At 70.1% G+C, this 115,343-nt stretch carries 82 protein-coding genes, 2 tRNA genes and 2 pseudogenes (2 of these 86 running past the window's edge); 54 read left to right on the top strand and 32 right to left on the bottom strand.

Annotated features, from left to right (window positions below; genetic code table 11):
• Positions 1 to 748 carry the 5' portion of a DUF4388 domain-containing protein gene (locus POL25_RS13945; protein WP_272086483.1) on the bottom strand. The gene continues 896 nt to the left of window position 1, outside the view, so 748 of the gene's 1,644 nt are visible here — the first part of the coding sequence; the start codon lies at positions 746 to 748; its stop codon lies off the left edge, out of view.
• 50 nt (positions 749 to 798) lie between these two features.
• On the opposite strand from POL25_RS13945, the gene POL25_RS13940 reads away from it, so the two are divergent.
• The gene (locus POL25_RS13940) at positions 799 to 1,587 is read left to right on the top strand and encodes a Stp1/IreP family PP2C-type Ser/Thr phosphatase (protein WP_272086482.1); all 789 of its coding nucleotides are present in this window, start codon (positions 799 to 801) and stop codon (positions 1,585 to 1,587) included.
• Positions 1,588 to 1,599: 12 nt separating this feature from the next.
• On the opposite strand, the gene POL25_RS13935 is transcribed toward POL25_RS13940, so the two are convergent.
• The gene (locus tag POL25_RS13935; protein WP_272086481.1) at positions 1,600 to 2,685 is read right to left on the bottom strand and encodes an NAD(P)/FAD-dependent oxidoreductase; all 1,086 of its coding nucleotides are present in this window, start codon (positions 2,683 to 2,685) and stop codon (positions 1,600 to 1,602) included.
• Between the two features lie 90 nt (positions 2,686 to 2,775).
• On the opposite strand from POL25_RS13935, the gene POL25_RS13930 reads away from it, so the two are divergent.
• On the top strand, positions 2,776 to 3,078 hold the full coding sequence (locus POL25_RS13930) for a hypothetical protein (RefSeq protein ID WP_272086480.1): 303 nt from the start codon (positions 2,776 to 2,778) through the stop codon (positions 3,076 to 3,078).
• Positions 3,079 to 3,102: 24 nt separating this feature from the next.
• Here the strand turns inward: POL25_RS13930 and POL25_RS13925 are convergent, their stop codons facing one another.
• A complete protein-coding gene (locus POL25_RS13925) occupies positions 3,103 to 3,600 on the bottom strand; it encodes a hypothetical protein (protein ID WP_272086479.1) in 498 nt (165 codons plus the stop codon).
• A 224-nt stretch (positions 3,601 to 3,824) separates the two neighbouring features.
• On the opposite strand from POL25_RS13925, the gene POL25_RS13920 reads away from it, so the two are divergent.
• The 5 genes from POL25_RS13920 (at position 3,825) to POL25_RS13900 (ending at position 8,449) form a co-directional block, all read left to right on the top strand.
• On the top strand, positions 3,825 to 5,390 hold the full coding sequence (locus POL25_RS13920; protein ID WP_272086478.1) for an Rne/Rng family ribonuclease: 1,566 nt from the start codon (positions 3,825 to 3,827) through the stop codon (positions 5,388 to 5,390).
• 29 nt (positions 5,391 to 5,419) lie between these two features.
• Positions 5,420 to 6,052 (top strand): PilZ domain-containing protein, encoded by a 633-nt coding sequence (locus POL25_RS13915; protein WP_272086477.1) that lies wholly within the window; start codon positions 5,420 to 5,422, stop codon positions 6,050 to 6,052.
• A gap of 66 nt (positions 6,053 to 6,118) precedes the next feature.
• Positions 6,119 to 6,595, top strand: a complete 477-nt coding sequence (locus tag POL25_RS44305) for a J domain-containing protein (protein ID WP_272086476.1) — start codon at positions 6,119 to 6,121, stop codon at positions 6,593 to 6,595.
• 70 nt (positions 6,596 to 6,665) lie between these two features.
• Positions 6,666 to 7,496, top strand: a complete 831-nt coding sequence (locus tag POL25_RS13905) for a class I SAM-dependent methyltransferase (protein WP_272086475.1) — start codon at positions 6,666 to 6,668, stop codon at positions 7,494 to 7,496.
• Positions 7,497 to 7,516: 20 nt separating this feature from the next.
• Positions 7,517 to 8,449, top strand: coding sequence for a class I SAM-dependent methyltransferase (locus POL25_RS13900; RefSeq protein ID WP_272086474.1), 933 nt, complete (start codon positions 7,517 to 7,519; stop codon positions 8,447 to 8,449).
• Positions 8,450 to 8,595: 146 nt separating this feature from the next.
• On the opposite strand, the gene rimO is transcribed toward POL25_RS13900, so the two are convergent.
• Complete coding sequence (gene rimO / locus POL25_RS13895; RefSeq protein WP_272086473.1) at positions 8,596 to 9,939, bottom strand: 30S ribosomal protein S12 methylthiotransferase RimO; 1,344 nt, start codon at positions 9,937 to 9,939, stop codon at positions 8,596 to 8,598.
• Positions 9,940 to 10,012: 73 nt separating this feature from the next.
• On the bottom strand, positions 10,013 to 11,803 hold the full coding sequence (locus tag POL25_RS13890) for a multiheme c-type cytochrome (protein WP_272086472.1): 1,791 nt from the start codon (positions 11,801 to 11,803) through the stop codon (positions 10,013 to 10,015).
• 247 nt (positions 11,804 to 12,050) lie between these two features.
• On the opposite strand from POL25_RS13890, the gene rpsP reads away from it, so the two are divergent.
• The 6 genes and pseudogenes from rpsP (at position 12,051) to POL25_RS13860 (ending at position 15,518) form a co-directional block, all read left to right on the top strand.
• Complete coding sequence (rpsP, locus tag POL25_RS13885) at positions 12,051 to 12,344, top strand: 30S ribosomal protein S16 (protein WP_272086471.1); 294 nt, start codon at positions 12,051 to 12,053, stop codon at positions 12,342 to 12,344.
• Positions 12,345 to 12,443: 99 nt separating this feature from the next.
• Positions 12,444 to 12,701 carry a KH domain-containing protein gene (locus POL25_RS13880; protein ID WP_272086470.1) on the top strand — a complete coding sequence of 86 codons (258 nt, stop codon included), beginning with the start codon at positions 12,444 to 12,446 and terminating at the stop codon, positions 12,699 to 12,701.
• Between the two features lie 12 nt (positions 12,702 to 12,713).
• Positions 12,714 to 13,307, top strand: a complete 594-nt coding sequence (rimM, locus tag POL25_RS13875) for a ribosome maturation factor RimM (RefSeq protein WP_272086469.1) — start codon at positions 12,714 to 12,716, stop codon at positions 13,305 to 13,307.
• Positions 13,304 to 14,062 (top strand): annotated as a pseudogene (gene trmD, locus POL25_RS44895) (tRNA (guanosine(37)-N1)-methyltransferase TrmD); the annotation flags it as partial. The gene rimM and the pseudogene trmD, both read left to right, overlap by 4 nt.
• Positions 14,063 to 14,657: 595 nt before the next feature.
• Positions 14,658 to 15,074, top strand: a complete 417-nt coding sequence (gene rplS / locus POL25_RS13865) for a 50S ribosomal protein L19 (RefSeq protein ID WP_272086467.1) — start codon at positions 14,658 to 14,660, stop codon at positions 15,072 to 15,074.
• Between the two features lie 6 nt (positions 15,075 to 15,080).
• Positions 15,081 to 15,518: a YraN family protein gene (locus POL25_RS13860; protein ID WP_272086466.1), complete on the top strand. Its 438-nt coding sequence runs from the start codon at positions 15,081 to 15,083 to the stop codon at positions 15,516 to 15,518.
• 4 nt (positions 15,519 to 15,522) lie between these two features.
• Here POL25_RS13860 and POL25_RS13855 read toward each other — a convergent pair whose 3' ends face one another.
• The gene (locus POL25_RS13855) at positions 15,523 to 16,146 is read right to left on the bottom strand and encodes a hypothetical protein (RefSeq protein WP_272086465.1); all 624 of its coding nucleotides are present in this window, start codon (positions 16,144 to 16,146) and stop codon (positions 15,523 to 15,525) included.
• A 940-nt stretch (positions 16,147 to 17,086) separates the two neighbouring features.
• Between POL25_RS13855 and POL25_RS13850 the strand changes: the two genes are divergently transcribed.
• The 7 genes from POL25_RS13850 to POL25_RS13820 all read left to right on the top strand — a co-directional run bounded on the left by POL25_RS13850 (position 17,087) and on the right by POL25_RS13820 (position 40,514).
• Positions 17,087 to 18,685 carry a tol-pal system YbgF family protein gene (locus POL25_RS13850; protein WP_272086464.1) on the top strand — a complete coding sequence of 533 codons (1,599 nt, stop codon included), beginning with the start codon at positions 17,087 to 17,089 and terminating at the stop codon, positions 18,683 to 18,685.
• A gap of 103 nt (positions 18,686 to 18,788) precedes the next feature.
• On the top strand, positions 18,789 to 22,670 hold the full coding sequence (locus POL25_RS13845) for a tetratricopeptide repeat protein (protein WP_272086463.1): 3,882 nt from the start codon (positions 18,789 to 18,791) through the stop codon (positions 22,668 to 22,670).
• 32 nt (positions 22,671 to 22,702) lie between these two features.
• Positions 22,703 to 24,163 carry a tetratricopeptide repeat protein gene (locus POL25_RS13840; protein ID WP_272086462.1) on the top strand — a complete coding sequence of 487 codons (1,461 nt, stop codon included), beginning with the start codon at positions 22,703 to 22,705 and terminating at the stop codon, positions 24,161 to 24,163.
• A gap of 212 nt (positions 24,164 to 24,375) precedes the next feature.
• A complete protein-coding gene (locus POL25_RS13835) occupies positions 24,376 to 24,651 on the top strand; it encodes a hypothetical protein (RefSeq protein WP_272086461.1) in 276 nt (91 codons plus the stop codon).
• A 121-nt stretch (positions 24,652 to 24,772) separates the two neighbouring features.
• Positions 24,773 to 26,863 carry an AgmX/PglI C-terminal domain-containing protein gene (locus POL25_RS13830; RefSeq protein ID WP_272086460.1) on the top strand — a complete coding sequence of 697 codons (2,091 nt, stop codon included), beginning with the start codon at positions 24,773 to 24,775 and terminating at the stop codon, positions 26,861 to 26,863.
• Positions 26,864 to 27,296: 433 nt separating this feature from the next.
• Entirely contained in the window at positions 27,297 to 28,100 is an 804-nt protein-coding gene (locus tag POL25_RS13825) for a tetratricopeptide repeat protein (protein WP_272086459.1), read from the top strand.
• Positions 28,101 to 28,373: 273 nt separating this feature from the next.
• A complete protein-coding gene (locus tag POL25_RS13820) occupies positions 28,374 to 40,514 on the top strand; it encodes a tetratricopeptide repeat protein (protein ID WP_272086458.1) in 12,141 nt (4,046 codons plus the stop codon).
• A gap of 443 nt (positions 40,515 to 40,957) precedes the next feature.
• Here the strand turns inward: POL25_RS13820 and POL25_RS13815 are convergent, their stop codons facing one another.
• The gene (locus POL25_RS13815) at positions 40,958 to 42,556 is read right to left on the bottom strand and encodes an adenylate/guanylate cyclase domain-containing protein (RefSeq protein ID WP_272086457.1); all 1,599 of its coding nucleotides are present in this window, start codon (positions 42,554 to 42,556) and stop codon (positions 40,958 to 40,960) included.
• Between the two features lie 347 nt (positions 42,557 to 42,903).
• Here POL25_RS13815 and POL25_RS13810 point away from each other — a divergent pair, with 347 nt between their 5' ends.
• Positions 42,904 to 45,978 carry a hypothetical protein gene (locus POL25_RS13810; protein ID WP_272086456.1) on the top strand — a complete coding sequence of 1,025 codons (3,075 nt, stop codon included), beginning with the start codon at positions 42,904 to 42,906 and terminating at the stop codon, positions 45,976 to 45,978.
• 142 nt (positions 45,979 to 46,120) lie between these two features.
• Positions 46,121 to 46,203, top strand: a tRNA-Leu gene (locus POL25_RS13805).
• Between the two features lie 204 nt (positions 46,204 to 46,407).
• Here the strand turns inward: POL25_RS13805 and POL25_RS13800 are convergent.
• Positions 46,408 to 46,623: a hypothetical protein gene (locus POL25_RS13800; RefSeq protein WP_272086455.1), complete on the bottom strand. Its 216-nt coding sequence runs from the start codon at positions 46,621 to 46,623 to the stop codon at positions 46,408 to 46,410.
• Between POL25_RS13800 and POL25_RS13795 the strand changes: the two genes are divergently transcribed.
• On the top strand, positions 46,622 to 47,428 hold the full coding sequence (locus POL25_RS13795; protein WP_272086454.1) for a bifunctional hydroxymethylpyrimidine kinase/phosphomethylpyrimidine kinase: 807 nt from the start codon (positions 46,622 to 46,624) through the stop codon (positions 47,426 to 47,428). The two genes, POL25_RS13800 and POL25_RS13795, sit on opposite strands and share 2 nt — an antisense overlap.
• 91 nt (positions 47,429 to 47,519) lie before the next feature.
• On the opposite strand, the gene POL25_RS13790 is transcribed toward POL25_RS13795, so the two are convergent.
• The 3 genes from POL25_RS13790 to POL25_RS13780 form a co-directional block, all read right to left on the bottom strand.
• On the bottom strand, positions 47,520 to 47,942 hold the full coding sequence (locus tag POL25_RS13790) for a VOC family protein (RefSeq protein ID WP_272086453.1): 423 nt from the start codon (positions 47,940 to 47,942) through the stop codon (positions 47,520 to 47,522).
• 122 nt (positions 47,943 to 48,064) lie between these two features.
• Positions 48,065 to 49,648 (bottom strand): leucine-rich repeat domain-containing protein, encoded by a 1,584-nt coding sequence (locus POL25_RS13785; protein ID WP_272086452.1) that lies wholly within the window; start codon positions 49,646 to 49,648, stop codon positions 48,065 to 48,067.
• 23 nt (positions 49,649 to 49,671) lie between these two features.
• Positions 49,672 to 50,487: a TatD family hydrolase gene (locus tag POL25_RS13780; protein ID WP_272086451.1), complete on the bottom strand. Its 816-nt coding sequence runs from the start codon at positions 50,485 to 50,487 to the stop codon at positions 49,672 to 49,674.
• A gap of 182 nt (positions 50,488 to 50,669) precedes the next feature.
• Here POL25_RS13780 and POL25_RS13775 point away from each other — a divergent pair, with 182 nt between their 5' ends.
• A complete protein-coding gene (locus tag POL25_RS13775; protein ID WP_269037049.1) occupies positions 50,670 to 50,948 on the top strand; it encodes a hypothetical protein in 279 nt (92 codons plus the stop codon).
• Between the two features lie 124 nt (positions 50,949 to 51,072).
• On the top strand, positions 51,073 to 52,491 hold the full coding sequence (locus POL25_RS13770; protein ID WP_272086450.1) for an FAD-binding oxidoreductase: 1,419 nt from the start codon (positions 51,073 to 51,075) through the stop codon (positions 52,489 to 52,491).
• Positions 52,492 to 52,599: 108 nt separating this feature from the next.
• Here POL25_RS13770 and POL25_RS13765 read toward each other — a convergent pair whose 3' ends face one another.
• On the bottom strand, positions 52,600 to 53,334 hold the full coding sequence (locus POL25_RS13765; protein ID WP_272086449.1) for a hypothetical protein: 735 nt from the start codon (positions 53,332 to 53,334) through the stop codon (positions 52,600 to 52,602).
• A 25-nt stretch (positions 53,335 to 53,359) separates the two neighbouring features.
• On the opposite strand from POL25_RS13765, the gene POL25_RS13760 reads away from it, so the two are divergent.
• From POL25_RS13760 to POL25_RS13745, 5 genes and pseudogenes are all read left to right on the top strand, one after another.
• A tRNA-Leu gene (locus POL25_RS13760) sits at positions 53,360 to 53,441 on the top strand.
• A 242-nt stretch (positions 53,442 to 53,683) separates the two neighbouring features.
• Positions 53,684 to 54,367 (top strand): annotated as a pseudogene (locus POL25_RS44890) (rhodanese-like domain-containing protein); the annotation flags it as partial.
• Positions 54,368 to 54,538: 171 nt separating this feature from the next.
• A complete protein-coding gene (locus tag POL25_RS44885; RefSeq protein ID WP_373372089.1) occupies positions 54,539 to 54,769 on the top strand; it encodes a NifU family protein in 231 nt (76 codons plus the stop codon).
• Positions 54,770 to 55,476: 707 nt separating this feature from the next.
• A complete protein-coding gene (locus POL25_RS13750; RefSeq protein ID WP_272086447.1) occupies positions 55,477 to 57,279 on the top strand; it encodes a 2-hydroxyglutaryl-CoA dehydratase in 1,803 nt (600 codons plus the stop codon).
• A gap of 58 nt (positions 57,280 to 57,337) precedes the next feature.
• Entirely contained in the window at positions 57,338 to 61,117 is a 3,780-nt protein-coding gene (locus POL25_RS13745) for a BadF/BadG/BcrA/BcrD ATPase family protein (protein ID WP_272086446.1), read from the top strand.
• Positions 61,118 to 61,379: 262 nt separating this feature from the next.
• Here the strand turns inward: POL25_RS13745 and POL25_RS13740 are convergent, their stop codons facing one another.
• The 5 genes from POL25_RS13740 to POL25_RS13720 form a co-directional block, all read right to left on the bottom strand.
• Positions 61,380 to 62,555, bottom strand: coding sequence for a molybdopterin-dependent oxidoreductase (locus POL25_RS13740; RefSeq protein WP_272086445.1), 1,176 nt, complete (start codon positions 62,553 to 62,555; stop codon positions 61,380 to 61,382).
• A 264-nt stretch (positions 62,556 to 62,819) separates the two neighbouring features.
• A complete protein-coding gene (locus tag POL25_RS13735) occupies positions 62,820 to 63,716 on the bottom strand; it encodes a hypothetical protein (protein WP_272086444.1) in 897 nt (298 codons plus the stop codon).
• 41 nt (positions 63,717 to 63,757) lie between these two features.
• On the bottom strand, positions 63,758 to 64,336 hold the full coding sequence (locus tag POL25_RS13730) for a hypothetical protein (protein ID WP_272086443.1): 579 nt from the start codon (positions 64,334 to 64,336) through the stop codon (positions 63,758 to 63,760).
• A gap of 5 nt (positions 64,337 to 64,341) precedes the next feature.
• A complete protein-coding gene (locus POL25_RS13725) occupies positions 64,342 to 64,962 on the bottom strand; it encodes a hypothetical protein (protein WP_272086442.1) in 621 nt (206 codons plus the stop codon).
• A 105-nt stretch (positions 64,963 to 65,067) separates the two neighbouring features.
• Positions 65,068 to 66,372 (bottom strand): cytochrome P450, encoded by a 1,305-nt coding sequence (locus tag POL25_RS13720; protein WP_272086441.1) that lies wholly within the window; start codon positions 66,370 to 66,372, stop codon positions 65,068 to 65,070.
• Positions 66,373 to 66,415: 43 nt separating this feature from the next.
• Here POL25_RS13720 and POL25_RS13715 point away from each other — a divergent pair, with 43 nt between their 5' ends.
• Both POL25_RS13715 and POL25_RS13710 read left to right on the top strand, forming a co-directional pair.
• Complete coding sequence (locus POL25_RS13715; protein WP_272086440.1) at positions 66,416 to 66,961, top strand: universal stress protein; 546 nt, start codon at positions 66,416 to 66,418, stop codon at positions 66,959 to 66,961.
• 53 nt (positions 66,962 to 67,014) lie between these two features.
• A complete protein-coding gene (locus tag POL25_RS13710) occupies positions 67,015 to 67,485 on the top strand; it encodes a hypothetical protein (protein WP_272086439.1) in 471 nt (156 codons plus the stop codon).
• 261 nt (positions 67,486 to 67,746) lie between these two features.
• Here POL25_RS13710 and POL25_RS13705 read toward each other — a convergent pair whose 3' ends face one another.
• Positions 67,747 to 68,931 carry a hypothetical protein gene (locus tag POL25_RS13705; protein ID WP_272086438.1) on the bottom strand — a complete coding sequence of 395 codons (1,185 nt, stop codon included), beginning with the start codon at positions 68,929 to 68,931 and terminating at the stop codon, positions 67,747 to 67,749.
• Between the two features lie 94 nt (positions 68,932 to 69,025).
• On the opposite strand from POL25_RS13705, the gene POL25_RS13700 reads away from it, so the two are divergent.
• Together POL25_RS13700 and mscL are read left to right on the top strand one after the other, a co-directional pair.
• On the top strand, positions 69,026 to 69,445 hold the full coding sequence (locus POL25_RS13700; protein ID WP_272086437.1) for an ExbD/TolR family protein: 420 nt from the start codon (positions 69,026 to 69,028) through the stop codon (positions 69,443 to 69,445).
• Positions 69,446 to 69,546: 101 nt separating this feature from the next.
• Positions 69,547 to 69,984 carry a large-conductance mechanosensitive channel protein MscL gene (gene mscL, locus POL25_RS13695; protein ID WP_272086436.1) on the top strand — a complete coding sequence of 146 codons (438 nt, stop codon included), beginning with the start codon at positions 69,547 to 69,549 and terminating at the stop codon, positions 69,982 to 69,984.
• A gap of 98 nt (positions 69,985 to 70,082) precedes the next feature.
• Here mscL and feoB read toward each other — a convergent pair whose 3' ends face one another.
• Together feoB and POL25_RS13685 are read right to left on the bottom strand one after the other, a co-directional pair.
• Positions 70,083 to 72,239 carry a ferrous iron transport protein B gene (gene feoB, locus POL25_RS13690; RefSeq protein ID WP_272086435.1) on the bottom strand — a complete coding sequence of 719 codons (2,157 nt, stop codon included), beginning with the start codon at positions 72,237 to 72,239 and terminating at the stop codon, positions 70,083 to 70,085.
• Positions 72,236 to 72,466, bottom strand: coding sequence for a FeoA family protein (locus tag POL25_RS13685; protein WP_272086434.1), 231 nt, complete (start codon positions 72,464 to 72,466; stop codon positions 72,236 to 72,238). Before POL25_RS13685 ends, feoB begins: the two co-directional genes overlap by 4 nt.
• A gap of 206 nt (positions 72,467 to 72,672) precedes the next feature.
• Between POL25_RS13685 and hrpB the strand changes: the two genes are divergently transcribed.
• The 3 genes from hrpB to POL25_RS13670 all read left to right on the top strand — a co-directional run bounded on the left by hrpB (position 72,673) and on the right by POL25_RS13670 (position 77,214).
• Positions 72,673 to 75,222: an ATP-dependent helicase HrpB gene (gene hrpB / locus POL25_RS13680; protein WP_272086433.1), complete on the top strand. Its 2,550-nt coding sequence runs from the start codon at positions 72,673 to 72,675 to the stop codon at positions 75,220 to 75,222.
• Positions 75,223 to 75,710: 488 nt separating this feature from the next.
• Positions 75,711 to 76,466, top strand: a complete 756-nt coding sequence (locus POL25_RS13675; RefSeq protein ID WP_272086432.1) for a DUF4178 domain-containing protein — start codon at positions 75,711 to 75,713, stop codon at positions 76,464 to 76,466.
• Between the two features lie 4 nt (positions 76,467 to 76,470).
• Positions 76,471 to 77,214, top strand: coding sequence for a hypothetical protein (locus tag POL25_RS13670; RefSeq protein WP_272086431.1), 744 nt, complete (start codon positions 76,471 to 76,473; stop codon positions 77,212 to 77,214).
• A gap of 3 nt (positions 77,215 to 77,217) precedes the next feature.
• On the opposite strand, the gene POL25_RS13665 is transcribed toward POL25_RS13670, so the two are convergent.
• Entirely contained in the window at positions 77,218 to 78,837 is a 1,620-nt protein-coding gene (locus POL25_RS13665) for a c-type cytochrome (protein ID WP_272086430.1), read from the bottom strand.
• Positions 78,838 to 78,955: 118 nt separating this feature from the next.
• Here POL25_RS13665 and POL25_RS13660 point away from each other — a divergent pair, with 118 nt between their 5' ends.
• The 5 genes from POL25_RS13660 (at position 78,956) to POL25_RS13640 (ending at position 84,411) form a co-directional block, all read left to right on the top strand.
• Complete coding sequence (locus POL25_RS13660; protein WP_272086429.1) at positions 78,956 to 79,282, top strand: hypothetical protein; 327 nt, start codon at positions 78,956 to 78,958, stop codon at positions 79,280 to 79,282.
• 179 nt (positions 79,283 to 79,461) lie between these two features.
• Positions 79,462 to 80,280: a hypothetical protein gene (locus POL25_RS13655; protein WP_272086428.1), complete on the top strand. Its 819-nt coding sequence runs from the start codon at positions 79,462 to 79,464 to the stop codon at positions 80,278 to 80,280.
• Positions 80,281 to 80,499: 219 nt separating this feature from the next.
• Positions 80,500 to 81,702 (top strand): aminotransferase class V-fold PLP-dependent enzyme, encoded by a 1,203-nt coding sequence (locus POL25_RS13650; RefSeq protein ID WP_272086427.1) that lies wholly within the window; start codon positions 80,500 to 80,502, stop codon positions 81,700 to 81,702.
• Positions 81,703 to 81,715: 13 nt separating this feature from the next.
• Positions 81,716 to 83,449: a DUF6909 family protein gene (locus tag POL25_RS13645; RefSeq protein ID WP_272086426.1), complete on the top strand. Its 1,734-nt coding sequence runs from the start codon at positions 81,716 to 81,718 to the stop codon at positions 83,447 to 83,449.
• Positions 83,446 to 84,411: a nitroreductase family protein gene (locus POL25_RS13640; protein WP_272086425.1), complete on the top strand. Its 966-nt coding sequence runs from the start codon at positions 83,446 to 83,448 to the stop codon at positions 84,409 to 84,411. The genes POL25_RS13645 and POL25_RS13640 overlap by 4 nt, the downstream gene beginning before the upstream one ends.
• Positions 84,412 to 85,322: 911 nt before the next feature.
• On the opposite strand, the gene POL25_RS13635 is transcribed toward POL25_RS13640, so the two are convergent.
• On the bottom strand, positions 85,323 to 86,912 hold the full coding sequence (locus POL25_RS13635) for a class I SAM-dependent methyltransferase (protein WP_272086424.1): 1,590 nt from the start codon (positions 86,910 to 86,912) through the stop codon (positions 85,323 to 85,325).
• Between the two features lie 608 nt (positions 86,913 to 87,520).
• Here POL25_RS13635 and serA point away from each other — a divergent pair.
• Both serA and POL25_RS13625 read left to right on the top strand, forming a co-directional pair.
• Positions 87,521 to 88,765, top strand: coding sequence for a phosphoglycerate dehydrogenase (gene serA, locus POL25_RS13630; RefSeq protein ID WP_272086423.1), 1,245 nt, complete (start codon positions 87,521 to 87,523; stop codon positions 88,763 to 88,765).
• 682 nt (positions 88,766 to 89,447) lie between these two features.
• Positions 89,448 to 90,098 carry a hypothetical protein gene (locus tag POL25_RS13625; protein WP_272086422.1) on the top strand — a complete coding sequence of 217 codons (651 nt, stop codon included), beginning with the start codon at positions 89,448 to 89,450 and terminating at the stop codon, positions 90,096 to 90,098.
• 82 nt (positions 90,099 to 90,180) lie between these two features.
• Here POL25_RS13625 and dps read toward each other — a convergent pair whose 3' ends face one another.
• Complete coding sequence (gene dps, locus POL25_RS13620) at positions 90,181 to 90,657, bottom strand: DNA starvation/stationary phase protection protein Dps (RefSeq protein ID WP_272086421.1); 477 nt, start codon at positions 90,655 to 90,657, stop codon at positions 90,181 to 90,183.
• A 1,162-nt stretch (positions 90,658 to 91,819) separates the two neighbouring features.
• Between dps and POL25_RS13615 the strand changes: the two genes are divergently transcribed.
• The 5 genes from POL25_RS13615 (at position 91,820) to POL25_RS13595 (ending at position 97,647) form a co-directional block, all read left to right on the top strand.
• A complete protein-coding gene (locus tag POL25_RS13615) occupies positions 91,820 to 92,335 on the top strand; it encodes a hypothetical protein (RefSeq protein ID WP_272086420.1) in 516 nt (171 codons plus the stop codon).
• Positions 92,336 to 93,184: 849 nt separating this feature from the next.
• Positions 93,185 to 93,649 carry a hypothetical protein gene (locus tag POL25_RS13610; protein ID WP_272086419.1) on the top strand — a complete coding sequence of 155 codons (465 nt, stop codon included), beginning with the start codon at positions 93,185 to 93,187 and terminating at the stop codon, positions 93,647 to 93,649.
• Between the two features lie 1,522 nt (positions 93,650 to 95,171).
• Positions 95,172 to 95,642, top strand: a complete 471-nt coding sequence (locus POL25_RS13605; protein WP_272086418.1) for a hypothetical protein — start codon at positions 95,172 to 95,174, stop codon at positions 95,640 to 95,642.
• Positions 95,643 to 96,495: 853 nt separating this feature from the next.
• On the top strand, positions 96,496 to 97,101 hold the full coding sequence (locus POL25_RS13600) for a hypothetical protein (protein WP_272086417.1): 606 nt from the start codon (positions 96,496 to 96,498) through the stop codon (positions 97,099 to 97,101).
• Positions 97,102 to 97,206: 105 nt separating this feature from the next.
• Positions 97,207 to 97,647: a hypothetical protein gene (locus tag POL25_RS13595; protein WP_272086416.1), complete on the top strand. Its 441-nt coding sequence runs from the start codon at positions 97,207 to 97,209 to the stop codon at positions 97,645 to 97,647.
• 161 nt (positions 97,648 to 97,808) lie between these two features.
• Here POL25_RS13595 and POL25_RS13590 read toward each other — a convergent pair whose 3' ends face one another.
• From POL25_RS13590 to POL25_RS13570, 5 genes are all read right to left on the bottom strand, one after another.
• Entirely contained in the window at positions 97,809 to 98,777 is a 969-nt protein-coding gene (locus POL25_RS13590; RefSeq protein WP_272086415.1) for an ATP-grasp domain-containing protein, read from the bottom strand.
• A 108-nt stretch (positions 98,778 to 98,885) separates the two neighbouring features.
• A complete protein-coding gene (locus POL25_RS13585) occupies positions 98,886 to 99,254 on the bottom strand; it encodes a YciI family protein (RefSeq protein ID WP_272086414.1) in 369 nt (122 codons plus the stop codon).
• Positions 99,255 to 99,321: 67 nt separating this feature from the next.
• The gene (locus POL25_RS13580) at positions 99,322 to 100,122 is read right to left on the bottom strand and encodes a hypothetical protein (protein ID WP_272086413.1); all 801 of its coding nucleotides are present in this window, start codon (positions 100,120 to 100,122) and stop codon (positions 99,322 to 99,324) included.
• A 19-nt stretch (positions 100,123 to 100,141) separates the two neighbouring features.
• Positions 100,142 to 100,981, bottom strand: coding sequence for a hypothetical protein (locus POL25_RS13575; RefSeq protein WP_272086412.1), 840 nt, complete (start codon positions 100,979 to 100,981; stop codon positions 100,142 to 100,144).
• Between the two features lie 15 nt (positions 100,982 to 100,996).
• Positions 100,997 to 104,188, bottom strand: coding sequence for a TonB-dependent receptor (locus POL25_RS13570; RefSeq protein WP_272086411.1), 3,192 nt, complete (start codon positions 104,186 to 104,188; stop codon positions 100,997 to 100,999).
• Positions 104,189 to 105,347: 1,159 nt separating this feature from the next.
• On the opposite strand from POL25_RS13570, the gene proB reads away from it, so the two are divergent.
• The 3 genes from proB (at position 105,348) to POL25_RS13555 (ending at position 110,467) form a co-directional block, all read left to right on the top strand.
• Positions 105,348 to 106,496: a glutamate 5-kinase gene (gene proB, locus POL25_RS13565; protein ID WP_272086410.1), complete on the top strand. Its 1,149-nt coding sequence runs from the start codon at positions 105,348 to 105,350 to the stop codon at positions 106,494 to 106,496.
• 151 nt (positions 106,497 to 106,647) lie between these two features.
• Positions 106,648 to 107,997 (top strand): glutamate-5-semialdehyde dehydrogenase, encoded by a 1,350-nt coding sequence (locus tag POL25_RS13560; RefSeq protein WP_272086409.1) that lies wholly within the window; start codon positions 106,648 to 106,650, stop codon positions 107,995 to 107,997.
• A gap of 964 nt (positions 107,998 to 108,961) precedes the next feature.
• A complete protein-coding gene (locus POL25_RS13555) occupies positions 108,962 to 110,467 on the top strand; it encodes a cytochrome-c peroxidase (protein WP_272086408.1) in 1,506 nt (501 codons plus the stop codon).
• Between the two features lie 52 nt (positions 110,468 to 110,519).
• Here the strand turns inward: POL25_RS13555 and POL25_RS13550 are convergent, their stop codons facing one another.
• A complete protein-coding gene (locus tag POL25_RS13550) occupies positions 110,520 to 111,146 on the bottom strand; it encodes a DUF1295 domain-containing protein (protein ID WP_272086407.1) in 627 nt (208 codons plus the stop codon).
• Between the two features lie 87 nt (positions 111,147 to 111,233).
• Here POL25_RS13550 and POL25_RS13545 point away from each other — a divergent pair, with 87 nt between their 5' ends.
• A complete protein-coding gene (locus tag POL25_RS13545; protein WP_272086406.1) occupies positions 111,234 to 112,010 on the top strand; it encodes an MmcQ/YjbR family DNA-binding protein in 777 nt (258 codons plus the stop codon).
• Between the two features lie 230 nt (positions 112,011 to 112,240).
• On the opposite strand, the gene POL25_RS13540 is transcribed toward POL25_RS13545, so the two are convergent.
• The 3 genes from POL25_RS13540 to POL25_RS13530 form a co-directional block, all read right to left on the bottom strand.
• Positions 112,241 to 113,179, bottom strand: coding sequence for a hypothetical protein (locus POL25_RS13540; protein ID WP_272086405.1), 939 nt, complete (start codon positions 113,177 to 113,179; stop codon positions 112,241 to 112,243).
• Positions 113,180 to 113,217: 38 nt separating this feature from the next.
• Positions 113,218 to 114,168 carry a ribulose phosphate epimerase gene (locus POL25_RS13535; RefSeq protein WP_272086404.1) on the bottom strand — a complete coding sequence of 317 codons (951 nt, stop codon included), beginning with the start codon at positions 114,166 to 114,168 and terminating at the stop codon, positions 113,218 to 113,220.
• A 227-nt stretch (positions 114,169 to 114,395) separates the two neighbouring features.
• On the bottom strand, positions 114,396 to 115,037 hold the full coding sequence (locus POL25_RS13530; protein ID WP_272086403.1) for a DUF2306 domain-containing protein: 642 nt from the start codon (positions 115,035 to 115,037) through the stop codon (positions 114,396 to 114,398).
• Between the two features lie 136 nt (positions 115,038 to 115,173).
• On the opposite strand from POL25_RS13530, the gene POL25_RS13525 reads away from it, so the two are divergent.
• Positions 115,174 to 115,343 carry the start of a TetR/AcrR family transcriptional regulator gene (locus POL25_RS13525; protein ID WP_272086402.1) on the top strand. The gene runs 586 nt beyond the window's last position, so 170 of the gene's 756 nt are visible here — the first part of the coding sequence; it begins with the start codon at positions 115,174 to 115,176; its stop codon lies off the right edge, out of view.

The raw sequence follows: 115,343 nt of genomic DNA, 5'->3' as shown, positions 1-115,343 counted from the left end.
CCGCGGCGACGCGGGCCTCGGGCTGACCGGACAGGCGGGCGACGTCGGTGACGTAGAGGTTGCCGGGGCGCAGGGCGTCGACGATCGCCTCGTCGCCCTTGGCGAAGTGGAACTGGGTCCGGTAGCGGTCGAACGACGAGCGCAGGCGCAGCGGGCCGTCGAGCAGGAGGCCCATCTCGGCGGCGATCCGGCGTGGGTCGAAGTGGGCGACCACGCCGGCGTGGATGAGCTCGAGGGTGTTGACCTGGGTCGGCTGCGAGGCGTCGGTCTCGGCGGCGGCGGCGTCGCCGGCGACGATCTGGGCCGAGCCGGCGCGCAGGGCGAACAGGTGGACCACCTTGCGGGCGCACTGGACGCGCAGCGCCTTGCGGAGCTGGCCGCCGGTGACGAGGCGGCGGCGCACGAGGTAATGGCCGAAACGCTCGCGCGGGGCCCCTGGCTGGGCCAGGCGGGCCAGTTCGGCCATCGCGCGGTCCCGCTCGGCCGGCTCGATGAGCCCGAGATCGACGAGCACCTGGCCGATCGAGTCGTGCGGGCTGGAAAAGTCGGTGAAGATCGGCATCCCGCCCTGAAACCACACCCGACGCGCGCCGACGTCGGCGCTGCGGCCGGGCGCGTCCGGGGCCGCCGGCGTGAGGCTGATCGTGCCGGTGAAGCGGCGGTGCAGCAGCGCGAACATGAGCCGGGGCAGGCTCATCCTGGCCAGGTCGACGACCTGCGGGTCGGCGCTCGGCGGGGCCGTCTCCATGGCTTCGATGCTAGCACTTCGGCGCGCCGGCCTGCTACGTTTGGCCTCGCATGAGCATCAGCTTCATGGTCGGCCCGCACCGGGTCCGCTTCGCCGGCAAGACCGACATCGGCCTGGTCCGCGCCCACAACGAAGACAGCCTGCTGATCCCGCGCGAGATGGCCCTCGCCGTCGTGTCCGACGGCATGGGTGGCCACGCCGCCGGCGACGTCGCCAGCCGGATCACCGTCGAGACCATCGACCAGCACTACCGCGACACCGCCCGCAGCGGCCAGAACACCTGGCCGTTCAAGCTGCCCTCGCTCGAGATCGAGAAGCAGCGCATGAGCGTCGCCATCCAGCTCGCCAACTCCAACATCTTCCAGACGGCCGCCGTCGACGGCAGCAAGAAGGGCATGGGCTGCACCGTCGACGCCATCTACTTCAACCAGGGCCGGTTCTTCATCGGCCACGTCGGCGACAGCCGGGTCTACCGGATCCGCGAGGGGCGGATCCAGATGCTCACCGAGGACCACTCGCTGCTCAATGACTACCTGCGCATGAAGGAATTGAGCGGCGACGAAGGGGTCCACTTCCCCCAGAAGAACGTGGTGGTCCGCGCCCTCGGCCTCGCCGACCAGGTCAACGTCGACGTCATCGCCGACGCCTTCAAGGTCGGCGACGTGTACCTGCTGTGCAGCGACGGCCTCAGCGGCATGCTCGACGACCCAGTCCTGCTCGAGATCATCACCGCCCGCGACAGCCTCGATACCAGCTGCAACGAGCTGATCAAGGCCGCCAACGACGCCGGCGGCGGCGACAACATCACCGCGATCCTCTGCCGCATCGAGAAGCCCTGAGACGGGCGTCGCTCACACCAGCGCGGCGACCTTCTCGGCCAGCGCGAGCGCGGCGGTCAGCCCGGGCGACTCGATGCCGACCAGGTGCACGCAGCCGGGGCTCGTGAACACCGCGAAGTCGCGCTCGGCCGGTTCGTCGGGGCCGCGCAGCTTGGGGCGGATCCCACAACCCTCGTAGCTCAGCTGGTCCTCGCCGATCGGGCCGAGCAGAGCGCACGCGGCGCGATGAAACGCCGCGAGCTTGTGGGCCGCGGGGCCGAAGTCGTCGCGCGCCTCGACGTACGTGACGTCAGGTCCGAGTCGGTACGCGCCCGCGAGGTCGAGCGTGAGGTGCACGCCAAGACCGGCGGCGCCGCGCGCTCGCACCGGGTAGATCAGGTGGCGGTAGCGCACGGGCGTGCGCAGGCGGAAGTAATCCCCGCGGCACGGGTGAATCCGCGGCGACGCGGCCCCGAGCAGCGCCGCCAGCTCGTCGGCGTGCAGCCCGGCGGCGTTGACGATCCGCCCCGCCACCACCGGCCCGCGCGTGGTCCGCAGCGTCACCGCGGCGCCGGCGATCTCGGCCCCGTCGACCCGCGCGTGCACGCCGAACACCGCCCCGTGCGCCTCGGCCTCGGCGCGCAGCGAGCCGCACAGCCCGTGGACATCGACGATCCCCGTGTTCGGGCACCACAGCGCCGCCCGCACGCCCGGCAACCCGGGTTCACGCGCCCGCACCGCGCCCGCGCCGACGAGCACACAATCCCGCGCCCCGGCCGCGCTCGTATTGTCCGCCAGCGCCTGCAACGCGGCCTCTTCTTCGCTGCTGCGGGCGACCACCAGCTTGCCGAGGCGCGCGTGGTCGACCCGATGACGCGCGCACCAGCTGTACAAAAGTTCCTGTCCTCGCAGACATGTCTCGGCCTTGAGCGAAGCCGGCGGGTAGTAGAGCCCCGAGTGGATGACGCCGCTGTTGCGGCTCGACACCCCGGTGCCTTCCCGGGCTTCGCGCTCGAGCACGAGCACCTCGCGGCCTTGGCGGGCGAGCGTCGCAGCGACCGCGCAGCCGACCACGCCGGCGCCGACGACGACGACGTCGACCTGGTCCACCCCGGTCACGCGCGAACCTTAGCAGCCGCGGTCGCCTGCGACACCGCGTCGCTTGCCTGGCGCGGCCGCGAGGTTTAAAACCCCCACGGGGACCCCGCTATGGCCGAGATGCATATCAAGAGCCACACGTTCAGGACCGACGGCGACTGGGAGACCATCGACACGTTGTGGTACAGCCCGTTCTTTTATTGGCAGCGCAACGGCCTGCGCGTGACGCCGCCGGTGCCCCTGCGGATCGTCGTCTTCAACAAGGTCGTCGAAGAGTCCAACGAGGGCTGGATCAACCAGGGCGGCGCCAGTGCGATGTTCTTGCAGCGGATCCAGGCCCGGGGTCAGAAGGGCCAGACGATCCGCGTCGAGGTCGGTGACGAGATCACCGAAGAGGACCGACCGACCCGCTGACCGGGTCGGACGGCGGGGCGCCGCTCAGCGCTTGGCGGCGGCGCCTTCCTGCTCCTGGAACCAGGTCAGGGCCTCGAGCATCGCGTTGTTGCCGGTGATGTCGCTGAGCTCGACCTTGACGCCCTTGTCGCTGAAGAACAGGTCGTTGGCGACCAGCGGGTTGCGGCGCTGGGCGATAAAGAGGATCGGATCGCCGCCGCGGGTGTAGCCGAGCTGGACGATCGCGTTGGGCAGCCAGCGGCCGTTGTCGCCGAACTTGAACTCGCGGGTCAGCCGGTAAAAGCCCTCGTGCGGCAGCTTGACGAGCGACGAGCCCCAGCCGTAGTCGACCTTCGGGACCTTCACCCCGGGCATCTGGAAGCGCCACTGATTGTGGATGTTCTGCACCGGAAGCAGGACCGAGGCGGGCGCGAACTCGGCGTCGGTCCGGATCAGGATGAGCAGGTTGGGGGCGACGGTCGCCTCGTGCTCGGGCAGGAACTTCGTGGTCTTGAAGATCCCCGGTTGGTACTGGAAGGCCATGGCGCGGGGAACACTACAGAAGACGGCCGGGCCAGGAAAGTCGAAAATCCCGCGCCGCGCGACGTCGCCGGCCGGCGCGCGCGAGGGTGCTCCAGGTCACGCCCGGGTCTCCCCGGGCAGGCGGCGCCCATCGGGCGCCGGTCGGCCGTGAATTGTCAGCGGCCCGCCCGCGTGTCCGCGGTTGTCACCCGGAGCCCCGGTTGTGCTACCAATGCCCGGCCGCCGTGTCAGATTCCGTCATTGTCATCAACGCCGATGGACCCGAGACGCGGGTCGCTCTCATCGAACAGGGGATCCTCTCCGAGTACTACGTCGAGCGCGAGCGCGAGCGCGGCACGGTCGGTAACGTGTACAAGGGCAAGGTCCTGCGCGTGCTCCCGGGCATGCAGGCCGCGTTCGTCGACATCGGCGAGGAGAAGGCCGCGTTCTTGTACGCCGGTGACATCGCCGCGCCGGGCGGTCAGGGCGAGAAGGAAGCCGCCCTGCGCGCCCTCGGCGGCGACGACGACGACGACGTCGCGCCGCGCCGCACCGGTCGCCACGGCGACATCACCGAGCTGGTGCGCCCCGGCCAGGAGATCCTGGTCCAGGTCGTGAAGGATCCGATCTCGAGCAAGGGCGCGCGGATCACCACGTACATCTCGCTGCCCGGGCGCAACGTCGTGTTCATGCCGACGGTGAGCCACATCGGGATCTCGCGCCGGATCGCCGGCGACCGCGAGCGCCGTCGCCTGCGCCGCCTGATCGACCAGATGCGCCCCGCGGGCTCGGGCTTCATCGTCCGCACCGTCGCCGAGTCGGCCAGCAACAACCAGGTCCGCGCCGACATGGATTACCTCCTGCGCCTGTGGGAGAACATCCAGTTCAACGAGCGCCACCAGCGCGCGCCGGCGCTGCTCTACCGCGACCTCAACCTCATGCTCCGGGTCGTGCGCGACAACCTGACGCCCGAGTTCAAGAAGGTCATCGTCGACGACCGCATCGCCCACGACAAGGCGGTCCGGTTCATCGGCGCGTTCATGCCCGAGCTGGTCGACCGCGTCGAGCTCTACACCGGCCGCGAGCCGATCTTCGACGGCTACGGCATCGAGCTCGAGATCAACCGCGCGCTCGAGCGCAAGGTCCAGCTCAAGAGCGGCGGCTCGCTGGTGTTCGACCAGGGCGAGGCGCTGACGGCGATCGACGTCAACACCGGCAAGTTCGTCGGCGCCAAGGGCAAGACGCTCGAGGAGACGATCACGCAGACCAACCTCGAGGCGGCGGAGGAGCTGGCCGACCAGCTGCGCCTGCGCAACCTCGGCGGCCTGGTCATCATCGACTTCATCGACATGGACAAGGAGTCGAACCGGCGCAAGGTCTACCGCAAGCTGCAGGAGGTCCTCCGCCGCGACCGCGCCAAGGCGCACATCACCAAGATCTCGGAGATGGGCCTGGTCGAGATGAGCCGCAAGCGGACCAAGGAGTCGCTGCTGCGGCTGTTGACGGCCCCTTGCGAGGTCTGCAACGGTAAGGGCTACACCAAGAGCCCGTCCACGATGTGCTACGAGATCTTGCGCGAGGTCCGGCGCGAAGGGCCGCACCTCGTCGGCGACACCATCGTCGTCCAGGCCGCGCCCGCGGTGGCCGATCTGATGAACGGTCCCGAGGTCGCCGCGATCGACAACATGGTCAAGCGGCTGCAGAAGGGCATCGACATCCAGGGCCGCAAGGACTTCCACATCGAGCACTTCGAGATCCGCACCAAGAACAAGGGCGGCAACCGCAGCAACAACAGCAACGCGGCCGACTGAGCGAGAAGGAGCGACCCATGGCGAAAGCGATGGAACGGCGACGGGGCGAGCGCTACACGGTGAACGCCGAGTTCGCCGAGCTCGAGCCTGGCAGCATCTCCTTCGTCAGCAACCTGAGCGAGCAGGGCGTGTTCATCAACACGCGCGCGCGCCTGCCGGTCGGCGCCGCGATCGACCTCCGCTTCACGATCTTGCTCGACGACCCGGTCGTCATCAGCGGCACCGGCCGCGTCGTCCATCAGCAGGACGAGCCGCGCGGCATGGGCGTGGCGTTCCACAACCTCAGCGCCGAGATGACCTTGCGGGTCATCGACGCGATCGCCTGGCATCGCACGCGCGAGGCCTCACGCTCCGCCGAGCCGGGCTTCCGCACGCGCGAGCTCACCGCGGAGGAGATGGCGCAGCTCGAAGAGGGCGACGAGATGGCCGGCGAGTCGGTCACGAGCCTCAGCGCCTCCGCGGTGCTCGCCGAGGACAGCCTTCCCGCAGCCGCTCGCAGCGGCCTCGCTCGCCGCGGCCGCGAGGACTCGCTGCGCGCCAGCCTCGACGAGTCGCACCAGTCGCTCCCGCCCCCGCCGCGCTTCGGCGCCTCGGCCCCGGTCCCGGCAGCCCGCAAGCCGCCGCCGCCGCCGCCCAAGGACGACGATTACGAGGACTTCTAGGCGCGGCCGCCCCCCGCGCGCGGCCGCCCGTCTTGCGAGCGAGGCGATTTTCACTATCGTGAGCGGGTGAGCATCACTCGCCGCTTCTTCGACCTCGCGCGGGCCAACATCACCGACTTCTCCCAGGCTTTCCGCAAGGGCGACCCACTCGAGGGGCTCAGCGAGGATGAGCGCCGCGTCATCGACGACGAGGTCGAGAAGGACACCGTCGGCACCAAGGCCGGCAAGCGCGCCCGCCTGGTCCGCGACGCCGCCGAGGATATGTGGGACCGGGCCTTCGAGGCCAGCCAGCGCGCCGCTGGCAACAACCCGCCGCGCCAGCGCAGCTCCGAGGCCGACCGCCTGCGCTGGTACCGGACCCTCGAGCTCGAGCCCGGCGCCCCGCTCGAGGACATCCGCAAGTCCTACCGGCGCCTGCTGAAGCAGTACCACCCCGACCGCTTCGCCAAGGACCCGGAGAAGTACAAGGTCGCGACCGAGGTCACGCGCAACATCACGGGCGCCTACGACGGCCTGACCACGCTGCTCGAGCAGCAGGGCTGAGCCGCGCGGCAAAAAGTCCGCGCGGCGCTGCGCGGTTTTTGCGGTACCGTGCGCCGGTCTCGAGGACCCGTTGACCGCACGCACCGCGAAGAGCAAGTCCGCCGCGAAGAAGACCCAGGCCGCCCAGGCCGACGTGCACGCCCTCTACGAGCGCGCCGTCCAGGACCCGGGCAGCGACGTCAAGTTCTTCAACCGCATCTACAAGAAGCTCCGCGGCCACGACCCGGTGTCGCTGCGCGAAGATTTCTGCGGCACCGCGGTGCTGTGCGCCGAATGGGTCAAGAGCGGGGCCGACCGCACGGCCCTCGGCGTCGACCTGTCGCAGGAGACGATCAACTGGGGCCTGGAGCACCGCATCGTCCCCGCCGGCCGCAACGTCGCCAGCCGCGTCTCGCTGCTCTGCGCCGACGTCCGCGAGGTCAAGAAGCCCAAGGTCGACATCGCCTGCGCGCTCAACTTCTCCTACTACTGCTTCAAGCGCCGCGACGAGCTGCTCGACTACTTCCGGGCCGTGCACGCCGGTCTCGCCAAGGACGGGCTGTTCTTCCTCGACCTGCTCGGCGGCACCGAGGCGATCGTCGAAGGCTCGACCGACAACGACCACGGCGACTTCATCTACCGCTGGGAGCAGGCCCGCTTCGACGCCCTGACCCACGATTTCCTGTGCCACATCCACTTCCTGTTCCCCGACGGCTCCAAGCTGCTCGAGGCCTTCACCTACGACTGGCGCCTGTGGATGGCCCCCGAGCTGCGCGACCTGCTGCTCGAGGCCGGCTTCTCCAAGGTCCACGCCTACTGGGAGAAGACCAACGCCGAGGGTGAGGGCACCGGCGTGTTCTACGAGCCGGACTACGTCGAGAACCAGGAGATCTGGTGGACCTACCTGGCCGCCGAGCGCTGACGCAACCTGTCTGAACGAACATGTCCAAAAAGACCGCGAAGGCCCCCGCCAAGAAGTCGCCGAAGCAGCAGCCCGCCAAGAAGCAGGCCAGCGCGGCGGCCAAGAAGAAGTCGTCGAAGCCGCCGGCGCGCAAGCGCGGGCCGACGCAGGCCGAGAGCGCCGACAAGTTCGCGCTCTACCAGCGCTCGGTCCAGTCGCCCGGCGTCGACATCGAGTTCTTCGACGCCGAGTTCCAGAAGCACCGCGGCCGCCCCCCGCTCAGCGTGCGTGAGGACTTCTGCGGCACCGCGCTGTTCTCCACCGAGTGGTGCAAGTCCGACCCGCGCCGCACGGCGCTCGGCGTCGACCTCGACGGCCCGACGCTCGAGTGGGGCCGCACCAACACCCTCGCCGGCGCGCCCCCGGACGCGGTCGAGCGCGTGACGCTGGCCCAGGCCGACGTGCGCGACACCAGCCTGCCCGCGGTCGACCTGATCGTGGCGATGAACTTCAGCTACTGCATCTTCAAGACCCGCGAGGAGCTGCGCGGCTACTTCGCCGCCGCCCACGAGAACCTGGTCGCCGACGGCGCCTTCGCGCTCGAGGTCTACGGCGGCACCGAGGCGGTGGTCGAGCTCAGCGACGAACGCGAGCTGCGCGGCGGGCTGACGTACGTGTGGGAGCAGGAGAAGTTCAACCCGATCAACCACCACACGCTGTGCCACATCACGTGGAAGTTCCGCGACGGCTCGCAGCTGTACCGCGCCTTCACCTACGACTGGCGCCTGTGGACCCTGCCGGAGCTCGGTGAGCTGCTGCGCGAGGCCGGCTTCTCGAGCGTGAAGTTCTACTTCGAGCGCGTCGAGGCCGACGAGGACGACGACGAGTACCTGACCGGCACCGGCGAGTTCGTCGAGCACACGGAGATCGAGAACCAGGAAGCCTGGCTCGGCTACGTGGTCGCGCTCAAGTGACGCGGTGAGAATGGATGCGCGCCGCCCGGGTCATCGGCGGCGCGAGTGATTGGCGAGCGCCTCGATGCGAGGCGTTCCCGGCGTGAGCGGCGGTGACCTGCGAAAAGCGCCGAGGGATGCTCGGCGCTGATCCGCGAGGGACGCCGTCACAGCGCCATGGTCGCCACGAGGTCGTGCGCGTCGGCCTGCGTCACGCGGGCCTTCACGAAATCACCCGGCTTCGCGGTCCCGTCGGTGAGCACGACCTTGCCGTCGATCCCGGGCGCCTGACCCTCGTGGCGGCCCTCGAGCAGGAACTCGCTCTCGTCGGACTCGCCGTCGATGATCACCTCGAGCACCTCGTCGATCATCTCCTCGTGGCGCTCGAGACGGATCTCCTCTTGCAGCTCCATCAGCGCCATGCGGCGCTCCTCGGCCACCTCCGGTGACACGCGGGTCGGCAGCAGGGCCGACGGCGTCCCGTCCTCGCGCGACCACGGGAACACGCCGAGGTGATCGATCGCCCCCTCCTCGACGAATTGGTAGAGCCGCTGGTACGCCGCCTCCGTCTCGCCCGGGTGGCCGACCAGCATCGTCGTCCGCAGCCAGATGTACGGCGACTGCGCCCGCAGCTTCTCGACCAGGTTGCGCACGACCTTCTCGGTGTAGCCGCGGCGCATCTTCTTGAGCACGTCGGTGTCGACGTGCTGCAGCGGCACGTCGAGGTAGGCGGCGATCTTCTCCTCGCCGGCGATCATCGTCAGCAGCTCGTCGCGGACCGTGGTGGGGAACGCGTAGTGCAGGCGGATCCACCGCAGATCGCGGACGCCGCACAGGCCGGTCAGCAGCTGCTCGATGTTGCGGGCATCGTCGAGGTCGGTGCCGTAAGTGGTGAGGTCCTGGGCGACCAGGCAGATCTCGCGGGTGCCCTGCTCGGCCAGCTGCTCGGCCTCGCGGACGATGCTGTCGATCGTGCGGCTGCGCTGCGGCCCGCGCAGCTTGGGGATGATGCAGAAGGCGCACGGCCGGTCGCAGCCCTCGGCGATCTTGACGTAGGCGCTGTGGCGCCGACCGGTCACCTGCCGCGGGGTGGTGTGATCGTAGAGGTACGCGCGCCGGCCCAGCGGGCTCACGGCCATGCGCGGGGCCTGCTCGGCGAGCACCTGCGCCAGGCCGAGCTGGTCGGCCGAGCCGAGGAAGTTGTCGACCTCGGGCATCTCGGCCGCGAGCTCCTTGGGGTAGCGCTGGCTCAGGCAGCCGGCGACCACCAGGCGCTTGGCCTCGCCCGCCGCCTTGATCTGCGCGAGCTCGAGGATGGTGTCGATCGACTCCTTCTTGGCCTCTTCGATGAAGCCGCAGGTGTTGACCACCAGCGTGTCGGCGTCCTCGGGCGAGTCGACCAGCGTGTGCCCCTGGTCGCGCACGACGCCGAGCATCACTTCCGTATCAACCTGGTTCTTGGGACAGCCAAGCGAGACGAAGTAGACCTTCTTCGGCGCGGGCGCGGACATCGGGGCAAGAGAGCACGCGCGCACCCGGGGGTCAACGCCGGCCGCTCAAGACCTTGCGCACGCCCCGGGCGGCTCACATCTGCTTCGGACAGGCGCCGCCGGCCTTCTCCAGGCCCTCCGCCCGCAGCTCGCGCCCGGTCGGCCCGTCCCCGAGCAACGAGCGCCGCCCCTCGCCGTGGCCGGCGCCCAGCACGTCGCGCAGGTACGCCTCGTAGTTGAACGTGTCCGAGTGCTCCGCCGTGTGGCAACCGAGGCACACGTCGACCGCAGCCTCGCGGCGGATCCCGAACGCCTTGCCCGCCTTCTCCGGCGACTCCGCGTGGATGCTGCCAGGCCCGTGGCAGACCTCGCACTGCACGTCCTCGAGGCCGGCGACCTCGACCACTTCCGACCCACCCGGCTGACGAAACCCGGTCACGTGGCAGCCGACGCACGACAGGTCGAACTGCTTGTTGACCTTCACCAGCGTCTCGTAGGCGCCCGCGTGGCGGGTGCCGGCCCAGTGCTCCTCGGCCTTGTCGTGGCACGCGCCGCACTGCTCGCCGCCGATGTAGCTCGCCTGGCCCTTCGCCGGCGCCGGCGGCTTCACGCCCGCGAAGCGCCGCTGGTTCTGCGTCGCCACCCACGCGTCGTAGCTGCGCAGCGCCTCGGCGCCGGCCGCGTCGACCGGCAGCTTGCAAGTGATCTTCTGCTGCTCGAACGTGACGGCCACCGCGCCCGTCGGCGCCGCGCCGGTCGTCATCGCCGCGGCGAGCGTCGCGCGCTCCTGCTCGAGCCGGGCGATGTACCCCGGATCGGCGCCGGGATCGGCGCGGAACTTGGTGAGCCGCGCGTCGAGCCGCTCGAGCTCCCTGGTCTGCACCGCGGCCGACGGCTGGACCTTCCACGCGTCGGGCCCGGGCATCGCCGCGAGCGCCGACGGATCGATCGAGAGCCGCACGTGCGTCAGCGTCTGCGCCTGGTCGCCCGGCTCCAGCACCCAGCCGTGGCCGACGCGGGTCGCCGGAGCGCCGAGCCGCGCCTTTTCGGTGCCCTCCGGCACGCCCGTCACCACGATGTCCGCCCCCGGCACGCCCTCGGCGATCTCGACCGCCGCGGCGCGCGTGCCATGGACCAGCACGATCACCACGTCGGCCCCGGCCGCCCGCATCGCCGCGACCTCACGCTGGGCCGCGCTCTTGGTCGGCTCGAGCGGCCCGAGCAATTTGATCGCCTCCGGGCTCGGCTCATGCACCGCGGTCACGCCGAACTGCAGCGCCGGCTTGCCGTCGAGCCCGGGGACATCGACCACGCGGTGCGGCACCACCCCCGCGTCGTCGAACGCGCGGCTGTTGGCGAGCACCCGCGGCAGCGGCCACTTCTTCAGCGCCTCCTGCGCAAGCGGGCTCGAAAGGTCGTTGGCGCCCACGCCCGACACCAGCGAACCGCCCAGCGACGCGAACCGCTCCTGGAGCGCGTCGGCCCGCTGATACGCCTGCGCCCACGCCGCCTCGTCGGGCGGCGCCTCCGGCCCCTTGGGGTCGGGGATCAGGAGCCCGCCCGGCTCGACGACCAGGCGTCGCTGCGCGTCGAGGTCGTGCCCGAGATAGCCGAACACGTACTGCAGCCCGCCCAGCGGCTCGGTGGTGCAGCCACACGGGGCCACCGCCCCCATCACCCGGGCGAAAGCCACCAGGTCGATCGTCAGCCGCGCAGGGGCGGCCGCCGGCTCTACATGGGTGGTCTTGGTCGGCCCGGAACCCGGGCCGCCGCAGGTCGCACAGGCCAGGATGGCCGAGGTCACGATCGCGGCGAGCCCGGCAAACGCGCGGGGGCGGGACCCGAGGACGGCGAGGCCGGCGGCGCGGGGAGGGGAGATCGGCATGGTCGCGGGGGCGGAGATCTTAGATCGCGCCGCCGCCGACGCCGCTTCGCGGGAGGGGACATTGCGCACGTCCGCCCCCGCCCAGCCGGCTTTGCCTGCCCGCCGGGGCGAGGTATACGCCTCCGCCAGCGGCGTCGCCCGTCTCCCGGGCTATCGCGCGCAGCGACTTGACCCGCGCACGGCGAGCCGTTTAGGCTTCGCACCCCTTTTCGCCTCCGGCGCACGATCTCCAGCAAAGCACGCACTCATGGCCGTCAAGATCAGGCTCGCCCGCATGGGCTCCAAGAAGCGTCCCTACTACCGCATCGTCGCCGCCGACGCCCGCAGCCCGCGCGACGGTCGCTTCCTCGAGCGCCTCGGGACCTACGACCCGCACGCCGAGTCGGTCACCCTCAATGCGCCCCGCGTCGAGTACTGGGAGAGCCAGGGTGCCTCGCCGACCGACACCGTCGAGCGCCTGCTCCGTCGCGCGCGCAACATCGCCGCCGGCAAGGCCCCCCGGGCCGCCAAGCCGAAGACCAAGAAGACCGAGACGAAGTAGGCCTCCCGGCCCGCGTTCCTCGTCCGGTCCCTCGTCCTCGCGCCTCGCCCCGTCGCGCTCGCATGAGCCGCGACGGTGCTACACCCCCCGGAGGCACCCATGCCCGCAGCGTCCGCGAACATCTCCCTCAAGGACCTCGTCGAGTTCCTCGCGCGTGCCCTCGTCGATCGTCCCGACGAAGTTCACGTCTCCGAGATCGCCGGCGAGCAGACCGTGGTGCTCGAGCTCCGCGTCGCCCGCGACGACCTCGGCAAGGTCATCGGCAAGCAGGGGCGCACCGTCAAGGCCATGCGCTCGCTGCTCAGCGCCGCTTCGGCCAAGCTCCGCAAGCGCGCCGACCTCGAGATCCTCGAGTAGCCGGAGGCCGCCGTGTCGGGCCGCTCCGCCGCGATCGCCGTCGCCGAGGTCTCCGCGCCGCACGGCGTTCGCGGTCAGCTTCGTTTCCACCTCTTCGACCCCGACTCGCGCGCCCTGAGGCGCGGCTTGCGGGTCGAGCTCCGGCCATCCGGTAGCCCCGAAGGACATGCCCGATCGGACATGTCCTTCGTGATCGTCTCGGTCGAGCCGATCCCCGGCAAGCCGTCGGCGCGCGTCCAGCTGGACGGGGTCGCCGACCGCGACCATGCCGAGCGCCTGCGCGGGCTCGAGGTGTGGGTCGCTCGCGCCGATCTGCCTGCGCTGGCCGAGGACGAGTTCTACATCTCCGACACGATCGGCCTCCCGGTCGAGCGCGTGCACGCGGACGGCCGCACCCAGGCGCTCGGGGTCGTCGCCGGTGTCACCAGCAATGGGGTGCAAGATCTGCTCGAGGTCGAGTGGACGCGCCCCGACGGTCGCCGCGACACCTGGCTCTTGCCCGCGCTGCCGCAGTTCATCGCCGACCTCGACGGTGAGCGCCTGCGCGTCGACCTGCCGCTCGGTCTCCTGCCCGACGCCCTCGAGGAGGGCGGAGAGGCGCCGTGAGCGGCCAGACCTTCGAGGTCTTCACGCTGTTTCCCGAGGCCGTGGCCGGTTTCCTGCGCGGCGGCCTGGTCGGCAAGGCGGTCGCACGCGAGCTCGTCAGCGTGCATTGCACCGACTACCGCGAGTTCGCCACCGACCGCTACCGCACCGTCGACGACGCCCCGTACGGCGGCAGCCCGGGCATGGTGATGAAGATCGAGCCGGTCGTCGCGGCGCTCGAGCACGTCACGCGCGAGCGCGGGCCGATGCACCGGATCCTCCTCACCCCCGCCGGCCCGCGCTTCGACCAGCGGGTCGCCGAGCGGCTCGCCACGGTCCCGCGGATCGGCCTCCTGTGTGGCCGCTACGAGGGCATCGACGACCGCGTGCGCGAGCACTTCGTCGACGAGTGCCTGTCGATCGGCGACTTCGTCCTCAATGGCGGCGAGGTCGCCGCGCTAGCGATCATCGAGGCCGTCGCCCGTCTGCGCGAGGGCGTGCTCGGCAACCCCGAGTCGGCCGCGCGCGACAGCTTCTCGCTTCAGGACATGTCGTCCGAGACATGTCCTGAAGATCATGGTGCCTGGCTCGAGCACCCGCACTTCACCCGCCCGCCCGACTTCCGCGGCCTCGGTGTACCCGACGTGCTGCTCGCCGGCGCCCACGCCGAAGTCGCTCGCTGGCGCCGCGAGCAGGCCTGGCGGCGCACCTGGGCCCTGCGGCCCGACCTGCGGCCGCAGCGGTCGCTGCCCGCGGGTGCGCCGGTCTACCTCGTCGCGCAGTTCGGGCAGGGCGAAAAGGACATGTCCGAAAGGTCAGCCCTGCTCGCCGCCCTAGCCGCTGCCGCGAGCGCCGGCGGGGCGGAGCTGCGGGTCGTCGCGCCGGGTCGGGCCTCCGACCTCGGCGACGTCCCCCGCGCGGCCCAGTTTCGCAGCCTCAAAGATCTCGCCCGCGAACTCCGCCGTCGCCACGGCGCCGCCCCGCGGTTGGTCGCGCTCGGTCCCGCGGACGGGCTGCCGCTCGCCCGCGGAGCCGCGCCGTTGCTCGATCTGCTCGCGGCCTCGGGAACGGGAGATCTCTCAGCGCCGCTCGTACTGGTGCTGGCCTGCGCCGGTACGGGAGATCTCGCACGGCCCGTCACGAACGCCCCGGGAGCCGCCTCTGCGCCCTCATCCACGGGCCTCCGGGGGCTCGAGGCGGCGTTTTCACCGGTGATTCTGCAGGCGTCCAAACTCGCCGCGGGACTTGCAGAAACGACCCCGATGAATGACTCTTCCGGCCCCCAGCCGGTGGAAGCGGCAGCACGTCTTGTCGCCGACGCACTGGCTGAACTCAAGACTTGCCGCTCCACGCGCCCTTCGGAGCTCCGCCATGAGCAACAGTAACCCGTTGATTGAAGCGATCGAGGCCTCCTACAAGCGGGCCGATGTCCCCGAGTTCCGTCCCGGTGACACCATTCGCGTCCACGCGAAGATCTCCGAAGGCGGCAAGGATCGCATCCAGGTCTTCCAAGGCGTCTGCATCCACCGCAAGCGTGGCGGCGCCCGCGGCTCCTTCACCGTTCGGAAGATCTCCCACGGTGTCGGCGTCGAGCGCGTCTGGGCGGTCAACTCGCCCCGCGTCGTGAAGGTCGAGCTCGTCAGCCGCGGCAAGGTCCGCAAGGCCAAGCTCTACTACCTGCGCAACCTCAGCGGCAACGCCGCCCGCATTCGCGCCCGCCTCGGCGGCTACGGCAACGAAGGGCTCGCCTCGGCCAGCAGCGAGTCGACCGAGCCCCAGGGCGACTGAGCCACGATGCCCGCGCCACCCTCTACCCGGGTGCGCGGCCAACTGGCGGAGGAACAGGCCGCACGCTTCCTTGAGGCGCGCGGCCTCCTCGTCGTCGACCGCAACGTCCGCGCGGGTGGTGTGGAGCTCGATTTGGTCGGGCTCGTGCCTGCCGGCGTGGACGATCGCGTCGACACATACGTATTCGTGGAGGTCCGCAGCCGCGGAGACGATCGGGCCGGCACGCCGGAGGAGACGGTCGACTCGCGGAAGCAGGCCCGGCTGCGACGCGGTGCAGCGGCGTGGCTGGTCGGCCGCGACTTGTGGGAGACCGTGGCCGTGCGCTTCGACGTCGTCAGCGTGCTGACGAGCGACGACTCGCTCGCTGCCGAAGACGACCCACGCGAGAAGGCCCCGCGGATCTCTTGGATCCCCGGGGCCTTCGAAGCGGATCGAAATCCGTGACGCGCTAGGCGCCGGTGGTGTCGGCGGGCGGCGGCGTGGGCATCATCTCGTCCTCGCAGATCGGCTTGCCGTTCTGGTCGGTCGGGAGCGCCGCGCACTGCGTGGCGAGCTCGTCGACGGTGCCCTGCGACAGGTCGTCGTTGCACACGCAGAGCTTCTGGCAGCAGAACTCGCCGAGCTTCTGGATCTGCACGCAGCTGAAGCCGGCCTCGCAGTTGGACTCCTGCGCGAGCACTTGCTTGCCGAGGCCGCCGTCCTGGCAGTCGGTGTCGGACGAGCAGGTCTTCGAGCACATCGAGCGCTCGAGCACGTAGGTCGACGAGAGCTCGCACTTCGACTCGACGCACTGGAAGCGGGCCTTGCCGTCGTCGCTGGCCGCGTTGCACATCTCGTCGGTCGTGCAGGGGGCGGCCGGCGGGTCCTTCTCGTCGGCGTAGACGCAGAGGAGGTCGTTGCAGCTCAGGGCCGGGAAGGTCACGACCTTGTCGGCCGGCGGGTCGACGTCGCCATGATTGCAGGGCGCGCCGACATCGCCCTTCGGACAGGCGGCGAGGAGCGGCACGAGGAGCAGGGCGCCCAACGCGTTGGCGACGGTGCGCAAGAGAGCAGGCGTGCGAGTGACTTGCATGTGGCGTCTCAGTCTTGGCGGCCGAACAGGTTTCCCATCGTACACTGCCGGACCATAGGGTCAAGCGCTGCGAAACGCCGTAGAAGCCATGCGCGCCGACCTCAACGTGGCTGTAGCGTGACAAAGCCGGCCAAACTCGGGCGCGCCCGTCCGCGCGTGCCCGCCGGAGCGCGTCGGCGCCGCCCCGACCGCGACGCCGGTTCGCGCCGAGAAGCGTCCGCACGGGCTCTTGGACCTCGATCGCCGGTGGTCCCGGCACCCCGGGGGGGCGGCGATGGCGAACGCTGCTCGGCGACGAATATCCGGGATCTGCAGGTGGGCGATCTCCGTCTTGCCCTCGCATCGCGCTGCGATGCCTGCAGGTGCCGTTCTGCCCGTCGACCCGTGTAAAAAATCACGAATCCTCGTCGAGGCCGTTCCGGAATTTTTACGAGCCCGCCGGAACCTCCGCAGATCGGCGGAAGCTGGGCCCCGTTGCAGGTCGGCGAGCGGTTCATCGGCTCCGGGGTGTGCAGCCTCGGTTCGGGGCCGTCATCGGGTCGCTGCGCGAAAACCTCCGCGGCCCTCGGCTTCTTCCTCTCCGTGCGCTCGACTCTCCAAACCCTTCGCGGCTGGCTCTTGCGGCTGTGAGCGCGCCGCTGGTATCGTCCGAAAACCCCTATGAAGGCCCGCAGTGCCCCGCGCAGGTCCGCCTACCCCGGCCTGCAACTTTGTGATTGAGGGTCTGCTCTCGGATCGCCGAAACTCCGCACGCCTAGGACGCATCGACCGCATGAAATCGCTCCGCCAACTGACGTCCACCACTCTTCTCAGCCTTTGCGCCACGTGGGCCCTGTACGCGGCGCCGGCTGTGGCAGGTCCCCCGCCCCCGCCTCCGGCGAAGGGCCCGGCCGTCCCGCCGCCCTCCGCAGGCCCGGCTGTCCCGCCGCCCTCGGGTCCGGTGGCTGCACCCAGCAACCCCGACGGCGCTGCCACGGGCGTGCTGGCCGAGGCCGAGGACAAGTACAAGGCCGAGGATTACCAGGGCGCTGCCGTCATCTTCCACGCGGTCGCGAGCGGCAAGACCCCTGGCGACAAGTCGCGCGCGCAGTTCTGGCTCGGCAAGACGCTGTACAAGCTGCAGTACTACGCCGTCTCGCTGGCCGTCTTCAGCGAGATCGTGACGACCGGCCCGAGCCACCCGTACCACAAGCTCACCTTGCCGTGGCTGGCGTCGCTGAGCCGCGAGCTGCCGGAGGGCGCGGGCGTGCTCGAGAAGGTCGGTACGTACAAGCCGACCGAGCTCGAGGACTCGGCCTTCGACGAGGTGCGCGACGAGCTGTACTACCTGCTCGGCCGCTTCTACTACCAGAAGGGCGACCTCGGGCAGTCGATCGCGCTGCTCGGCCAGGTGCCGGACAACAGCGACTACTACATCCCGGCGCAGTTCTTCCTCGGCGTCGCCGAGACGCGCGAGTTCCACGGCCCGCAGGCGGTCGAGGCGTTCAAGAACGTCCTCCGCAAGAACATCTCGCTACGCGAGGGTTGGGCCAAGGACAAGAAGAAGCGCAAGAAGGAAGCCAAGGCCAAGGCCAAGCTCGCCAAGAAGAACAAGCAGAAGCAGGTCGCCGGCGAGATCGAGGAGCTGAGCTTCGAGGAGGAGATGCAGCGCTACGAGGAGCGGGCCAACCTCGCCCTCGGCTACATCTTCTACCAGGTCGGCAAGTACGACACGGCGCTGAAGTACTACGACAAAATTCCGCTGGCCTCGCCCTACTGGCTCGATTCGATCCTCGCGTCGTCGTGGACGGAGTTCCGCCTCGTCGAGGTCGAGCCGGAGCAGTCGAACATCCACTACCAGCGCACGCTCGGGTACATCCACACGCTCAACGCGCCGTTCTTCTACGACTACCTGTACCCCGAGTCGATCATCCTCAAGGCGGTCACGTACTACTTCAACTGCCGCTACCAGCCCGCGAAGCTGGCGATCGAGGAGTTCAACCGCAAGTACCCGAAGACCCGCGACGACCTCAAGGACCTGCTCGCCAAGGCGCCCGAGGACTTCGCGCTGTTCGACCTCAGCGTGAAGATCCGCAACAGCGAGTCGAAGCTCGACCCGTTCGTCGAGGAGGTCGCTCAGAAGTCGCTGCAGGACAAGACGCTCGAGAAGAACTACGCGTTCGTCAACGAGCTGGTGCGCGAGCAGGGTCAGCTCGAGGACGCCAAGTCCGACTTCAAGGGCAGCCCGCTCGCCGAGCAGATCACGGAGACGCTCGACGGCTTGCTCTCGCTGGGCAAGGAGTCGACCGGCGCCCTCGCGCGTAACCGGTTGGTCCAGCAGATCCAGCAGATCAACGACCTCGAGCGCGAGGCGATCAAGATCGAGTACGAGATCTTGAACCGCATCAAGGCCGGCGACGCCGGCGCAGCAACCGAGCGCCGTCCGGTGCGACCGAAGGTCGACGCCGAGCACGAGATCTACAACTACAACGGCGAGTACTGGAAAGACGAGCTCGGTTACTACAACTACAAGGTTACTAGCCGCTGCAAGGAGGAGTAGCCGCGGCGGCGCCGGCGAGGTCATGCGCGCGACCTCGCCGGCGTTTGACAAGAGCCAGCAACAAGGCCGGGTCCCGTGGACCCGCCATCTGAGGTAGAGGTCCATGAAGCCACACAGCCATCCCCGCAAGTTTCGCAAGCTGAACATCCTGAGCGGCGTCGGTCTCGCGGTGGTCGTCTTCGCCGCCGCGGCTCCTGCCAGCGCGCAGGCCCCGGCGGAGGGCGGCGCCGAGGCGAACAGTGCCGTCAAGTACAACCGCAAGTCCGGCAAGGTCCGCACCAAGGACACGCTCGACACGAAGTTCAAGGAAGAGAAAGAGCGGCAGGAGAAAGAGACCAAGCGCCGCGTCGACATGATGGAGGGGCAGGAGTTCGCCAAGAAGCGCGCCGCGGTCGCCCAAGAGATCGCCGACACGCAGATCGAGCAGCTCAAGCGCCTCCTCAACGCGACCGACAAGTCTCACCCGGACTACCCGGACCTGCTGTACCGCCTGTCGGACCACTTCCTCGAGAAGAAGGCGTACTTCGAGACCCAGTCCGGCGCCCTCTACGACCCGATCTTCCAGGCGGAGGAGGCCAAGCAGAAGGGCAAGGCCGACCAGCTCAAGGCCAAGCAGGCCAAGTTCGACGCGCAGTCCAAGGCCGCCAGCGAGCAGGCCGTCAAGCTCTACAAGGCTCTCGTCACCGACCCCGGCCTCAGCAAGTACAAGCGCCTCGACGAGGCCCTGTACTTCTACGCGTTCGAGCTCGGCCAGCTCAAGCGCGAGCAGGAGATGAAGGACGCGTACATCCGGCTGATTCAGGACTACCCGAACAGCCAGTACATCCCGAACGCGTACCTCAGCTTCGCCGACTACTACTTCGCCCAGAGCAAGATCGGCGACGCCCTCCAGCTGTACGAGAAGGTCATCACCTTCAAGGACAGCCCGGTCTACGCCTACGCGCTCTACAAGATGGCGTGGTGTCACCTGAACCCGGTCGGCACCGCCGACCCGCGCTACGACCTCAGCCTCGACTTCTTCGTCAAGACGATCACCGCGACCCTCGAGGGCCGCGCCGGCAGCGAAGCGAACGCCAGGCAGCTGCGCCGCGACGCCCGTCGCGACCTCGTCCGCGCCTTCGTCATGTCGGGCAAGCCGTCCAAGGCGTGGGAGTTCTTCCAGAAGGTCGGCGACGGCCCCAAGGAAGACGAGAACATGTCCCGCAAGATGATGGAGCTGCTCGCAGTCCAGTACTTCGGGCAGGGCATGTACACCGAGTCGACGTACACCTATCACAAGCTGCAGGAGCTGTTCCCCGAGGACCCGCAGACCTGTGAGTGGCAGGGCCGCGTCGTCATCAACGCGCTGGCGACCGACAACAAGGAAGTCCAGTGGACCGAGACGGCGCGCCTGGGCGAGTACTGGGACAAGTTCAAGAACGGGTCGCAGAAGGAAGCCGTCAAGCGCAAGTGCCGAGACGAGACGCTCGACACGATGAAGCAGATGGCCACCGTGTGGCACGACGAGGCCGAGAAGACCAAGAACGAGGCCACGTACACGCTCGCCGAGCGGGCCTACGAGGGCTTCCTCAAGACCTTCCCGAAGGACAAGGACTCGTACGAGATCCAGATGTTCTACGCGGAGCTGCTGTGGGCTCGCGCCAGCTCGCTCGTCAGTGACAAGAAGACCAAGCCCGACGGCCTGACCAAGTTCCGTCGCGCCCACGAAGAGTTCGTCAAGGTCCTCGAGATCAACCCCGAGGGCAAGTTCACGCAGGACGCTGCCTACGCGCAGATGTTGGCGATGAAGAACGCCCTCGAGTACGACGAGACGGGCGGTCAGGCGAAGTCCTGCAAGACGAACGCCGAAGGTCTTTGCGTCTACAAGGAAAAAGAGAAGAAGAAGAAGACCAAGACCGACGAGAACACCAAGGGCGATCAGAATCTTTCGTACCCGGAGAGCGACTACGCCGAGGACGAGAAGAAGATGATCGAGGCGTACGACATCTACCAGAAGTACGTCAAAGACCCGAAGGACCCCGAGCTGCCCAAGATCGTCTACCACCGGGCGAAGCTCATGATGGTGCACAACAAGTTCCAGGAGGCGCGCCCGCTCCTGGAGGAGATGGTCGTCAAGTTCGACGGCTCCATCTACGCCGCTTGGTGCTCCGAGATGCTCCTCGACATCCTGACGATCCGCTGGATCGACAAGAATCTGACGCCCGAGGAGGCGATCAAGGCATCCGACGACCTCGAGACGTGGTCGAAGAAGATGCAGAAGATGAAGGTCTACACGCATCCTGAGGCCGACGAGCTGAAGGAAGCGATCCCGCGGCTCCTCGCCGGCATCGGCTGGAAGAAGGGCATGACCTACCTCGAGGCCGGCCGGAAGGGCGACCCCGACGGCTACCGCAAGTGCGCCGAGCAGTTCATCGCCATCTACAACGAGTACGGCGACGCCCACGAGAAGGCCTCGACGCTGATCTGGAACGCGGCCGAGTGCTACGAGGCGGCCTTCCTGCTCGGTCAGTCGGTTCGCTTCCGCAAGATCCTGCTCGAGAAGTTCCCGACCAGTCAGCACTACCAGGAGACGCTGTCGAACCTCGCCGGCAACTACCAGGCCATCGCGATGTACGACAAGGCCGCGCAGCACATGGAGCTGTACGCGGAGAAGTACATCAAGGACAAGCAGTCGCCCGACTACCTGCGCAACGCCTACCTGTTCCGCCTCGGCCTCGGCCAGGACCAGCAGGCCAGCGCCGACCTGTCGAAGTACGAGGGTCTCTACCGCAAGGACAACCCGGAGCTCGCCGCCAAGATCTTCTGGTCGAAGCACGACATCCTCAAGACCGAGGACGAGAAGCTCCGGCACGCCGAGGAGTACCTCAAGATCTACGGCAAGAACGGCGGCCTGGACCGTCGCATCGTCGCCGAGGCCAACATCGGCCAGATCCTGTGGCGCCAGTCGTGCGCCGAGGGCCTGCTCTACGACTCGTGCATCACCATCAAGCGCAAGAAGGCGCAGGCCGGTGACAAGGCCCGCGCCGCCGCCGAGGCGCTGAAGAAGAAGGTCAAGAAGGGCACCGAGAAGAAGGGCGCCGCCGCTTCGGCCAGCAAGAAGCAGGACATCCCGGAGTACTGCGGCTCGGCCACCTCCGGCATCATCACCGTCCACTCCCGCAACAAGAAGAAGGCGGAAGAGGCGCAGAAGTACTTCGACAGCGTGCTCAAGCTGGCGAAGAGCAAGATCAACGTGCCCGAGGAGGACCGCGACCGGCGCGAGGACTTCGCCAACGCCGTCGCCATGTCGGGCGTGTACAAGGCCGACCGTCAGTACGAGGACTACCTGAAGATCGAGATGCCGGGCGGCCTCAGCTTCTTCGTCGAAGAGTGGAAGAAGGACGCCGGCCTGCCGAAGTGGGAGAAGGAATACAAGGAGCAGGTCGCGAAGAAGGCCGACTCGACCAAGCGCTTCCTCGAGTTCTACGAGAAGAAGACCAAGCAGGGTCAGGCGCTGCAGCAGCAGTACGACGGCATCGTCAACGCCAAGCAGAGCCCGTACTGGATGCTCGCCGCCGCCGCCCGCTCGGCCATGGTCTCGCAGAACTACGCGGATCAGCTCTATCGCGCCGAGGTGCCGAAGGAGTTCAAGACCGAGGAGCAGGCCTACGCCTTCTGCGACGAGCTCGGCGACAAGGCCCAGCCGATCCAGGAGGACGCGGTCAAGAAGTTCTCGTTCTGCCTCGAGCGTTCGACGACCTTCCAGTTCTTCAACGAGTTCTCCCGCCTGTGCGAGGAGGAGCTCCAGCAGCGCGAGCCCGACAAGTATCCGGCGACCGAAGAGATCTTCGGCGTCTCGCAGTACACGGCGAGCCGCCCCGATCGCGTGGACGTGCAGCTCGACCTCGAGGGTGAGAAGCGCAAGGCGAGCGTCGGCGCCGCGGCCGAGAAGCCGGCTGAGAAGCCCGCCGAGAAGGCCGACGACGGCGACGAGGACAGCGAGTGAGGCCGGCAGCAGCCAGCAAAGGAGCGACCACCATGCGTAACCTGATCAAGATCGCAAGCATCGGCGCCCTGGCTGTCGCATTGACGGCCTGCGGGAAGAACAAGACCAGCACCAACACCCCGGACGGTGGCGGTGGCGGTGGCGGCGGCGGCGGCGGCCCGAGCGGGCCCGCGCCGGCCGAAGCCTCGAAGGAGGCGAAGAACGACTTCGCAGCGGCCGTGAAGACCTACAACGCGGCCAAGAGCGACGGGAAGATCAGCGGCGACGAGTGCGAGCGCGTCGCGGGCGCGTTCCAGAAGGTCTACAAGACTCACGGCGTGCAGATGGCGCTGGCGCAGTTCAACTCGGGCGTCGTCTACGAGGAGTGCGGCCAGTCCGATAAGGCCGAGGGCATCTACGCCCAGCTCATCTCGCAGGCGCCCAAGTTCGACCTCGCCTACAACAACCTCGGCGTCATCTACTGGAAGAAGGGCCAGGAGTCGAAAGCCCTCGACATGTTCAAGAAGGGCGTCGAGGCCAACAAGCTGTCGGCCCGCGCCGCCCGCAACAACGTCGCCGGCCTGCTGCGCAACCAGTACGCCAGCAACACCGACGTCAACGCCTTCAACGAGGCGGAGAAGTCGATCCAGGGCGTGCTGGCCCTCGACTCGGGCAACCAGGCCGCCTACGAGAACCTCGCGCGCATCTACTACGACCGCGGTCACAGCAAGGACAAGTCGTATCTGGTGCTCGCGAACCTCGTGGTGACCCAGGGCGTCCGCGTGCTCAAGACCGAGAGCCGCGAGTCCGCCGACCTCTACAACATCCAGGGCCTGCTGCTGCTCGAGCGTCAGGACCAGGTCAACGCCCTCAAGGCGTTCAAGGAGGCGGTGCGAGTCGAGGCCAACCATGTCGAGGCGAACCTCAACATCGGCTTCATCTCGATCCGCTTCCGCGACTACGCGACGGCCGAGAAGGCGTTCGAGATCGCGCTGAAGGACTCGCGTCAGGCCAAGAACACCGAGGCGCACCTCGCTCTCGGCGTGGCGCAGCGCGGCCTGAGGAAGTTCAAGGAGGCCGAGGCGTCGTACAACAAGGCGCTCAAGCTCAATGCCTCCGATCCGCGCCCGATCTACAACCTCGGCGTGCTGTACCAGGATCACATCAGCACCCAGGACACCGTCGACACCGCGCAGAACGAGAAGCTGATCAACGTCGCCAAGGGCCACTACAACAAGTTCATCGAGACGGTGAAGAGCGACAAGAAGTGGTCCCAGCAGGTGCTGCTGGCCAAGGACCGCATCGCCACCATCGATGAGACCATCGCCTTCAACCGCGTCTCCGAGGAGATGATGAAGAAGGCCAAGGAGCTCGAGGCGATCGCGAAGAAGCAGGAAGAGGAAGAGCGCAAGCGACTCCTCGATCTCGAGAAGCAGGCCGAGGCCGCCGAGGCCGCCGGCAGCGCTCCGGCGCCCAGCGCTCCGCCCGCCGGCGGCGCCGCGGCTCCGAAGTAAGCAGCGCTCGTCATTCGCGCATGAGGGGCGGCCGGACGGCCGCCCCTTTTTCTTTTGGGTCACGCGTCCGGAGCGATCTCGCAGCCAAACCCGCCTCGCCCCGTGTCCGCGCTCGCCGGCCACCGCATCACAAGGGCCGGTCGTTTACAAGGCTGGCCCGAGCGAGGTATGGTGCGTGAAGGTCCCAGGGGGACCGTTCCACGAGGTTCATCATGCGGCTCGCTCTGATCACTCTGCTGACCACCCTCTTCGCCTCGACCACCGCCTTCGCGGCTCCGGCCAGCGACCAGGACGCCGACTCCGCGGCCAACAAGGGCAAGGGCAGCGGCACCACGGTCTACGACTTCGACGACGACAACGTCGACGGCGAGCTGCTCTCGCCCGAAGGCGCCAACGTCGCCTCGCGCGGCCGCACCAAGCACGCCAGCCTCATCACCATCCGGCCGCACTTCATTCCCGAGCTCATCAAGATGGCCAACGATGTGTGATCCGGGCCTGACGCCCGTGCTTTCACTCACGTTTCTTTTTTGAACAAGCGCCCGAACCCCGGGAACCGCCACCGAAGCCCGCTGTCTCTGCCCGCGCAATCCGCCGGACCGAGGACCGACCATGTCCACCAAGACGCTCGCTATCAAAGTCTTTTACGGCGACCAGCTCGTCGACACCCAGACGCTGACACAGGATGTCATCAAGATTGGCAAGCTGAAGAGCAGCCATGTTTGCCTGGATGACGAGGCCGTGGCCCGCATGCACGCCGTGATCGAGGTGTCCGGCGAAGAGGTGCGGGTGATCGATCTCGGGAGCGCGGCGGGCACCGTGCTCAACGGCCAGCGGATCGACAAGAACGCGGTGCTGCACGATGGCGACGCCTTGAACTTCGGGCCCTACCGGCTCGAGGTCGGCTTCGTCCGGCAGCAGGCCGCGGTCGCGCCGGCCCCGTCGCAGGTGGCCGCGCCCGTGGCTGTGGCGGTCGCCGCTGCGCCGATGGCCGCGCCGATGGCGACGCGGGCGCCGATCCAGATCGACCTCAGCGAGGTCGAGAATCAGGGCGGCTCGCGCGTGGCCGAGGTCGTGGCGATGTACGGCACGACGGTGCTCGACGTGCAGCACGTCGGTCAGCTGCGCAACCGCAAGTCGCAGGCGCCGATCTTCCTCGCCATCGGCGGGGCGATGCTGGTCGCTGGCGCGGCGGTGTTCTTCAGCGACGTGAACGCGGACTGGCCCGGCTACGGCAAGAAGGTCCAGGATTCGATCGAGCAGGGCACGCCGCGCCCGACCCCGCCCGGAAACGGTCTGGCGGCGATCGGCATGCTGCTGGCGATCGCGGGCCTCGTGCCGTTCAGCATGGGCCTCATCCGCACCGGCGACTACGTCAACAAGAACTTCACGATCGGCGAGGGTCACGGCGCGTCGTTCCACGTGCCGCCGGCCGGCCTGCCCGAGCCCAACGGCTTCCCGCTGGTCCGCGGCAGCGACCACGAGTTCGCGCTCAACTTCACCCAGAACATGAGCGGTGAGGTCACCTTCGACGGCCAGACGATCACGCTGCAGCAGCTGGTCGCCACCGGTCGCGCGGGCGCGCAGGGCTCGTCGTTCAGCTTCCCGCTGCCGCCCGGAGCGACGGCGCGGGTCAAGTACCAGGACGTCACCTTTTACGTGAACTCGGTCGCGCCGGGCGCGGTGATCAAGGGCGGCAGCGAGACCGACAAGCCGTTCTGGATCTACAACGGCGCCTCGTTCGTGGTCATCGGCAGCCTGCTGGTGCTCACGCACCTGATCCCCAACGAGGCCGGCAACCTCAGCCTCGACGAGATGATGGAAGAGAACCGCTTCGTCGGTTACCTCAACCAGCCCGACAAGCCGCCGGAGGAGGAGGAGCCGCCGCCGGAGGACATGGAGAACTCCGACGACGAGGCCGGCGGCACCGGTCAGCGTCACAAGGGCGAGGAGGGCAAGATGGGCAAGCCCACCTCGAAGAGCAAGTCGGGCCTCTACGCCATGAAGGGCCCCAAGGACGCCATCCCGCAGATGGCCCGTAACTTCGACCCCGACATGGCCGCGCGCCAGGCCGGCATCCTCGGGGTCATGAGCGCCGAGAGCGGCCACTTCCTCGCCTCGCCGTACGGCGGCGCGTTCGCGGTCGGCAACGACGACGCGGACGTGTGGGGCGGCCTCACCGGCACCGAGGTCGGCGAAGCGTACGGCGTCGGCGGCCTCGGCCTGGTCGGCACCGGCCGCGGCGGCGGCGGCACCGGCGAGGGCACGATCGGCCTCGGCAACACGGGCCTCATCGGCAAGGGCGGCGGCGGCGGCACGGGCTCCGGCTACGGTCGTGGCGCAGGCGCCGGCTTCGGCGGCCGCGGCACCCGCGTGCCGACGGTCCGTCAGGCCAAGGCCGAGGTCCAGGGCGCGCTCGACAAGGACATCATTCGCCGCATCGTCCGCGCGCACATCAACGAGGTCCGCTACTGCTACAACCAGGCCCTCGCGCGTGACCCCAACGCCAAGGGCCGCGTCGCCGTCCAGTTCACCATCGGCGGCACCGGCAAGGTGCCCACGGCGGTGGTCCAGGAGAGCACGTTGAAGGACCCGGCCGTCGGCTCCTGCATCGCCCAGGCGGTCAAACGCTGGACCTTCCCCAAGCCCGAAGGCGGCGGTTCGGTCATCGTCTCGTACCCGTTCGTGCTCGAGCCGGGTTGATCGAAAGCTGTCCTGAAGGACAGCCTGTCTCGAAAGCCAGGATGCCCGGCCACGCCGGGCCTTCGGCGTTTAAGGACTGCTGGGCGTTCGGAGATCTGTCGGTGAGATCGCCCGACCCTGGCCGCGGGCTCGCGTCAACTCACGACCTGGCCGATTGCCGGGCCCAGCGGCATCTTCGGCGAGCCCGGCGCGTGTGGCGCGTTTTCGCTCGCGACCTCGGCGACCTTCTCGAAGCCCGAGAAACGCCGCGAACGATCGCGCCGACGTGCAACCTTGTCACCAGATGCCCCGCCCGTTATCATCCGCACGCGATCCGGAAAGGTCTCTGATGCGTCGTCTCTCCCCTCTGGCCGCTCTCGTCGTCTCCTGTGCTGTCCTCCTGCCGGCCTGTAATGGCCTGGCGAGCCGTAACCGAGTCCAGGCGATCAACCGGATGAACGAAGGCATCCAGCTGTTCGATCGCAACAACACCGCCGGCGCCGAAAAGGCGATCCAGGACGCCATTCAGCTCGATTCGAGCTACGCGGCCGCGCATCACACCCTGGGCCAGATCTACAAGAAGCAGAACAAGCTGGTCGACGCCGAGAAGGCGTTCACGGGCGCGATCGACAACATGAAGGCCGAGCCGCAGGCCGAGTACTGGTACGACCTCGGCGCTGTGCAGCAGGCCCAGGGCGAGGCCGACGGCGTGTCGTCGTCGGAGCGCGAGACCAAGTTCAACGCCGCGATCAACTCGTTCCAAGAGGCGCTGAAGCTCGACCCGAAGATGTACCGCGCCCATTACCGCACCGGCGTGCTGTACGAGAAGCTCGATCAGCCGGAGAAGGCCGACTCCGCCTACCGCAAGACGATCGAGATCAAGCCCAGCTACAGCCCCGCGTTCGTCTCGCTCGGCAACATGTACATCGACTACGGCTTCGCCAACGTGGCGATGGCGGTGCTCGATACCGGCGCGCAGATCAACGACAAGGACGCTCGCATGTGGAACGGCCTCGGCCGCGCCCACTTCGAGCTCGGGCAGATGAAAGAGGCCATCGACGCCTACACGAAGGCCAAGGCCATCGACCCCGACGGCGCCGACGCGCTCTACGGCCTCGGCATGGCCTTCGCCGAGCTGCGCCAGCGCAAGGAAGCCAAAGAGAACCTCGAGCTGTTCCTGGGCAAGGCCGGAGACGCCCGTCCCGACCTCATCAAGGCGGCGCGCGACACCGTCGCTCGCATGCAGGACGTCATCTGAGCCCGACAGCGACGGTACCCGCGAGGCCAGGCCCCCGCGGGCCGTCGGGGACGGCTCGTCGTCTCGACTTACGCGGCCCGCCAGGCCCGACCTACCATCAGTCACCCCGCGGCTCGCCGCGGGGGTCCCCCGTCGTGTGCACGGTGGGCCCGCTGGGCTCGCCTGCGTTGAATCGTTCCGGACGCGTTGAACGCTCGGCGAGGTGCGTGGTATATCCGCCATCTCCCGAGCCCGGGGTAATCCCCCGATAATGCTCAAAAAACAGGGTCTCAGATGGAAGTAACGACGCGCATCAAGTCACGGCTCACCGAGGTCTCCGACTGGAGCGGGGTGATCGACGAATCCGAGTCGCAGGCGAGCTCCGCCGGCACGCCTCAGGCGCAGTCGGCGGCGTTCTACCACCTCGCCCAGGCCTGCGAGGGATTGCTGCTCGACAAGGCCAAGGCGATGACGTTCTACCAGACGGCCGTCAAGCGCGACCGTGAGAACCTCAAGGCCCTGGAGTCGGCGCGCAAGATCTATCAGCAGATGGCCAACCTCGAGATGGTCACCAAGCTGATGGCGCTCGAGCTGCGGGCCAATCGCGACCCCGACCGCGCGGCGCTGCTGAACTACGCCTACGGCCGCGCGCTGCTCAACCTGCGGCAGATCGAGCAGGCCCGCCCGTACCTCGAGGCGGCCGCCAGCGCCGAGGGTCGCAATCAAGAGTTCCAGGACCGCTTCCAGGAGTCGCTGTACGACCGGAGCAACTGGCAGTTCGCGCTGCAGAACATCTGCATGAACCAGCTGATCGCGCTCAGCGGCCAGGCTGACCCGCTGGCCGCGAACGTCGAGAACGGCGGCCACCAGCTGTCGGCGCTGTACCTCCGCACCGCGCGGATCTTGCAGCAAGAGGCGCCCGAAGACCCGCGCCTGTTGCCGCTGCTGTTCAAGGCGCTCGACGCCGATCCGAGCAACGACGAGGCCGGCTACATCGCCGAGACCTTGCTCGCCGGCGGCGGTCACCTGCAGCACATCCAGAAGCTGCAGGACCGCCGCGCCGCGCTCGAGCGCGAGCCGGACAAGAAGGTCGCGCTGCTGCGTCAGTTCGCGTTGATCTGGCAGGTGCGCCTCAACAACGCCGACATGGCGGCGTACTTCTTCCGCCAGGCGCTCGAGTACGCCTACTCGATCGGCGCCAGCGTCCTCAAGGACGAGAACGACGCTGACTGGCACCTCGGCGCGTTCCACATGCTCAAGAAGGCCGCCGAGCGCACCGGCAACCCCGAGGGCCTCGTCGAGCTGGCCGTGCGCGGCCTGCAGGTCATCACCGATCCGACCGACGTGGCGTTGCTCGCGATCCTCGGCGGCGAGGTCGCGTGGCATCAGCGCCAGGACGTCGAGAGCGCCCGCAGCCTGCTGGCCTACGGCGTCACGCACGCTCCGAATCACCCGACGATCGTCGAGTTCCAGCGTCAGCACGGCGCCCTCGAGGCGCCGGCGGACGACTCCGCCGAGCGTGCCGCCGCCCAGCGTGCCGAGGCCGAAGCCGCCGCTGCGCAGCGGGCCGCCGTCGACGAGGCCGCGGCCGAAGACGCCGCACGCGAGCAAGCCGCCGCCGCTGCCCTCGCCGCCGAGCAAGCCGCCGTCGAGCAGGCCGAGGCCGCCGAGCGGGAGGAACGCGATCGCGTCGCCGCTGACCGTGCCGCTGCCGAGCGGTCCGAGCGCGACCGCGCCGAGCGCGAGGCCGCTGCCGCCGAGAAGGCCGCTGCCGCCGAGAAGGCCGCCGCGGACAAGGCTGCTGCTGCCGAGAAGGCCGCCGCCGACAAGGCCGAGCGTGAGCGTCTCGCCGCCGAGAAGGTCGCCGCCGACAAGGCCGAGCGCGAGCGCGTCGCCGCCGAGCGGGCCGCTGCTGCCGAGAAGGCCGCCGCCGAGAAGGCCGAGAAGGCCGCCGCTGTCGAGCGCGCAGCTGCCGAGAAGGTCGCCGCCGAGAAGGCCGCTGCCGACAAGATCGCCGCCGAGATCGCCGCGATCCCGGCTGACGGCGTCGAGATGCACGGCGAGATCTTCCTCCCCGAGGAGGTCCGGATCTACAACGCCGCTCGCACCGCGGAGGCCCCCGGTGGCGCCAAGGCGATCGACGCCTGGCGCGACGCCATGGGCAAGCTGCCGCAGAAGCGTTACCCGCGGACGCGCCTCAAGGAGCTCTACGGCGAGGCTGGCAAGTGGAGCAACGTCGCCGACCTGCTGAAGGACGAGCTCAAGGGCGATCCGAACAAGGACCTCGAGCACACCAAGGCCTCGTACTGGCAGCTCCTCGACATCTACCGCGATCACCTTCGTCAGCCCGGCCTCGTGGTCACCACGCTGGCCGCGTTCGAGAAGGTGCTCGAGGACGCTGGTGACACCGAGTCACTGCTCAAGGTCGTCGAGACCCAGCAGAACCAGTTCGAGCAGATGAAGCGCTGGCCGGACCTCATCAGCCGGATCCGCCGCCGCGCCGAGCTCACCACCGACCCCGTCGGTCGCACCGCCCTGCACCTCGAGGCCGGTCGCCTCTTCCTCGACAAGTTCAACAACCAGGCCGAGGCGATCAAGAGCTTCGAGTCGGTGCTCGAGGCCGACGAGTACAACGTCGAGGCGATCACCAAGCTCAAGGACCTGTACGCCAAGCGGCGCGACTGGGAGAAGCTCGTTCACGTCCAGCAGAAGGAGCTGACGCTGATCGAGGACCCGGCGCAGCGCATGGAGCAGCTGCTCGACGTCGCCCGCACCGCGGTCTCGAAGATCAAGAAGAACCCGCTCTCGATCGAGCTGTGGAACCAGGTCCTGGCGATGGAGCCGACCCACCACGAGGCGCTCGAGCAGCTCGAGGGTCTCCTCGAGCGCGAGAAGGAGTGGGGCCAGCTCGCCGGCGTGCTGCGCACGCTGGCCGAGGTCGAGGGCGACCCGACCAAGAAGGCCAACTACCTCGTCAAGCTCGGCTCCAACTACAGCGACAAGCTCGACGACAACGCCAGTTCCATCAAGGCGTGGGAGCAGCTGTACCAGCTCGACTCCGAGAACCGCCGCGCGCAGGACGCCCTCAAGAAGCTCTACCTCGCCCTCGGCGACATGGAGAGCCTCCAGGAGTTCTACGCCAAGCAAGACAAGTGGGGCGAGTTCATCCGCGTGCTCGAGCGCGAGGCCGAGACCGCCGAGGGTGCGGCTCGCACCACGCTCCTGCTCAAGATCGCCGATCTCTACAAGACGCGCATGGACAAGGCCGACAAGGCCACCCGCGCCCTCGAGCGCGCGCTGTCGTTCGACGACAACAACCTCACCGTCGCCGACGCCCTGATCGATCTCTACGAGCAGGCGCACGACGAGCGTCACATCTCGGTCCCGCTGAAGATCCAGCTCAACCACAGCGAGGATCCGGCGCAGCGGCAGGCGCTGCTCCGCCGGCTGGCCGAGCTGGCCGAGCGCATCAGCCAGGACGAGGCGCTGTCGTTCTCCTACTACCGCCAGGCCTTCACCGAGGACCACACGCAGGCCGACACGCGCGAGCACCTGTTCCGCCTCGGCGAGTCGATCGGCGCCTGGACCGAGCAGATCGAGTCGCTGCGCGCCGCGATCGAGAAGTACGGCACCGACCCCGACAGCATCCCGCTGCGGCTCAAGCTGGCCGAGATCTACGAGAAGCGCTCGAGCGACCTCGAGGCGGCCCTGGCCGCCAACCAGGCGATCCTCGAGATCAACGCCGAGGAGGCGACCGCGCTCGCCTCGCTCGAGCGGCTCTACCTCGCGCTCGGCCGTGAAGAGGACCTGCTCAACGTCCTCCGCACCCAGCTCTCGCTCGCCGGCAACGACGACGACCGCCGCGCGATCCAGACCCGCATCGGCAGCATCCACGAGCAGCTCGGTCACGTCGACCAGGCCGTCACCGCCTACGAGGCCGTGCTCGCCACCGGCGTCGAGGACCCGACCGTGCTCGCCGCGCTCGACCGCCTCTACCTCGGTCAGGGCAAGTGGAACGAGCTCGCCGACATCCTGCGGCGCGAGCTCGACGTCACCGCGCCCGACGAGATCGAGGCCCGCGCGACCCTGCTGCTCCGCCTCGGCATCGTCCAGCAGGACAAGCTGAACTCGGCGCCCGAGGCCGTGGACCTGTTCCGTCAGGTCCTCGACGTCGACGCCGCCAACGAGGAGGCGCGCAAGCGGCTCGAGGGCTACCTCGAGGACGACGCGCTCAAGACCACGGTGGCCGGCATCCTGCTCCCGGTCTACGAGCGCCTGCTCGACTGGCCGAAGATGGTCCAGACGCTCGAGATCCAGGTCGCCGCGGCCGGCACCGTCGACGAGCGCGTCGGCTTGCTGCTGCAGATCGGCGGCATCCTGGCCAACAACATCGGCAACACCGCGGCGGCGTTCGACGCCTACAGCCGCGCGTTCCGCCACGACCCGCGCAACGAGGCCGCGCAGGAGGAGCTCGAGAAGCTCGCCCACCTCGAGAACCGCTACGCCGACTACGCCGCGCTGTTCGAGGAGGCGGTCGCCGGCGACCTGCCGAGCGAGCTGCAGCGCACCCTGCTCATGCGCCTGGCCGGCCTGTACGACCAGCGCATCGGCAACGCGCCCAAGGCGATCGAGAACTTCAAGAAGGCGCTCGAGGTCGACGCCGACAACGTCGATGCCCTCGAGGCGCTCGAGAAGCTCTACAGCCGCGACCAGAACTGGGGCGAGCTGCTCGGCGTGTACCGCAGCCAGATCCCGCTCACCAATGACGGCAGCAAGCGTCAGGAGCTGCGGTTCCGCATCGCCTACCTTCAGGACGAGATGCTCGGCCAGAAGGAGGAGGCGATCGCGACCTACAACGAGATCCTCGCCGACGAGTTCGAGAACCTGCAGGCGATCGTCGCCCTCGACCGGCTCTACCTCGCGCGCGAGGCCTGGACCGAGCTGGCCGAGAACCTCGAGCGCCAGCTGACGCTGTCGAACGACCCCGACAAGCAGATCGAGCTCAACCTCCGCCTCGGCGACCTCCGCCTCACCAAGCTCGAGCAGGCCGGCCAGGCCGTCGAGACCTACCACCGCGTGCTCGCGCTCGACGCCGGCAACGCCACCGCGCTCGGCGCCCTCGAGACGCTGCTGACCCACGAGCAGCAGCAGCTCACCGTCGCCAAGACCCTCGAGCCGTTCTACCGCGTCAACAACAATTGGCCGCGGCTGATCCAGGCGTACGAGATCATGGTGACGCACGCCTCCGACGCCGAGGAGAAGATCGGCCTGCTGCACCGCATCGCCGAGCTGTACGAGATCGCCGGCGAGGAGCCGAGCAAGGCGTTCGACGCTCTCGGTCGCGCCTTCAAGGTCGATCCCAGCAACGCCACCACGCAGGAGCGGCTCGAGACGCTGGCCCGCCAGCTCGAGGACTACCCGCGCCTCGTCGCCCTCTACGACGAGTCGATCCCCGACATCGTCGACGACGCCCTCATCATCCGCTTGCTGGTAAAGATCGCCCAGATCTACGAGCTCGTGATCGAGGACCCGGCCAAGGCCGCCTCGAGCTACGAGCGGATCCTCGGCGTCGACCCCGGCAACTTCGAGGCCGTCGACGCGCTCATCAACCTCCACCTCAAGAACTCGAACTTCGGGTCGCTGGTCGAGGCGGTGGTGCGCAAGTCGGAGATGGTCACCGAGGTCGCCGACCGCAAGGCGCTCCTCCTCTACGCCGCGCAGACGCGCGAGACGGCCATGGAAGACCCGGCCGGCGCGATCGCCCTGTACCAGCAGGTCCTCGCGCTCGACGACGCCGACGCCTCGGCGCTCGACGCCCTCGCCAAGCTGTTCACGCAGACCGAGGCTTGGGAGAACCTCAAGGACATCTACCGCCGCAAGACCGAGCTGGCGGAGTCCCCCGAGCACCGGCGCTACTGGCTGCACCAGCTCGGCCCGATCTACGACGAGAAGCTCAAGGACGTCGAGCAGGCGATCGAGACCTATCGCTCGATCCTCGACCTCGAGCCGGCCGACTACGACGCCATCCAGGCGCTCGACCGCCTCTACGGGCAGGCCGAGCGCTGGCAGGACCAGCTCGGGATCCTCGAGCGGGCCGTCGAGGTCGCGCCGCAGCGCGACGAGAAGACCGCGCTGCGTCACCGGATCGGCGGGCTCTACGAGACCCAGCTCGCCGACATCGTCCGCGCCGTCGAGGCCTACCGCGACACCCTCGCGCACGCCCCCGACCACGCGCCGACGATCGCCGCGCTCGACCGCATCGTCCACGGCGAGGACCAGCCGATGCTGGCCGCCGAGGTCCTGGCGCCGTTCTACAACCAGCTCGCCGAGTGGGAGAAGCTGGTCGACATCTACGAGGTGATGGTCAGGCAGACCCAGGATCCGGCGCAGCAGATCGAGCTGCTGCACCAGATCGCCGCGATCCACGAGCGGCAGCTGCAGCAGTTCGAGCAGGCGTTCGCCGCCTACGCTCGCGCGCTGGTGATCGAGCCGACCCATGAGGCGACTCTGGGCCAGCTCCACCGCCTCGCCGAGGTCACGGGCGACCACGAGAAGCTCGCTAGCCTGCTGGCCGAGCAGGCCGCCGCGATCCCCGATCCGGCGACCAAGGTCGGCATGCTGCACCGCCTCGCGGGCGTGCTCGAGACCAAGCTGAACCGCATCGACGACGCGATCGAGCGCTACCTGGCGATCCTCGACATCGACGGTGAGAACAGCGACGCGATCGCCCAGCTCGATCGGATCTACTCCGGGCTCGAGCGCTGGCAGCCGCTGGTCGAGAACCTGCGCCGGCAGATCGCCATCACCGCGGACGAGCAGGAGATCATCGCCCTGCAGTACCGCATGGGCCAGATCTACCAGAACAACATCCAGGACCTGCCGAAGGCCATCGAGGCCTACCGGACGATCCTCGAGATCGACCCCGACAGCTCGGCCACGCAGGCGACGCTCGAGCTCATCTTCGCCGAGGGCGAGCACCAGAGCGAGATCGGCTCGATCCTCGAGCCGCTGTACCAGGCGTCCCGCAACTGGGACGCGCTGATCAAGCTCGCGGACGTCAAGCTCAACGCCACCGCCGACACCGCGGAGCGGCTGCAGATCATCGAGAACACCGCGCAGATCTGCGAGCAGCAGCTGGGCGACCCGGGCCAGGCGTTCTACTGGTGGCTGCGGGCGTACATGGACGACCCGCTCAGCGAGCGCGTCGCCGAGGAGATCGAGCGCCTCGCCGAGGCCACGCAGGAGTGGGGCTACATCGTCGACGTCGGCGAGCAGATCCTCGAGAACCCGAACCTCTCGCAGGACGCGAGGGTCGCCGTGCTCAGTCGTTCGGGACAGGTCCTCGAGACCCGGCTCGGCGACCGCGCGCGGGCCATCGAGGTCTACAACCGCCTGCTCGCGCTGGTGCCCGACCACGGCGACGGCCTGCAGGCGCTCGACCGCCTGTACACCCAGACCGGCCGTTGGGAGGAGCTCGCCGAGATCCTTCAGCGCCGGATCCAGGCGACCATGGACGGCGAGGTCCTCGTCGACCTCGAGATGCGCCTTGCCGCCGCCTTCGAGCAGTGGCTGGCCAACCCCGAGGCGGCGATCGCCGCTTACAACCGCGCCCTCGACATCGACGGCAACAACCTCCGCGCCCTCGAGCGGCTCGAGGCCCTGTACCTCAGCGCCGCCCGCTGGGAGGACCTGTACAAGACGTACGAGCGGACCGCGGCGATCGCCAACACCGACGAGGACACCGCGGCCTGCTACCAGCGCATGGCGAAGATCGCGGCCGAGGCGCTCGACCGTGAGGAGAACGCTGTCGACCTGTGGGGCAAGGTGCTCGAGCTGCGCGGCGAGGACCCGCTCGCGCTGGGCGAGCTGGCCGTGCTGCACGAGCGTTCGCAGCGGTGGGAGGACCTCGCTGAGGTGCTCGAGCGGCAGGTGTTCGCGGTCGAGGACCCGACCGAGAAGGTTGCGATCTACCAGCAGCTGGCCCTCGTCTACGGCGACCGGCTCGGCAAGGAGCGCAACAGCCTCGACGCCTGGCTCAACGCCCGCGAGCTCAACGGCCGCGATCTCGAGACGCTGACCGCGCTCCACGCGATCTACCAGCGCAACGAGTCCTGGGTCGAGCTCAACGACGTGCTCGCCAACCTGATCGAGCTCGGCCCTGACGCCCTCGGCACGGAGCAGCTCCGCGCCTACTACGCCCAGGTCGGCCGCATCCAGGCCGAGTACCTCATGGACACCCAGGCGGCGATCGCTGCCTGGCGCCACGTCCTCGAGCTCGAGCCGACCAGCCTCGAGGCTCTGGCGGCGCTCGAGCGCCTGCACAGCAGCGAGGCCAGCTGGGACGAGGTCATCCGCGTCCTCGAGAAGAAGCGCAAGGTCGTCGAGTCGGCGCCCGAGAAGATCGACGTGCTCATGCAGATCGCCGCGATCTGGGAGCAGCAGCTCGGCAACAAGACCGAGGCGGCCGGCGCCTACCTCGAGATCCTCGACCTCGACCAGGCCTACATGCCGGCTCACGAGGCGCTGGAGGTCATCTACCGCGAGACCGAGGCGTGGGGCGACCTCATCGACCTCTACCTGCGTCAGGTCGAGATCTTCGAAGACGCCAAGTTCAAGGTCACGACCTACCAGAAGATGGCGAAGGTCTTCGAGGAGAACCAGGAAGACCCGGGCAACGCCTTCGAGGTCCTCAAGTACGCGTTCAACATCGACTACGCCAACGAGGACACCTCGCGCGAGCTCGAGCGCCTCGCCACCCAGGCCAACAAGTGGGGCGAGCTGCTCAACGAGTACAACGGCATCGTCCGCTCGATCCCCGACAAGGGCGAGCAGGCCGAGCTGTGGGTGAAGATCGGTCGCTGGTACGGCGAGCACCTCAACCGCGTCGACTACGGCCTCAAGTCGCTCGAAGAGGCGCTCAAGCTCAACGCCAACAACATCAACGCGCTGCGCGAGCAGGCCGGCTTCTACCGCCGGGCGATGAACAACGTCGAGCTGGCCAAGACGCTGGCGCGGATCGTCCCGCTCGAGACCGACCCGAACATCCAGATCCGCACGCTGACGCAGCTGGCGGAGGTCCAGGACGGCGGGCTCGGCGACATCCCGGCGGCGATCGAGAGCTACCGCAAGGTGCTCGAGATCGACGGCGAGAACATCAACGCCCTCGACGCGCTGGCCCGGCTCCATCAGAACCAGGGTCAGTGGCAGGACCTGGTCGGTGTGCTCGAGCGGCGCGTCGGCACCCTCGACGAGCCGGAGCAGGTCATCGCCCTGCGCAAGCGCATCGGCGGCGTGCAGGAGGGTCAGCTCGGCGACGCCACGGCGGCGATCGAGACCTACCGGACCATCGTCGACTCGGAGCCGGGTGACCGCGAGGCTCTGGCTGCGCTCGAGCGCCTGTACCTGGCGGGCGGCAACGTCCCGCAGTACCTCGGCGTGCTCGAGGCCGAGCTCGACACCACCACGGTGCGTGACGAGCAGATCGGCATCTACGACCGCATGGCGGCCGCGCACGTCAACCTGGCGCAGGACCCGGCGCGGGCGGCCGAGGCGTTGGAGAAGATCCTCCTCCTCGACAAGTACCGCGACGCGACCTACCGCCAGCTCGAGGACCTGTACACCAGGCTCGAGAAGTGGACCGAGCTGGTCGAGACCTACCGCAACCACATCGTGGTCACGACGGCGCCCGCCGCCAAGACCGACCTGTTGGTGGCGATGGGTCAGGTCTACGAGAAGCAGATCCAGGACATCGACCGCGCGATCGAGACCTACAGCGAGATCCTCGAGCTGAACCCGCAGCACTTCGACTCTGCGGTCACGCTCGCTCGCCTGCAGGAGCAGATCGAGGACTGGCCGGCCGCGCTCAAGACGTTGGCGCGCCTGGTCGAGCTGTCGCGCGACCCCCCGGTCCGCGTGCAGCACCTGACCCGCATGGGCCAGGTCTACCAGGAGAAGCTGGGCCAGCTCGACGAGGCCGAGCGGCGCCTGACCCAGGCGACCGAGATCGATCCGGGCTACGTGCCGGCGATCGTCAGCCTGGCAGAGCTGTACAAGGGCCGGCGCGACTGGCTCAAGGCGGCTCGCAACCTCGAGGCGGCGTTCGGCTACTCGAACACCAAGCTCGAGAAGATCGCGCTCGCGGCCGAGGCCGGCTTCATCTACTACGAGGAGCTCGAGAACAAGGAGAAGGCCGTCGCGCTGTTCGCCGAGGTGCTCAAGCTCGATCCGGAGCACGTCAAGGTCGGCCGCGTGATCGGCCAGATCTACTACGACGAGGGTCGCTTCGCCGACGCCGACCCGATCTTCGACGTCCTGACCCGCAAGGCCGACCAGCTCGGGCTCGGCGACCAGGACCAGCGCGACCTCTACCTGCGCGCGGCCAAGGTCGCTCGCAAGCTCGGCAACAGCGACAAGTCGCTCAAGCAGTTCAAGCGCGCCTACGACATCGACGCGACCAACCGCGAGGTGCTCGTCGGCATGGCCGACCTGCTGTTCGAGAAGGAGGACTGGGAGAAGGCGTTCAAGCTGTACCAGACGATCCTGGTCCAGCACCGCGACACCCAGAGCTCGTCCGAGACGGTCCTCGTCTACTACCGCCTCGGCATGATCAAGAAGCGGCAGAACGAGCCGCGGAAGGCCCTCAACTACCTCGAGAAGGCGCTCGAGGTGGACCCGCACGACCTCGCCACCCTGAACGCGGTCATCGAGCTGCAGACGGGCGCGGGCGACTGGGAGGGCGTCATCCAGGCCAAGCGGGCCATGATCGACGTGGCCGCCACCGGCGATCAGCAGGCGGCGATCTACAACGAGATCGGCAAGCTGTACCTCGAGAAGCTGGGCAACTGGCAGAAGGCGGCAGCCGCCTACCAGAACGCCCTCGACCTGCAGCCGAAGGACTACCCGCTGCTGCACACGTTGCTGGACATCTACACCCGCAACAAGCAGTGGGAGGAGTCGATCCGGATCATCGACCGCATCGTCGAGATCGAGAAGGATCCCAAGCGGCGCTCGAAGTACAACTACACCGCGGCGGTGCTGCTCCGCGACGAGCTCAAGGCCCACGACGAGTCGATCGACCGCTTCAACTCGGTGCTCGACGACGACCCGGCGTACCTGAAGGCGTTCCAGGCGATCGACGCGATGGTCACCAAGTCGAAGGACTGGAAGACCCTCGAGCGGTCGTACCGGAAGATGCTGAAGCGGCTCCCGGCCGACAGCATGGGCGACCTGAAGATCACCCTGTGGTCGAACCTCGCGGAGATCTACCGGACGCGCCTGAAGGACTTCAAGGCGGCCACCGCGGCCTTCGAGGTCGCGGCCAAGCTCGACCCGGGCAACACCGAGCGGCACTACCTGCTGGCCGAGCTCTACGAGGCGCTCATGCAGGACAACCCGCAGGAGTACGCGACCCAGGCGGTCAAGGAGCACCAGATCCTCATCGCCCAGGAGCCCTTCCGCTACGAGAGCTACCACGCGCTCTTCAACATCTACCGGAAGAGCAATCAGTTCGATAAGGCGTACTGCCTGGCGCGGACGCTGGTGTTCCTCAAGCAGGCCACGCCCGAGGAGCAGCAGATCCACGACAAGTACGCGTCGAACGAGTTCCGGCAGGCGCGTCAGCGGCTCTCGGAGGAGATCCTCCGCCGCCACGTGTTCCACCCGGACGAGGACCTGTACCTCACCGGCATCCTCGGCTCGATCGCCCCGGCGATCGCGGCCTGGCGCGCCAACCCGCTGCCCGCGTACCTCAAGCCCAACGAGCGCACGGACATCAACACCGACCCCGCGCCGGTGTCCCGCATGGCCAAGTACGTCATGCAGCTGCTCAACGTCGGCCAGCCGGACCTCTACCTCCGGCCGGAAGACCCCGGCGACGTCTCGCTGCTCAACGCGCAGCGCGACGGTCGCGTCCACCCGACGATGGTCGTGTTCCAGAACCTGCTGAAGGGCAAGAACGAGAAGCACCTCGCCTTCGCCCTCGGCCGCTACATGGCCGACCTCTACCTGCCGCACTACGCCTACGTCGCGCTCGACCGCTCGCCGCAGAACCTCAAGCAGGTGTTCCTCGCTTGCATGCACATGTGCGACATGGAGACCGGCGGCAACCGTCAGGAGCTCGACCAGATCGCCCGCGAGATCCTCTCGCGCCTGCCGGCCAACGCCCGCGACCAGATGCGCAGCCTCATGCGCCGCTTCGTCGAGGCCGGCGGTTCCACCGACGTCAAGAAGTGGGCCCTCGGCACCGAGATCACCGCCTATCGCATCGGCTTCCTGCTGTGCGACGACCTCATCACCGCCGCACACCTGATCTCCCAGGAGCAGGCCGCGTTCGGCTCGTCGATGACGCCGAAGGACAAGATCAAGGAGCTGGTCCTCTACAGCATCAGCGAGGACTACTTCAAGGCGCGCAAGGGCATCGGCGTATCGGTCGCCTGAAATCGACAGTGAGCTGTCCGTAAGGACATGTCCGAGAGGGCGGCCCAGGCCGCCCTCTCGGCGTTTGGTCGCCAGGCGGGCGGGGCAGGGCGGGTGAGACCGAAGGCGATCGCGCGACGCCTCCCGTCACCAAGGGAAAGCCCGTGATCCCGTGGCTCCGACATCCGGGCGCGGGCAGCCCATCACTCGGCTTCGCTGCCGCGGCCTCGGCTCCGCTGGCGCAGCCGCGACTCCGCTTGCGCGACCGCAGCTCGCTCGCGCGGACTCAGCTCTGCTCGCGCGACGGTACTTCTGCTCACGCGGTCGCAACACCGCTCGCGCGACTGCAACGCCGCGCGCGCGACAGCAACACCGCACGCGCGACAGCAACACCGCACGCGCGACAGCAACACCGCTCGCGTGGCCTCGCCTCCGCTCGCGCGGCCTCGCCTCCTCGCGCGGCCTCAGCTGCGGCTGGCGGGCGGCGCCGTGTCGCGGATGCCCTGGACCGCGTAGATCTTGAGCGGCTCGGTGCGGCCGCGGACCTTCACGGTCTGGCGCGGCTCGACGATCACGTGCGGGCCGGACAGCTGCAGGGTCGACTCGGAGATGATGATCTCGCCCGGCTTCGCCAGGCTGCACAGGCGGGCGGCGATGTTCACCGCGTCGCCGATGACCGTGTACTGCAGCGTGCGCGACGAGCCGATCGCGCCGGCGATGCACATACCGGTGTTCACGCCGATGCCGATGTTGATCTTCTCGCGGCCCTGGTCGGCGCGCAGGCGGTTGAACTCCTCGAGCGCGCGCATCATGTCGAGCGCGCAGCGGGCCGAGCGCAGCGGCGCGTCGGGCAGCTCCACCGGCGCGCCGAACAGGCCGATGATCTCGTCGCCGACGTACTTGTCGAGCGTGCCGCCGTGGCGGAACAGCACGTCGACCATGACCTCGAAGTACTCGTTGAGCGTCGCCACCATCTCTTCGGGCGGGTGACGCTCGCTCATCCCGGTGAACCCGCGGATGTCGGCGAACAGCATCGTCACCTCGCGCCGCGACCCGCCCTGATTGAGGGTGAGCTGCCCCGACACGATCTGGTCGACCAGGTTGGGCGACAGCAGGCGCTGGAACTGGGCCCGCGTCGACGCCTCGTGCTCGATCTTCTGCGCCAGCAGGTTGTTCTCGATCGCCACCGCCGCCTGCGTGGCGATGCCCGAGAACAGCAACAGGTCGCGCTCGTTGAACGCGCCGGTCGCCAGCATCGAGTCCATGTGCATCGCCCCGAGCAGCTTGTCGTTGTAGAGCAGCGGCACGCACATGGTCGAGCGGATGCCCTGCATGATGATGCTCTTGGCCGCCTTGAACCGCTCGTCGACCATCGCGTCCGACGACAGCACCGCGCGCTTCTTGAGCCGGACCTCGTCGAGGATGCTGCGCGACAGCCGGATCTCCTCGTCGCGCTTCTGCCGGACGTAGCGCGGCACGAAGTCCTCGGTCTCGGGGTCGACCAGCAGGATGACCGCACGGTCGGCGCGGATCAGCTGGAACGCCTCGTCGACGATCTTCTGCAGCAGCGTGTCGAGCTCGGCGTCGATCGACAGCCGCTGCGACAGCTCGTGGGCGATCCGCAGCTTCTCGTAGTCGGCGCGCAGCGTGGCGACATCCTTGATGTCGGCCGCGGGCAAGAAGCGCGAGCTGGCGGACACCGAGCTCTGGACCTGGCTCTGCACCTGGTCCGGCGTCATGGTGACCTTGTTGAGGACCGGCGGCTGGTTGCGCGGCGGGTCTTCGGTGAAGCGGTAGGTCGTGTTGCCGAGCGAGATCTGATCGCCCGACTTCAACACTCGCTCGGTCACCCGCTCGCCGTTGACGAAGGTGCCGTTGAGGCTCCCGACATCACGGACCACGTAGCGGCCATCGGGGCCGAGCGTGATCCGGCTGTGCTCCTTCGAGACGATCCGATCCAACACCTGGATCGAGTTGTCGGGATGGCGCCCGAGGGTGTTGAACGACGTGAGGATGTGCTCAGTCGGGTGGTCCCCCCCGATGAGGATGAGCTTGGCCGCCATCGACGATTCCGCATCGTAGGGCAGGTAAATCCGCGGATCAACCGCCCTCGTCGTTCCATCGCGAGCCGGACGATCGACCGCGACGCGCCCCCGGGTCCGTCTCGGGCCGCGTCGGCCCGGCCCCCCCGCCCGCGCCGGTCTGCCGTCGGGGCCGGGGCTGGCCCGCGAGTTCGGCCGCGGACCCGGCCTCTCCGGCCCGCGTGCGGACCGCCGCGCGCGTTTGCGCCACCGCTGTCTCTGGGGGGAAAGCGACGGCCCTTGCAGTATGATGCCGGGGCCAAAGTCCCCTACTCGTGTACCACCTGCCCGCATATGTAGCTTTGGAGCGTTGGCTGCTCCAAAAGCGCGTGGCCGTCGTGCTCCCCGGGGGGCCGGAAGGACCGCGACGGCTCGCGGCGGCCGGTGTGGCCCGCGTGCTCGTGCTCGGCGGCGACTGTCCTGCCGAGCCCGGTCTCGAAGTGTGGTCGGGCCCGCTGGAGCTGTCACGACTGCCGCTGCGTGATCGCAGCCTCGACGCCGTGACGTGCATCGAGGGCGGCGTGACGCACGATCCCTCCGCCCGGCACGCGCTGATCCTCGAGTCGAAGCGAGTGTTACGGGACGGTGGCATTTTGGCTCTCGCCGTCGAGCCCGACCCGGATCACCTCTGGGAGGTCGAGGACGATCTCCGCGGCGTCTTCGCTCACGTCGGCGCCTTCGCCCAGCTCGAGTGGCAAGGCGTGAGCATCGCGCCGCTGCTGCCGACCGCGCCCGGCGACGCGCTGGTGCCGGTGCTGCGCGAGGGCCTGCTCGACGAGCCGCTGCCGATCCAGCGCTACCTCCTCATCGCGTCGCAGGCGGAGCTCGACGCCCAGCTGCGCGAGTGCATCATCGTGCCGACCGGCCCGGTCGATCCGCTCACGCCGGTGATCGACATGGGGGAGGTGACGGTCATCTCGGCGATGCCGCTGCCGCCGGAGCCTCCGCCCGGGCCGCGGCAGTACTCGCCGCCCGAGCCGACCGAGAGCACTGATTTCGACCTCGTGGCGCTGTTCGCCGCCGAGTCGGCCTCGGCCCTGCTCGGCACCCCGCAGCCGCGGCTGCACGAGATCTCGGCCCCCGCGCCGCTGCCCGAGCCGGAGCCCGAGCCCGAGTCGCAGGACGAGCCGGAGCCCGAGCCGGTCGTCGCGGCCCCCGAACCCACGCCGGGCCTCGCCGACCCGGAGACGCTCGTCGAGCTCGATCGCCTGCGGGAGATCGTCAACAACTTCTCGTCCGAGCGCGAGGGCTTGCTGGCGCACGCGGTCAAGCTGGCCAGCGATCTCGATCGCGTGCGCGAGGAGAAGGCCCGCACCGACGCCGAGCTGCACGCCGCGCGGAACCGCCTCGAGTCGCTGCAACATGTCCAAGAGGACAGCCGCATGCACTCGCTGGCCGCGCTGCTGCGCCGGCCCGACGCCGACAACGCGGTCGCTACCCACGAGCTGGTCGACGAGGTCGCCCCGCTGGCCGCGCCCGAGAGCGGCCGCGCCACCGCCGACGCGGCGATCGATCGCAACCGCCTGCGCGAGGAGCTGGCGCGCCGCACCGGGGAGCTGCAAGAGCTCGAGACGCGAGTGCTGCAACAAGAAGAGGAGATCCGGCGCGAGCACCTCGAGAACGTGCGCCTGGTGACGGATGTCGATCGCCTGCGCGAGCAGGTCGAGCGCAGCCGGGCGATCGAGCAGGACCGGGTGCAGGAGCTCGAGCGCCTCGGTCACGAGCTGCGCAAGCTCGAGCTCGATCACGCCGAGCTGCAAGGGCTCTACAACACGCAGGAGCAGCGGCTGCGCTCGCGCGCGGAGTCCGGGGCGCACGGCGGGGCGGCGGCGCCGGTCGACAACGCGGCGCGTCAGCAAGAGCTCGAGAAGGTCACCGCGCAGCGCGATCAGCTGCGGGCCCGCGAGCGCGCCGCCGCCGACATCGTCCGCCGCCGCGACCGCGAGCTGGCCGACTCGACCCGCACGGTCCGCGAGCTGCGGCGCTCGGTCGAGGACCACGCGACCCTCGCGGCCCAGCTGCGCGGCGAGCTGGCGGTGTTGCAGGTGCACATCCAGCGCCTCGAAGAGACGGTGCCCAGCCTGCAGGAGCGCCTGCGCGACCAGCAGCGCAAGACGATCGAGCGCGAGGACGAGGCGGCCGAGCTGCAGCGCCGGCTCGAGGAAGGCGTGGCCGAGCAGGAGCACCTGCGCGGCCGCCTGCGCCGGCAGCGACAGGACATGGAGGGGCTCGCGGGGGCCAAGCAGGGCGCCGAGGTCGAGCTGTTCCGCCTGCGCCGCGAGCTCGAGGCCAAGCACCAAGCGATCGATCAGCTGCAGCAGATCGTGTCGCTCGGCGCGAGCCGGATCGGTCAAGGCTCGGGGCCGCTGTCGGACGCGGCGCGGGCCGAGATCCTCGATCTGCGCGGCGAGCTGGCCGATCAGGCCGCCGAGCACGCCGAGGCGCTGGCCCGCAGCGAGGCCGAGCATCAGCGGATCGTCGAGCACGAGCGCGCCCGCCTGCGTCGCTCTCGCCTCGAGGCCGGCATCCGCTCGGAAGAGATGGAATACATGCTGTTCCAGCTCGACACCGCGGAGCAGAAGATCTGGGAGATGAACGACGCGACCGACCGCTCGGCCGCGCGGTTGGCTGCCGGTCTCGCCCAGCTCGAGAAGCAGAAGGAGCAGTACGAAGATCTCGCCGACGAGCTCGACGTCACGCGCAACCTGCTGGTCGAGGCGCAGGCCAAGATCGCCGAGCTGGAGCGCCTCCTCGACAGCGAGCGGGCCCGCCTGGCTCGCGTGTCGCTGGCGCCGGCGACCATCCTCGAGGGGCCCGACACCAGCGGCAGCTTCGACGTGAACGTCGACGAGGCGGAGCCCGACCCGGAGGATTCGATCGTCGCGCCGATGATCCGTCGCTACCCCGGCGACCCGGACCCGCTGGCGGGCATCGACCTCGACGACGAGTCGGAGCCGGTCAGTTTGGCGGCGCGGCTGGCCGGCGGCTCGGCGGGCGACTCCGGCGATTTCGACATGGGCTCGCTCGGCGGCGCCGAGGTCTCGAGCCCGGTGTTCCGCCTGCCGTCCGACGACGACCTCGACGACGACGAAGACGCGTCGGTCACGCGCGTGGTGGTCGTGCCCGACGAGGACGAAGAGGTGTTCTCGATCGACACCGAGTGGGGCGAGCTCGACGACGACCGGCGGCCGGGCGCCCCTCGCGCCGGCTACGAGCGCGACCTCTCGAACCAGCGGATCGTCATCGAGGTGCTGGAGGACGAGGCCTGGCCCAACGACGGCGAGCTCGAGCCGGAACTGCAGGCGCTGCTGAAAGTCCGGCCGGAGCAGACCGCCGAGGACGGCAAGACTGGCACCAACGGTTCGGCCGATCCCGGCAAGCCGCCGGGCGACAAGTCCTCCTGACGGCCTGCCGGCGGCAAACGGGCGCCGGATAGCCGGCCGGTGTCCCTGGCGTGGAGTGCGCCATGCTCCCCTCGCACCGCCTCCGGGCCATCGCAAAATTGCTTGACGCCGAAGCCGAGTCGGCCTAGGTTCCACGCCCGCCGCGAGGATGGCGAAATTGGTAGACGCGCACGGTTCAGGTCCGTGTGTCCCTAGGACGTGGGGGTTCGAGTCCCTTTCCTCGCACAAGCGCTGAAGGCCCTGTCACCACCGGTGACAGGGCCTTCGCCTTTGGTCCGTCGCTCGCCGTGACGGCCTGCGCGACCCTCGGCGGCGCCGACGGTCTTGTCTCGGGCAGGATGTCCTCACGCCCCTGGCGCGAGGGTGGGGCCGGGCGGGGCTGCCCACGCGGCCCGCGGAGGTGCGGACCGCGACCCGGCAGGTCGGGCGCTAGCTGGCGAGAACCTCGATACTCTTGACCGCGATGCTCGGTCCGGACATGTGGATCCCGAAACCACCGGATTCGACGTTGCCCTCCACCTTGACCCGCGCCCCCGCCTTCACGGAGCACTTGCTCAGGCGGTACACATCGCCCTGTTCGGTGACGAGCTCGTGAAAGCCGCCCTCGAGGTCGTTCTTTCGCACGGTCCCGGTGAAGGTCGCCATGGTCCGCAGTGTACCCGAGACTTCAAGCCACGCCACCGCGCTGTGGCTGCTCGCCGGCCTCGATCCGACCGGCGGGGCCGGTATCTTGCGCGACACCTTCACGGCCGGCGCCTGTGCCCCGAGCGTGCCGGTGGCCCGGGTCGTGACCGCGTGGACGCGCCAGGGTCACGGTCGCCCCGCGTCGGCGGAGCCGCGCTCGGCGGCCGCGGTCATCCGCGAGCTGCGGTCGATGCCGCCGCCGCGCGCGATCAAGATCGGCCTGTTGCCGGCGGCGCTGGTCGAGGCGGTCCTCGACGAGGTCGCGTCTCGCCGCGTGCCGGTGGTGATCGATCCGGTGCTCGCGGCCTCCGACGGCGGTGACCTCGGCGCGCGCGCGGACATCCTGCGAGATTGCCTTCGGGACATGTCCGAAGAGACATGGCTCGTGACGCCCAATCGCCACGAGGCGGCGGCCTTGACCGGCTCGACCGAGGACGACCCCGAGCTGGACCAGCGCACCGCCGACGCGCTCGGCCGCGCCGGCGTCCTGCTCAAGAGCGCGGTGGTGGGCCACGAGCGGGTCCGTGACATCGCCTGTCTCCCGGGACAGGTCCACGTGTTCGAGCGGCCGCGCGTGGCCGGCCCCGACCCGCGCGGCACCGGCTGCGCCCTGGCGACGGCGATCGCCTGCGGCCTGGCGCAGGGCCGCCACATGCTGGCGGCCATCAGCGCCGCGGTGGCCTGGCTCGACGTGGTCCGCACCCGCTGCGTGCCCGGCATCGACGGCCGCGTCCACTTGCCCGAGCGCGCGCCACCGCTGGCGTGAGCGTCACCCCGCGGCATTGCGACGGCCGCGTTCACTTGCCCGCGCGCGAGCCAACGCTGGCGTGAGCGTCACCCCGCGGCATTGCGACGACTCACTGCGGGCCCAGGCCGTGCGCGGCCAGCCACGACGGATCGGGCGCGACGCGCTGCAGGACCTCGACGAACAGGCCGTCCGGCGCCGCGATCTGGAACCGCCGCTGACCCCACGGCTCGCTGACCGGCGGCAGCACGATCGTCAGACCGGCCTCGCGCAGCCGCGCGTGCTCGGCGTCGACGTCCTCGACCAGGAAGGCCACCAGCGAGCCGGCGACCTGCTTGCCGCGGGCGGCGACCGGCCACGAGTCGTGGTCGCGCTGGACGAAGTCGAGGCTGACGTTCGCATGGCCGGGGTGCTGGAGGTTGACGTACCAGCCGATGTCGACGCCCACGGCGAAGCCGAAGTGCTCGACGAACCACTGCGCGCTGGTGGTGGGGTTTTGCGCGGCGATGACAAAGCCGAACAGGCCGATCTGCATCGTGATTGCCTCTCTCGTCGAAGGGGAGCCCCGGGACGCGACGCGACGCGACGGCCCGCGAGGCTGTCTACCGCATCCTCGCGGCCCGGCCACTCTCGGCGCGGTCTCGACGTGTTCCGGCCTCAATCACTCGCGCGCGTGCGGGCCAGGTTGACCGAGCGCAGCGACGGCAGCGAAAGCAGCGTCGCCGCGCCGTCGGCGGTGACGACCGTGTCCGCGAGGTTCAGCTGCTCGAGCTTCGTCATCCCGCGCAGGTACTGCAGCGACTGATCGGTGATGAGCGTCGCGTCGAGCCGCAGCACCCGCAGCGAGGTCAGGTCCTTGAGGCTCGCCACGCCGCCGTCGACCACATCGGTGTGGTCGAGCTCCAGCACCTCGAGCTGCGTCAGCGCGGCCAGGTTGGCCAGCCCGCGGTGCGTCACCTTGGTGTGGTGCAGCCGCAGCACCTTGAGCCCGTGCATCCCCGCGAGCGCGCGCAGGCCCGCGTCGGAGATCTGGGTCGCGCCGAGGTCGAGCTCGACCAGCCCGATCAGCTCGCCGAGCTCGTCGGCCACCCGGTCGCCCAGGCTCGGGATGTCGAGCACCAGCGTGCGCAGGCCCGCCAGCTCGCCGAGGTGCTGCATCGTCGGGTCGGCCAGCGTCAGCGGCGGCGCCAGCCCGAGCACGAGGGTGCGCAGGTCGGGCAGGCGGCTGAGCGCGAGCAGCCCGTCGGGCCCGAGGTCGCGGCCGCGGATCTCGATCGACTGCAGTCCGAGCTTGGCCAGCTCCTCGAGCCCCGCGCCGGAGATCCGCGACTGCGGCAGCACCAGCCGCCGCAGCCCCACCTGCCGGCCCAGCGCGCGCAGGCCCTTGTCGCCGAGGTTCGGGCAGGCGCACGTGAACTCGGTCAGCGGCAGGTCGCGCACGTACAGCGGGCTGTAGTCGTTGAAGCCCGAGCCGCGCAGCGTCAGCCGCGACAGGCCCGTGAGCGGCTTGAGCTGGTGCAGCGAGAAGTTGCCCGCGCGGGTGTCGAGCAGCTTCACTTCTTTCAGCGCGACCCCGTCGGCGACCTCGAGCAGCGCGTCGTGCCCGGCCCACGCGCCTTCGAGCGTGAGCGTCTGCAGCCCGGCGACATCGCCGGCGAGCGCCGCCAGCCCCGAGTCGGTGGCGAGGTCGCGGAGGACCAGCGACTCGAGCCGCGCGCGCGCCAGCAGGGCCACCGGCTCGGCGCCCTGGGCCACGCGCGCGAGGGTCAGGTGGCGCAGCCGCGGCAGGCTGGCGATCCGGCCCATGACCACCCCGTCGAGCGTGAGGTCGGCGAGCGCGAGGCTCTCGACCCCGATCAACGCGCCGAGGCCCGCGTGGACCGCGTCGAGGCAGCCGGAGATCCGCAGCGTCCGCAGCGCCGGCGTGCGCTCGGCCAGGCGGGTCAGGTCGAGCTCCGCGCAGGCGTGGTCGTAATCGAGGTCGTCGCGCAGCTGGCTGGCGCGCTCGCGGCGGTCCTCCGGCGACAGCGCGAGGTCGAGCGAGACCAGCCGCGACAGGTCGACCTCGGCCAGCTCGCGCGGGTGCGAGATCACCAGCTTCTCGGGCGGCGGCGGCACGCGCTCGGGCTCCGGCGCGGCGATCACGGGCGGCGGGGGGGTCGGGACCCCGACCTCGGGCTTCGGCGTGGGCGGCGGGCCGCCGCACCCCAGCAGGCCTGTCCCGAAGGCCAGAACGGTCATCAGACTGCGGGTTCGCATCATCGTCAGGCAGCGAGCCGCAGCAGGCGGCGCGCGTTGTCGGTGGTGGTCTGGGCCACCTGCTCGAGCGGCTCCTCGCGCGCCGCGGCGACGGCGCGGGCGATGTCGCCGAGGAACGCAGGTTCGTTGCGGGCCGGCCGGCGCGACGCCGGCGTCTGGTCGGGCGAGTCGGTCTCGAGCAGCAGCCGGTCGGCCGCGACCGCGCGGGCGGCCAGCACCGGCCGGCGCGCGCCCGGCAGCGTGATCGCCCCGGCGAACGAGATCGCGTGACCGCCGCGGCAGAACGCCGGCACCATCTCGGCGCTGCCCGAGTAGCTGTGCAGGATCGACGGCGGCAACGGCTGCTCGTCCAGCAGCGCGAGCATCACCGCGTAGGCCTTCAAACAGTGCAGCAGCAACGGAAGCCCGGTCGCTCGCGCCAGCGCGAAGTGGGCCCGCAGCACCGCGACCTGCCGCTCGCGCGGCACCCCGCCGCCGCCCGGCCCGAAATCGAGGCCGCACTCGCCGATCGCCACCAGGTCGGCCGGCGCCGCGCGAATCCGGTCGCTTAATGCGGTCAGGACCGCGGAATCATGCGCGGGGGCGAGCTGCGGAAGGACTTGGGGGTGGATCCCCAGGGCGGTGTGAAAGCGCACGGTTGGAGCGATTTCGCTCAAGTCGGCCGCGACCTCGAGCAGCGCGTCCCAAGATTCCGGTTCGACACCGGGGATTACGATCGCCGAAATTCCCGCGGCAGCGGCCCGAACAGCGGCAAATCGACGTTCCGCACGATCGCCGAAGCGCGGCATGTCGATGTGCGCGTGGGTGTCGACAAGGTTCATTCGTGAATCACCGTGAAACCGGTCTTGCGGATTTGACGCACCTGGGGGCTTTTTGTAAAACCCAAAGCCCGTCACGACCCCCCCAGTTTGCGACGTACGGGCCCAATTGGGCCAGAAAAACAGGGAAGTCCATGTCATCGACACGAATTGAGCGCGTTCTTCGCCACGACGGTATCGTGGCCGTGTTGGACCAAACCGCGGAGCAGGCGCAGGCGGGCGACGCGGCGTGGGTCGGCGAGGAGCGCTGGAAGCCCATCGTGCTCGAAGCGGTGAAGCTGCGGCAAGTGGCGGGCGAGACCGCCGTTCGCATCCTCGTCGGCGAGCACGCGATCCTTGTCGCTGGCGACGACAAGCACGTGGTGGGCGTGGTCTTCATCAAGGGCCACCCGGTCGTGAAGTCCGTCGTCCGCATGGTCCGCCAGCTCATGCGGCTGCCGGCCAACGCCCTCCCGGCGCTCTAGCGTCGGCCGCTTCCCGGGCGGTGAACGCCGTTCGGGAGCGCCTAACGCTGATAACCGAGGAGCTGTGTCGAGCGCGCCCGCGGCATGCGGGCGCGCTCGCGCCATTGAGTTACCCTCGCACGTCATGGTCCCCGACCTCGAAGACCTCCGCGCGGCCTTGATCGCGGCCCTCGGCGCCGACCGCCTGAGCGACGATCCGGCCGATCTGGCCTACTACGGCGCCGATCGCTGCCGCGGCGGCTGGCCGGTGCGGCCGTCATTCATCGTGTTTCCGCGCTCGGCCGCCGATGTCCAGGCGGTCGTCCGCGCGTGTGCCGCTCACGGCGTTCCGATCGTCCCCTCCGGCGGCCGCACCGGCCTGGCGGGGGCGGCCACCGCCACCCGCGGCGAGGTCGTGCTGTCGCTCGAGCGCATGCACCGGATCCTCGAGGTCGACCCGGCCGCCCGCACCCTGCGCTGCGAGGCCGGCGCGACCCTTCAGGCCGTGCAGGACGCGGCGGCCGCCGCCGGCCTCCTTTATCCCGTCGACTACGCCGCCAAGGGCAGCGCCCAGATCGGCGGCAGCCTGGCGACCAACGCCGGCGGGGTGAAGGTCCTGCGCTACGGCCTCACGCGCGACTGGGTGCTCGGCCTCGAGGTCGTGCTCGCCAGCGGCGAACTGCTCGCGCTCGGCGGGGCGCTGGTCAAGAACAACACCGGTTACGACCTGCGCCAGCTGTTCATCGGCAGCGAGGGCACGCTCGGGGTGATCGTCGGGGTCACGCTCAAGCTGGCGCGACCGCCGGCCGACACGCTGGTCGCGCTGTGCGCCGTGGGGTCCGACGTCGAGGTCCTGGCGCTGTTCGCTCGCCTGCGCCGCAGCAGCCTGACGCTGTCGGCCTTCGAGTTCCTCGACCACGGCTGCCTCGGCCACGTGCTGGCCCACCGCCGGGGCGACCCGCCGTTCGCCGAGCCGGCCGCGCGCTACGTGCTGGCCGAGGTCGAGGTCCCGGTCCCCGGCGCCGCCGCGCTCGAGCACTCGCGTGACGAGCTCAGCGCCTGCCTCGCCGAGGCCGCGGACGCCGGCGAGCTCGCCGACGCGGTGCTGGCCGCGACCGCAGCCCAGGGCCGCGCGCTGTGGGCCTACCGCGAGGACATCAGCGAGTCGCTCCATCGCCACACCCCGCACAAGGCCGACATCGCCCTGCCGGTCGCCCGCGTCGCCGAGTTCCTGGCCGCCTGGCGCCCCCTCGTCGCCGAGCGCCTGCCCGGCATCGAGGCGCTGTGCTTCGGCCACGTCGGCGACGGCAACCTCCACCTCAACATCCTCCGCCCCGACGGCCTCGGCTTGCCCGAATTTCTCGAGCGCGTGCACGGCTTCGACGACGAGCTCTACGCCCTGGTCCAGGCCCACGGCGGCAGCATCTCCGCCGAACACGGCGTCGGCCTGCTCAAGCGCGATCACCTCCACTTCAGCCGCAACCCGACCGAAGTGGCGCTGATGCGCGGGATCAAGGCCGTCCTCGATCCGAGCGGCCTGCTCAACCCCGGCAAGATTTTTTAGAACTGGGCATGCCCGAAAGGACATGCCCCGAGCGACATGTTACTCATGACATGTCCTTGATGACATGCCCGTGAGGCCAGGTGGTGTCGCAGCCCGGCGACGCCTCCCTCACGGCCCTGGCGGCGGCTCGCTGATCTCCGGCTTGCCCGCGCCGGGCGGCACGATCTTGGCCTTCTGCTCCGGCGTCAGCGGCTCGTTGCGCACCACGTCGATGCGGCTGCGGGCCCAGTCGTCGCCGACCACCGAGATCTCGACGCGGTACTGGTGCTCGCCGATCTTGAGGCGCGCGCGGTCGTTGAACCACGCCCACCGGCGCACCCCCTCCGCCGGCGCGTCGGCCCGGGGCTCGTCGGGCAGCTCGAGGCCCACGGCCCGCAGCAGCACCTTCGGGTCGAACGGACCGGTCCCCTTTTTATAGCCGTCGAAGCCGATCGAGGCCGCCAGGCCGTCCTCGTACTCGACGCGGATGCCCGCCCACTCGTCGCCCTTGTCGGCGTAGCGCTGGAGCGCGAAGGTGCAGCGGAAGAAGGTCCGCTCCGGCGCGAAGCGGACGCATGTCGTGCGGGCCATGCCCTTGCCCTGGTGCTCGCCGAAGTTGGGCTCGACCGACAGGACCGGCTGCCCGAGCAGGGCCGGCAGCGGCAGGGCCACGTCGCTGCGGACCTGACCGGAGGTCGTCTGCGCCGCGGCCCGGGCCTCCGGCGCCTTGGCCTCGGTCCCCTTCGCGGGCTCCGCGGCCGCACCCTTGGCCTCGGGCTCCGTCTTCTGCGAACCGGCCGGCTGCGAACAGCCGATCACCGCGAATCCACACATCCACGCGCAAAGCCTCTGGAGCGACGTCACACTGTAATGATACGCTCTGTTCCGCGCGAGCCTGGCGAAATTGGTAGACGCGCTGGATTTAGGTTCCAGTACCCCCGGGTGTGTCGGTTCGAGTCCGACGGCTCGCAAATGCCCGACTTGACGCCGCCGGCCCTGCCGGCTAAGGCGTCCCCTCGTGATAGGCACGCTCCTCAAGCGCATCACCGTGCACACCCTCGACCGGGTCGTCGAGCGCGGCAAGACCTCGGAGCACGCCCCCGTCCGGGTGGCCGCCGCCGGCCTCGATCGCGTGCGCAGCTTCGTCGGCCTCGATCGCATCGACGTCCGCCTCGACCTCCCCAGCTGGGACGGCGGCACGCCCGACCAGCCGATGTGGCAGACCGACCGCGACAAGCTGCGCAAGTGGCAGCAGGACCGCGGCATCGTCAAGCCCGAGAAGGGGGCCGAGGCCAAGCCGGCCGAGCCGGCCCTCATCATCTACTACAAGCGCGGCTGCCCCTACTGCCGCGCCGCGCTCGACCTGGTGCGCGAGCAGAACCTGCTCGCCAAGACGATCGACTACACCGACAACCACGACCTGCGCACGGCGATCCGCACCAAGACCGGGCGCCGCACCACGCCGCACGTGTTCATCCGCGAGCAGTGCATCGGCGGCTTCGACGAGCTGCGTGAGCTGCACGAGTCGGGCAAGCTCGTCGCGCTGCTCGCCGATCCGTCGGCCGCGCCGCCGGTGGTCGCGGCGATCGTCGGCGACGAGGACGAGGACGACGGCGACGGCCGCGAGCTGACCGCGGCTGCCCTCAAGGCCAGGTTGGCCGAGGGCGGCAAGGTCCTGCTGCTCGACGTGCGCGAGCCGTCGGAGTGGGCCCAGACGGGCGTGCTGGCCGGCGCGCGCACGGTCTCGCTGGGCGAGCTCGAGCAGGCCGAAGGCCTCGACCCGCAGGGCGTGTGGATCGCCTACTGCCGCTCGGGCCGGCGCTCTCTGCAGGCCGCCGAGGTCCTCGGTCGCCGCGGCTTCAAGTCGGTCGTCAGCCTGCGCGGCGGCATCGAGGGCTGGAAGGCCGCCGGCGGCGCCACCGTGCCCTACGAGCCCAAGGCGGCCGCCCCGGTCAAGAAGCAGCCCGTCAAGCTGCCGGTGGTCCATCACCCCGAGCGCTCGCCGTTCGAAGCGCTGCTCGAGGACCCGAACGCCGCCGTCGACAGCGAGCCGCTCGAGGGCGAGGCGCTGATCGCCCGCGTCCGCGAGGTGCTCGAGGCGTGCCGTCCGCTGGTCCAGGCCGACGGCGGCGACATCGAGCTGCTCGACGTGACGTCGGACACCGTCGGCGTGCGCCTCACCGGCAACTGCGTCACCTGCCCGAGCTCGCAGGCGACGCTGAAGCAGGGCATCGAGCGCAAGCTGAAGCAGCAGATCCCGCAGATCAAGGGCATCCGCTCGCCGCAGCTCGCCCCGTAGTCGCGGCGCCCGAAGCAGTGGCTGTCCTTCGGGACATGTGGCGACCGATCGGCTCACCGCAGCCGACGCCGCGGTCGAGGCCTCCGAAGCAGTCGCTGTCCTTCAGGACATGTAGCGACCGGGACCTTGGCTCACCGCAGCCGCAGACGTGGCGCCCCGAAGCGGTCGGCTGTCCTTCAGGACATGTAGCGACCGAGACCTCGGCTCACCGCAGCCGACGCCGTGGTCGAGGCGTCCGAAGCAGTCGGCTGTCCTCCGAGACATGCAGTGTCCGCGCCTCGGCTCGCCGCAGCCGAGCCACCGCGCGCGACGCGAGGTCGTGCCCGTCACGTGGCGAGATCCTTCGTGACACCGCCCTCACCGAGATCGGCCCACGCGGCCTCGCGGCTCGCGCACGCGAGCGGTCGGCCGCGATCCTCTCCACGGCGAGCCGAGCCGCCGGGCCGTGCTGCCCGACCCTGAATCCCGCTCCCAGCGGCGCAAAATGCCGTTCGGACCCGCGCTCGCGCCTGCGCGAAACCGCTCGAAACTCTCCCGGTGGTCAGGGGTTTTCAAGCCCCGGCTCGGGACCCGCCCGTGGGTCAATTCGCCCCGTGGCCCACTTTCTTGCCGCTTTTCGGGAAGTGTGCAGGACTCTTCTCGGTTGACTGACACCTGTGTCACTGACGACACTGTCAGCCAACTTTAGACCGCCCGGCAGGACCCAGATGGCGACCACGACGACGACCCCGACCTCGAACCGCAACTCGCTCAAGATCCTCTCGCAGCCGCAGGTGAAGTCGCTCCTCGATGAGGCGCAGCAGAAGTTCGCCCAGGAGGAGGGCGTCAGCTTCGGCGCCGTCAACATGCACTTCAAGAAGCCGTTCGAGCACACGTTCACGGCGCCGCAGCGACCGCACACCACGCTCCTGTTCGGCGGCCTGACGTTCCGCCACGAGCACCTGCTCAAGGGCGTGTTCGAGTCGCTGGGATACAAGACCGCCGTCGTGCCGACGCCGAACGTCGACGCGTTCCAGCTCGGCAAGGAGTACGGCAACAACGGCCAGTGCAACCCGACCTACTTCACGGTCGGCAACCTCGTGCAGTACCTGCAGCACCTGCGCGACAAGCAGGGCATGACCGTGCAGGAGATCATCGACTCGCACGTGTTCCTGACCGCGGGCGCCTGCGGCCCGTGCCGGTTCGGCATGTACGAGGCCGAGTACCGGCTGGCGCTGCGCAACGCCGGGTTCGACGGCTTCCGCGTGATGCTGTTCCAGCAGAAGGGCGGGCTCAAGCAGGGCGACCTCGAGGCCGGCCTGAAGATGAACCTCGACTTCTTCGCCGGCATGGTCTCGGCGTTCAACTGCGGCGACCTCCTGAGCGAGGTCGCCAACTGCATCCGCGCCTACGAGACGGAGCCTGGCGCCACCGACAAGGCCGCGAGCGAGTCGCTCGAGTTCATGTACCGGGTCATGCAGCGCAAGCAGCCGGCCGAGCTCGCGGGCACCACCGTCGGCGACCTGCTCAAGGGCAAGAACAGCAAGGCGTTCGACATCGCCGAGCAGGCGGTCAAGTTCCTCGACCTGCTGACCAGCGAGGACTACATCGAGCCGCTGCGCCACGTCGCCCGCAAGTTCGACGAGGTCGAGGTCGACCGCCTGCAGCCCAAGCCGATCGTCAAGGTCACCGGCGAGTTCTGGGCCCAGACCACCGAGGGCGACGGCAACTTCAACATGTTCCGCTTCCTCCACAGCGAGGGCGCCGAGGTCATCACCGAGCCGATCGCGACCTGGCTGGCCTACATGCTGTGGCAGACCAAGATCAAGGCACGCGACCGCCACGGCCTCGTCGAGAAGTCGGACGAGGTCAAGTGGTACGAGCTCGGCAAGCGGGCCCAGCTCGAGGTCGGCTACATGAAGAAGCGCGCGATCGCCAAGCTCGCCGACACCATCTTCCGCCGCGAGTACAGCCGCATGGTCGAGGCGCTCGGCCACATCGCCCACGACATCGTCGACATGGACGAGATGGAGCGCCTGGGCCACGGCTTCTATCACACCCGCTCCGAGGGCGGCGAAGGCCACCTCGAGGTGTCGAAGAACATCTACTACTCGCACAAGGGCCTGGCCCACATGGTGCTGAGCCTCAAGCCGTTCGGCTGCATGCCCAGCACCCAGTCCGACGGCGCCCAGTCGGCGGTCGTCAACCGCTACAAAGAGATGATCTTCCTGCCCATCGAGACCTCCGGCGAGGGCGAGATCAACGCCCACAGCCGCGTCCAGATGGCGCTCGGCGAGGCCAAGGCCAAGGCCAAGCGCGAGTTCGCCGAGGTCCTGTCCGGCCTGCCGTACAGCCTCGAGGAGCTCAAGGCCTACGTCGACGCCAACCCCGAGATGAAGCGGCCCATGTACCAGTTCCCGCGCCAGAACCCGCGCGTGGTCGGCACCGGCGCCAACTTCGCCCTGCACGTCGCCGAGCGCATGCAGGCCGACGGCGTCAAGCCCAAGCAGGTCCGCGACGCCGCCGAGTGAGCCAGTCCTTCAGGACAGGTCCTTCCCGCCAGGTCTTCAGGAACAGGAACTTCAGAACATGTCCCAGCTCAAGTACATCGTCGGCGTCGATCTCGGGTCGACCACGGTCAAGGCGGTGGTCGTCGAGGCGGCCACGGACACGATCGTGTGGAAGGACTACCAGCGCCACGAGAGCAAGCAGGCCGACCGGGCGCTGAAGATGTTCCGGGAGATCGAGGAGGCCGTCGGCGACCTCCGCGGCAACGCGCGCATGTTCATCACCGGCTCGGGCGGCGCGACCGTCGGCCGGTGGGTCGGCGCCAAGTTCGTGCAGGAGGTCAACGCCGTCTCGCTGGCGGTCGAGAAGCTGCACCCCGAGGTCAACTCGGTCATCGAGCTCGGCGGCCAGGACGCGAAGATCATCATCTTCAAGCCCGACCCTGAGACCGGGCGCAAGAAGAAGGTCCCGTCGATGAACGACAAGTGCGCCGGCGGGACCGGGGCGGTGATCGACAAGATCAACGCCAAGCTCAAGATCCCGCCCGACCTGCTGTGCCAGCAGGGCTACGTCGGCCACAAGCTGCACCCGGTCGCCGGCAAGTGCGGCGTGTTCGCCGAGACCGACGTGAACGGCTTGCAGAAGCTCGGCGTGCCGGCCGACGAGCTGATGGCGTCGCTGTTCGAGGCGATCGTGCAGCAGAACCTCTCGGTGCTGACGCGCGGCCACACGCTGATGCCGCACGTGCTGCTGCTCGGCGGCCCGAACACGTACATCAAGGGCATGGTCGAGGCGTGGAAGGCCAACATCCCGCCGATCTGGCACGAGCGCCACGTGCCGCTGCCGGAGGGCGTCGACCCGGCCGACCTCATCATCGTGCCGCAGAACGCCCAGTACTACGCGGCGATGGGCGCGGTCGAGTTCGGCAAGGACGAGGACGAGCGCGTCGGCGTCTACCAGGGCACCGAGAAGCTGCACTGGTACCTCACCGAGGGCCGCCTGCTCGAGAAGAAGAAGGCCGGCGCGGCGGGCTTGTCGAAGGACGAGTCCGACCTCGAAGAGTTCATGACCAAATACCGGCCGCCCAAGTTCATCCCCAAGGAGTTCACGCCGGGCGAGGACGTGCGGGTGTTCATCGGCATCGACGGCGGCTCGACCTCGTCGAAGGCGGTCATGCTCAACGAGCAGGGCGAGGTGATCCGCAAGGTCTACCAGCTCTCGAAGGGCAACCCGATCGTCGACACCAAGGAGCTGCTGGCCGACCTGCGCCAGCAGGTCGAGGGGTCCGGCTGCACGCTCACCGTGCTCGGCGTCGGCACCACCGGCTACGCCAAGGACATCCTGCGCGACACGCTGCGGGCCGACGCGGCGATCGTCGAGACTGTGGCGCACTGCGAGAGCGCGCTGCACTTCTACGACAACGTCGACGTCGTGTGCGACGTCGGCGGGCAGGACATCAAGATCATCATCCTGAAGAACGGGAAGGTGAAGGACTTCAAGCTCAACACCCAGTGCTCGGCGGGCAACGGCTACTTCCTGCAGAGCACGGCCGAGGGCTTCGGCATCGACGTCAAGCAGTACGCCCAGCGGGCCTTCGGCGCCCAGGCGATGCCGACCTTCGGCTACGGCTGCGCGGTGTTCATGCAGTCCGACATCGTCGACTTCCAGCGCCAGGGCTGGGCCCCCGAGGAGATCATGGCCGGCCTCGCCGCCGTGCTGCCCAAGAACATCTGGCTGTACGTCAGCCAGATCCCCAACCTCGCCAAGCTCGGCAACAAGTTCATCCTCCAGGGCGGCACCCAGCACAACCTCGCGGCCGTCAAGGCCCAGGTCGACTTCATCCAGGAGCGCTTCAAGTCGAAGGGCACCGAGGCGCAGGTGATCGTCCACCAGCACTGCGGCGAGTCGGGGGCGATCGGCGCGGCGCTCGAGGTGCGGCGCATGGTCCAGCAGCTCGATCACACGACCGAGTGGATCGGCATCGACAAGGTCGCCAGCATCGACTTCTCGCAGCGCCGCGACGAGAGCACCCGCTGCTACTTCTGCAAGAACAAGTGCCTGCGCACCTTCATCGACGTCGACCTCGAGATGAAGCAGCAGGAGGCCGAGAAGCGGATGGCGCTCGGCCAGCTGCTGAAGATCCGCAAGCGCGACGACAAGTCCGACGAGGCCGTCGGCACCAAGCGCCTGATCATCGCCACCTGCGAGAAGGGCGAGGTCGAAGACCTCGACTCGATGAAGAAGATCAAGGGCGGCCTCGACCAGCTCAAGAAGAACTTCCCGAACCTGGCCGCCAAGGCCGCCAAGGACATCTGGGACGCCCAGAACCCGCCCAACGTCGCCGACAGCATCGACGACGTCGGCCTCGGCCTCAGCGAGCACCTCGACCTGCCGCCGCAGCTGGCGGAGCACCAGGGCAAGGTCGACGGCCTGCTGCGCAAGCTGAACCGCAGCCCGAAGGTCGCCGAGCTGCTCGGCAAGGCCGCGGGCACGCTCGAGAAGGTCGCGGAGAAGGTCGGCAAGGCCGCGCCGCTGGCCGCGGTCACGCGCGAGACGCTGGCGGCCCAGCAGCAGCGGATCGCGCTGATGAAGAAGCGGGCGACCCTGCGGATCGGCATCCCGCGGGTGCTGAACCAGTACTCGCAGAACCCGTTCTTCAGCGCCTACTTCGAGGCCCTCGGGGTCCCGGCGAAGAACATCGTCTACTCCGACTTCACCTCCGAGGAGCTCTACAAGGAGGGCGCCAAGCGCGGCGCGATCGACCCGTGCTTCCCGTCGAAGGTGTGCATCGCCCACATGCACAACCTGGTCGAGACCAAGCACAAGAAGCGCCCGCTCGACGTGATCGTGTTCCCGCAGGTCGACTCGATGGAGACCTGGCTGTCGGGCACGGTCGGCTCGCGCGCGTGCCCGACGGTGGTCGGCTCGGCCGACACGACCAAGGCCGCCTTCATCAAGGAGGCCGACGTGTTCGCCCAGAAGGGCATCAAGCTGGTCGTGCCGTTCGTGCAGATGGCCGAGCGCAAGCTGTGCAAGAAGCAGATGCTCGAGTACTTCAAGGACGTGCTCGGGCTGTCCGAGGAGGAGAACGCCCGCGCCGTCGAGGAGGCGTTCAAGGCCCAGGACGGGTTCTTCGTCGACCACCGCGCCGACGCCCGCAAGGTGCTCAAGTGGCTCGAGCAGGAGCAGCGCATCGGCGTGGTCCTGCTGGCCCGCCCGTACCACAACGACCCGGGCATGAACCACGAGATCCCGGACGAGCTGCAGAAGCTCGGCTACCCGATCCTCACCGTGCAGTCGCTGCCGCTCGACGAGGACATCGTCCAGCCGCTGTTCCAGCCGGACATCGACGCCGGGTTCATCAAGGACCCGTTCGACATCACCGACGTGTGGAAGAACAGCTACAGCGAGAACACCAACCAGAAGGTGTGGGCCGCCAAGTTCACGGCGCGCCACCCCAACCTGGTCGCGCTCGAGCTGTCGAGCTTCAAGTGCGGCCACGACGCGCCGGTCTACACGGTGATCGAGGAGATCATCGAGAACTCCGGCACGCCGTACTTCTCGTTCAAGGACATCGACGAGAACAAGCCGACCGGCTCGATCAAGATCCGCATCGAGACCATCGGCTACTTCCTCAAGCGCTACCAGGAGGACATGCGCCGGCAGCTCGCCAAGAAGCAGCGCGTGCAGGAGCGGCTCGAGGAGTATCAGGCCGAGCTGATGCGCCGCATCGAGTCGGCGCAGGAGCGCCTCGCGGCCGAGCAGGCGAGCAAGCCCGACGTGGTGCTGCAGGCCGCCGGCCTGCTGCCGCGCTCCGCGGCCGCGGTCCCGGCCGGCGCGCACCTCGACAAGAAGGGCTGACCTGAAGGTCAGGTGAGCAGAGCGACGACCTCCCGCGCGGAGGTCGTCGCTTTTTGCGTTTCACGGGCAGCGGCGGCACGAGGTGGCTCGTGCAGGCGTCGCCCGTACGGCGCGCGGTGCCCACGGAGCGGAGAGGCGCCGGAGCGAGCCGTCACCGCTCGGCCATGCGCGGCGCCTCAGCGCTCGGTGCGCGAGCGCGGGGTGCCCGATCGGACATGCTCGGATGAGCATGCCCGCCAGGACATGCCCTTCAGGGCATGTCTCAAGCGCCAGCCGGAAGCCGGTTCTCGGGCACGGTGACCATGCGCCACTTGACGCGGGTCTGGTTGAAGTGGCCGTGCACGTTGGGGTCGTTGTCGAGGGCCTGGACGTTGCCGTCCGCGTCGATCACCCGCGAGCCGATCTTGTAGGTGCCGGGGCCGGGCGGCTGCCAGCGGAACGAGAACACCGACCACGCGCCGTCGACCTCGCCGGAGGCCAGGCGGGCGTCGCGGGCGACCTGTTCGGAGATCGGCCGCAGGTCGGCGCGCTGCCACGAGAGGCCGCCGTCGGTGCTGACCTCGACGGCGGCGACCGGGCGCTCGCCGCCCCACGCCGCCCCGCGCAGCAGCCAGCCGCCGCCCTGGGCCGCGCGGCAGTCGGACACGATCGACTTGAGGCCGATCCATCGCGCCTGCACGCGCACCCACTTGTCGCCGCGCTTCTCCTTGTTGGTGAAGACGAAGCGGTTGTGGATGCCCATGTGCGGCTGCGTCTTGCCCTCGATGTGGCCGAGCCACTTGACGTGCGACATCGAGTAGATGCGCGGCACGATCAGGCGCGACGGGAAGCCGTGGCGGCGCGACAGCGGCTCGCCGTTCATCGTCACGGCCACGATCGCCCGCGCGCGCGTGAGCTCGTCGAGCGACAGTCCGTAGTGGTAGCCGCGCTTGAGGAAGCCGAGGTCGTCGAGGCCGTGACAGGCGAAGTGCGTGGCGAGGCCCGGGCCGCCGCACAGCTCGAGCAGGCTGGCGAAGCTCGGGCCCTCCCAAACGGCCTGGCCGCACAGCCCGGCCGAGCCCTGGAGGTGGTTGCCATTGCCGGCGCACTCCTGCACGCACACGCGGGTCTCGCGGGGCAGGGCCAGCAGCTCGGGCAGGGTCAGGACGCGCGGGGTGGCGACGCCGGTGATCTGCAGGCGGTAGGTGCCGGGGTCGACGGCGGGGTGGACGTGGCGGTCGCGGCGGAAATAGCCGGCCGTCGGCGTGACGACCTGGGTCAGCTGCGCGGGCTTGTTCTCCTCCATGCTGACCAGCCGCAGCAGCGCGCGCGCGAGCCGGCGGCCGAACCAGGTCGGCATGCCGTCGACGACTCGCAGCTCGAGCGAGGTCCCGTCCGTCGCGGGGGTGTCAGTGGCTTCGGGGAGGTCGTGCACGCCGAGTGAGTCGCCGTCCGTCATCGGAGCGGCGAGACGCTAGCCCGGACCCCCGGTCGCGAGCAACGAGCGCGGCCCGATGAGGGCCGCCCGCGCGTGTGCCCAAGAGCACGACCGCCGGGCGATGCAGGCGGATCCTCTCCTCGGGCGCGCCGGGGCTGAAGGGTGATTCACGCCGCGCGCGTCACGCCGCACGGGGCGAGTGAGATGTCTTCATGGACATGTTCTTTGGGACATGCCCTTGAGGCCAGGTTTCGGTGGCCCCTCGAACCACGGACACGGGGCGGCTCAGGTCGGGCCCGGGCCCGGCTCGTCGAACACTTCGTCGAGGCGGGTGGCCGTCAGCACGCGGCCGGCCCAGGCGTCGAGCTGGGCCTCGTCGCGGCAGTCGAGCACGCGGCCGCGCTGGGCCTCGGTCACCGCGAAGCCTTTGAGCTGGAGCAGCTTGAGCAGCATGTCGGCCCTGCCGAGCGCGAACCCCTTGGCTTCGCCCTCGGCGATGCCTTCGAGCCAAGGTTTGCGGAACATGTCACTCAGCGGTTCCCAGCGTCCGTTGGCCATGAGGAGCTTCTCCAGCGCGGTGCGGGCCACGCGGCCCAGGAGGGCGACGACGAAGTCAGGATAGAGGATCCCCCGCTGGTCGTCGAGCTCGCGGGTGGCCTCGAGGGCGACGAGGGCGATCTGCTCGGCGCCGGGTTCGGCGGCGTGGGCCGCGACCGACAGCACCGCCAGCTCGGGCAGCTCGCGGGCCCGCTCGAGGTCGGTGATCACGGGCACGGCCTCGGGCCCGAGCACCCACGGGTGGACGGTGGTGCGGCGGCGGCCGAGGTCGATCGGCTCGGCGCACCAGCGGGCCACCTCGGGGTCGAGCGACACGACCACGAGGGTGACCGGACAGCCGAGGCGCGCGCGCAGGCCGGCGACGTACACCGGCCAGGTCCAGCGCTTGCGAGGGTCGCGTTCGACCTGGACCTCGACCACCAGCGCCTCGGCGGGACGGTCGGCCGCGCCGCCGAGGCCGAGCACCACGTCGGCCCGGTGCTCGGCGAAGTTGAGGTCGACGAACTCGCCGGCGGTGATCCGGATCGGTCCGGTCCTGGCCTCGCCGGGCCACAGCAGGTCGGGGATCAGCGCCGGAGCGTGACGGACCAGCTGGACGAGCGCCTCGTGGGACAGCTTGGGCATCGTGCGCGCGAGTTAGCATCGCGCGCGCGAGCGGGCCAGCGTCAGCCCTCGCCCGCCGCCGGCGGCCGCTTGCGCTTGAAGATGATCGACTCCGGGGCCGAACCCTCGCCCGTGCACGTGAGGGTGTCCTGGTCCAAAGTACAGGTGAAGACCAGCTCCGCGGGCGCGACGATCGGCCGGCTCGGGGCCGCGAGTCCCGGCGCAAGGCCGTCGCCGCCGTCGCCGTAGTCTTCGTAGCCGTCGGAGGTGACGGCGGTGCCGACGCTGTCGGTGTAGGCCTCGTCGCCGCCGAAGATGTCCTTCTGCACCTCGATGCGGTACTTCGGCGCGGCGCTGTCGTCGACGAGCAGCTCCGAGCCGAAGCTGTGGCGGTACTCGTAGGTCTCGTACGTGAGCTCGCTGTAGTACTCGAAGCTGCCGCCGAGCTCGTCGTCGATCTCGAGCCGCAGGCCGCTCACGTCGGTGGAGGGGCCGTGGACGTAGACGTCGGGCAGCTTGTCGCCGTCGCGCTGGACAGCGCCCCAGTCGCCGACGATCGGGTTCACCTGCGCTTCGTCGCCGCCGGTGCAGCGCGTGAACTGGAGGCCGACGAGGGCCAGGAGGGGGATGCGCGGCTGCATGACGCTCAGACCTCGTCTTCCGGGCGGATGCGGGCGAACACCCAGTGCTTTTTGTCGTCCGCGCCCTCGCGGTCGCAGGTCAAGGTGTCGCCCGCGAGGTCGCAGGCGAACACCGTCGCCGCGGGCGCCAGCGCCGGCGCGCCCGGCAGCTTCAGCGGCCGGACCCCGGCGAGGTCGTCGTCTTCGGCGAGGGCGCCGTCGTCAGCGCCGCCGGGATCCTCGGTGTCGCCGTACTCGGTGTCGGCGTAGCCGGTGATCGGTTCGGCCGGGGAACTCTCGTCGCCGTCGCCGTCGAAGAAATCGTGCCCGACTTCGATGCGGTACTTCGGCGCTCCCGAGGCGACGACGACCAGGTCGGCCACGCGCTCGCCGTCGTAGTCGATGCCGTCGTAGTCGGCCGTGCGGTACAGGGCCAGCTCGCCGGCGAGGTCGTCACCGATGCGGAGCTGCGTGCCGCGCAGGAACGGCTCCCCGCCGTACGACTCGGTCGAGGGCTGCTTCGCGCCGTCGACCTGGATCGCCCGCCAGTCGCCGATGATGGGGTCGGGTGCCGGATCGCCGCCGGCACAACCGGTGAAGCTCAGGGCCAGGAGCGCGAGGCCGGGGATGTTGTTACGCGACTCCATACACTTGGGCTCCTGGACGCATGCGGGAGGCGCCGGCGGTGATGCGTGAGGGATGCTCGGCCACCGCCGATCAAGATACGCCGGGCCACGGCTCCGGGGTAGTGCTCAGGAGGCGCGCACGACGTGCACGCCGCCGGCCGGGCCGAGCGACAGGTTGCGTCGAACTGGCCGCGGCGGCGTGCGGTCGATCAGCCGCAGGTCGTACTCCGGCACCAGCACCGCGAGCGCTTGCTTCATCTCGTAGATCGCGAACGCGGCGCCGATGCAGCGCCGATGCCCGCCGCCGAACGGCGTAAACTCGAACGGCGAGGGCTTGCGGTCGAGGAACCGCTCGGGCCGGAACGTGTGCGGGTCGGGGTAGAGGATCGGGTCCTGATGCAGCAGCGCGGTGCCGACGGCGACGGCGGTGCCCGGCTGCAGCTCGTATGGGCCGAGCTGCAGCGGGCGCACCAGGGTGCGCGGGACGATGGGGATGATCGGCCACAGGCGCAGGACCTCGTGGCACACCGCGTCTAGGTAGGGCAGCGCGGCCACGGCCTCGCAGTCGGGGTCCGGGCCGAGCGCGACCAACTCGGCGCGCAGGCGGGCGAACACCGCCGGCGCGCGCAGCAACCACGCGAACGCCCAGGCCAGCGCGATCGCGGTGGTCTCGTGGCCGGCGAACAGCAGCGTGAGCAGCTCGTCGACCAGCTCGTCGTCCTCGAGCGGGTGGCCGTCCTCGTCGCGCACCGCGAGCATGAGGCTCAGGATGTCGTCCGCCGGCTGAGCCCGCCGCGCGGCGATCTGCGAGCGCGTGAGCGCGTGGGCGCGGGCCTGGGCGGCGGCGAAGCGGCGCCACGGGGTCAGCGGCCCGAGGTCGCGCTGGATGTGGCGCGAGAACAGCAGCGTCGGGTGCAGCGCCTCGATCACCGCCACCAGCGACTCGCCGACGTGGGCGATCTGGGCCGGGTCCGTCACCCCGAACACCGCGCGCACGATCACCTCGAGCGAGATCGCCTGGGTCGTGTGCTGCATGACGAATGGTTGGCCGACCTTCCATTCGGCAGCGTGGCGGCGCGTGGCCTCGCGGATGATCGCGCCGTACGAGCGCATGCGGGCGCCGTGGAACGGCGGGGTCAGCAGCTTGCGGTCGCGGCGGTGACGCTCGCCGCTGACGACGATCAGCGAGCTGTCGCCGAGCAGCGCGTCGAGGTGGTCGGTGCCGAACGAGCGGGTGGCGTCCGGGTCCAGCGTGAAGATCACCCGGGCGAGCTCGGGCTGACCGGTGACGACCAGCCGCTTGCCCGCGAGGTGGAACGCGAACGGATCGCCGTAGCGCCGCTTGCAGGCCGCGAAGAAGCCGTAGGGGTCGACGGCGAAGCGATAGTTGGCGAGCGGGGCGAGGCGCGGCCCGGGCACGGGGCGTGACATGCGTCCACCTTCCACCCGATCGTGGGTGTACTACAATAGCGGCATGACCCTCGCGCGCGCCCCCTTCACCAAGATCCTGGTGCCGGTCGACTTCTCACCGGCGAGCGACGAGCACATCGCCGCCGGACAGGCCGTCGAGGTCGACGGCCAGTATATCGAGTTCTCGCCCAGCTCCGTGCGCAGCGTGATCCTCGCGGCCGACCTCGCGCGCGCCAGCCTCGGCACCGTGGTCCTGCTCCACGTCACGCCGGCGCTCAACTACAGCACGATGTACGCCGGCAACCTCAGCGTCGGGCTGTCGTCGCAGGTGCTGACCGACGTCCACGAGGCGGCGCAGAAGACTTCGAGGGCCGCGCTCGAGGTGATCGTCCAGCGCCACTGCGGCGGGGTGCAGGTCGAGATCGAGGCGCGCCCGGGGGTGGCCGTCAGCGTCATCATCGAGGAGTCGGAGAAGAAGGCCGCCGACCTGATCGTGCTGGCGGCCAGCGGGCGCTCGCGGGTGGCCCGGTTCTTCGTCGGCAGCACCGCCGACCGCGTCATCCGCGAGGCGATCTGCCCGGTCCTCGTGATCCCCGCGCTGCACGAGTGAGCGCCGGCGGGTACGACGAAAGGACATGGCCCTGAGCACATGCTCGAAGGGTCATGTCCTTTGAGGAAGGTGAAAAGCAGCCGAAGGTTGGAGAGACGGTGCGACGCGCGGCGCGCCGACCAGCGCGCCGGACCGAGGGGTCCGACCGGCTAGGCCGCGCGCGGCATCGGCGCAGCCACTGCGGGCTCGGCGGGAGCGACGACGATCGGCTCGTTCACGCGCGGGCGTGCGGCGACCATCTTGAGTCCGGCGTAGAACGGCCGATCGATGACGGCGGCCGTGAAGCGTTCGGCGAAAATCATGCGGGCGGCGAGTCCTGTGTGGCGCATGCCGAAACCATTGGCGAGGGCTCCGGATCGTCAAATCAAGGCGACATCAATGTGGCTAAAGATGGCGTAAACGGGCGCTTCCAGGCCCGATTCATCGATCGAGCGCGGGTGGGTGTCGACGGGGACACACTCGACTTCGTGCGACGACGTGACCTCGTCGGGCTGTCCATGATGCGGCGCACCGCGAGGGCATGAGGCATCGGCGCATGACGGCTTCGATACCTCTTCGAACTTGACTTCGAGGCCCGCAGCGCGGGTGGTCGCGGGCGCCGGCGCATGAATCCGAGTTCATGCGCGCTGCGAAATTTGCGACTCGGGTGACCGAGGTTTCATCCCGACGAGGCCACGCGCGACACACCTCGATCACGGCCCGCGCCCAGGCCTTCGAGCCTGCGCGTGACGACCGCGAGAATCACGGCCCCGCGGTCGAGCTCGATGCGCGTGATGCGGGAGACTTCAAGGTGTCGTCGTCGACACCTCGTCGGCCGACGACGTGCACTCGCGGATCGCCAGGGCGCGCTGGTAGGCGCAGTTCCACTGCACGAGCTCGCCGCTCAGCCGCTTCGCCTCGTCGGCGTCGGCCTCCGCGACCGCCTCGGCGTAGCCCTGCCAGGCCTGAAGGTGCGCCGCCGCGTCGAAGCCCTGGTCCTTGAGCCTTTCGGACATGTCCGAAAGGACAATTCGCGTATAGGCCGTGCCCTCGGCGGTGGTGGCCATCGCCGCCGCGCTGCCGAGCGGGCCCTTGGCGGCCGGGGTGAGGGCCTCGTCGCAGTACTTGCGGGCCCGCTTGGCCACCGCCACGGCGATCTCCCGCTCGACCTTGGCGGCGTCGACCTTGTTCGGCGGGGCCGCGAGGGCCAGCTCGACGACGGCGATGCCGGGGCTGTTGCGGTCCTTCAGGCGGTCGCGCAGGTCCTCGAACACGGCCCGCGCGCGGGCCAGCGGGACCGGGTCGCCGTGCTCCTTCGCGTCGGCCAGCGCCTGCATCAAGCGGTGGTGCGCCAGGCGGAACCAGGTCTTCTCGATCACCTCGTGGCCCGGCAGCAGCGCCTTGTCGATCGCGGTCGTATCACCGCCGGCGAGCGCCGCCTCGCCCGCGGCGAAGGCGGCGTCGATGTCCTCGGCGAGGCCCGGCTCGGCGCCGGCGACCTCGGCCGCGAGCGGCTTCAGGGCCACGTCCCAGGCGCAGCGAGCGGCCGCCCACGCGGCGTCGCGGCCGTCCTTGTCGTCGGCGGCGTGCTTGAGGCGGTCGCGCATCCACTGGGCGATCGAGCCCTCGACGCGCGCGCGCACGAAGGCGAAGCCGGCGGGGGTGGTGTCGACCAGCACCGCGGCGATCGCGGCGTCGTCGTGACGGCCCGTGGCGGCGTCGCTGGCCGCCACCCACTGCTGCAGCGGCGTGCCGGCGTAGGCGATCGACGCCGCGCCGGTGTGCGCGCGCAGGGCCGCCAGGGGGGCCGCGCCGGCCTCGCACAGGGGGTCGCGGGCCCTGACGGGCGCCGGGGCGGGCGCGGGCGGAGCCGGCTGCGGGGTCGGCTGGGCGCTCGGGGCGGCCTCGGGCTTGGCGGCAGGGGCCGGCGCAGGCGCGTTGCAGGCGGTCCCGGCGAGCGCGACGGCGAGGACGAGGGCGGCGCGGAGCATGGCCGGCAAGATATCGCGGAAACCCCGGCGCGTGCGCCGACGATCGGGGCCGGGCTTTACGCGGCGGCCGCGGCCCGCTAGCGTGAGCCGCACCATGGCAGTCAGCGTCGGCGGAGACGAGGGCGACGCCCTCAACGAGATCAACGTGACCCCGCTGGTCGACGTGCTCCTGTGCCTCCTGATCATCTTCATGGTGTCGGCGCCGCCGGCCACCAACACGCAGATGCCGCTCGACATCCCGACCCAGTCGAAGGTGCAGGGTCCGGCCGACCCCAACGCGACCTTGCTGCTGTCGATCGATACCGCGGGGGTCGTCAAGCTCGGCACGCAGGTGATCGCCAGCGACACCGTCGGCGTGATCGCGGCGCTTCAGGCCAACACGAAGGTTCAGAACGACGGCAAGCTGGCGATCGACGCCGCGCCCGGGGTCAAGTACGGCGAGGTCATTCGCCTGATGGCGGCCGCCCACGAGGCGGGCGTCGGCTCGGTCGGCATCGCGTCGGACAAGCTGTAGTCCGCCGTCCGCCGCGACCGTGAGGCAAATCGCAGGTCGCCACCGGCCGCCCCGTCGTTCGCTGGCGTGTTCGTCGGTCCGGGGCAATAGAATCCCGCGCGATGCTCAGCGGGTTCAAGAAGTTCGCCATGCGCGGAAGCCTGATCGACATGGCTTCCGGCATTATCCTCGGCGCGGCGTTCGGCGCGATCGTCAAGTCGCTGGTCGACGACGTGATCATGCCGCCCATCGGCCTCGCTCTCGGCGGCGTCGACTTCTCCAACCTCTTCGTCGTCCTCAAGGACGGCGCGCCGGTCGGCCCCTACGACACGCTGGCCGCCGCGACCGCGGCCGGCGCGGTGACGGTCCGCTACGGTGTGTTCCTCAACTTCATCGTCACGTTCCTGATCGTCGCGTTCGCCGTCTACCTGCTGGTGTCGGCGATCCAGCGGGCGAAGGAGCGCATGATCGCCAAGGAGGAGGAGGTCCCGGCGCCGCCGACGGCCCAGGAGAAGCTGCTGGCGGAGATCCGCGACCTGCTGCGAGCCCGCCCGCTCTGAGGCGAGCCGCGACGATGCCCCGGACCTGTTCGAAAGAACAGGTCCATTCGAATAGGTCCGATCGGGCATGACCGATCCGACATGCTCACAGGGCCAGGTCAGGTGTAGCCGAGCGCGAGGCCGACCTGGTAGACCAGCACCGCCAGCGCGTAGGCCAGGGCCGACATGGTGGTGAACATCACCAGCGGCCACTTCCACGCGCCGGTCTCGCGGCGCACCACCGCCAGCGTCGACATGCACTGGCAGGCGTAGACGAAGAAGATCATCGCCGCCAGGCCCTTCAGGGGGGTGTGGCGGCGCGAGCCGTCGGGCTCGCGGGCCTCGCGGAGCTTCTCGCGCAGCGAGGTCTGGTCGTCGTCGTCCTCTTCGATGCCGTAGACCAGGCCGAGCGTGCTGACCATGACCTCGCGGGCGGCGAAGCTGCCGAGGATGGCGATGCCCATGCGGAAGTCCTGGCCCATCGGCAGCAGCGCCGGCTCGATCGCCTTGCCGATCCGGCCGCCGATCGAGTGCACGATCGGCGAGTCCTCGTCGCGCGGCGGGGTCGGCGAGTCTGGCGTTTCGGACATGTCCGGCTCGACATGCGCGACCGGGTCGACGTCGACCGGCACCGGCGGCGCGTCGGGCGGGCGCGGGAAGCTGAGCAGCACCCACAGCACGACGGTGACCGCGAGGATGACGGTGCCGGCCTGGCGGACGAAGTCGGCGGTGCGGTCGTAGACGTGGAGCAGGGTGTTGCGCAGGCGCGGCAGCCGGTACGGCGGCAGCTCGAGCACGAACGGCGGGGTCGGGCCGCGCAGGGCGGTGCGCTTCCAGAACGCGCCGACGAGCAGGGCCGACACCGTCGACAGCGCGTAGAAGCCGACCAGCATGAGGCTGCCGACGGTGAACGGGCCGACGCGGTCGTCGGCGGGGAACAGCGCGCTGATGAAGAGGACGTAGATCGGCAGGCGCGCGCTGCAGCTCATGAACGGGATCATGAGGATCGTGGCCAGGCGGTCGCGCGGGTCGGTGATCGTGCGGGTGCCGAGGATGGCCGGGATGGCGCAGGCGTAGCCGCTCAGCAGCGGGACGAAGGCGCGCCCGTGCAGGCCGACCCTGGCCATCAGCCGGTCGACCAGGAACGCCGCGCGGGCCATGTAGCCCGAGTCCTCGAGCAGGCCGAGCAGCAGGAACAGCAGGGCGATCTGCGGCACGAACACCAGCACGTTGCCGGCGCCGGCGATCACGCCCTGGGTCAGCAGGTCGGTGAAGACGCCGGGCCCGAGCGGTCCGCGGACCTGTCCCGAGAGCCAGCTGATGAGCGCCTCGATCGCGCCCATGATCGGCTCGGCCCAGGTGAAGATCGAGCTGAAGATCGTCGCCATGACGAGGACGAAGATCGCCAGGCCCCACACGCGGTGGGTCAGCACGCGGTCGATCGCCGCCGAGCGGGTCATCGCCGGGGCCCGCTCGCGCTGGGCGGCGGTGAAGCCGAGCTCGGCCAGCAGGGCGTCGACCTCGCGGTAGCGGGCGATCACCCGCGCGTGCGCGGCCGCGGTCACGGCCGCGGGCGCCAGCGCGGCCAGAGCGACGCGCTCGTCGGCGGTCGGCGCGGCCAGGTCGAGGGTGCCGGCCGCGGCCGCCGAGACCAGCCAGCGCCAGCGCGCCAGTTCGGTCCCGGGCGGCGGCGGCACGGCGTCGTCGCCCGTCAGAAGGCGGGCGCGCAGCGGCGAGGTGTCCGAAGGGACATGTTCGATGGAACCTAGCCCTTCGACCAGGCGCGCGATGCCCTCGCCGGTGCGCGCGACCGTCGGCAAGACCGGCACGCCGAGGGCGCGGGCCAGGGCGGCGGGGTCGACCGGTGCGCCGGCCTCGGCGGCGACGTCCATCATGTTGAGGGCGACGACCAGCGGGCGCCCGAGCTCGAGCAGCTGGACGGCGAGGTAGAGGTTGCGGGCCAGGTTGGCGGCGTCGAGCACGAGGGCGACGACGTCGGGCGGCTGGTCGTCGGCGCCGGTGAGGCAGCGGAACGCGACGGCCTCGTCCTCGGCGATCGGCGTGAGGCTGTAGGTGCCGGGCAGGTCGACGATCGTGATCGGCCGCGCGGGGGCGAGGCGAGCGACGACGGCGCCGGCGCGGGTCTCGACGGTGACGCCGGCGTAGTTGCCGACCTTGTGGCGCGACCCGGTCAGCTCGTTGAAGAGGCTGGTCTTGCCGACGTTCGGGTTGCCCGCGAGGGCCACGCGCAGGGGCGTCGCGCCGCGCAGCGTCATAACAACACCGCCTCGATCCGCGCGGCCTCGGCCTTGCGCAGCGACACGTGACAGCCGCGGACCTGCAGCTCGAGCGGGTCGCCGAACGGGGCCCGCTTGACCAGCAGCACCACGGTGCCCGGCGTGAAGCCCATCTCGAGCAGACGCAGCGCCAGCGCCCCGCTGCCCCCGACGAGGGTCACGCGGGCACGCGCACCGAGCTCGAGCTGCGCCAGGTTGAAGGCCACCGTCGAGGGAGCTTGGCGCCGGCCCCGGCACCCGGTCAAGCGCGGCGTGCGAGCGCGACCCGTCGCCTGCCGTTCGGGCCAGTTCTGCGGGAGAGATGACCCCGAGGACAGCTCACGCGATGGGCATCGTCTCGCGGAAAACTCACGCGACCAGGCGCAAACCTGCGAGCGGGCGCAGCCGCAGCGGGCCGCTATGCTGCGCCGTCGTGGCCCCGCGCGCACCCTCGCAGCTGCCGATCGACGAGGTCCTCGCCGACATCGTCGCGGCCCTGCAGCGATCGCCCTGCGCGGTGATCGAGGCGCCGCCCGGGGCCGGCAAGACCACGCGCGTGCCGCTGGCGCTGCTGCAGGCCGGGCTGGCCGGCGAGCGCGAGGTGCTGGTGCTGCAGCCGCGCCGCCTGGCGGCGCGCATGACCGCGGCGCGGGTGGCCGAGAGCCTCGGCGAACCGCTCGGCGCGACCGTCGGCTACCAGGTCCGCTTCGAGTCGGCGGTCGGTCCGACGACGCGCCTGCGCTTCATCACCGAGGGCCTGCTGGCGCGCAAGCTGCACGCCGACCCGGCGCTGCGCGACGTCGGCGCGGTCGTGCTCGACGAGTTCCACGAGCGCCACATCGACGGCGACGTGGGGCTCGCGCTGCTGCGCCAGCTCCAGCGCTCGGACCGGCCCGACCTCAAGCTCGTCGTGATGTCGGCGACCCTCGACGGCGCCGCGGTCGCGAGTTACCTGTCCGAAGGAGCAGCCGAGCCGTGCGCCCGGATCACCAGCGCCGGGCGGATGTTCCCGGTGGAGATCGAGCACCTCGGCGAGCCGAACGAGCTCCACTCGGGGGTGCTGCGGGCGCTGGCGAAGCTGGTCGACGAGGGGCTCGACGGCGATGTCCTGGTGTTCCTGCCCGGGGCCCGCGAGATCGCCCGCGCGGCCGAGGCCTGCGCCGGGTTCGCCGCCCACCACGGGATGATGGTGGTGCCGCTGCACGGCGAGCTGCCGCCGGCCGCGCAGGACCTGGCCGTTCGGCCATGTCCCCAGAGGAAGCTGATCCTCAGCACCAACGTCGCCGAGACGTCGGTGACGATCGACGGGATCGCGGCGGTGATCGACGGCGGGCTGGCGCGGGTGGCGGCGCACGACCCGTGGACGGGGATCCCGACGCTGCAGCTCGGCAAGGTGTCACGCGCGTCGGCGGCCCAGCGCGCCGGGCGAGCCGGGCGCACGCGGCCTGGCCGGTGCCTGCGGCTGTACGCCCAGGTCGACCACGACCGCCGGCCCGAGCACACGCCGCCGGAGATCCACCGGGTCGATCTGGCGAGCGCGCTGCTCGACCTGCACGCGTTCGCGGTCGCCGATCCAGCCGCGTTCCCATGGTTCGAGGCGCCGCCAGCGGCGTCGCTGCAGGCCGGCGAGGCGCTGCTGCGGCGGCTGGGGGCGACCGGTCCTGCAGGCCAGGTGACGCCGCTGGGCCGGCGCATGCTGGCGTTCCCGCTCCACCCGCGGCTCGGGCGGCTGCTGTGCGAGGGGATCGATCGCGGCGTGCCGGGGCTGGCCTGCGGCGCGGCGGCGCTGCTGTCCGAGCGATCGATCCGCCCGTCAGGCGCGCTGGCCTCGTGCGACGCCGACGCCGACGTGCTGGTCGACCTCGCCGACCTCGAGAAGCTGCGCCGCCGCGGCGACGAGCGCGGCCTGCTGGGCGGGCCGGCCCGCCGCGCGCTGCAGGTCCGCGACCAGCTACTGCGCGCGCTTCCGCATGACTCTCGGGACAGGTCCAAAGAGCTAGGTATCAAGGAACAGGAACGAGAGGACAGGCTGCGCATGGCCCTGCTGGCGGCCTTCCCCGAGCGGGTGGCGCAGGCGCGCGACGAGGTCGGGGGCTTCCGCGCGCTGGCGCTGGCGGGCGGCGGGGCGGCGCGGCTCGGGCCGGGGTCGGTGGTGCGCACGGCGCCGTGGCTGCTGGCGCTGGAGGTCGAGCAGCGGCGCGAGGCCGACCGCGGGCCGCAGGTGCTGGTGCGCAGCGCCTGCGCGATCGAGCCGGAGTGGTTGATCGACCAGCTGTGCGACGAGATCGAGGAGCGCGACGAGCTGCAGTGGAACGCGGCGCGCGAGCGGGTCGAGGGGGCGCGCGAGCTGCGGTACATGGGGCTGCTGCTCGAGCGCACGACGGGGGCGAAGCTGCCGCCCGCGGCCAGCGAGCTGCTGCGCGCGCAGGCGCAGGCGGCCGGGCCCGAGCGGTTCGTGGCCGACGCGGAGGCGCTGCGCGGGCTGATGGCGCGCTCGGCGTTCGTGGCGGCGCACGTGCCGGGGGCGCCGGTGATCACCGAGGCGGTCGCGCGCGCGGTGCTGGCCGAGCTTTGCGAGGGCCGGACCAGCTTCGCCGAGCTGCGCGCGGCCGACCTGATGGGCCAGCTGCTCGGGCGCGTGGCCGCGGGCGGCGGGCTCGAGCGGCTGGCGCCGACGCACGTGCAGCTGCCCGGAGGCCGGCGCGTGGCCGTGCACTACGAGCCCGACAAGCCGCCGTGGCTGGCGTCGCGCCTGCAAGACTTCTTCGGCATGAGCCGCGGGCCGCACATCGCCGGCGGCAAGGTGCCGCTGGTGCTGCATCTGCTGGCCCCGAACGGCCGCGCCGAGCAGGTCACGACCGACCTCTCCGGGTTCTGGGACCGCCACTACCCCGAGGTCCGCAAGGCGCTGATGCGCCGCTACCCGCGCCACTCGTGGCCCGACGACCCACGCACCGCCGCGCCGCCGGCCCCGCGGCGGTGAGCCGTGGTCTTCTTGGACATGTTCCAAAGTACATGTGCTTGTGACAATGTGCTTTTCGACATGTCCTGAGTGACAGGCGCAACACGAGGAGCGGCGACGGTGCTGGGCGCTTTCGCCATGGGTCGCGCACGTTCGCGGAGACGGTGCCGCCGGCGCTCGGCTCCGAACATGCACGTTCGGACATGTCCTAACGTGCCTGTGATTCCCGCTCCGCGTCTTTTTAACATGTCCGAAGGGACATGTCCTTGCGGCCCGCCGGTGGGCGCGTCGGCGCGCGCGCCTGCGGCCACGAGCCAGCGGGAGGTCGCGGGCACGGCAGGCGCCGTCGGACCGGCCGCGGACCCGGCCCGGGCGTCGCACCTCGCGCGGGCGGCGATCTCCCGGGGCGAGCGCGCGGCAGGGCGGGCGGGCGAGGGTCCTGACGGGTGTGGCCTCCCGCGGGCCCGGGCCGCGTGCTACAAGCAAGCGTCGAGGGCCTCCGCTCCCGCATGTTGACGCTCGCCTCCTTGCTCGCCGCCATGACCATCGCCGGTGCTTTTTGGGTCGGGATCCTCGCGGCCCGACGCCTGCGCGACTGGGGCGACCGGCGGCAGCTCACCGAGGGTGACGGCCCGCAGCTCGCCCTCGCCGCCGCGTCCTCCGGCTCGACCACCTCCGGATCGATCCCCGCAGACCCGATCAGCCAGAAGATCCGCGCGCGCGTCGCCCAGCGCCTCCAGGGCCGGCTTCAGCCCGCACCCGTCCCGCGCGCCGCGCCCGACACCCCCGAGGGGCCCGAGCTCACCCTCACCTCGCTGCGCCAGGGCGACGTCATCGTCATCGAGACCGGCGACCCCAACCTCGACGGCGACTACCTGGTCGACGGCGTGGTCAACCTCAAGGAGGGCGCCACCGCCACGGTGATCGCGGTGATGACCGACGCCGATCGTCAGCGCTGGCTGGTCGGTTCGCCGGACCAGGAGCGGTGGCTGCTGGCCGAGCCGGTCCGCGGCCACGGGCTGTCGGGCGAGCCGCCGCGCCACATCCCGCACCAGGAGCACACTTACGCGCTCGAGCGGCGCGGCCAGGCCAGCGCGGCCGGGGTCGGCATGCACGGGCGGCCGGCGCTGCCGCGGGTGGCGACCTACGTCTACCGCGCGGCGGCCGACCGGGCGCTGTGGGTCGAGCGCTGGGGCGACCAGGTGTTGGTGGGCGCGGCGACGGCGATCCCGCAACACGCGGTGCAGTTCCTGCCGGGGTCGTGAGCGCTTGCCGGGCGAGCACGCTCTCCGGTGGGTCCATCGCCCGCCGCCCGGCGCGACGATCACGACGGTCACGGTGCTGCGGTTCCCGCCCGGCCGACGGCTGTGGGCCTTCAAGCAGATGGGCCGCGCCCGCGCCCCGCTGGCGGCCACCCCGGGCCTGCAGTTCTGGCGCCTGTGCGGCAGCGGCGGCGGCCTCGGCTTCTCGGCGAAGCCCGACCTGTCGCGCTACGCCCTGGTCGCGACCTGGTCTTCGGAGCATGTGCTCGCGGACTTCTTCGCCCGCAGCGCGCTGTTCGCCGACTACCGCGCGCGCGCCAGCGAGGCGTGGACGCTGGCGCTGCTGACCGCGCGCGGCCGCGGTAGCTGGGGCGGGACCTGTCCGTTCGGACCTGGCCTTTCGGACCTGCCCCAAAGGCTACCCATGGTCGCGATCACGCGGGCGCGCCTGCGCCTGCGCGGGTTCTTCAACTTCTGGTCGCGGGTGCCGGCGATCAACAGCCGGCTGGTGCGCGCGCCCGGCCTGCGCGCGGCGCTGGGGATCGGCGAGCTGCCGTGGATCCGCCCGGTCACGTTCAGCGTGTGGGACGACGCCGACAGCCTCGAGCAATTCGCGTGGGCCGGCTCGAACCACCAGGCGGCGGCCCGCGCGGCGCTGGCCCGGCGGTGGTTCGCCGAGGACCTGTTCTTCCGCTTCGCCGCGGTCGGCGCGGCCGGCACGCTCGACGGCCGCGAGCCGGCCTTCGGGTGAGCGTCACAGCGTCTTGAGGTACTCGAGCACCGCGCGGCGCTGGTCCGGCGTGAAGTGGTCGCCGAAGGTGTGGCCCGCGTTGCCGTGGGCGACGAACGTCGTGTCGTAGATGAACTTGCGCTCGTCGTCGGGGGCGCCGACCTGGCCGTAGGGAGTGGCGACGAACGGCCAGCCGAGCGCTTCCTCGTCGAAGTTCTTCGAGTCGTAGTCGACGCGCTTCCAGTACTTGGGCCGCTTGGTGCTGTCGAGGACCAGCTCGATGGTCGGCACCGAGCCGTTGTGGAGGAACGGGCCGGTCGCCCACACGCCGTCGAGCGGCGGCGCCATGTAGCCGGGGAACGGCTGGCCGGGCTCCATGCGGGTGATCTTGCCGAACCAGCTCTCGTTGTACCAATCGACCAGGTAGGGCGCGTACTCGGTGCCGGCCTCGGCGACCACCGGGTCGGTGCCGACGACGTCGAGCGGGAAGAGCAGGTTGGGGTAGGTGTCCTGCGCGTCGTCGGCGGCGTAGGTGCCGTGGCAGCCGGCGCAGTTGGCGAGGAACAGGCCCTCGCCCTGGCTCGCCAGCGCGGCGTCGATCGCCAGCGGGTACTTCGGCGCCTGCACCGAGCGGATGAAGGCCTGGATGTGGTGGAAGTAGCTGTCGATCTGCTCGGCCTCGGCGACCGAATCAGTGCACAGCGCCGAGGCCAGCATCATCGTGCCGCGGTGATCGCCGCGCGCCATGCCGTTGTAGAACAGCGCGTGCTTCTTCTTGGCCCGCCACCACGGCGGCGGGTCGGAGGCGACGACCATGTTCGGCAGCTCGTACTGCAGCTCGTCGTACCACTCGAGGGTGTGGCGATCGCGGTGCGCGACCAGAGTCACGGCGATGATCTCGGCCGGGTTGGTGCCGACGGTGTGCATGAGGGTCGCGGGCCCGAGCGCCTTGGTGCGGTTGAGGAAGCGGGTGAACTCCTCGAGGCCGGGGAGCGGGATGTCGGGGATCCACACGTTCTTCAGCAGCTGGCTGATGTCGTCGGTGAAGTCGAAGTCGGCGGTGCCGAGGCCGACGATCAGCTGGCCGTTGAACGAGCCGGCGTGGCACTGCAGGCAGTTCTGGCTGACGATGTCGGCGCCGTTCTTGGCGTGGACGTTCCAGTGGTAGGGGACCTCGGCGTTCTTGCCGGTGCGCCCGGGCAGCGGCGGTCGCTCGGCCCAGGTTCCGATGATCGGCTTGACCAGCGGCCAGAGGCCCCACGGGATGCCGCAGGACACGTAGCCCCTGGTGAGCAGGGCCTCGTAGCCGAGCGCGGGGTCGCCGTCTTTCTGCGGCTCCTCGGGGATGTAGAAGCCGTGGTCCCACGGGCCGGGGCCGAAGCCGGGATCGCCGGTGGTCATGCCGGTGGTGCCGGGGTCGCCGCTGCTGGTGTCGCCAGTGGTGGTCGGCGCGGGTGCGGTGCCGCTGCTGCCGGTGCTCGTGGCTTCGGTCGCGCCGCCCGAGCCGGCGCCCGCGGTCGTGCTGCCGGCGTCGCCGCTGGTGTCGCCGTCGCTGCCGCTGCCGCCCTGCGTGGCGCCGCCAGCGTCGCCGCAGGCCGCGAGGAGGAGCGAGACCGAGAACAGACCAGGAGCGCGCCAGGACATGTCGCCACCGTAAGGCCGGGGCGCGACTGTCGGCAAGCCCCCGCCTGACCCCAGCGCCCGCGGTTCAGTCACTCTGCGGCGCTTCGCGAGGTGCGGCACTCCGCTATCCTGGGGCGCGATGAAGTTCGGCCCCTGGGTCCCGCTGTCCGAGGCCGCGGCTCGCCTGCCGCCCGCCGCGGGTGTGCTGCAGGTCCGCCTGCGCGAGGGCCTCGTCCGCTACCCGCGAGGCAAGAGCGCGATGGTCGTCTACGCGGGCGCCGCCGACGTCGCCGGCCTCGCCGCCGAGCTGAACGAGAGGCACCCCGCGGCGCCGTGGCTGTGCCGCACCAGCGTCGGCCCGTGCCCCGATCCGTCGGCTGCGGCCGCGCGCCTGCGGGCCGAATTCGACGAGCGCTTTGGGTCATGTCCTAAAGTACCTGTCTCCGAGGACATGATTCAAAGGTAACCTCGTCCGCGCGGCCGGGTCTGTCGCCGTCTGTCCGACCTCGTCGCACCGTGAGGTCACGCGGTTCCGGCGGGGATTCCGCGCGGGGTTGACCCAGGAGTCCCCTCGATCCGATAGTCCTGGAACTTCGCGCCGCGGGTCGGTCCAAGGCGCGAATGCAGCCCTCTCCGAGGTCGACCGTGCACAAATCGCTCCTGTCCCTCTCGCTCCTCGTCGCGCTCGCCGGCTGTGACGCCGCCATCATCGCCAACCAGCGAGCGGCCGAGGCCGAGGCCGAGGCCGAGGCCGCCGTCGCGGTCGCAACCCCGGCCGGCGGCGAGGCGGTGGTCGCCGTCCAGGCCGCGCCGGCCGGCGACGGTGACGCCAAGGTCGTGGCCCAGGCCGACGTCGCGGCCACGCTCAAGCCCGAGGCGCTCGATCTCGAGACGGTCACGTACTTGATCAAGAAGGGCAAGGTCAAGGACGCCGACGCGCTCGAGAAGAAGCTCAACAGCCCGAAAGAGAAGCTGCACAGCATCGACATCGACGGCGACGGCAAGCTCGACAAGATCCAGATCGTCGAGGTCAAGCAGGGCGACACGATCGTGTTCGAGCTGCACGCGCTGCCCTCGTCCAAGAAGGACAAGGACAACTTCGTCATCGTCGGCTACGTCAACTTCACGGCCGACAAGACCACCAACGTGCTGATCGTCAAGGCCACCTACGCGCCGGTGGTGATCGGCTACCAGACGATCGTGTACGACTACACCGCGCCGATCGTGGTCAAGAACGACGTCGTCGTCGTCACCGGCGGCGGCGGCTTCTACGGCTGGCTGTACGCGCCGCGCCCGGTCTACGTCGGCGTGGTCGTGTGGGAGGCGCCGACGGTCGTCATCGACGTCCACCACGGCGGCTGCTGGCCGCCCGGCCACTGCAAGCACCACAAGCCCAAGCACCACAAGCACAAGCACCACAAGCATAAGCACGGGCACCATCACGACGACGACGACGACGATTGAGCGCGCACGCGAGGGGCGGCAGGCCCGGGGGCGACGGCCCCGGGCGCGGCGAGCCGCCGATCTGTCTCTCCGGGCAGGTCCGAGACGCCTGGCCGCTCGTGACCGCCCGTGCCGGCAGCGGCGAGCCGGCGACCTGTCGCTCGCGGCCCCTGGCCTCCGCGCCCGGGCGTTTTCCCGGGGTCGCCACGGCTGCGGGCGTCTGCTACCGTCAGCCGGCCCTTGACGACTCCGACTCTGCCCATTGCGCGCCTCGGCGACCGCAGCCTGTTCCCCGACCTCCAGCCGCGGGCGTACCTCAACCATGCCGCGGTGTCGCCCTGGTCGGCGCCGGTCCAGGCCGCGACGGCCGCGGTCGCCAACGACTACGCCCGCCGCGGCGCCGGCGTGATCCCCACGTGGATTCAGCAGCGGGCCCGCCTGCGCGCCGCGATCGCCGGGTTCATCGGCGCCGAGACGACCGACATCGCCCTCATCACCAACACCACCCGCGGCGTCACGGATGTCGCTTTGTGCATGTCCTGGAAGCCAGGTGAGCGGGTGCTGCTGTTCCAGGGCGAGTTCCCGGCCAACGTCACCCCGTGGCAGCAGGCGTCCGAGCTGTTCGGCCTGTCGGTCGAGATGCTGCCGCTGGCCGACTTCGTGCGCTCGCCGGCCGAGGGCCTGGCGGCCCTGCAGGCGGCCCTCGCGGCCGGCGGGGTCCGCCTGGTCGCCGTGTCGGCGGTGCAGTTCCAGAGCGGCCTGCGCATGCCGCTCGCGGCCATGGCCGACCTGTGCCACGCCGCCGGCGCCGAGCTGTTCGTCGACGGCATCCAGGCCGTCGGGGCCGTCCCGCTCGACGTCCGCGAGGCCCGCATCGACTACCTCAGCGTCGGCGGCCACAAGTGGCTGATGGGCTGCGAGGGCCTCGGCTTCCTCTACGTCCGCCCCGAGCGGCTGGGCGAACTGCGGCCGCGCGTCGCCGGCTGGTTGAGCCACGAGGATGGCCTTCGGTTCCTGATGGAAGGGGCAGGTCACCTGCGTTACGACCGACCGATCCGCCGCACCGCCGACTTCATCGAGGGCGGCGCCGGCAACACCGTCGGCTGCGCCGCGCTCGAGGCCGCGATCGGCCTGCTGGCCCAGCTCGGGCCGGAGGCGGTGTGGACCCACGTGCAGGCCTACCTCGACCTGCTCGAGGCGGGCCTCATCGCCCGCGGGTTCGTCAGCCTGCGCTCGCGCGACCCGGCGGCCCGCTCGTGCATCCTCAGCGTGCTGCCGCCCAACCCCGGCGACGTGCTCGGGCTCCAGCGCGAGCTCGCCGACCGCGGCGTCGCCTGCTCCACCCCCGACGGCCTGCTGCGGTTCGCCCCGCACTGGCCCAACCACACCGACGAGGTACCGTTCGTGCTCGACGCCGTCGACGTCGCGCTCGGCCACGGATAAGGACGTTCGAGCCATGGACCGCCAGCGGCCCCGCACCACCAGCGACGAGATCGACCTCTACATCCGCACTTACTACTCGCTGCTGCGCAGCTCCGGCGAGGTGTGGGTGCGCGCGTTCGAAGAGGCGCACGCGTTCAGCGACTCGAGCCTGCACCCGGGCGCGCGCACGGGCGTGCCCGACGTCGCCGCGTTCGCCTACAGCGCGGCGCGCCTGCCGGCCTGCATGCCGCAGGTGCAGAAGCTCGTGCTCGGCCAGTCGCACGAGACCTTCGAGGCCAACGGCTTCGAAGTCAGCGCGTGGCAGCGGGTCCAGACCCGCGGGCGCCGCCGGCCGCTGCGCTTCGACGGCAACAAGACGCTGTGCGCGTTCATCTCGAGCACCAGCGACATCGACGACCTGGTCCCGATCGTCACGACCTACCAGATCGTGTGGAACCAGATGCACAGCCTGCTCGCCAACGCGGAGCTGGGCCGGCGCCTGCGCGAGGACGATGCGCTCACGGCGGCCGAGGTCGACCACGCCGAGCTCGCGCGCCTGCTCGGCCTCGACGCCGACGGCGTGCGCACGCTGATCGCCGCGCTCGACACCGGCTGGTTCGCCGCGCTGCAGGCGATCGCCCAGGTGCCGTGCGACCTTTCGATGCGGGTGCTGACGGGCTCGTATTCGCAGTACCAGCGCTCGGTCCAGCGCTGGTGGTCGGGCATCGAGCCGAGCCTGGTCCGCGAGCGCAAGCCGCGGCGCCCGCCGATCTACTTCGTCTCGTCCAACACGCACTCGCTGCTCAACCTGGTCGGCGGCTACGCCCGCCAGCACCGCGAGGCGATCCTCGACTTCGCCCGCCGCCGCAACCCGGAGGACCTGGCGCGGCACTTCGCCCGCGCGCTCGACAGCGGCGACGAGGCCGAGGTCAACAACCTCAGCTACTACCTGCTGCGCGCGTTCCTCCACGAGGACTCGGCGCGGCTGGCCGAGGTCCAGCAGTTCGAGGCCGACGGCGGCATCACCTCGATCGACGTGCCCGGCAAGATCGACGTCAACGCCCAGATCTTCGACCTCGCGCAGATCCGCCCCGAGCGCCTCGACCCGCGCCTGCGCGTCGACGACCTCCACCTGCTGGCCCGCAGCGACGCGGTGATCATCAACATCGATTACCCGCTCGGCATGGCGGCCTATCACCACCTGTCGCGCGCCGGCCAGGGCTCCAACGAGATCCGCGGGGTCTACGTCATGGGCAAGGCGGCCACCCTCAACGGCCGCGTCGGCGACGTGATGATCTCGTCGGTGGTCCAGGACGAGCACTCGCGCAACACCTACCTGTTCCGCAACGCCTTCGTCGCCGCCGACGTCCAGCCCTACATCCGCGTCGGCACGGTGCTCGACAATCAAAAGGCGCTCACGGTGCGCGGCGCCTTCTTGCAGAACCGCGAGTACATGAGCGTGTTCTACCGCGAGGGCTACACGGTGCTCGAGATGGAGGCCGGGCCGTACCTGTCGGCGGTGTACGAGCTGTGCAACCCGCAGCGCCATCCGAACGACGAGATCGTGCACCTCACCAACTCGGTGGGCTTCGACGTCGGGGTGCTGCACTACGCGTCGGATACGCCGTACTCGCGGCGCCAGAGCTTGCTTTCGAAGAGCTTGTCGTACTTCGGGGTCGAGGCCACTTCAGCGTGCGCCGCGGCGATCGTGCGCCGGATCTTCACCGCCGAGATCGCCCGGCTGCGCACCGAAGCGGAGGGCGGGTGATCCAGGCGCCGGACCTGGCGCGCGACGCCGACCCGTGGACGCTGGCCGGCTCGGCCCTGGCGCCCGAAGCGGGCCCGCGCGCGCGCATCGAGCTGGCGCTGCACACCGCGCTGACGGCCCCGTCGCCCGGCAACGCCCAGCCGTGGCGGTGGTTCGTCGGCGGCGAGGTGATCGAGCTGTACGCCGATCCGGCGCGCGCCGGGGGCGAGGCCGACCCCGAGGGTCAAGCGGCGGCGCTGGCCTGCGGCGCGGCGCTGGCGGGCCTGCGGGTGACCCTGCGCGCGCTCGGCCTCGACGAGCAGACGGCGCTGCTGCCCGGCGGCCACCCCGACCTGCTGGCGCGCGTGGCGGTGGGCGGCCGCGCGAGCCCGCTGCCCGAGGAGCAGTGGCTGTATCAGGCCGCGCCCAAGCGCCGCACCTACCGCGGGGTGATGGCCCAGGGGCCGCTGTCGCGGGCGCTGGCGCGGCGGCTCAAGCACATGGTCGATGGGACAGGTGCCGAGTACCATGTGGTGGAGGACATGGCCCGAAGGCAAGCCATCGCGGCGGCCGTCGAGGCGGCCATCGCCGGCGAGCCGAGCGCCCGGACGGCCGCTCGCGCCGCGGCCGGGGAGCCCGGGGTCAGCTTCGAGGGCCCCGACGGCGGCGAGGCCCGCGGGCAGGCGATCGCCGACGGGTCGCCGGCGTTCGTGCTCGTGACCACCGAGGGCGACGAGCCGGCCGAGTGGCTGCGCGCCGGCCAGGCGCTGATGCGCGTGCTGCTGCGCGCCCGGGTCGACCACGCCTGGGGCAGCTTCCTGCACCTGCCGCTGGCCGACGCCGCCGGCCGCAAGCAGCTGGCGAGCCTGGTCGGAGCGACCGGCCGCGCGCAAGCGCTGGTCCGCCTCGGCGGCGGCGCCGACACGCCGCCGACGCCGCGCCGGCCGCTGTCCGAAGTGCTGCTGGCCCAGCGGCCGAGCTGAGGCCGGCTGTCCGAAAGGGCAGAGGGGGCCTCCGGTCGGTGGGACCCAGTGAGAGTTCCGATTCCGCGAGCAGGCGGCGACGGGGTGGTCCGATCGTCGGTCGCGCTGGGGTCGCCCCGAGGCGTGGTGCGTCAGCCGTCCTTGAGCCGGTCCTTCCAGGGAACTGGGGAGGGGAGGCGAGGAGGGCTCGCGGAGGACGACAGGCGGGTCGTCCGCGTGGGCCCCTCGGTGGAGTTGAGCGTCCAGTCCTCGAAGCCGTGGTCGCGGGGGTCAATAAGCGGCGGCGGGGCTCCGGCCTCGGTGCCGGCCGGCGAGTACGGGCTCAGGTGGTGGTTTCGGTCGACAGGTACGGGTGCTGTGGCAAGCGGAAATCCCGCACCCGCTGTCCTTCGCATCCCGGTGCCGCCTGGCTCGTGCCAGCCCGTGTGCTCGAAAACGCCCTTTGACAGGCAACTTCTGGGATGGCGCGGGTAAAACCCATTTTGTTAATTGGGAGATCGGCAAATCGACTAAAAAACGATTTTCAGACCGAAGGTCGAAAATAATCTGAATTCTGTGATCTACGCTGAAAGCGCTTTATCCGCAGTTTCACAGGCGCGATCTCGATCGTTGCATGGCCATTCTGCCTGGCGGATCGCTCGTCATTCCGGGCGATAGCGCGCAGTTGGGCTCAGGCTCGGACGAGTTCCGCGGAAAGGCTGTTCCGCTCATCAGAGAGCCATTTGGCGACGGCTCGACGTCCAGAATGACCTTTTCGCGGTTCAGCAAGCCGTTTTGAAGGCATGCGCCCGGCGAAAGGCTCTCAGGAGTCGCCATGGCGTCGATTGGCGGCAAAATGGGCGCGAGACCGCCGTCTGCGCCAGCACTCCGGGCCGAGCTGCCGCTCCAGTTTTCGACCGCTGGTCGAAAATTCAAGCGTCAGGCGAAGAGCTCGCCTGCAGCGCCGAGAGCCGCCGCAGCAGGTCGGGCTGCACGCCGAGCGCCTCGCATCGGGCCTGCAGCGGCTCCAGCCGCCACCGCCGCGGCTCGACCGGGGCGCGGGGGTGCCGGCGGTGGGCCTTGATCAGCAGGTTCTTCGGCGTGTGCTCGCCGCCGACGAACTCGAGCACCGTCACCTCGTAGCCGCACGCCTCGAGCGCGGCGACGCGCAGGCTATCGGTCAAGACATCCGCGTAGGCCCGCCGCAGCAGGCCGTGGTCGACCATCGCCGCCAGCGGCTGCGCCGAGGCGGCCGCGCGGGCCAGCTGCGCCGCGAGCTCGGCCTGACAGCACGGCACGCTGAGCAGCGCCGGCGCGCCGAGCTGGATCGCCAGCGCGATCGCCTCGTCGGTGGCGGTGTCGCAGGCATGCAAGGCGAGCACCAGATCCGGCACCCCGCCGAGCTGCGCCGGAGCCGTGCGCGCCGCGCCGGCGATGTCGGCCCGCGCGAACGACAGACCGACGAGCCGAGCATCAACCGGCGAAGGCCGAGCATCACCGGGCGACGGCCGAGCATCACCGGGCGACGGCCGAGCATCACCGGGCGACGGCCGAGCCTCAACCGACGAAGGCCCAGCATCACCGGGCGACGGCCGAGCATCATCGGGCGAAGGCCGAGCATCATCGGGCGACGGCCCAGCATCACCGGGCGACGGCCGAGCATCACCGGGCGAAGGCCGAGCCTCAACGGGCGAAGGCGGCGCCGCGCCGTCGGCCGGCGAGGGATCGCCATTCGCGAGCCCGAGCGCCTGGGCGCGGGCCCGGCTGCGGTCGACCAGATCGGCGCGCACATCGACCCCGTGCAGGCGCAGCGGCACGCCGCGCAGGCGCAGCACCTCGGCGAGCACGAAGCTCAGGTACGCGTTGCCGCACGCGAGGTCGAGCGCGCGCAGGGGCGTCTGCGGCCCGATCGCTCGCGTCGTCGCCAGGCGATCGATCACCGGCTCGCACAGCGTCGCCAGGTGGCAGATCTGCTTGTACTTGCGGGCATGCGTCGCCGAGATGCTGCCGTCGGCGTTCATGATCCCGATCTCCCGCAGCAGCGCCGCGCTGGTGTCGGGCCGCAGCGCGCGCTCCTTGCCGCCCATGACCTTCAGCGCGGTGTCCTCGTCGAGCGTGCGGGTGGTGGCCCGGCCGTGGCGCGCGTCGACCTGCACCCGCCGGCGCGCGTCGAGCACGAGGGTCTGCTTCCACAAGCCGGCGCCCGCCGCCTCGCCAGCCGCGGCGAGCAGCGCGTCGACCTGCGCGGCGCTCGGCGCGACGCCGATGCCCGGCCCGGCCAGCACTCGCTCCGCCCGCTCCGCCCCGCCTTCGCCCTGCGGCGCGGCGAACACCGCCCGCTCCCAGCCGTGGGCGAGATGAGGCTTGAGCGCGCGCTGCAGCCGGTGAAGCTTGCCTTTGTCGAACAACAGGCCGACAGGCCTAGCAAAGACGTGCGCGCGACGCCAGGCCGCCCCGCGGCGCCGGTCCGCGAGTTTGCGCCGGTGGAGATCGCGTCCCGCAGCGTGACGCGAGCGCTGCAAAGGGCCGACGGCTCCGCGAGCGCACGAGGATCGTCGCATCGGCGCAGAGCGACGCGGATCGCCTCGAACCACGCGCCGAGCCTCACCGCCGATCGCCCGACGGCACCGGAGGAGCACCGCGAGGGGCGTGACGCTTTCATCTTTTCAGACCGCCTCGATGACTCGCGGCCGTGCATCACCCGCACGAGCCGCCGGAGGTGCCGGGGAGAGCACGCATGCTCGACGCGCCGCGGCCGAACATCATCCGCACGAGCCGCCGGAGGTGCCGGGGATCGCACGCATGCTCGACGCGCCGCGGCCCTGCATCACCCGCACGAGCCGCCGGATGTGCCGGGGAGAGCACGCATGCTCGACGCGCCGCGGCCGAACATCATCCGCACGAGCCGCCGGAGGTGCCGGGGAGAGCACGCATGCTCGACGCGCCGCGGCCCTGCATCACCCGCGCGAGCTGCCGGGGATCGCACGCATCCTCGATGCGCTTCGCTCGCGGCGCCGCGTCGGCCCTCGCGTCGCCGCTCGCCGATCGGCTCGCGCGGCCGTTTTCGGGCCTCCAGCGGCCCGTGGGCGGCGAGTTGCGACCTCCGCGGGGCTCGGGCATCGTGCGCGCCGTGAACAGCCCGCACGCCCTGCTGCTCGAGAACATCCACACCACCGCGCACGAGGAGTTCGCCCGGCGCGGCGTCGTCGTCCATCCGGTGCCCGGGGCGCTCGGCGAGGCGCAGTTGATCGAGGCGTTGCAGGCGATGCCGCAGGACGGCCCGCTGATCCTGGGCATTCGCAGCAAGACGCGGGTGCCTGCGCAGGTGTTCGCGGCGGTGCCGCGGCTCGAGGCGGTCGGCGCTTTTTGTATCGGCACCGACCAGATCGATCTGGCGGCTGCGCAGGCCGGCGGGGTCGCGGTGTTCAACGCGCCGTTCAGCAACACCCGCTCGGTCGCCGAGCTGGTGCTCGGCGAGGTGATCATGCTGGCGCGCCAGACCTTCGCCCGCAGCGCGGCCTGTCACCGCGGGCTGTGGCACAAGAGCGCCGACGGCAGCCACGAGGTCCGCGGCAAGACGCTCGGGATCGTCGGTTACGGCCACATCGGCAGCCAGCTCAGCGTGCTCGCCGAGTCGCTGGGCATGAAGGTCCGCTACCACGACATCCTCTCGAAGTTGCCGCTCGGCAACGCCCAGCCGTGCGTCAACCTGATGGAGCTGCTGTCGCTCAGCGATTTCGTCAGCCTGCACGTGCCCGACACCGAGCACACGCGCGGCATGATCGGCACGGACGAGATCGCGGCGATGCGGCGCGGCGCGGCGCTCATCAACGCCTCGCGCGGCGGCGTGGTCGACATCGACGCGCTGCGCGACGCCCTGGTCGCCGGCCACCTCGGCGGCGCGGCGATCGACGTGTTCCCCAGCGAGCCGTCGCGCGCCGGCGACGTGTTCGACAGCCCGCTGCGCGGCCTCGACAGCGTGATCTTGACGCCCCACATCGGCGGCTCGACCGAGGAGGCGCAGGCCAGCATCGGCCGCGAGGTCGCGGTCTCGCTGTCGCATTTCCTCGACAACGGCGCCACCCTCGGCGGCGTCACCATGCCGCTGCTCGACGCCGGCCCGGTGCGCTCGGGCAGCCGGATCGTCAACGTCCACCGCAACGTCCCCGGCGTGCTCTCGAAGATCAACCGCGTGCTCGGCGATTCGCAGGTCAACATCACCGGCCAGAGCCTGGCGACGGTGGCCTCGATCGGCCTGCTGCTGGTCGATGTCCCGCTGGGCCACAGCGACCCGCAGCTGCAGGAGTTGGTGCAGGCGATCGCCTCGCTGCCGACCAGCCTGCGCACCCGCGTGGCGCGCCAGAGCGCGGCCTGAGCCAGAGGCGAGGCGAGGCGACTCGCGATCGTCGGGCCTATGCGGCGGTGTACGACAACCGCCGGTCTCCGACTCCGAGCGCGCGCGCTGATTTTCGCCGGCGCCGCTCGGTGACGATCGCCTCCTCGCGGCGAGGCGCGGAGCGAGCCAGCGAAAGCTGACAGGAGGTCGTCTCGGCGGTCGCTCGCCGAGAACCGGGCCCGAATGGTCGCGGGGATGCGCTGCCTCTTTCGCGCCGCGTTTGCTGCGACGGCCGGGCGCCGTGGCCCCACTCGCTCGAGAACTTCGTCGCGACCGCCTCTGCGAGGACTCGGCCCGGGGACGCCGTAGCACGCCGGCCGCGAAGGCTCAGAACACAGTCGCTCACCGCTCCGAGCGCCTGCCTATGGGGCGACTCCGGGAGGGCTCGCCTCGGGCTCGCGTCGCGGATCGAAGGGTCGGCCGGTCTCTCCGAGCTCCGGCCAGCCTGCGTGCGCCGATCTCCGCAGGTTCCCCGCCCCGGGTTCTTCCGGTCGCGCGGGCAGCTCGCATCTCTCCGACGGGTTTTTAAAGGTTGATGCGGCGGTCCGCGTGTGGGCGGCGGTGGACCTGTCCCAACGAGCAGACCGGCCCACGGCGCGAAAATAGTCGGGTGGAGCGGGCGACACCGCGGGCGAGGCCGACGGTGATACGCTCCCCGGCGATGCGTACGACCCTGATCGTGGCCGGTCTCGCCGGCCTCTCGCTGGCGCCGGTGGCTTGCAAGAAGAACGGCGATTCGCAGGCGCCCGCGGGCGAATGCGGCGGGATGTGCGGCCGCGGGACCCGCTGCGACGGCAAGGCGTGCGTCGTCGATTATTCGCAGGACATCTGCACCTCGCAGGCCGTCATCGAGGAGGAGGTGCCGATGCGGCCGCCGATCACCTCGTGGGGCGAGTGCACCCTCGATCGCAACCATCTGCCGAAGAAATTCGTCCCCGTCGACGACAAGTCGATCCCGCAGTTCGACCCCAACCGCACCCGCACGCTCGACTGGAGCGCCGGCGACGAGCAGCTCAACGAGCCGGTGCTCAACGCCAACATGCGCGAGGTCGAGTACGCGATCAACGAGTGTCTGGCGGTGGCCGCCTGTTACAGCGGCGGCAGCCTCAAGGGCGGTCGCCTCGACCTCATCATCAGCCTGGTCGGAAAGACAGGTCGTGCCGACGCCGTGTCGGTCACCGCGGGCGCCGACCTGCAGGTGTTCGGCATCGTCCCGTGCGTGCGCAAGGCGATCGCCAATCACCAGTTCCCGACCTACAACGGGCCGCCGATGACGGTGAAGTACAACATCGAGATCGGCGGCACCGAGTAGCAGGGCCGCCGAGGCGAGCGACGCCGCAGGACCGGCGTCGCTGGTCGCCGGCGAGGGAGCGCCGGCGACGGTCACGCAATGCTCAGCGGTCGAGGTGGGCGCGGAGGAACCACCCGTGCTTCTCGAACTCGCTGATGATCGCCGTCAGCATGTCGACGGTGTCGACGTCTTGCTGCTGGTCGCCGATCTTGCGCGCGCCCTGTAGGCCGGACAAATAAGTCTCGATGCGCTCGGCGAGCAGGCGCACGTGGTCGAGGTCGCGGGTGGTGTCCTGCGGGTACTCGGGCAGGCGCGAGCTCTTGGCGACGTGGCGGGCGGTGCCGAAGATCTGCGCGCCGAGGGTGACCGCGCGCTCGGCGACGATGTCGTTGTGGTTGGCGAGGCTGACCGCGAAGGTCTCGAACAGCGGGTGCAGCGACGCGAAGTGCATGCCCTTGATGTTCCAGTGGGCGACCTTGATCTGGCTGTGCAGGTCGAGGCCATCGTCAAGCACCGCCTGGAGGGCAGCGGCGATCTTCTGACGTGCTTCTTGGGGCAGGTGGCTCGGGCTGGCGTACATCGGTATCGTCCTTGTTGGAGCGGGCGGAACTATGGGCGGGGTGGCGGACGCGCGCCAGTGGGCGAAGGCCCCCAAGTTTCATCGAAGGGATTTGCCTGGCGAGCCAGAGCCCGTGAAGCGGCCGAGGAGCGAGGAACGGTCGGGGGCGCCGGGCCACGGACGACCAGGCGGCCTTGTTCGCGGACGGCGAGCCCGGCGAGCGAGCGAGTCCTGCCGCGCTAGGTGCGCATGTTCTTTCGGACATGCACGAAGGGGCATGTGCGGGTGGGCGCGAGGCGGTCGTCGGCCTCGCGGCGCCGGGCGGCGATGTGCCCGGAGGATGGTTGCCGGGTGCGCCGAGGCCGAGGCGCGGCCAGAGCCAGCGTGCGCGTCGGCGAGGGCCCCAGCGGGGCCGGAGCGGCGAGCCACCCCGCGGGCAGATGACGCGGGCGAACGACGCGAGCGCCTGTCCGTCCGAGCCGCTGCGAGGCCCTGCACCGATGCGCAGAGCGGGCGCGCATGAGCCAGTGAAACGAGTGGGCGGAGCCGCCGCGAGCGCGTCGAGCGTCGCGCCGACAGCCTCGTACCGCCGTGGCCGCGCCGCCGAGCGCACCCCTTCTCTTTAAAAATGAAATGTCCCTTGGGACATGTGTGATGATGGCTCGCGCGCGGCCCGGCCACAGTGGTGTAAATCAACGGTGTCATGATAGACGCGACTTGTATGGTTGAATGGCATATCCACCCTTTAGAAGGCCCTATTGGCGGGCGGAATCCACTCGTGGGTGCGCGGAGCCCTCCGCAGGCCGCCGCGACCGCGCCGCACAGTCAATGAAGATACCTGTTTGTGCGAGCGGGTCGGCGGCCTCGATATTGCCGGATCGGGGTGACACGGTATGAGCAATGTAGGAGCGCGGCGGGCGGCGGCGATATTTGCCCACGAACACCGCCAAACGGCCGCCGACGCCGCTCCCGCCGCGTTCCGGCCGGGGCTCGACGCGGCCGCGAATTCGCGGGTCTGCGCCGCCGCAATCCCGCGTCGCCGGCAGTTTGGCGGGACGTCGGGTATGCGCCGGGCCACAACTCGACATTGCCCACGTTCTGGGGCGGCTGAATATTCCTACACAGCACGACGGGGGAATCCTCCCACGTCGCGCCCGAGAGCAGAGAAGAAAGGAACTCCCCAATGATTCGCAATATCCTGATGGTTTGTTCGGTCCTGTCGTCCCTCGCGGTCACTCCGGCCATGGCGCGCCCGCTGGTCGCCCCCTCGGAGCCGGCCCAGGGCGGGGGTCAGTTCGGTCCCAGCCGCCCGGACCAGGGCGCGTGGAACCAGGGCCTCGACAGCGCCCTGCTGCTGCAGGTATGCACGCAGACCCAGATCTTCGTCGGCACCGGCTCCAACAACCGCGCCTACGATTGCGACACCCTGACCGGCCCGTTCTGTCTCGCGCAATGCGCCGACGAGATCGAGGGCGACACGTGCCGCAGCCAGTGTGACGACGGCGGTGCCCTGTTCTGCGCGCCGAGCGAGCTCACGGCCCGCTGGGGCGGCCTGGGCGGCTGGGGCGGCTTCGGCCCGTGGGGCGGCAACCGCCCCGGCATCGGCCCGTGGGACGACCGTCCCGGCATCGGCGACATCGACGAAGAGCTCATCTTCATCGACACCTCGACCTGTCTGCAGCTCGACCTGCAGGGGTGAGCACCTGCGGGCCTGATCGGCTCCTGCCCGCCTGACGCCGCCGCGTCGGGCCATGACGGACCGATCGGGCACGCGACGAGCCCGCCTCGACGCGGGCGCCTCGCAATCCGCCGGCTACTCCGCCGTCCGTTCTGGCCGTCCTGGGAGGGGTGCGTCAGAACGGGCGGCGGAGCCATTTTCGCGGTGCGAATCGATTTCGAAGATTGGGGCCTTCCCGCCGATCATACAGCACGGTCGCTGATGGCTCGCACCGATGATTGAACGGGGCGGCGAGCCGGGCGATGATTCGGCGCGTGGCGCCGGGAGCATCAGGCCAGCCGGGCGCAGCGGCGGGCGGCCCGGGCGCGGGTGAAAGCTTCAAAGGCGACGACCGCGGCCCGAGAATGCCACGAATGTCGTCGTGAATGCCACCTGCGACGCGAGACGGCCGGAACCCAGCGTCGCCGCCGGGGTCGCCCCGCGATCGCCGTGCGCGGCAGCCTCCGGGCGCGCCGCCGCGGCCGCGTCGCATCGTCAACGATGACGGACAATTGCGTGAGGCGTCGAAATCGCCGCAGGGCGCGAAGTCCGATGATTCGTCGCTCGCGCGGCGGGCGGCGTCGCATCCCGCGATGATTCCGTCGAGATTTCGCCGCGGGCGCCGATGGGCGGGTAAATTTGCCAGATCGTCCCGCGTTGGGGCCTCTGCTGCCCTCTGTCAGAAGAAACAGGCGAACCCGATCGCGGCTGACGATGCGACTCACCACAGCTCCGCATTGCCCGGCGCGCGGGGACACCGAATATTCCCCATCGACGCGCCACGGGAATGTGCTCGTGAAGCGCGCTGAGACCGACAGGAGGAGGACTCCCATGTTTCGCAAGATCTTGATGCTCTGCCCCGTTCTCGCGTTCGCCTTGCCGCTCGTCGCGGCCGGGACCTCGATGGCGCGCCCGCTTTCGATCCCCGCCCAGCCGGCGGAGTGGTGCTGGGGCGGCAACGACTGCGGAGATTTCGACGACGACCTGGTGCTCGCGGTGTGCGTGCAGACCCAGATCTTCGTCCAGACCGGCCAGGACAACCGCGCTTACGAGTGCGACACGCTGACCGGTCCGACCTGCCTCGCCAGCTGCGCCGCGGCCGGTGACGCCGGCGAGACCTGCCGCAGCCACTGCGACGGCGACGGCGCGCTGTTCTGCGCGCCCGGCGACCTCAAGGCGCGCTGGGGCGGCTGGGACGACGACGACGACGACGACGACAACCACCACCAGGATCAGGACGACATGATCTTCATCAACACCGAGACCTGCCTCGAGCTCAACCTCGACCAACGGTGAACGCGCGCGGGCCCCATCGAAGCTGCCGCGCTCGGCGTCGCCGCGCCGGGGGTTGCAGACGATCGGGGCGCCAAGGCGCGACGAAGGGGCGCGGGGCTGACAGCCCCGGCCGCGGCGGGCCGCCTCTGCAGCGCGCAGAGGCCTGTGCATCGGCCCGCCGAAATTGAAGAAGGGTCGTCTCCGCCGCCTGTCTCGCCTGGCCGTCTGGGAGGGTGCGTCAGGGAGCAGGCGGCGGAGACGCTCGCGGTCGCCCCGCCGGGCGAGGCACGCGTCGCCGAGAGTTCGACGCTGCCCAAATGCTGCTGCTATTGGTCAGTCAGAAAAAATTGAATGCTCGTAGAGGGTGTCGGTCGCTCGGGCGGTGACGACAGGGCTCGCCGGTGTGCGGGCCGAGGAGCCGTGGGTCTCCGCGAGGAGGCGTGTATCCGACACCTCCTTGCTATACGTCTTCACCACCGGGGTGCAAGCTCCCGGGGGGACGAGGGCGGAGCACCGCGAAAGAGGGCATCGCTCGGGTCGCTGCGACGCGGAGCGCAACCGGCTCCGGGGGGCGCCGCGAGCGATGCTTTGCGTTCGCGGCACCCGCATCGCGTCCGGGGGCGCGAGCTTCGACGTGGCGGCGATCTGCCCCGGCGTCCCGGCTCGGATCCTCGTGGCGCCATCGGCGGGTCGGACGACGCGCCGCGGTGAAGCGCAGGTCCGCGGCGACGGTGCCGCGCTCGGAGGTCGTCGGAGCGGCGCCTGGTCGCAGCCTCTGCGGGATCGGCAAGCTCGGGCGCGGCTCTCCAGCAGAGCACCGGCGTGGCGGAGCTGCATCCCCGTCGTGGCTCCGTTCGTCGCGCCCGGCCGGAGCTGCGGCCGGACGGGCGGGCGGGCAGCGCCGAGGAGCGGGGGAGCGCGGCCGACTCTGCGTCGCTGCGGGACGGCGGGGCCGGCTCGCGGCGCGAATCGTCATGGTGTCTCATCGGGCATGTCCCCCCTTTTAAAAAGCATCATCGACGCAGTGAGGCGGGCGGCCCGGTCGCGGGCTCGGGCGGCCGCAGGGACACGTGGCATTCGCTGCGACTTGTCATGCGATAGCATGCCATGTATAACATTGGTCGCTGCCGCGAGCCTTCGTCCGCCGATCGGTGCGCGGCGCCCTCCTGTAGGTCGCCGCGGCCGCGTCGCTTCATCAATGATGATATGCACTTGTAGGATTGCGCCGAGACGCGCCGGCCTCGTCAGGCCCGCGAGGATGCTATGAGCAATGCAGAGCGCGGCGGGCGACGGCGAATTGCGGTGACGATCGGTCGGTGAATCATCAGGATCGCCGCTGGCGCCGTAGCTCCGCGCAGAACCACGAATTTGGGCGAATTTGCCGGTCTGAGCCGCCCTGCGGCCCCCATTGGGACAGTTGGCGCCGGGCTCGGCGATGCGATTCACCACAATTCACCGTTGCGCCTGTTGGGGGGTCACTGAATATTCCAACCGTCGCGGGGAAGAACCCGCGGCGATCCGAGAGAAACGAAAGGAAATCTCCATGTTGCGCAAGATTCTGTTGCTGTGCCCCGCTCTGGCGTTCGCCCTGCCGTTCATCGCGGCCACGCCGTCGATGGCTCGCCCGCTCTCCATCCCCGCCGAGCCGGTGGGGTGGTGCTGGGGCGGTGGTAACAACTGCGATATCGGCGAGGACCTGCTGCTTGCCGTGTGCACGCAGACCCAGATCTTCGTGCAGACCGGCCAGGACAACCGGGCCTACGATTGCGACTCGCTGTCCGGCCCGAGCTGCCTCGCGGCCTGCGACGACCACGCCGGCGACGCCGGTCAGACCTGCCGTTCGCAGTGCGACGGCGAGGGCGCGATGTTCTGCGCGCCCAGCGACCTGAAGACCCGCTGGGGCGGCTGGAACGACGACGACGACGACTTCGACCACCAGCGGCCCGATTTCGACGAACAGGCGATCTTCATCGACACTTCGACCTGTCTCGAGCTCGCGCTCTCGGAGCTGTGAGCAGACCGGGACGAGGGATGCCGTGGCGAACGGTGCCGCCGCACCGGGCGACGCGCGGGCCCTCGCGCCGGAGGATGAGCGAGGCGGGGCGATGAGCGCCCGCCCGCGGTAGGCCGGCCTCTCGCACAGAGGCGTGTGCACGGCCTGCCGCGCACGAAAAAGGTCGTCTCCGCCGCCTGTCTGCCTGGCCGTCTGGGAGGGTGCGTCAGGCAGCAGGCGGCGGAGACGCTCGTTCAGCGCCCCGTCGGGCGAGGCACGCGCCGCCGAGAGATCGGCGCGGCCATTGCGAAGGAACACGACGAGAACGACCGGGCGTACGCGGTCGCTTCGGCCAGTCGAGACATGGCCGACGCGTCCGGCGTGCGTCCGACACTTCGAGCTATGACGCGCGGCGCCTGGCATGCAAGCGACGAGCGCGACGACGGCGAGCCGGCGAATCGCAGGAGACCCGCGGGTCGGGCTGCGCCGGGGACGGCGCGGGCGACGGCGAGGACCGCTGAATCGCAGGGCCAGGTCGGGCTGCGCGGGTGACTCCGCGATCGCCACGCGTGGCATGCTCGCTCGCTCGCGATCTGCTCGATCGCCGGAGCAGCATCGGCAGGAAATCGTGGGAGTGGCCGCGAGGCCCGCCTGTCGCCCGTTCGCGGCAGGCAGCGGCGCTCGCCCGTCCGTCGTGCTTCGGTGTTCACCCGCGCACGTGGACGACCGCCGGCGCGCTCGGCTGCAGCGCTGCACCACGGCGACTAACGTCGCTCGGTGCGATTGCATACTCCTGCCGTCCTCCCAAGATCTTCACTCGAGCGCGCGTACAGGATTGGCCTGTCGCTGCGCCTCACGTGAAAGGAACCCTCCCATGATGCGTCATTTGCTCGTGTTGTTCCCTGCGGCCGCGCTCGCACTGCCGATCGTCGCTGCCGCGAAACCGCTGACCACGCAGGTCGAGGAGTCCGCGTTCAAGCCCGGCAAGAAGCCGGGCAAGAAGCCCGGAGAGAAGCCCGGCGAGAAGCCCGGAGAGCAGCCCGGCGAAGAGCCCGGCGCGGGCGAGCCCGGGGGTGAATCGCGGGAGTCCGCGGAGGTCGAGCTCGACTTCTGCGCGACGGCCCGGGCGCTGGCCGAGGAGAACGCCTGCGAGCTGCAGATCGGCGACGTCTGCCTCGCGGCCTGCGACCGCGCCGCCGACGATGTGGCCGTGTGTCGCAGCGCGTGCATCGACGACGGCGCGACGTTCTGCGCGACGCGCTTCAAGCCGGGCAAGAAGCCGGGCAAAAAGCCGGCCAAGCCCGGCACCGAGCCGACCGAACCCGGCGGTCAGCCGACCGAACCCGGCGGTGGGGCCACGCCTGATGAAGGCGGGGGTGAGCAGCCGACCACCCCCGGCGCCGCGCCGCATGAGGACGACGGGCTGATCTTCGTCGACGCCGCGCGCTGTGCCTCGCTCGGCGTGATCGTCGACGGATGATCGCAGACTGGCGGACGCGACCGGCCCCACGGGCCCTCGCGGCCGCCGGATTCGTGTTCTCTCGCGTGGTCTTGACATAGTGGCGGCGGGCGCTAATGCATCCTCGTGGCTACAGCGACGAACCCCGAGCGCGGCGATCCGCCGAACACGTTGACCCGTCTGCTGCGGGCCGAGCTGTCGGCGGTGGAGACCTACCGCGGGGCGCTGACGTGGCTCGACGGCCCGGACGCGGGCCCGCGGCTGCGGCAGATCTGCGTCGACCACAGCCGCGCGGTCCAGGTGCTGCGCGGGCTGCTGCTGCGAAACGGAGAGGTCGCGCCGACCTCGACCGCGGGCCAGGAATACGCAGCCGCGCGCGCTGACGAGGCGCTGAACGTCACGGTCGACGCGCTGTGCGACGACGAGGCGCGCCAGGTCGAGGCGTACCGGCGCGCGCTGAACGATCCGTCGCTGCCGCCCGCGGTCAAGGCGATGATCCGCAGCGACCTGTTGCGCCGCAGCGAGACGCACGTACCGGCGCTCGAGGCGTTGATCGCGGCGCGCTGAGCCATGGATTTGCGAGATCGAGGGCGCGCCCGGGATTCGCATGCAATATGCATAGCGACCCGTCGAGCGCGAATTGTATGCAACGCGCGGACCGCCGCGAGGTCGGGGGCAAGCGAAGGCCGTCGCACCATGCAGACCCGTGGCCGCCGGGTCTGCTGAATTCAGGGGCGCGCGACGAAGGTGCGGCGGAGCGCCTCGATCTCGTCGACGAGCTCGACCTCGGGGCGCTTGTGCATGACCTCGCCGATCTGGACCATCGCCGAGGGGCTGGTGAAGTTGACCTCGGACAGCAGGTCGCCGATGAAGTCGAGGCCGAGCAGGTAGAGGCCGCGAGGCACCAGCTCGGCGGTGACCGCGGCCACCGCCTCGAGCTGGCGCGGGGTCGGGTCGAACGCGTGGTACGACGCGCCCTGGTGGAGGTTGGCGAGCCGCGAGCCCGGGCGCGGGAGCCGGGTGACGCTGCCGAGGATCCGCCGGCCGATGGTCAAGATCCGCAGGTCGCCGCGGGTGGTGACGGCCTCCTGATACGGCTGCACCACGGCCTCGCCGTATTGTTGCCACCAGCCCCGAAGGACAGGTTCGGACGCGTCGGGGCGGAAGAAGGCGATGCCGATCCCGCTGCACTCGGCGATCGGCTTGACCACGGCCTCGACCGGCTGGCTGCGCACGGTCGCCGCGAATTCGCCGAACTCGCGGCAGTGGAAGGTCGGGATCGAGAATTCGGGGAAGCGCGCCGGCAGCAGGTGCTCGGAGTGCCGCAGCACCTCGGCCGGCTCGTTGAGCTGCAGCAGCCGCCCGTCGAGCGCCGCGAACCGCTCGGCCCAGCCGCGGTAGGTCGCGTCGACCGGCGGGTCCTTGCGGTGGACGAGGACCTCGTAGTCGAGCGCGGCGGCGCTGCGCGGGGCGTCGAGGCCGACGTACGGGGGGCGTGAGGGGTCGCTCCACAGCACCGAACGGACCGGCAGGGCGGCGAGCCAATCATCTGTCCCGAGGGACATGTCGGTCGTGAACAGGTCGCAGTAGTCGACCTCGACGCCGCGGGCCAGCAGCTCGGCCATGAGGCGCAACGTCGTATCGAAGCGCGGCTGGAAGCTGGCGACCGGATCGGCGGTGACGAGGTAGCGCGGCATGGACGGGCCGGCCTCTTCTTAAAGGAAGCGGGGGCCCGAGTCACTAGCGCCGGGGCTGTCGGCGCGCGTGATCCAAATCGCGCGCCGCGCGAAATGTGCGGACTGCATTCAGCGCACCGGGTGGCCGGGCAAGAACAGCGAGACCGGGCGGATCTCGTATGATCCGCCGGGGTTGGCCTCGGCCAGCTCGCGCGAGATGGCCAGCGCCTCGTCTTGCGACTGACACTCGAGGACGTAGAAGCCGAGCAGCTGCTCCTTGGTCTCGGCGAACGGTCCGTCGAGGATCACCGGCGGGTGGGTCTTTCGCACGGTGGTCGCCGCCGCGGTCGGCCGCAGGCGCACCGCCGGCCCGAGCGTGCCCTCGGCGGTGAGGCGGTCGTGCACCACCGCGAGGCGAGCCATGACGGCGTCGTCCTCGGCCTGGGTCCACGAGGTGACGACCTTCTCGTCGTTGTAGCAGAGGATGGCGTAGAGCACGGCGCGAGTATGCCCGCTCGGGCCCGCGCGCGCGACCGCGCCCCTGCTCGCGCGCGTGTGCCGACGCTCAGAAGCGGCCGGAGATCGAGAGCCCGCCGAAGGTCGGGCTGACGCGCACGCGCGACAGGTCGGTGTTGGTGATCCGCCTGACGCCGACGCGATAGAGGATTCCGCCGATCGCCGTGACGATGATGCCGCCGGCGAGGATCCCGCCGCCGACCGCGGTCATGCGATCGGAGCCGAGGATGCCCTGGCGGGTCTCGTCGCGGTTGGCGGTCAGCGTCTTGCATTCGCCGGTGGTGACGCGGCTGCAATCGCCGAGCTGATAGGCGTCCTCGGCGTCGACCAGGTCCCTCTCGAGCTTGTTGCCGCGCAGGGTGAAGGCGAGGGTCACGGCGAAGCCGGCCAGCGAGAGGACCCCGCCGGCGATCATCGTGCCAACGCCGGCGGCCCGCATCTTCTTGGCCTGGGCCGAATCGGCCGGCGCCAGCGCAGGCGGCGGAGGCGGACCGACAGGCGCGGGCGGGGCTGCGACTTCGGGCTCGGGCGGCGGGGCGGGCTCGACGGGCGGCGGAGGCTCGGCCGGCGGCGCCTCGACGGGCGGCGCGCCGGTCGGGTTCCACGCGCCCGGGTCGGGCAAGGGCTCGGGCGCGGGGGCGGGGCTGGGCGCGGGGGCGGGGCTGGGCGCAGGCGCGGGCGAAGCGGGCGCAGGCGCGGGCGAGGCCGCAGGCGCAGCGGCAGGCGGCGACGGCGGAGGCGGGCTGGCCGGGCCCTGGGCGAACGCGGGGGCCTGGGCGAACAGGAGGGCGGTCGCGGTGGCGGCGATCTGGAGGCAGCGCATCGTGCTGTGATTCGACGGACGTCGCATGGTAGTCGCTCCGCGTTCGCTATTCGTAGGAGGGGATCGGCCTGGCGAGGACGCACAGGCCGTAGTCGACGGCCTCGTTCGCGGGCGTCTCGGGGTCGTCGGCGACGTCCGGGCTCAGCGGGTCGTTGATGCGGTTGTCGCACTCGACCGCGAAGTCGGGGTTGATGCCGTTGCCGGTGGTGGTGCAGTCCTCGTCGGTGACGCAGTGGACGGCCGGCGAGACGGCGACCACGTGGAACTCAGCGGTGCAGCCGTCCTGGGTGAACTTGAGATCGGCCTCGAACTGGGTGCCCTGAGCGTCGGGGGTGTTGAGCCAGCGCGCGTTGCTCCACTCGTAGGCGACGGCGGTCGGCGGGGTGGCCTCGACGGTCTCGTCGACGTCGGCCGTCATCGGGTCGTCGGCGATCGCCGGCAGCTCGGGGCGCGTGAACATGGAGTCGAGCTGCGGGACGTGACAGAGGTCCTCGCCGTCAGGGAGGCCGCTCTCGAAGTCGCCGACGGCGTTGGGCCAGTGCTCGACGCCCTTCTCGCCGGTGAAGCCGGGCACGTCGACCGGGTATTCGAGGGCCTCGGCGACGAGGAGGCCGGCGTACTGGGGCCGGATCGCCGCCGACGGGTCGCTGAACTTCGCGGTGCCGTTGATGCCGCCGGTCGCGAAGTAAGTCTGCATGCCGAGGATGTCGCCCTTGTGCTGGGCGCACGGCGAGTTCGCGTCGCCGGAGGTGAGCTCGTACTGGGCCGCGTAGTAGAGGTGGGCGGTGGTGCAGTTCATCGTCGGCTGCGTGCAGCTGCCTCCGACGACGAGGAGGAGCGCGCCGGGGACGAGGGCGCGGAGGGGCGGACGCTTGCTGGGCTGCATCGTAAACCTCATCGATCAGAAGGACAGGCGGATGCCGAAGCGGAACTGCCGCGGCTGCTGGTAGAAGGTCGGATTGCCGAAGTTCGGGTTGACCGTGATCGGCGTGCCGCCGGTGGTGGTGGCGCTCGCCAGGTCCGCCATGGTGCCACCCTTGATCGGGTTGACCTCGTCGAAGGTGTAGCGCTCGTCGATCGCCAGGATCTGCTGGAAGTTGGCGACGTTGAACACGTCCATCGAGACGGTGATGCGCAGGTCCTTGCGCAGGATCTTGGTGTAGCCGACGGTCGGATCGATCGAGAAGTTCCACGGCAGCCGCTCGCCGCTGCCGCGCGGGAGGATGAACGACTCGTCGAAGCCGTAGAGGACGTGCGAGGCCAGGTAATTGGTGGGACCGCCCGAGCGGGCCCGCAGCGCGCCGCCGAGCCGCAGGAACTGGCCGTTGCCGAGCACGATCTCGCCGGCGGTGAAGACCTTGAAGGAGTGACGCGTGTCGCCCGGCAAGTAGCCGGAGCGGTTCTCGAGCAGCGAGATGAGGTCGAAGTCGGAGGTGGTGTTCGGGTCGAGCTGGCCGGTCTCCGGACGGAACAGGCCGGCGAGGTTGCCGCGCAGCCACGACAGCGTGTAGCTGCCGGTGATCATCCAGTGCTTGGCGAACCGCTTCTCGACGAACAGCACCGCGCTGTCGTAGACGCGCTTGGCCTTGGGGAAGTCCTTGGCGATGCCGTAGCCGGGGTTGCCGATGAAGTAGGTGGCCGCCTCGTCGCGGCTCATGTCCTCGATGGCGCGGTGCAGCCACCGGTGGGTGTACTGCACGCCGAGGCGGGTGTCGGGGATGATCTCGTACTCGCCGCCGGCCACGATCTCGTCGCTCGACTGCGGCTTGAGCCGCGGGTCGATCGGGGTCTTGCCGGCGCTGGCGAGGGCCCACCGCTGGTCGGCGTCGGCGGGGCCGCCGATCAGGAGGCGATTGGCGTCGTTAGTACAGGCGCCGCCGGGGTCGTTGGCGCCGGGGGCCAGCGGGTCGCTGCACGACCCGGGGCCGACAGCGTTGTGGAACGACTGCAGGCCGGGCTCGCCGGTGCCGGCGCGGTCGGCCAGGTTGAGCGGGACGCTCTGGTAGAAGCGGGCGTAGTTGACGAACAACTTGGCCTTGCCGCTGTAGGTCGGGTCCCAGATCAGGCCGATGCGCGGCGAGAACTGGTTCGGCAGGGCCATCGCCAGCGTGCGGTCGCCGCTGAACAGGTGCTGGGCGTCGTAACGGAGGCCCGCGTTCAGCGTGACCTTGTCCATGATCGACCAGCTGTCCTGAATGAAGCCGCCGATCGTGGTCGACATGACGTTCCAGTTCAGGTTGCGGATGACGTTGGCGTCGTCCGGCCCGCTGAGGAACGAGTACATGCGGAAGTCGGCGAAGTTGGTGCCGTTCGTCGACTCGCGGTAGATCTGGTTGCCGCTGTAGCCGCGGTTGCTGTTGTACTGCGTGTACTCGAAGTCGACGCCGAACTTGATGACGTGGTGACCGGCGCCGCGAGCGAGCCGCGTGACGATCTCGCGCGCCTGCAGGCGATCGAGCCGGCGATCGTAGAGGAGGCCGGGGCCGCCGGTGGTCCACTGGCGGATCGGGCACACGACGGAGCGCGTCTGCGCGTCCATCAACACCGGATCGGTGAACGAGTACATCATCGGGTCGCACGCGCCGCCCGGCGCGCCGCCCGGCAGCGGCGTGAGGTCGGTCAGCGAGTGGACCTCGCGGTAGCCCGGCATGCCGGGCTCCAGCAGGCCGCCGTCGGCGCCGTAGAAGTTATTGGTCCGGCGATAGACGACGCTCGGCGTGCCGGCCAGGCCGGTGGTGTCGCCGACGCGGGTGCCGTCGACGGCGTTGCGCTGGTTGAGCTGATGGTGCCAGCCGAGGATGGTGTCGAAGTTCCACTTGCCGTCGTCGTCGCGCCAGTTCCACTTGAACTGCAGGTCGGTGGAATTGTCGCGGTACTTGCGGGCCAGCGCGCCGTAGTCGCCGACGAGGTTCAGGACCTCGGGCTGACCGGTCTGCGCGTTCATGCCGAACGTGCCGTTGCCGCCCGACAGGCTCGGGGCGTAGATCGCCAGGATCTCGAGCGTGTTGCGCTTGTTGGGCGAGTAGGTCAGCTTGCCGAGCGCCTGGACGGTGGTGCCCTGGGCCTTGAACCGCTGGGTGGTGCCAGCGATGCGCTCGGTGACCGTGAACTTGGTGTCGGGGTCGATCAGCGCGTTGCCGTCAGGGTCGACGGACACCCGGTTCCACGAGCTGGTGAGGTCGTAGACGGTGCGCGCGATGCTGACGCCGCCGTAGAACCACAGCTTGTCCTTGATGATGCGCCCGCCGATGTCGAAGCCGGCGTCGCCGATCCAATTGAGGTTGCGCTCGGTGACGATCGCGTCGCCCTCGCGCCGGGCGATCTCCCGTCGACCCTCGAGCTGGCCGGGCGTGTAGTAGGCCCAAACGTTGCCATGGAACTGATTCGAGCCGCTCTTGGTGACGGCGTTGATGACACCGCCGGTCGACCGCCCGTGCTCCGGCATGTACCCGCCGGCCTCGATGCGTACCTCTTCGAGGAACTCCATCGACAGCCCGGTGCCGTTGAGACCGAAGCCGGGGTCGTTCACCGACAGGCCGTCGACGTAGTACTTGTTCTCCGGCGAGGTGGTGCCGGCGATGCTGGTGCCGTAGGTGTCGTTGCGAGCGCCCGGGGTGGCCTCGGCGATGGCCTCGAACGAACGATTGGCGGCGCCCTTGCCGGTCGGGATGGCGATCGGGACCCGCTGCGCCATCTCGCGGTCGACCGAAAGACCGGTGGCGCCGTTGCCGACGTCGATCGTCGGCGCGGCGACGTTGACCTCGATGACCTCGCGGGTGCCCGAGCGCACGAGCTGGACGTCGACGCGAATCGTGGTGCCGGCGCGCAGCTGCAGGCCGGCGCGCTTGTTGCCGGCGCCGTAGTCCTGGGCGAACACGGTCACGTCGTAGGTGCCGGGCGGAAGGTTGGGAATACGGTAGAGGCCGCTGACGTTGGTCGTCATCGTGCGCTCGCCCTGGATCTTCTCGCCGGTGACGATGACCAGCGCGCCCTCGATGCCCTCGCCGGTGGACGCGTCGCGGACGACTCCGACCAATACCGCGTCGCTCGGCCCGGCCTCGGCCGTCGAAACGACCGCCGCCTGTGCAGCCACGGCACCTAAAATGGTGATCCAAGCACTCCTGCGCATCTTGCCCTCTTGCCCGTGGTTCGCCGCAAATCGGCCGCGTAAATCAGACGTCACCGTGTTCGAGCCCGATGGGGGCCCGTGACTGCGGTTGACAGCGTTCTTCAGAGGCTACGCTTGTACGTACACCCAAGTCGGTGGTTAGGCACGCACATAGCCTGCCCGTCCGCTGCATGTCAACACAAACTGTGAAACCGCAGGCGGACGTCCGTGGGTCGTAAATCGGCGGGTATCGGCAGGGTTTACGTCGTTGATTTGTGAAGTGGCTAACAATTTTTAGGACAGGTGATGACGCCTGTCACAAGTCAGCGGTCACCCCCAATGCCCAGGCTGATTGCATGCGCAGGGAAATTTATGTGCAGGGATTGTATGTGCAGGGAACGGCGAGCCCCAGGGCCAGAGGCCGGCGGTTCCCGCGGACATTCACCCTGATTGCGCGGGTCGTGGGCCGCCTGCCCGGACCGGCCCCGATGTCACTATCTCGGCAGGGGACCGGAATTGAGGCAGATCGATGGGGCGACACCGGTGCCGACAATGACCCCCGCGGCGTGAAAGACGAGGGTCCGTTGCCGGCGATCGCGGCGCGCAGCGAAGGCGATGAATGATGCGTCCGTGCCGGGTCGTGGCCGCCGCCGTTCGGTGGGGCGGCGATCACAGCTTTGACGCGGACACGGACGGACGGCCGCACGAGCGAGGGCATGCGCGGAGCGGCGCAGCGGTCGCGCGACGTCGATCCTAAGAAGGTAGAAGGTAAAGGATGGCCTCGAGGTTTCTCGCGCTCGTGGAGGCGACCTGCGGGAGGTCGCTCCGCCGCCCTCTCGTGCTGAGGCCGCGCCGCCCGGATCGTTGGATCGCCGGGTCGAGGCCGCCGGGGTCGCTGGCGTCGCGCGGAGAGGCGCTCGGCCTCCGGGTCGGCCGCGGGCGCGAGCTCGTGGCTGCGGGCGCGAGGGCGGGACCCGGCGGGGTTTGCCGTGAGTTGCATCGCGCCCCGGCGACCGCGGTGGCCGGGGTGGCGGGCGCTGTGGTAGCGTCGGCGGGCGATGACGGGACAGCTCTTCGTGGGCCGCGCCGGGGCTATGATCATTGTCGGCGAGGGCGAGGGGGCGGTGCGATGAATCGGCGCGACGTGGCCGCGGCACGGCGGATCGTGATCAAGCTCGGGACCGGGGTCGTGACCCATCCGGAGGCCGGGCTGGCGCTCGGGCGGCTGTCGAGCCTGGTCGAGGCCGCGTGCGACCTGCACCGCCAGGGGCGCGAGGTGATCGTGGTCAGCAGCGGCGCGGTCGGCATGGGCCAGCGCGTGCTCGGCCTGGCCAAGAGGCCAGATTCGCTGGGACTGCGCCAGGCCTGCGCGGCGGTCGGGCAGGGCCACCTGATGGCGCTCTACACCCAGCTGTTCGGCCAGCTCGGGGTCAAGGCGGCGCAGGTGCTGCTGATCCAGGAGGACCTGGCCGACCGCGACCGGGCGCTGTGCGTGCGGACCACGCTGATGCGGCTGCTCGAGCTCGGGGTGGTGCCGATCCTCAACGAGAACGACAGCGTCAGCGTGCGCGAGCTGATGGAGTTCCGCCGCGGGCAGGGCGGCTCGGGGCCGGCGCTCGAGTTCGGCGACAACGACGGGCTGTCGGCCCGCGTGGCGGTGGCGATCGACGCGGACCTGCTGGTGATCTTGACCGACGTCGACGGGCTCTACACCGCCAACCCGCGCACCGACCCCGAGGCGCGGCGGATCGGCGAGCTCGCCGACGTGAGCGAGGAGGCGCTGGCGCGCACGGCGGGGACCTCGGCCGGCGGCACCGGCGGCATGACCAGCAAGCTCGAGGCGGCGCGGCTGGCCAGCAAGGCGGGCATCGGCGTGCTGATCACCAGCGGGCACCTGCCGGGCGCGCTGGTGGCGGCGCTGGCCGGCGAGGACCGCGGGACGTACGTGCCGCCGGCCCAGCGCCGCTCGGCCCACCGGCGCCAGATCGCCTCGGGCGCGCCGGCGCGCGGGGGGCTGGTCGTCAACGAGGGGGCGATCGCGGCGCTGCACGAGCGCAAGGCGTCGCTGCTGCCGATCGGGCTCGTGCGCGTCGACGGCGAGTTCGCCCGCGGCGAGCTGGTCGAGATCCGCGACGGCAGCGGGCGCGTGCACGGGCGCGGGCTGGTCAACTATTCGTCCGAGGAGTGCCGCCGGCTGGCCGGCCGTCACAGCAGCGAGATCGCCAGCATCCTCGGGTTCTGCGGCTACGACGCGGTGATCGGCCGCGACAACCTGGCGCTGTCCGAGGTCTGAGGATGGCCGGGCTCCGAAGTGATGGAGAGGACCGGTCGCGCTCGGTATCTCCTCGCGTTCGGCCGCGAGGACCTGGCGCTGGCCGAGGTTCGAGGATGGCCGATAGGGCAGGTCGTCGAGGACATGTGCTCAAGGACATGGTGAAGAGGACATGACGCAAGCGACAGGTCGTGAGGGACAGGACGGGCAGCAGGCCGACGGGCGGGTGCGCGCGCTGGCGCTGGCGGCCCGGGCGGCCGGGCGGCAGCTCGCGGCGCTGAGCGGGCCGGACCGGGCTGCGCTGCTCCGCGACGTGGCCGCGGCGCTGGCCGACCCCGAGGAGCGCGAGCGCCTGCTGGCCGCCAACGCGCGCGACGTGGCGGCCGCGCGGGCAGCGGCGGCGGCGGGCGAGCTCGACCCGGCGCGGCTCAAGCGGCTGGGGCTCGACGCCGCCAAGCTCGACAGCGTCGCCGACGGGCTCGGCCAATTGGCGGCGATGCCGGAGCTGCTCGGGCGGCCGCAGCTGCGCCGCGAGCTCGACGAGGGGCTCGTGCTCGAGCGGGTGCCGTGCCCGCTGGGGCTCGTGGGTGTGGTGTTCGAGGCCCGGCCCGACGCGGCGCCGCAGATCGGCGGGCTGTGCCTGAAGAGCGGCAACGCGGCGCTGCTGAAGGGCGGCAGCGAGGCGCGCGAGAGCAACCGCGCCCTGGTCGAATTGATGCAGCGAGCGCTGCAGCGCCACGGGATCGCGCCGGCGGCGATCACGTTGCTCGAGCAGCGCGAAGACATCACGGCGATGCTCGCGCTCGACGACGTGCTCGATCTGGTGATCGCGCGCGGCGGGCACGAGTTCGTGCGTCACGTCCAGCGCAGCACCCGGATCGCGGTGATGGGCCACGCCGAGGGCGTTTGCCACCTCTTCTTGCACGCCTCGGCCGAGCCGACGATGGCGGCGACGATCGCGGTCGACGCCAAGTGCGGCTATCCGGCGGCCTGCAACGCGGTCGAGGCGCTATTGTGGGAGCCCGGCGCGGAGGCGGCGCTGGCGGCCTGTGTGGCGGCGCTGGGCGAGCGCGGGGTGGAGCTGCGCGGGTGCGATCGGACCCGCGCGCTGCACCCGGAATTGGCGAAGGCGACCGACGCCGATTGGGGCCACGAGTACGGGGCGCTGATTCTGGCGATCCGCGGGGTCGCCGGCGAAGCGGACGCGCTCGCCCATATCGACCGGCACGGATCGAAGCACACGGAGGCGATCGTCGCCGCGGACGCGCCGGCGGCCGAGCGGTTCCTGGCGGCGGTGGACGCGGCCGACGTGTTCTGGAACGCGAGCACGCGGTTCGCCGACGGCTATCGCTTCGGCCTCGGCGCGGAGGTCGGGATCTCGACCGGTAAACTGCATGCTCGCGGGCCGGTCGGGGCCGACGGTCTGCTCACATATCGCTGGCGATTGCGCGGACACGGCCAGGTCGCCTCCGATTACGGCCCCGGCAAGCGACGCTTCACGCACCGCGACCTCGACCCGTGAGCGCGAGGCATCCGGCCGAGGTCGCCACCAGAGGCCAGATTTGCCACGCGGGCCGCGCAAGCGGCGAATGACGGCGACGTAATGCGATTCGAACGTCGTTCGTATGCGAAGCTCCGGCGACGCCGACGATTCGTCGGCGAGGCGAGTGGCGCCGCCGTCGGGGGCGAGACAAGCTCCGGTGCCCAGGAAGCGATGAAACGAGCGGATGTGCGCCGAATGCGGGGGTGAGGCGCGGGGGAAAGCGAGGGTGGCGGCTCACGCCGGTGAGTCGAGGGACGCGGAAATTTTGCGAGATCCGTTCGGCGTCTCGTGACGCCAATGATGTGTTGCGAGGCCCGCCGACGGGGCGCGCGATTGTTGCCGAAATCGTAGAGCTCGACGGCATGCCAGCATTTGCGGATCGTGGTTCATGTGGGTGCAGGCGAGGGCTCGCGCGGCGAATCGACGGCGGGTGTGACACCGCCGCGGCTCCGACCGCCCGGGCGGTGATTGGGGGCAGTGTCGTGCCCCCGGACATGCGCGTGCGGGCAGGTGCGGCGGGCGCGAGGGCGGGCGTCGCCCGCGGCCGCTGCGTGTCATCGAAATGGCGCGACATCGTCGGAGCTCGCCGCGAGACATCGGGGGCCATGTAGGCAGTATCGATGCTGCGATTTTTCGGGGCCGAAAAAAAATCCGTGAAGGATTTTGCGAAATCCGGCATGAAGGTTGTCGGAGCGGGCGAGCGGGGAGAATGGGAGGACATCGGGGCGGCGCGACGGCAGCGGGCGCGCGCGGACCTCGATGCGAGAGGATCGCCGCGGAGGTGCGCGCGCGTCGGGCACGGCCGCGGCGAGGGTGTATGGTGAATCGTGAAGCGTGAGGCGTGAGGTTCGCGGGGGGCGGGCCTCACGGTGGCACATTGACGGGTGAGACAACCTCGGCGCGCGGCCTGACGGGTCGACGCAGCCGAATCGTGGGAGTATCCATGTCGAATCAGCGTATCGGGGTGGTGGTATCGATGGCGATGGTCGCGGCTTTCGCGTGTGACGTGGAGGACGTGAGCGCGACGCAGGAGGCGGTGAGTAACGAGGCGCTGGAAGGGCCCGCGGAGCTCGCCGACGAGGTGGCGCCGAGCACGTCGCTGCTGAAGCACCTGCTGATCGCGGAGGTGCGGGACCTCATCGACGAGAACGGCATCGAGCCGCTCGAGCCGCCGCCGGCGGTCTCGGACGAGCTGTTCGAGCTCGGCGAGGCGCTCTTTTACGACAAGATCATGAGCGGCAACCGCGACGTGTCGTGCTCGACCTGCCATCATCCGCGGCTCGGCACCACCGATCGGTTGACGATGAACCGCGGGGTCCACGGGGTCGGGATCGGGCCGGCGCGGCTCGGCGCGGCCGTCGGCGGGCGCACGACGCAGCCGCTGTGGAACCTGCACAAGCTGCAGAAGGGCCTGGCGGTCGATCACAAGGTGCCGCTCGGCGACGACGGCTACGTGCGGCCGCTGGGCGGGCCGTTCATCCCGTTCGACTGGCAGGACGACGCCTTCGACCCCGACATGCGGGCGGCGGCCGGGCAGGCGATGATGCCGCAGGTGACCGACCAGGAGATGCTCGGCTTCCCCGGCGAGAACGACTTCACGACCGAATGTCCGCAGGACAACCCGGCGTTCAACCTGATGCTGTGCGCGTGGGGCAAGATGATGGGGCGGCTCGGGTCGATCCCCGAATATGTCGATATGTTCGAGGCGGCCTACCCCGGCGTCGCGTTCGAGGACATGCATTTCGCCTACGCGGGCAACGCGATCGCGGCCTACGAGTTCCGCGCGTTCTTCTCCAACGATACGCCGTGGGACCGGTTCGTCGGCCGCATCGACCCCGCGACCGGCGGGCTCATCCCGGGTGACGACAATGCGCTGAGCCTGCAGCAGCTGGCGGGCGCGCGCCGCTTCCTCAACCCCGATCAGGGCAATTGCACGTCCTGTCACGCCGGCAACGCGTTCACCGACGAGGACTTTCACAAGACGCTGGCGCCGCAATTCGGGCCGGGCGGCACGGTGCCGGGCGGCGACGGGCCGGGCGGGCTCGACGATTTCGGGCGCATGCGGCTGTCGGGCAAGACGGCCGACAAGTACGCGTGGCGCACGCCGCCGCTGCGCAACGTCATGCTGACCGGGCCTTGGGGTCGGCAGAGCCATTACAACGACATCAAGGACTTCTTGCGTCACTACCGCTTCCCGGTGCTGTCGCTGCTGGGCTACGACATCAGCGACAGCGTGGACGAGGTGGCGATGCACTCGCAGATGCTCGAGAACCGCCACGCGATCATCGCCGCGGGCGTCGACCCGCTGCTCTACACGGTGGACATCGGCGGGCCGCTCGCGCTCGACAACCTGGTCCAGTTCCTCCACGCGCTCAGCGACGACAACGGCGCCGACTTCTCGCACCTGGTCCCCGCCAGCGTGCCGAGCGGGCTGCTGGTCGACCCGTGAGGTGCACGCGAGGGCCGGGTCGGCGGTGCGGCCCGGTCCTCGTGTGTTTCGCTCACAGCAGGCCCGGGATGATCAGGCTGGTGCGCGCCTTCCAGGCCGCGAATCCGGGGTAGCGGGCCAGCGAGGCGTCCTTCTTCAGCATGTTGGGCAGCCACACGCCGAAGAACATCGCGCCGAGCACGAGCATCGGCGCCCAGTGGCGCGACAGCAGGCAGAAGCCGCTGTAGATGAGCAGCTCGCCGAGGTAGTTGGGGTTGCGCGAGCGCGACCACAGGCCGTCGACGAGCAGGGTGCCGGGCGCGAGCTTCAGGTGCATGTGCTTCTGCATGTCGGCGGCGAAGTGGAGGAACACGCCGAGGCCCCACATCGCCACGCACAGCGCGAGCAGCCACGGCGCGGCGTGGAGGTCGTCGCGGACGATGATCCACGGCCCGACCCAATAGAGGGTGAGCGTGAACCACGTGAGCAGGCCGTAGGCCGGCGTGACCGCCTGCTCCCATTGCTTGTCGGGGAAGCGCCGGCTCTTCCAGATCCACAGCAGGCCGTAGGTGCCGTGGAGGGCGAGGTAGATCCACGCGGTCTCGTTGTGCCAGGCGTCGTACCCGGCGATGAGGGCCAGCACGGCGAGGGCCGTGGCGCCCTTGTGAGTGTCGATGTAAAACTTGTGCGGCGGACGCATGGCGCCGCGGATGGTAGCGAATTACGGCCGCTTGACAGGGTGCATCGCGCGTGAGACCCCAGGGGTGAAACCGCGCGCGAGGCGATCATGACGAAGCAGGCGATCGGAGCCGGAGCAGAGCAGGTGCGGGCGCTGGCCCTCGCCTATCCCGAGGCGGTCGAGGAGTTCCCGTGGGGCCACACGGCGGTGAAGGTCCGCGGCAAGGCGTTCCTGTTCATGGGCGGCGAGGCGGGGACGCTGACCCTGTCGGTCAAGCTGCCGGCGTCGCACGGGGCGGCGCTGCTGCTGCCGTTCGCGTCGCCGACCGGCTACGGGCTCGGCAAGAGCGGCTGGGTGACAGCGAGCTTCTCGGTCGCCGAGGCGCTGCCGATCGGGCTGCTGGCGGAGTGGCTGGCGGAGAGCTATCGGGCGGTGGCGCCGAAGAAGCTCTCGGGGGCGATGGAGCCGGGTGGCCCGAGGGGCATGTCTGCGGGGACAGGTGCGAAGGGACCTGGTCGTAAGGGCATGCCCGAAGGGGCAGGTGCTGGGAACGCGAAGGTGACGGGGGCGAAGAAGGCCGCCGGGGCGAAGAAGGCCGCCGGGGCGAAGAAGGCCGCCGGGGCGAAGAAGGCAGCGCGCACAAAGGAGGTGGGCACAGAGGCGGCGGGGGCGAAGAAGCAAGCGAGCGCGAAGAAGGCGGCGCGCACAAAGGCAGTGGGCGCAAAGGCGGCGGGGGCGAAGAAGCAAGCCGGCGCGGAGAAGGCGGCAAGCGCGAAGAAGCAAGCGGGCGCGAAGAAGGCGGCGGGGGCGAAGAAGCAAGCCGGCGCGAACAAGGCAGCGGGGGCGAAGACGGCCGCTGCGAAGCCGGCGAAGCGCCGCGGCTGACGCAGCGGTCTCTCGCTGCGACATGTCCTTTGGGGGCATGCGTTCGGCCCGTGACGCTCACGGACCTTCGCAGGGCGGATCGATCGTCGAGGTGGACCCCGATCAGGTGAACCCGGAAGTCGCCGCCCAAGCGCTGCGAGCAGGCTTGGACGAGGAGCAGCGGGAGGGCGCGGAGTGACATGAAGACATGTCTCGTGGGACATGTCGTCTCTCTTTTTAAGAAGAGATGGTCACTGGGGCAGGCTGCAGACCCCGAGGTTGGCGAGCTCCGGCGAGGGCGGTGCGTTGTCCCACCATGACAGGCACTCCTGGCCCGCGCCGGGGCAGGTGTTCGGCAGCGAGGTGTCGCAGAACGGGAGGCAGCAGCCGATCTGCTGCGGGTCGCACTCGACGGCCAGCTCCGGGTTGAGGCACAGGAGGCCGGCGTCGCAGGCGCTGATGTAAGTGCAGGGGTCGAACGTCTGGCCCCCCTCGCCGCTGGCGTCGGAGACGCAGATGAAAGCATCGCCCGAGGGTAGAGGGAGGCACAGTTCGTCGGCCTCGCAGTCCTGCTGCAGCGGATCGCAGTGCGGGAAGCACAGGGTGACCACGGCGTCGGCGGTGAGGTAGCAAGACGCCTCCGGGTCGGTGCAGCCCGGCTTGTCGGGGCTGCCGGTGCACATGCCCATGCATTTGCCCTTGCCGTCGACCACGTCCCAGCACATCAGGCCGACGTCGCAGGTGTCCTCGCCGCTGACCGGGGAGCCGAACACCTCGCAGGGCTCGTAGAGCCCGTCGGGGTCGGGCACGACATCGACGCACTTGAGGCTCTCCCACGCGTTGTCGCCGTCGCCCGAGTAGGGCATGCACTTCTGGCCCTCGGGACAGTCCTGCGCCCATTGATAGCACTCCTTGGTCGACGGGCCGCCGTCGGGCGGTGCGATGAATTCGCTGCCGGAGCTGTCCGGCGGGGCGGTCGAGCCGTCCGTGAGGGTCTCCGCCGTGTCGGGCCCGCCGGTCGTCCCGGGCGGCGGATCGGCGGTGCCCGTGGTCGGGCTGGGCGGCGAGGCGGTGCTGGCGGTCGTCCCGGAGCCGGTGGTGGTGGTCCCGCCGGCGCTGGTCTCGGTGTCGCCGAGCGGGCGCGGGGAGCAGGCGGTGACGAGCAGCAGCGGGAGGACGCGGAGTTGCATGTTTGGATGTCTCATAGGACATGTCGGAACGGGCATGGTCATTGGGGCAGGCTGCAGACCCCGAGGTTCGCGTGCACGGGCGGGGCCGGTTCGTCGCCCCACCACGGCAGGCACTCCTGGCCCGCGCCGGGGCAGGTGTTCGGCAGCGTTATGTCGCAGAACGGCAGGCAGCAGCCGATCACTTGCGGGTCGCACTCGGCGCCCAGCGCCGGGTCGAGGCAGTAGAGGCCGGGGTCGCAGACGTTGGCGTACTCGCAGGGGTCGAGCGCCTGGCCCTCCTCGCCGCCGGCGTCGAGGATGCAGACGAACGTGCCGGGGTTCGAGGGCGAGGGGATGCACAGATCACCGCCCGGACAGTCCTGCAGCAGCGGATCGCAGGGCTTCAGGCACAGGGCGATCACGCCGTCGGAGCTGAGGTGGCAGGTCGAGGACGGATCGGCGCAGGTCGGAGCGTCGTGACTGCCGGTGCACAGGCCGACGCAGGTGCCGACGCCGTCCTCCACGTCCCAGCACATTTGGCCGACGTCGCAGGAGTCCTCGCCGCTGACCGGGGAGCCGAACACCTCGCAGGGCTCGTAGAGCCCGTCGGGGTCGGACACGACTTCGACGCACTTGAGGCTCTCCCAGGCGTGGTCGCCGTCGCCCGAGTAGGGCATGCACTTCTGGCCCACGGGACAGTCCTGCGCGAACGGATCGCACTCGTTGCCGAGGCCGCCGCCGTCGAGCGGCATGATGAAGTCGTGGCCGGTGCTCGACGGAAAGTCAGTGGTGCTGGGGACCGGCTCGTCGTCGGGTCCGGTGGTCGTGCCCGGATTCGTCGCGCCCGTCACGGTCGAGGTGCTCGTCACGGTCGAGGTGCCCGGTGCGGAGGTCGCCGCGCCGCTGGTGTCGCCGGTCGGGTCACCGGCCTCGGTGGCGCTGTCCCCGAAGTCGCCCGGCCGCGACACGCAGCCGCTCAGCGCGACCGCTGCAGTGAAACAAAGGGACATGTTTTTAAAAACATGTCCCTTTCGCCAGATCGAGGGGGCGCGGACGAGGCGATGGCGCGAAGCGCTCAAACTCATCATTCCGTCAGTATGGCCCACTTAAATATTAAAAGAAATAAAACGATGGTTAGTTAATGGGGATTTTCGAGCGAAGATGATCGGGTTTACCGCTGAGCCTTGCGGTTTATGACCTGTCTCAAAGGCCATAAAACTTCGTGCGCCCGCGGCCTTCAGTCGAGCGCGCGTGCGTCGGGCCGCGAGGACCTGGCTTCGCGTCGCAGGTGGCGCTCGGCCAGCGAGAGCGCGACGATCCAGCTCGACCAGGCCACGATCGGTGCGCCGATCTGCTGCAGCCGCGCCTCGTCGTCCCCGCCGAACAGCAGGTACAGGGTCACGAACACCGGCACCACGAGCAGGCGGTTGAGCACGATCGACATCGTCAGCGCGAAGCTGCGGATCGCCCAGCGCCGATGCGCCCCCAGGCGGCGCTGGCGGGCCCGCAGCACCGCCATCGTCGTCACCGTCAGCCACAGCGGCGCGAGCACCAGGCTGCTGGCGCCTGTGAGCGGCCCGAACGGCGAGTGGCAGGCCACGTAGATGCCGGCCAGCGCGCTCGGGACCACCCCGGCGAGCACGTAGACGCGGCCGACGAGCCGGTGCACCGCCGGGCTTCGGCGGCGCAGCCACGGCCAGATCTGCAGGCAGCAGGTCGCCATCGCCACCGCCCCGCAGGTCACGTGCACGACCAGGGCCGCGAAGTAGCCGGGCACCCCCGGCGGCGGCGGCACGCGCGAGCGGGCCGGGTCCAGCGACAGGTAGGGCGGCAGCGAGAACGCGAGGAACGCCAGCGCCGTGAGCGTCAGCGCGAGCATCGCAGGCGAACGGCGGAGGGGCGAGGAGGAGGGCGTGGGCGGCATCAGGGCTCCGTTCAGAGAAAACTATGTAGACCGTACATGATTTAATGTATCACGTACATAGTTTTAAAACGCGGACCCTCCGCGGGGCCGGATGGCGACCGACGACGACGACTCGCACGACTTGAGGCGCAGCGCCGACCTGCTGTGGGGGCGCGGGCGACCGGGCCGTCGCGGGCCGAAGGCGCAGCTCAGCCTCGAGCGCCTGGTCGAGGCCGCGATCGCGCTGGCGGACGCCGAGGGGCTCGCGGCGGTGTCGATGCA

It is taken from the genome of Nannocystis bainbridge, assembly GCF_028368995.1.
Classification (GTDB): Bacteria; Myxococcota_A; Polyangia; order Nannocystales; family Nannocystaceae; genus Nannocystis; species Nannocystis bainbridge.
This window is presented reverse-complemented; position numbering and strand designations above follow the sequence as displayed.

Bases quoted from the DNA above. Each gene is read 5' to 3' on its own strand.
- POL25_RS13940 (WP_272086482.1), top strand. From the start codon at position 799: ATGAGCATCAGCTTCATGGTCGGCCCGCACCGGGTCCGCTTCGCCGGC.
- POL25_RS13930 (WP_272086480.1), top strand. From the start codon at position 2,776: ATGGCCGAGATGCATATCAAGAGCCACACGTTCAGGACCGACGGCGAC.
- POL25_RS13925 (WP_272086479.1), bottom strand. From the start codon at position 3,600: ATGGCCTTCCAGTACCAACCGGGGATCTTCAAGACCACGAAGTTCCTG.
- POL25_RS13915 (WP_272086477.1), top strand. From the start codon at position 5,420: ATGGAACGGCGACGGGGCGAGCGCTACACGGTGAACGCCGAGTTCGCC.
- POL25_RS13900 (WP_272086474.1), top strand. From the start codon at position 7,517: ATGTCCAAAAAGACCGCGAAGGCCCCCGCCAAGAAGTCGCCGAAGCAG.
- rimO (WP_272086473.1), bottom strand. From the start codon at position 9,939: ATGTCCGCGCCCGCGCCGAAGAAGGTCTACTTCGTCTCGCTTGGCTGT.
- POL25_RS13890 (WP_272086472.1), bottom strand. From the start codon at position 11,803: ATGCCGATCTCCCCTCCCCGCGCCGCCGGCCTCGCCGTCCTCGGGTCC.
- rpsP (WP_272086471.1), top strand. From the start codon at position 12,051: ATGGCCGTCAAGATCAGGCTCGCCCGCATGGGCTCCAAGAAGCGTCCC.
- POL25_RS13880 (WP_272086470.1), top strand. From the start codon at position 12,444: ATGCCCGCAGCGTCCGCGAACATCTCCCTCAAGGACCTCGTCGAGTTC.
- rplS (WP_272086467.1), top strand. From the start codon at position 14,658: ATGAGCAACAGTAACCCGTTGATTGAAGCGATCGAGGCCTCCTACAAG.
- POL25_RS13860 (WP_272086466.1), top strand. From the start codon at position 15,081: ATGCCCGCGCCACCCTCTACCCGGGTGCGCGGCCAACTGGCGGAGGAA.
- POL25_RS13855 (WP_272086465.1), bottom strand. From the start codon at position 16,146: ATGCAAGTCACTCGCACGCCTGCTCTCTTGCGCACCGTCGCCAACGCG.
- POL25_RS13845 (WP_272086463.1), top strand. From the start codon at position 18,789: ATGAAGCCACACAGCCATCCCCGCAAGTTTCGCAAGCTGAACATCCTG.
- POL25_RS13840 (WP_272086462.1), top strand. From the start codon at position 22,703: ATGCGTAACCTGATCAAGATCGCAAGCATCGGCGCCCTGGCTGTCGCA.
- POL25_RS13835 (WP_272086461.1), top strand. From the start codon at position 24,376: ATGCGGCTCGCTCTGATCACTCTGCTGACCACCCTCTTCGCCTCGACC.
- POL25_RS13830 (WP_272086460.1), top strand. From the start codon at position 24,773: ATGTCCACCAAGACGCTCGCTATCAAAGTCTTTTACGGCGACCAGCTC.
- POL25_RS13825 (WP_272086459.1), top strand. From the start codon at position 27,297: ATGAACGAAGGCATCCAGCTGTTCGATCGCAACAACACCGCCGGCGCC.
- POL25_RS13820 (WP_272086458.1), top strand. From the start codon at position 28,374: ATGGAAGTAACGACGCGCATCAAGTCACGGCTCACCGAGGTCTCCGAC.
- POL25_RS13815 (WP_272086457.1), bottom strand. From the start codon at position 42,556: ATGGCGGCCAAGCTCATCCTCATCGGGGGGGACCACCCGACTGAGCAC.
- POL25_RS13795 (WP_272086454.1), top strand. From the start codon at position 46,622: ATGGTCCGCAGTGTACCCGAGACTTCAAGCCACGCCACCGCGCTGTGG.
- POL25_RS13800 (WP_272086455.1), bottom strand. From the start codon at position 46,623: ATGGCGACCTTCACCGGGACCGTGCGAAAGAACGACCTCGAGGGCGGC.
- POL25_RS13790 (WP_272086453.1), bottom strand. From the start codon at position 47,942: ATGCAGATCGGCCTGTTCGGCTTTGTCATCGCCGCGCAAAACCCCACC.
- POL25_RS13785 (WP_272086452.1), bottom strand. From the start codon at position 49,648: ATGACCGTTCTGGCCTTCGGGACAGGCCTGCTGGGGTGCGGCGGCCCG.
- POL25_RS13780 (WP_272086451.1), bottom strand. From the start codon at position 50,487: ATGAACCTTGTCGACACCCACGCGCACATCGACATGCCGCGCTTCGGC.
- POL25_RS13770 (WP_272086450.1), top strand. From the start codon at position 51,073: ATGGTCCCCGACCTCGAAGACCTCCGCGCGGCCTTGATCGCGGCCCTC.
- POL25_RS13750 (WP_272086447.1), top strand. From the start codon at position 55,477: ATGGCGACCACGACGACGACCCCGACCTCGAACCGCAACTCGCTCAAG.
- POL25_RS13745 (WP_272086446.1), top strand. From the start codon at position 57,338: ATGTCCCAGCTCAAGTACATCGTCGGCGTCGATCTCGGGTCGACCACG.
- POL25_RS13740 (WP_272086445.1), bottom strand. From the start codon at position 62,555: ATGACGGACGGCGACTCACTCGGCGTGCACGACCTCCCCGAAGCCACT.
- POL25_RS13735 (WP_272086444.1), bottom strand. From the start codon at position 63,716: ATGCCCAAGCTGTCCCACGAGGCGCTCGTCCAGCTGGTCCGTCACGCT.
- POL25_RS13730 (WP_272086443.1), bottom strand. From the start codon at position 64,336: ATGCAGCCGCGCATCCCCCTCCTGGCCCTCGTCGGCCTCCAGTTCACG.
- POL25_RS13725 (WP_272086442.1), bottom strand. From the start codon at position 64,962: ATGGAGTCGCGTAACAACATCCCCGGCCTCGCGCTCCTGGCCCTGAGC.
- POL25_RS13720 (WP_272086441.1), bottom strand. From the start codon at position 66,372: ATGTCACGCCCCGTGCCCGGGCCGCGCCTCGCCCCGCTCGCCAACTAT.
- POL25_RS13715 (WP_272086440.1), top strand. From the start codon at position 66,416: ATGACCCTCGCGCGCGCCCCCTTCACCAAGATCCTGGTGCCGGTCGAC.
- POL25_RS13710 (WP_272086439.1), top strand. From the start codon at position 67,015: ATGTCCTTTGAGGAAGGTGAAAAGCAGCCGAAGGTTGGAGAGACGGTG.
- POL25_RS13705 (WP_272086438.1), bottom strand. From the start codon at position 68,931: ATGCTCCGCGCCGCCCTCGTCCTCGCCGTCGCGCTCGCCGGGACCGCC.
- POL25_RS13700 (WP_272086437.1), top strand. From the start codon at position 69,026: ATGGCAGTCAGCGTCGGCGGAGACGAGGGCGACGCCCTCAACGAGATC.
- mscL (WP_272086436.1), top strand. From the start codon at position 69,547: ATGCTCAGCGGGTTCAAGAAGTTCGCCATGCGCGGAAGCCTGATCGAC.
- feoB (WP_272086435.1), bottom strand. From the start codon at position 72,239: ATGACGCTGCGCGGCGCGACGCCCCTGCGCGTGGCCCTCGCGGGCAAC.
- POL25_RS13675 (WP_272086432.1), top strand. From the start codon at position 75,711: ATGTTGACGCTCGCCTCCTTGCTCGCCGCCATGACCATCGCCGGTGCT.
- POL25_RS13665 (WP_272086430.1), bottom strand. From the start codon at position 78,837: ATGTCCTGGCGCGCTCCTGGTCTGTTCTCGGTCTCGCTCCTCCTCGCG.
- POL25_RS13660 (WP_272086429.1), top strand. From the start codon at position 78,956: ATGAAGTTCGGCCCCTGGGTCCCGCTGTCCGAGGCCGCGGCTCGCCTG.
- POL25_RS13645 (WP_272086426.1), top strand. From the start codon at position 81,716: ATGGACCGCCAGCGGCCCCGCACCACCAGCGACGAGATCGACCTCTAC.
- POL25_RS13625 (WP_272086422.1), top strand. From the start codon at position 89,448: ATGCGTACGACCCTGATCGTGGCCGGTCTCGCCGGCCTCTCGCTGGCG.
- dps (WP_272086421.1), bottom strand. From the start codon at position 90,657: ATGTACGCCAGCCCGAGCCACCTGCCCCAAGAAGCACGTCAGAAGATC.
- POL25_RS13615 (WP_272086420.1), top strand. From the start codon at position 91,820: ATGATTCGCAATATCCTGATGGTTTGTTCGGTCCTGTCGTCCCTCGCG.
- POL25_RS13610 (WP_272086419.1), top strand. From the start codon at position 93,185: ATGTTTCGCAAGATCTTGATGCTCTGCCCCGTTCTCGCGTTCGCCTTG.
- POL25_RS13605 (WP_272086418.1), top strand. From the start codon at position 95,172: ATGTTGCGCAAGATTCTGTTGCTGTGCCCCGCTCTGGCGTTCGCCCTG.
- POL25_RS13600 (WP_272086417.1), top strand. From the start codon at position 96,496: ATGATGCGTCATTTGCTCGTGTTGTTCCCTGCGGCCGCGCTCGCACTG.
- POL25_RS13590 (WP_272086415.1), bottom strand. From the start codon at position 98,777: ATGCCGCGCTACCTCGTCACCGCCGATCCGGTCGCCAGCTTCCAGCCG.
- POL25_RS13580 (WP_272086413.1), bottom strand. From the start codon at position 100,122: ATGCGACGTCCGTCGAATCACAGCACGATGCGCTGCCTCCAGATCGCC.
- POL25_RS13575 (WP_272086412.1), bottom strand. From the start codon at position 100,981: ATGCAGCCCAGCAAGCGTCCGCCCCTCCGCGCCCTCGTCCCCGGCGCG.
- POL25_RS13560 (WP_272086409.1), top strand. From the start codon at position 106,648: ATGACGCAAGCGACAGGTCGTGAGGGACAGGACGGGCAGCAGGCCGAC.
- POL25_RS13555 (WP_272086408.1), top strand. From the start codon at position 108,962: ATGTCGAATCAGCGTATCGGGGTGGTGGTATCGATGGCGATGGTCGCG.
- POL25_RS13550 (WP_272086407.1), bottom strand. From the start codon at position 111,146: ATGCGTCCGCCGCACAAGTTTTACATCGACACTCACAAGGGCGCCACG.
- POL25_RS13545 (WP_272086406.1), top strand. From the start codon at position 111,234: ATGACGAAGCAGGCGATCGGAGCCGGAGCAGAGCAGGTGCGGGCGCTG.
- POL25_RS13540 (WP_272086405.1), bottom strand. From the start codon at position 113,179: ATGCAACTCCGCGTCCTCCCGCTGCTGCTCGTCACCGCCTGCTCCCCG.
- POL25_RS13535 (WP_272086404.1), bottom strand. From the start codon at position 114,168: ATGTCCCTTTGTTTCACTGCAGCGGTCGCGCTGAGCGGCTGCGTGTCG.
- POL25_RS13530 (WP_272086403.1), bottom strand. From the start codon at position 115,037: ATGCTCGCGCTGACGCTCACGGCGCTGGCGTTCCTCGCGTTCTCGCTG.